Source organism: Burkholderia sp. BCC1972 (genome assembly GCF_905339605.1).
GTDB lineage: Bacteria > Pseudomonadota > Gammaproteobacteria > Burkholderiales > Burkholderiaceae > Burkholderia.
In genome coordinates this window covers 513,964-629,306 of record NZ_CAJPGH010000001.1, presented here as the reverse complement: position 1 = coordinate 629,306, position 115,343 = coordinate 513,964, and the positions used below count along the sequence as shown (strand labels likewise).

Below are 115,343 nucleotides of genomic sequence, written 5' to 3'. Positions count from 1 at the left end.
ACGCTGCTGTCATTCGACGAAGCGGCGCGGGTGCCTGCGATCGAGCGGGCGGCGGGCGACGACGAATCATGGGTCGCCAAGTGCTACGGCACCTACAACACCGAGTTCTACCGGTACGATCCGGTCGTGCCGGTCGCCGGCGACTGGCCGGCGGGCCGCTGGTTCGAGGACGTCAAGCACCTGTCCGCACACCAGCGCGCGCACGGCGTGTTCTACCAGGAATTCCTGCGCCCGTTCGGGCTCGGCAGCATCTCGGGCCTGTACATCCATCGCGGCGAGGGCACCGGCGCGTTCCTCAGCGTGCAGGGCGGCCCCGACTCGCAAGGCCTTTCCGGCGATCAGCGCCACGCCATCGAAATCATGGGCACGCATATCAGCCGCGCGCTGCGGATCCAGGCGCGCATCGGCGAGCTCGAGGCGCGCGTGGCCGCGGCGGAATCGGCGCTCGATGCGATTCCGGTGCCGGTATTCCTGCTCGGCGCGAAACGCGAGCTGCGCTACACCAATCGCGCGGCCGATCAACTGATCGCGGCGGAGCCGGCGCTGCGCGTCGTGAACGGGCGTTTCGCGCCGGAAGGCTGCGTCGACGATGCGCAATGGCGGCACGCGTTCGCGCGCGGCGGGCTGTTGTTGCGGCGTGCGACGGGCGAACCGCTGTCGCTCGCGCTGATGCCGGTGCCCGAACAGTCGCGCCTCGTGCGCGAACGGCCCGGCGTCACGGCCTTGATGACGGCTGCCGACCTGCGCTCGCCGGCGGCGCGCGCGCAGCGGCTGCGCGTGTTCTACGGCCTGTCGTCGGCCGAAGCCGATCTCGCCGTGCTGCTGTGCTGCGACGGGCACTCGCCGCAGGAATGCGCGGCACTGCGCGGCGTGTCGATCGGCACGATCCGCACGCAGATCAAGGCGATCTACGCGAAGACCGACGTCACGCGCGCGACGCAGCTGACGTCGCTGGTCATGCAGACGTGACGGCGCGGCAAGCGCTCGCGCCCGGACGAACTCCCTCTCGACCGTTGCCGGTATCGACGCATGTGCGTTGCGTCGACGCTTTTGGATTGTGGTCAGTCATCCGACAACAAAATCAAACGACGTGAAAGCTGGCCGTTCGGCATGGCCGACGATGGCTATGCGGTCGGCCAAATTGGATAGAGCCGCGTGGACGGAAAACGTTTCGCTGAAAATCGCCTAAATAGAGAATGTGATTCCCTGAGATTCGCCGAAAACCAGCTATGGAGGCGGTTGTAGGGGTATGCACCAAGTGAGTTAAACGATTAACCGACGTACATTCGCTCAACACGTCGTACGACGTATGACTCTGCGATTCAGGACTGCGCCTCTCCGAAGGTCGCGCCTGCCGACGGATCGCCGCACAACAACGATCGACCATCTAGGAGACTCACCATGACGCATCGATTCACCGGCTCCCGTACCGCCCTGGCCGTCGCGCTGATGGCCGGCCTTGCGACGTCCGCGCAGGCGCGCGTGTTCCGCTCGGCGGACGTGCACGGCGACACCTTCCCGACCAACATGGCCGTGAAGTTCATGGGCGACGAACTGTCGAAGCAGACGGGCGGCAAGGATTCGATCAAGGTGTTCGGCAACAGCGCGCTGGGCTCCGAGAAGGACACGGTCGACCAGGTGCGGATCGGCGCGATCGACATGGCGCGCGTGAACGGTGCGTCGTTCAACGAGATCGTGCCGGAGTCGCTGATCCCGTCGTTCCCGTTCCTGTTCCGCGACGTCGACCATTTCCGCAAGGCGATGTACGGCCCGGCCGGGCAGAAGATCCTCGATGCGTTTACCGCGAAGGGGATGATCGCGCTGACGTTCTACGAGAGCGGCGCGCGCTCGATCTACGCGAAGCGCCCGGTGCGCTCGCCCGCCGACATGAAGGGGCTGAAGGTGCGCGTGCAGCCGTCCGACCTGATGGTCGACGAGATCAAGGCGATGGGCGGCACGCCGACGCCGATGCCGTTCGCGGAGGTGTACACGGGCCTGAAGACGGGCCTCGTCGACGCGGCGGAAAACAACCTGCCGTCGTACGAGGAAACCAAGCACTACGAAGTGGCGCCCGATTACTCGGAGACGCAGCACGCGATGACACCGGAAGTGCTCGTGTTCTCGAAGAAGATCTGGGACACGCTGTCGCCGCAGGAGCAGGCCGCCATCAGGAAGGCGGCGGCCGATTCGGTGCCGTACTACCAGAAGCTGTGGACCGCACGCGAGGCATCCGCGCAGCAGCTGGTGACGAAGGGCGGCGCGAAGATCCTGCCGGCCGCGCAGATCGACCGCGCGGCGTTCGTGAAGGCGATGCAGCCGCTGTGGACGAAGTATGAAAAGACGCCGCAGATGAAGCAGATCGTCGACGAGATCGAGGCCACCAAGTGACGCGTCGCACTTCCCTGAACAGTGCGGCGGCCGCGGGTTCGTCGGCCGCCGCCCCGGACGGCGCGGTGCCGGCGCAGCCGCATGCCGCGCCGTTCCTGCGCTGCGTGAACGACGTGCTGTTCCGCGTGCTGGCCGTGACCGCATCGGCGTGTCTCGCGGTGCTCACGGTGCTGGTGTTCTATGCGGTCGTGATGCGCTACGTGTTCGAGAACGCGCCGGATTTCGTCGAGCCGATCGCGCTGCTGCTCGTGATCGTGATCGCGATGTTCGGCGCGGCGATGAAGGTGCGCGACGGCGGTCATATCGGCCTCGACTCGCTCGTGCGCCGGCTGCCGCCGAAATCGCGCACCATGGTCATCGCAATCCAGCACCTGAGCCTGATCGCATTCGCGGTCATGATCATGGCCGGCTGCGGCAGCATGGCCGCCGAGACGATGGGCGACCGCATCCCGATCATCGGGCTGCCCGAAGGCGTGCGCTACCTGATCACGATGCCCGCGGCGGTCGCGATCATCCTCTTCTCGCTCGAGCACCTGCTCGCGCTTCGTCGTTCTTCGTCGGGACAATAACGCCATGGAACTCGCGATCCTGTCCGTCAGTTTTCTGATTTTTCTCGTACTCGGCGTACCCGTGTCGTTCGCGCTCGGGATAGCCTGCGTGCTGACCTACCTGGTCGAAGGCCTGCCGATCGCGACCGCGATGCAGGCGATGATCTCGGGGATGAACGCGTTCTCGTTCCTCGCGGTGCCGTTCTTCATCTTCTCCGGCGAACTGATGCTGCACGGCGGCATCGCCGACCGGATCCTGCGCTTCGCGCAGGCGACCGTCGGCCATTTCCGCGGCGGCCTCGGGATGGCGAACGTCGTCGCCTGTACGCTGTTCGGCGGCGTGTCGGGTTCACCGACGGCCGATACGTCGGCGATGGGCGGCGTGGTGATTCCGCTGATGAAGCGCGAAGGCTACAGCGCGGCGTATGCGGTCAACGTGACGACGCATGCGTCGCTCGCCGGCGCACTGATGCCGACGTCGACCAACATGATCATCTACGCGTTCGCCGCGCAGGGCATCACCGGGATGCTGCACGGCCAGCCGGTGAGCGGCGTGTCGATCGGCGACCTGCTGTTCTCGGGCCTCTTGCCGGTGTTGTGGGTGATGGGCTTCGTGCTCGCCGCCGCATACTGGCAGGCCGTCCGTCACGGCTATCCGCGCCGCGAAGACGGTTCGTCCGCGCTGCCTGCGTTCCCCGGCTGGTATGCGGTGCTGCGCAGCTTCGTCGGCGCGGTGCCCGGGCTGATGGTGATCGCGATCATCCTCGTGTGCGTCGCGAAGGGGATCGCCACCGCGACCGAAGCCGCCGCGATTGCCGTCGTGTACTCGCTCGTGCTCACCGCGGTCGTCTACCGGACGCTGACGGCCGAGAAGCTGCGCCGCGCGCTGTCGCATGCGGCGCGCACGACGGGCGTCGTGCTGCTGCTGATCGCCGTGTCGAACATGCTGCGCTTCCAGATGTCGTACCTGGAAATTCCGGATGCGATCGAAGGGCTGCTGAAGCAGTCGACCGCCGCGCCGTGGCTGATGCTGCTGTACATCAACATCATCCAGGTGTTCCTCGGCACGTTCGTCGACATGGCCGCGCACATCCTGATCACGACGCCGCTGTTCCTGCCGATCGCGATGGCGTGCGGTGTCGGGCCGGTGCAGTTCGGGATCATGCTGCTGCTGAACTGCTCGCTCGGCCTCGTGCATCCGCCGATCGGATCGGTGCAGTTCGTCGGCTGCGCGATCGGCAACGTGTCGATCGGCGAGACCACGAAGATGGCGTGGCCGTACTACCTCGCGATCTTCAGCGCGATCAACATCGTCACGTACCTGCCGTTCTTCTCGACCTGGCTGCCGAGCCTGATCAGCGGGCACGCGGTATTCTGATCGCGCGTGTCGCCGACGCTTGCCGTGCACCGGATCGAGCGCAACACGGGACATCTCGCCGAGATCGGGAAGTATCCGGTCGGCAACGGCGCGAACTGGGTCGAGATCGTGTCGTATGACGGGACGAACTGACGGCCGGCACGCAGATCGGAATCCGTTGCGCGTGGCGGCATGCTGCGCACGCGGTTCGTCACACCGATCACACGCGACCTGTGCGATGATGCGCCGCTTCGCGTTCGTTGCAGAACGCCGCCGACCGCGGCGCCCGGTTCCGGGTTACCGCCGCGTCCTGACACCCGGAGACGACATGCCCGCCCACCTCATTCGACACAGCACGCTGCATTACCAGGATCAAGGCACCGGGTTTCCGGTGCTGCTCGGACACAGCTATCTGTGGGACGCGGCGATGTGGGCGCCGCAGATCGATGCGCTGTCGCACCGGTATCGCGTGATTGTGCCGGACCTGTGGGGGCATGGCGCATCGGGTGCGCTGCCCGACGGCACGCAGACGCTCGACGATCTCGCCGCGCACGCGAGCGCGCTGCTCGATGCGCTGGAGATCGAGCAGTGCGCGGTTGTCGGGCTCAGCGTCGGCGGCATGTGGGGCGCACGGCTCGCGTTGCGCGAACCGCAGCGCGTGCGCTCGCTCGTGCTGATGGATGCCTCGCTGGAAGCCGAGCCCGAGGCGACGCGGCTGCGCTACTTCGGGATGCTCGATGCGATTGCGGCGGCCGGCAGCATCGTGCCGCCGCTGCTCGACGCGATCGTGCCGCTGTTCTTCCGCCCCGACGTCAATCTGGCGGACCCGGTGCCGACCGCGTTTCGCGTTGCGCTCGCGAGCCTGCCCGCCGACCGGCTGCGGGAATCGATCGTCCCGCTCGGCCGGCTGATCTTCGGCCGACCCGACACGCTGTCGGCACTGGCCGCGCTCGATGCCGAACGTACGCTGCTGATGTGCGGCGCGGGCGACATGGCGCGCCCGCCGTCGGAAACCGTGAAGATGGCGAGCGTGATCGGTTGCGCACATGCGCTGGTGCCGGACGCAGGCCACATCTCGAATCTGGAAAATCCTGCGTTCGTCACGCGCGCGCTGCTCGACTGGTTCGATGCGCAGCAACTGTCGTCGAACTGACGAATGCGTGGGCGGCGACGCCGGCGCAGGTCGCGCGGCGTCGCGTCATGCCGGGTCGCGTCACGCGCGCTCGCCGACCGGCGTGAATTTCCTGCCCGGCACACGGGCATCGTCCGCACCGCCGCGAACGAGGCTCAGCGCTTCCGCGCGGCTTGCGACGCACGGCCCCGAACCGGGCAGCGGCTGGCGCGCCGTCTCGCGCAGCGCGAGCACCGACACGATGCCGATGAACGACGCGCCCATCAGGTAGTACGCGGGCATCATCAGGTCGCCGGTGCGATCGACCAGCCACGCGGTGACGAGCGGCGTCGTGCCGCCGAACAGCGATACCGACACGTTGAAGCCGATCGCGAGCGCGCCGTAGCGGATCCGCGTCGGGAACAGCGCGGGCAGCGCCGACGGCATCACGCCGGTGAACGTCGACAGCAGGGTACCGTAGATCAGCATCCCGCCGAACACCGGCAGCATGCCGCCGGTGCGGATCAGCATCAGCGCCGGCACCGACAGCACGAGCAGGCCCACGCAGCCGGCCATCATCACCGGCTTGCGGCCGACCTTGTCCGACAGACGCCCGGCGTACAGCGTCATCGGCATCATCAGCACCATCACGAGCAACACCATGAACAACCCGTGCGATTCGCGGACGTGCAGCGTCGCGGACAGGTAGTTCGGCAGGTACGACAGCGCCATGTAGTCGGTCACGTTGAAGATCAGCACGAGGCCGACACACTGCAGCAGCGGCTTCCACTGTTCGACGAGCAGCGCCGCGAAGCGTTGTTTCGGCCGCGCGCGTTCGTCCGCTTCGCGCGCTTCGGCCTCCTTCTTGAACGCCGGCGTTTCCTCGAGTTTCAGGCGCACGTAGAGGCCGACGAGGCCGAGCGGGCCGGCGATGAAGAACGGTACGCGCCAGCCCCACGACAGCAGGGCTTCCTGCGACAGCGTTGCGGTGAGCAGTGCGACGGTGGCCGCGCCGAGCGTATAGCCGATCAGCGTGCCGAACTCGAGGAAGCTGCCCATGAAGCCGCGGCGCTTGTCGGTCGAGAATTCGGCGATGAAGGTGGCCGCGCCGCCGTATTCGCCGCCGGTCGAGAAGCCCTGCACGAGGCGGGCGACGAGCAGCAGTACGGGCGCCATGATGCCGATCGACGCATAGCTGGGGATCAGGCCAATCGCGAACGTGCCGACGGCCATCATGATCATCGTCGCGGCGAGCACGCGCTGGCGGCCGATGCGGTCGCCGAGCGGGCCGAACACCATGCCGCCGAGCGGGCGCACGAGGAACGCGGCCGCGAACGTGCCGAAGGTGGCGAGCAACTGCGCGGACGGGCTGCTGGACGGGAAGAACACCTTGCCGAGCGTGACGGCGATGTAGCTGTAGACGCCGAAGTCGAACCATTCCATCGCATTGCCGAACGCCATCGCACCGACCGCGCGCTTGAGGACGGCCGGGTCGACGATCGTGATGTCATCCAGCTTGACGGACTGGCGCGAAGATCGTGCTTTCGCAGGGTGCGCTTGCGACGGGCTCAATGAACTCTCCTGGAATTGCCTTGGCAGCCGGCCGGGCTGGAATGCAGTGGAGTCGTGCGGGCCGAGGAGCAGCGAAGGCGGATGTCTCGGGGGTGCCGCGATGCCGGTGGCGCGACGCGCGCAGCGGATGGCACCGGGCAGGTGTGTTGTGTGAACCAGTTTAGAGAAACGGGCGCAACCGGCTATCGGTCATGCGCCCGGAACCCGGTTGTAAACGACACGGGTTTGAAAGGCGGTTGTTGCGCTGAATCGGAGGCGCGTGTGCCGCGCAGCGCTGATGCTGCCGGCACACGCCACTCGGCTGCAGTCAGCTTCGCGATGAGGAAATCGGCCAGCGCGCCGACCTTGGCCGGCCGCGCACGGGTGGACGGCGCGACGAAGTACAGGCCGCCTCCGGGCAGGGCGCCCGGCTCGGACAGGCGAGGATTCCGGCGTCGACGGCGTCGTTTTTCACGTGGCGCGACAGGCATCCGCGCGAGGACGCGATCGGCCGGTTCTTTCGCCGGGGGAGGGCCGAGCTGGCGAGACGACGCCAGGCGGGCTGCGCCCGGCCTGTCGTCAATTCCCCCTCAACCCGCCTTCGGCAATGCCGCCGGCGCCGCGCTGGCCATGCTCTCCGCGACCCGCCGGCCGGTCGCGATCATCGGCCGCTCGACGCAGCGATACAGCAGCTCCGTCGCACCGGCGACGAGCAGCGCCATCAGCAGCGTGTACTGCGGCCACAGTCGTGCCGTGATCGCGATGTCGTGGGCGCGCGTGTACCGGAACATCAGCTCGTTCGTCAGGAAGAACATCGGCAGATGGACGAGATACAGCGAGTAGGAGCGCCGGCCGATGCAGTCGAAGGCCCATTGCAGCGGCTGCGGGAACGACACGACGCCGCCTTCGCACGCGGCCAGGAACACGAGCGCGGCCGACAGCATGCAGACTACCGGCACCGCGACGACGTTGTCGAATCCGATCGCGGTGATCGAGCCCAGCACCAGCGCGAGCAGGAGCACCACTGCGCCGCCGAGGTAACCGCTTCCCCGGGCGTTCACGCGGATCGCGGCGAACCACGGCCGGGTGGTCGCGAGATACAGCAGGCAGCCATAGAGCATGCCGTCGCAGCGGGTCTGCGTATAGAAGAACACCTTGAGCGGATCGGCCAGCAGGTACGGACGAATCGCGACCGAAATGACCACGAGCGTGAGCGTGAGCCACAGTACGCGCTGCCGGGTCGTGCGCGTCAGCATCAGGAACACCGGAAACACGAGATAGAACTGTTCCTCGACCGACAGGCTCCAGTACTGCGCGAGCGGCACGCCCGGCGCGATCTTGTGATCGGGCAGCCAGAAGTTGAACGTGTACGTGAAGATGGAGAGCGCCGCCTGCAGGTTGTAGACGGTGTCGGCGAAATAGCCGCCGGCGTTCAGGAACGCGCCGCAGACGATGACGATCAGGATCACGCACCATGCGACCGGCAGGATCCGGAACGCACGGCGGACGTAGAACGCCTTCACGTGCGCCGCGAGCGCGCCCGGGTCACCGCGCAGCGCATCGAATTCGCTCACGATCGTGCGCGAAATGATGTAGCCGGAGATCACGAAGAACAGATCGACGCCGGCCCACGCGTTGCCCAGCAGGTCCAGCGGCGTCGCGGGCCCGGCGAAGTGCATCGTGAAGGTCCACGGATAGAACACCTGGCGCCAATGCACGTAGCAGGTCAGCAGCACGGCGATCGCCCTCAGGCGATCCAGCTCCAGGTTGCGCGGCGCCCGCTGCACGATGTGCGCGAGCGCCGGATTGTCCGGCAATGCCTTCATGGTTTCCTCCGTCCGGAAGGGCGGCGTCGGGACACGGAATACGGCCCGGCACGCCGGGCCGCGCGTTCACAGCTTGGTGCCACCGTCCACCTGCACGATGTCGCCGGTGATCCAGCGCGCGCCGTCCGAGGCCAGGAATGCGATCACGTCGGCGATGTCCTCGGGCCGCGCGACCCGCTGCAGCGCCTGGAGCGCGAGGACCTGTTCGCGGCCCGCATCGCTGCGAACGAACGCCGACATGTCGGTGTCGACGACGCCGGGCGCCACGCCGTTCACACGGATGCCGCGGCTGCCGAGCGCCTGGGCGAAGTGCTTGACGAGCGTGTCGATCGCGCCCTTGGTCGCCGCGTAGGCGGAGATCTCGCCCACCGGCGAACGCGCGCCGAGCGATGACAGCAGGACGATGCTCGCGCCGTCGCCCATCACCGGCAGCAGCTGCTGGGTGAGGAAGTACGGCGCGCGCACGTTGATGGCGAACAGCCGGTCGAAATCGTCGACCGGCATCGCGTCGATCGGTGCGCTCATCGCGATGCCCGCGTTCGCGACCAGGATATCGAGTCGGCCGTCGAGGGCCTCGCGCGTCGCGGCGGCCAGCGCGTGCGGGCCGTGTACCGTCCCGAGATCGGCTGCGAGCGAATCGGCGGTCCCGCCGGCGGCGCGGATTTCGGCCACCACGGCTTCCGCCTCCGCCGCCGCGGTCGAGTAATGCACGAGCACGTACGCACCCTGGCGCGCGAGCGCGAGCGCCGTCGCGCGCCCGATGCCGCGCGATGCGCCGGTGACCAGCGCGGTCTTGTTGCCCAGATGGGATTTCATCGGCGATTCCTTCATCAATGAACGGGAAAAGAGGGAGGCGTACCGCGCAACAGCCACGCGGTACGCCACGTCCGGCGCAGGCTCAGCAGGCTGCGGCAGATACCGCCATGCCGCTGGCCCGTGCTTCGGCGAGAAGCTGGTTCGCGGCGAGTTGCGCGACGGTCAATACGGATGGCTGAATGTTGACCGCGGGCACTTCGGGGATCACCGACGCGTCCACGACGCGCAGGTTCTGGATGCCCCACACGCGGAAACGCGCATCGACCACGCTCGTCGCCGGGTCGCGGCCGGCGGCGCAACTGCCGACGAAATGCAGGCCGGGCGCGGCGTTCTGGCGGATGAACGCGAGCTTGTCCGCGCGCGTCGCGAGCGGCGCGCCCGACTGCAGTCCGCCGTTGTACGGCGCGAGCGCGCGCGCCGCGCCGAGCTCCAGCGCACGATCGAGCGCCGCGACCATCGTGTCGCGGTCGACCGCGTCGGCCAGGTAATTCGGATCGAGCGAGAGCGGCTGGCGCGGATCGGCGCTGACGAGCCGGGCGGTGCCCCGGCTGCGCGGTTTCGCGAGGAACGGGATCAGCGTGTAGCCTTCTCCCGCAGCCAGCGGGCCGCCGAACGGGTACTGCATGCCGGCCACCTGGATGGTCGGCGCGCTGGCCGCCGTGCCGCCGTAGTACGCCATCGTCGAGACGCCGTTCGACACCTGCGGTGCAATCGCCGTGCGCGCCTTGTACGTGACGCTCAGCAGCAGGTGGTCGTGGAAGTTGCGGCCGACGGCCGGCATGTCCTGCCGCACCTGGATATTGAGCGGCGCGAGCTGGTCGAGCGGCCCGAGGCCGGACAGCATCAGCAGTTGCGGCGACGCGGCGGTCCCGGCCGACACGATGGTCTCGCGGGTCGCGTGGATCGTCAGCGCGGACGAGCCGAGCCGCACCTCGACGCCGCGGCAGACCGTCCCTTGCAGGACCAGCTTCGAGACCACGACGTTCGACAGGATTTTCAGGTTCGGCCGGCTCAGCGCAGGCGCCAGGAAGGCCTGCGCGGGCCCGACGCGCCGCCCGTCGGCGGTCGCGTTCACGTCGGTCACGCCGGTGCCGTCGAGCCGCCGCCCGGCGTTCAGCTCGATTTGCCCGAGGCCCGTCGAGACGCCGGCCGCGAGATACGCGGCGGTGAGCGGATGCTGGTCGGCATACCGGCCGACCGTGATGCGGCCGCCGGCCGCACCGCAGGTATGCGATGCCTGCGTCACCTGCAGGTACGCACGGTTCAGCTCGGCCGGGTTCCATTCGGGCCCGACGAGCTGCTGCCACGCGCGATAGTCGCGCGGGTCGCCGCGCAGCCAGATCATCGCGTTGATGCTGCCCGAGCCGCCCCAGGTCCTGCCGGCCGGCGACGCCTGCGAGCGGCCGTCCAGTTGCGTCTGCGGCACGCTCGTGCGCGCCCAGTCGGTATCGCTGCCCAGATTGCGCAGCCAGTCGGCGACGAGCGCGACCTTCGACTGGCCGAGCTGGTTGCTGCCCGCCTCGATCAGGAGGACCGACGCCCCCGACGCGGACAGCCGGTCGGCCAGCAGGCTTCCTGCCGACCCGGCGCCGACGATCACATAGTCGTAGCTGTCGCGCAGCGCCCCGGCCTGGCCGGCTTCGGCCGTGTCGATGAAGCGGCTGAATTGGCCGACGCCGGCCGCGCCCGCGCCCAGCGCCGCCAGCTTGCCGAGAAAGGCGCGCCGGCTTCGCGGCCGGCCGTGGTCCAGATCGTTCGGTTGCGGATACTGTTCAGCCTCGTGACTCATGATGGTCCCGGCAATGGATGAAAGGAGTGGAAGGAGCGGGCGGCGCCGGCGCGCCGCCCGGTGAGCGAACGCTCAGGTGCGCGTGATCGACACGCCGCCTTCGACGAGCAGCGTCGTGCCCGTGACGAAGCTGGACAGGTCGGACGCGAGATACAGCGCCGACTTCGCGATCTCTTCCGGATGGGCCATCCGCTTCAGCGCGTGAATGCTCTCGACGAACGCCTTCTGCTCCGGCGTGCTGGCCGCTTCGCGGCCCATCTCGGTGTCGGTCCCGCCCGGCATCAGCACGTTGACGCGCACGCCCGACGGGCCGTATTCGGCGGCGAGCGTCTTGGCCAGGCCGACGAGCCCGGCCTTGCTGGCGGCATACGCGGCCATCCCCGGGAAGCCGACCGTGTGACCGACGAACGACGACGTGAAGATCAGCGAGCCGCGCTTGCGCGCGAGCATGGCGGGAAGCTGATATTTCGCGCCGAGGAATGCGCTCGTCAGGTTGGTTTCGAGCGTGTCGCGCCAGCCTTCCGGCGTGATGTCGGTGACGCTGCCGAGCGCGCCCATCGTCGCCGCGTTGTTGAACGCCACGTCGAGCCCGCCGAACCGGCCGACGGCCAGCTCGACCGCTTCCTTCGCGCAGCGCTCGTCCTTCACGTCGCCGGCCAGCGCGACCGCCTTGCCGCCGAAGCTCGCGATTTCGTCGACCAGTGCATTGAGCTGTGCCGCACGGCGCGCCACCAGGACGACGCTCGCGCCTTCCTTCGCAAACAGCTTCGCGGCCTCGCGGCCGATACCCGAGCTGGCGCCGGTCACGATGGCGGTCTTGTCAGCGAGAAGATTCATGTTCTTTACCTTGATAAGCATGACGAATTGACAAGCCGTGCCGGGAAGCCCGGCGCGGCACTTTCCACTTACGAACCTTCGGCCGATTTGAACAGCTTGATCAGGCCCGGCAGGTTCTTGCCGAATGGAGCGGCACCTTCCTCGACTTTCTCGGCGTAGCTCCAGAAATCGGTGCTGAACATCATTCCGTACTCGCGCGCTTCGCTCACGGCCTTCAGCTGCACGATCGGATTGTTCAGTGCACCTTTCACGCCGGGCAGGATCGGCTTCGCGATCGACGTGAAGTAATCGAGCAGCGATTCGCCCGGTACGTCGGGCGTCCACACCAGCTGCACGACGACGGTCTTGTCCGTCACGTTCAGGAAGCCGTGGATGTGATTGCGCGGACCGAACACGAGGCTGCCCTTCTTCATCGGAATCATCCGGATCGTGTCGCGCCCGGAGACGTCGGGCGGTTGATCCAGGTCCCGGTATTTCTTCGTGCCCATCAGCATCACGATGCCGCCTTCCGGCGCGTAGAACCACTCGTCGGTCAGCGTATGCAGGTGCAGCGGCGGCCCCGATCCCGGCGGAATCTCGACCTTCGCCATCAGATACCGCTGGCCCGTGGTTGCGCCGGTGCGGACGAACTTGATCGACGCGCCCTCCGGCTCGCCGTTGACGACCAGCGGCTCGGGGTCGTCGTCGACCAGCGCGAACGCGGCCGCGTTGTCCTGTGCGTCGTCCGCCCAGTCCGATTCGACGTCGTGCTCCGCCCGGTGCTGCGGCAAGCCGGCGTGATCGGCCGGCTCGGTCGACGTTTGCGTTTCCTCCAGCATGTCACTCATGGTCGCTCCTCAGTTGAACTGCCGTGTTGAATCAGCGCGCTGCATCGGCTACCGGATGGCGGGTCGCGTGATCCGCGCCCGGCGCCCGCTGCAGGTTGCCGGCCGGTGAATCCGTCGTGCGCCCGGTCACGCGGTCGAGCAGCGCGCCCGCGTCACGCGGCACGACATCGCCGCGCCACGCGACATGCTGGTCGGGCCGGACCAGCACCAGGCGCCGCTCGTACAATGCCGGTGCCGCGTCCGACTCGATCTCGACGATCGACAGCGGAATGGCCCGCACGCGTGCTGCCTCGGCGAGCCGCTCGGCATCGTCGCCGGGGAAGGGCGGCTCGGCCGCGCTCCGCACCTGCAACAACGTGAACCCGACGCCCAGCCGGTCGAAGACCGACCGGCGCACGCCGTCGGCACCGGTCAGCCACAGATGCGGCAGGCGGCCGCCCGGCACGCTGCTCGGCCGGTAGATCAGCGGGTCGTCCTCCGGCGCCGTGCCGTCCGGCCAGACGATCGACGAGCCGTCGTAGCGTGCGCCCAGCTCAACGCCGATCGCGTCGAACTGCGCGCGAAATGCCTGAAGCGCGTCGCCGAGCCGCGCGCGCGCCGCGTCGCCGTGCGCGTCCGGCATCTCGACGTCCATCGGCACCTGCACCTCGCCCACGCGCTGCGTCAGGCGGCGCGCGGCCGCCGTGTTGCGCAGCGCGATCGGCCGGCGCTCCGCTTCATAGCTCGCGAGCAATGAAGCGCCGGCCCAGCCCTGCACCGCGCCGGCCAGCTTCCACGCGAGGTTCGCCGCATCGTCGATGCCGGTGTTCATGCCGAAGCCGCCGGTCGGCGAGAACAGGTGAATGGCGTCGCCGCACAGGAACACGCGGCCGGCCGAATAGCGCTCGGCCACCAGCGCGACGCCGCCTTGCCACGACGCGTGGGCGAGCACGTCCACGTCGACCGGCCGACCCACGCCTTCGCGGATCCGGCCGATCACCGTCGCGTCGTCCGGCAGCGCCTCCCCGTCGTCCGCTTTCGACATCAGCAGGAACTCGTCCGCGCCGTCGAGGCTGATCAGCAGCATCCGCGAGCCGGGCGCCATCACGTTGTACATCCACGACTCGCGCCCCTTCAGCAACTCGCCGTGCAGCGCGGGAATCCGCACGTGGCTCGAGATCATCCGGCCGCTGAGGAAGCCGTCGCTCGCGCCGCCCGGGCCGAGATAGCGGATGCCGAGCGTACGCCGCACGAAGCTCTGCCCGCCGTCGCAGCCGACCAGGTACGCGGCCCGCCACCGCTCGGCCGTCGCGGGCTCGTCCACGGCCTGGGCGTCGAGCGTGACGCCTGTTTCATCCTGTTCGAACCCGGTCACGCACCAGCCGAACCGCACATCGATGTTGGGCCGGGTGCGCGCATGGGCGAGCAGGAACCGCTCCACATACATCTGGTTCGTGCGCAGCAGCGGTTCGGGCACCTGATCGATATCGTCGGCGGCGCGTGCCGCCCGCATCCGCTGGTACTCGGAACCCATGGCGAGCCGCGCCAGCTCCCAGTCGGCGAGCCGCGTGAAATACGCGATGTCGCGCGGATGATTGGACGGCAAACCCTGCGCGCGCACCGCATCCGAGATGCCCAGGCGGCGGTAGTGCTCCATCGTTCGGGCGTTGTGCGTGCTGCCTTTCGGGTGCCAGCGGGTATCCGGCTCGCGGTTGAACACGATCGACGCAACGCCGTGACGATCGAGGAACAGCGCGAGCAGCAGCCCCACCGGGCCACCGCCCACGATGGCCACCGGCCGCTCGTGTGTCGTGCCGGACCGGCGGCCCGCGTCGGAAGCTACGTTCGACATGCCGGCTCCGGCGTCACGCCGCGCCGGCCGCGGACAACTGCCGGCCTGGCCACAGCCGCAGGATGTCGTAGCGGTGCGCGCCGGCGCCCTCGCCAAAGGCGGACGCCACGATCGTCGACGAGTAGTCGTGTTCGGCGAGCATTTCCGTCAGCGCCCGTTCGTCGCCGAGACTGCTGAAGCCGATCAGCAGTTCGCCGCCGGGCATCAGGTGCCGCGTCGCTTCGCGCAGGAACCGGCGGTGCGCGAGGTAGCCCGCGTCGCAGAACGCCTGCAGGATCGGCTGCTCGAACACGTAGTCCTCCGGAACGAAGACGAAGTTCGAATTCCAGAAGATCTGGTCGAATCGCTCGCCGGGCTGCAGGACGTCGAACAGGTCGCCGTGCCGCGTCGACACTTGCTCCGCCACGCCGTGCAGCAGCACATTGGCCTGCGTGTTGAGCACGGCCGCCTCGCTGATGTCTGCCGCGACGACCCGCGCGCAGCCGGCGAGGGCGGCCGTCACTGCCGTCACGCCCGCGCCGCACCCGATCTCGAGGAAACTGCCGCCGCGGCGGTACGGCAGGTGCCGGGTGAAGATGCCGGTCGACTGGAAATGCGTCGGCGGAAACACTCCCGCATGCACGTCGAAGCTGCGGCCTTCGCATTCGTAGCGGACGATGCCGTCCGCCTCGGCGGCGGCCAGCCTGCGCCGCACCGATGCGAACGCGTCGGATTGATAGTCTTGTTCGTTCATGACTCGCGTTGTCTCCGGTTCAAACGCGCGCGGCAGATCCGCGCGCCACATACAGGACGTCGCGTGTGCCGGGAGCATCGTCGGCTGCACGACGCAGCAACGCCCCCGCCGAATCGCGCAACAGTCGCTTCAGCACCTTGCCGGTCGCGCCCACCGGCAGGAACGCCAGGCTGCGCACGATCGCCACGGCCACGCCGCGCTCCGGCAGCACGGCCCCGCATTCGGCGAGCAGCGCCTCGAGCACGCCTTCCGCGACGGCCGCCGGATCGGCGACGTGCCGGTCCGGCAGCACCAGTGCCAGCAGCGCCGGATCGTCGGCCGTGTCGCCGTCCACGCCGACCACGGCCACGTCGCACACGCCCGGCACCTGCTGGGCCACTTCTTCAAGCTGCAGCGTGTAGAGCCGGCCCGCGGGCGTTTCGACCACGTCGACTTCACGGTCGATCTGATAGAAGATGCCGTCCTCGCAGTACGCGACGTCGCCCGTCAGGAAATAGCCGCCTTGCCATGCGCCGGCCGTGCGTGCCGGCTGCTGCCAGTACCCGGACGTGATCGTCGGCGCGCGCACCGCGAGCAGGCCGCGTTGCCCCGGCGCGACTTCGTGGCCCGTCACCGGATCGAGGATCTTCGCGACAGCGATGTCCACCGGCCGGCCGATCGCGCGCTGCGGTGCCAGCTCGGCCGCGGTCGATTCGCAGCGGAACAGCGCCATGCCCAGTTCGGAACTGCCGAACGCGTCGATGAAGCGCGATTCCGGCGCACCGGCCAGCAGCCGGCGCGTATGGCTCTGGTGCGCCGCGTCGCCCATGCTGAACCAGCGCCGCACCGAATCGAATTCGCGCTCGCCGACACCGCCCTCGACCAATTGCATGTAGCTCTTCGGGAACGCGACGACCGTGGTCGGGCGAAACGCGCGGATCGCCGCGCGCACCGCGTCGCCTTCCTGCGTGCCCATCACATGGGTCGGAATGGCGTGCAGCACCGCGGTTTCGAGATGGCTGATCGCCGCCGAATGCGACTGGGGCAGCGCCGTCAGCAGGCGTTCGTCCGGGCCCTCGGCAAAGCGCCCGATGCGGGCGCGCTTGCCCATGAAGAACTGCCGGTGCTCGAAGCGCACCGCTTTCGGGATCCCGGTCGTGCCCGACGTATGGCTCAGCATCACCAGCGTCGAATCCTCCGGCGCCACCGGCCATCCGGCGGGCATGCGCGCGTCAGGCCGCAGCACCGCGCGCGACACGTCCACCAGCCGGTCGGGATGCGACGCGCCCCAGTGCCGCACGAACGCGCTCGCCGCCAGCGTATGCGTATCCGCCACCAGCCGGTCGAATCCGTTCTCGCTCATGTACGCCGCGCCGACTTCGGCCGGCATCGCGGGGTTGATCAGCGCGATCGCGGCGCCGAGGCTCGTCAGCGCCAGGTAATGGAGAAACGGCGCGATGCCGTCTTCCACGCACACGGCCACCACATCGCCGCGGCTCACGCCCTGGCCCAGGTACCAGTCCGCCAGCGCCGCGCGATACTGCTGCAGGGTCGCGAGACTGAAGGCCCGCACCGGCGCGCCGTCGACACCGGTCACCGGCTTGTCCAGCTGCAGGAATTCGACGTCCTTCGCCGGGTTCAGCGCGAGGCACAGATCGATGAAATTGCCGCTGCCGAGCGAGGCGTCCGCACGCAGTGCAGCCAGCCCGGCTTCCGGCAGTCGCGCCTCCGCCTCCGGCGCGTCGTTGCCCGGATACGCGAGCAGGTCGCTCAGCATCGCCATCCGGCGCCGCACCATCTCCTCGCCGACCGCGATCACGCGCGCCCGCCGGTACGGCTTCTCGGCCAGCATCCGGTCGATGATCTCGCGCATCACGATCGCATGCTGCTCGTCTTCCTCGACATGGATCTTGAAGAACCGCGTGGCCTGCTCCGGCGCATCGCGATGGCGCATGGCGGCCAGGATCGGACCGTAGACGATCGGCACGATCGCCTCCGCGCCGAGGCACAGCGCAGCCAGGCCGTCCAGCGGATCGGCGCCGCGGCAGTAATGGAACATGACGTCGATCAGCGCGCGCGTGCTCGACAGCATCGGCAGGCTGCGCGGCAACGCCGACATCGCCTCCATCGACTGCAGATACAGTTCCGCGTGCGAGACCTGATCCGTTCCGTCGCCGTGCAGCTCCTCGGTCAGGTTGTGCGACAGCGCCTTGAATTCTCCCGGCTCGGCCAGGCCGCCCATCATCGAGCACAGGTAACGTGTGAAGTACTGCGAATAATACTGGTGCTGAATAAGAAAGCCGCGCAGCTGCGCATCGCTGACCGTGCCGTCGCGACAGGCCGCGAGAAACGGGTTCGCGTTCAGTTCCTCGAGCAGCCCGGCCGGAAACATGTCCGACCAGAGCTGCGACAACTGCATGTGTCCGGGCAAGACGTGTCCCGCCACCGGTTGATGGTTCATTGCATTCATCGAATGGGTTCTCCACGGCCGCGCCCCCATGGCGCGGCGAACGGCATCACACGAGGTCGAGTTCGACCAGCTGCTCGGTCCGGCCTTTCACGCTGTCCGCCAGCCTTCGGAGCAGGGCCCGCGGCCGCGCGTGCTGGAACACGTTGCGGCCCACGCAGAGGCCGGTCGCGCCATGCCGGATCGCAGCCTGCGACATCGCCACCAGGACCTCTTCGTCCGCCTTTTCGCCGCCGGCGAAGAAGATCCGGATGTCGCGTCCATGAACGGAAGCCAGCTGCTCGACTTCGTCCACCGACGCGTACGCGAGCTTCACGGCGTCCGAACCCAGCTCGGTCACCACTCGCACGAGATGGTGCAGGCGTGCCAGGCGCTCCGCGGCGTTGGGCGTCTGCACCTTGTCGTACAGCATCGTCAGCAGCGGCAGCCCGGCGGCGTGCGCGGCGTCCGTCACCGCGCCGAGCATCGCGAAATTGTGCGCGAAATTGCCGGTCGTGAAGTTCACCTGGATCGACACCGCATCCGCGCCGAGCCGCAACGCCGTATCGATGTCGGCCACCATGACCTTGGTGTCCGCATCGGGCGACAGGCTCGCCATGCCGTTCAGGTGCACGATCACGCCCGTCGCAGGGTGCAGGCACTGCCGCACGATCAGGCGCTCGATCAGCCCCTTGTGACCGAGCACCGCGCTGAGGTCGGCACTTCCGACCCAGCTTTCCAGTGCCTCCGTCGCCTGGATGCCGGCGATCGGGCCGAGCGTCAGCCCGTGATCGACCGGCACGATCAGCCCGCGCTGCGAATCCGGGAACAGGATCCGGCGCTCTCTCAGTTTTCTACCGACGTAGCCCATCGACGTCTCCTACTTTTCGATGATCGTCTCGTTGATCTTGATGCCCACGTGACGCCCCGGCTCCGTCACGTAGCCCAGTACCTTGTCGCCCGGCTTCAGCTCGGAGATGTTGAGCGGCTTGGCTGCGTCGGAGAACACGCGCACGTGCCAGTCGTCCTGCATCAGGATGTTGACGCGCTCCTTGCCGGGGAACTCCACCTCGATCAGTCGCAGCGGACGCTGCTCGATCTTCATCCGGCCCACCGCCGCGCGCCGCACGCGGCCTTTCGCGTTCACGATCATCACCGGCGAGCCGGCCTTGAGCTCGCTCATGTAGTCGGTGCGGTTGCCGGTATTGAAGACATAGGAGTGCACGGCGCCGGCGTTGACGCGGAACGGGCGCAGCTCCATGTACGGCAGGAAGAACACTTCCGGGCAGGCCAGCAGGCCGCCCTGCGACGTGCTGCCGATCAGCATCCCTTCGTCCGGCGCGAACAGCGTCGACGTGTCGATGCAGGCGCGGTAGCCCATGCCCACCGGGCGGCTCTCGATCACCGTGCCGGTCTGGATCTGCAGGTTCTCGTGTTCCGCGTCCGACATCTGGTCGAGGAACGACGACATCACCCCATGGTCGCGCGGCGAGAAGATCACGCCTTCCGCGCCGTACTCCATCACGCCGTACGACACGATCGCGTCGTCGACGTTGGTCGGCTCGTTGATCTCCTTCATCAGGATCGTGCCCGTCGACTGCAGCGACGCGATCACCAGCTCCAGCGGAATGTTGGTCGGGTCGCGGAAGCGGATCCACAGATAGTCGAACGCGAGCCCGTCGTTGATGGCGCCGAGCAGGCTCTCGCGATCGTCCACGTAGCTCGTGTAGCAGGTCGTGATGCCCTCCGAGCCGAGCTGCCGCAGCGCAGCGAGATCCCGGCACGCGACGGTGCGCCGGCGCTTGCCGTCACCCTTGAACTCGGCGTACAGCGGCCCTTCGCGGAACGCCTTGACATCGGCGGCATTGCCCAGGCGCAGCACGACCTGCATCCGGTCCGGAATCGCCGGCAGCAGGTTGGCCGCGTTGTCCGGGTAGACCACCACACCGCTGTACAGCGAATTGACGACCCGCACGAACATGCTGTCGTCCGGATGCGGCCTGGCCAGTTGCGCCGTGTCGTACCACACCAGTTGCCCGTCCAGCGCCGTGCGCTTCGACTGGGCGCTCGCCGACACGTTGGTCAGCTTTACCGACGTCCGCCTGGCGACCGTCTCCTGGCTCTCGAACGGGACCGGCGTTGCCGTCGCCGGTTCCTTCGGCGCCGGCGTTTCCTTGATCTTTGCTGTCACACTCGCGTTGCTCATGCACATCCTCTTCAGGTGGATAAACAAAGGGCATGGCGCGCCTGTACGCGCCATGCAGCGGACTGTCGACGCTCAAGCCCGAATCGGCTCGCGACGCATCCCCGACGGTGATACACGGTCAATCTTGATATCTGAAATCAGTATTTCTTTCGGGGGCTCCTGTTTCAGGAAATGACGCAGCGCAGTGATTGCCGCGGCCATGCGTTCGGGAGTAAAACCAATCGGTTCACCTGGATAGCAGATGTAACTTTTACAGCAGCTGAAAAATACGTACCCGTAATTCGGAATATGCGACGAATCAAAAGATTCAACCACCCAGCGGATTTGCGGTGATTCATTCATCATTGACTCGCCAGAAAACGTAATCGATCGATACGGCGACCGAAGATTGTCCATTCGCAGTCGTCAATCCGAAGCGAACCGGATGATTCGACTGCAAACGAATCTGCGGTGATTAATTCCTCGGCAATTCCCGTCCTGGCGCGGCACCAGCACCGCCCCGACAGGCCTGCCTTTCTCGTTTCACCATGCCGGCTCTCCACGGCAGGTCGTCGTCATTCGTCAAATCCTGCATGCACACATCGCTTCACGTAATGAAACAATGACTGTTGCCAGTTACTATTCGCGTGATAATCCGATTGATTCATGAAACCGGTTTTAATCAGGCGCTCCAGCGGCATTGCATAATAAAAATGCACCATTCGCATCGGTTGGTGACATTTTCAGGTTATCTGATCCGGCAAATTATTTACATTTCTTAAGCTTCGGTGGCATCGCGTCGCTAGTGTAAAGGCAAGTTGCCTCGTAGTTGAATATCAAAGCAAAAAAAATATCCGAATAAAAGAGCAAGAATGGTGTTGACGCAGGGCGGGATTATCTGTCTTTGAAAATCGCCGGTTTCGGGCGCTGCAAACCATGCTCGGACTGCGGCGGGCCTGCGGCGAAACTCGAAGACAAAAGCGTCGATGCGCGGGGGCGTGGGAACGGAACGCAGGAGGCAGGCGACGTGCGGTCAAACATCCATGATATGACGCATTCCTAACCGAATCGAGAGAGCACCCCTGGCAGGACGTCGCTCGACAGCTGGCTCGTTTGCGGTATCACGCATATCTTGCTGGCCGCGATGGGGCGTGTGGCTGGCAAGCAGCAGGCACTGTTCAAGGCGTCGGAACAAGGGCACCACGACGGTGCGGTGCGCGACCGGCCCGATGCTGGACGGAATGGGCGGCGTGTATTGCGAGGAGGTCGACGTCGCGCAAGCGGTGCCGGCCGATCGCCAGCCGCGGGACGGCGTGTTGCCGCGGGCGAGCGATGCCGCGGCGGCCGAGCGGTCGCGGGTATTGAGCGAGCCGCTTACGGATAGTCGCTGAAGCGCGACGTCGGCGCGGGCAGCGCCGGCGATCGCGCCATGCGGGCCGGCTTTGGCGTCAATTTTCGGTCGACGCCGTTGCGACCGGCGCCGCATCGGGATGCTGGAGCGCGTAAAGCTGGCGGTTGCGCGCGATCTCCGCGTGCGACGGCGGATAGTCGTTGCGGTTCGACGGCAGCAGGCCGTCGGCTTCGGCGTCGATCAGTTGCTGGCGTACTTCCGCACGCGTGATCGGCGCCTGCGTGGACTGGGCGAAGGCCTGCGTGGCGAACGGCAGGCTCAAGGTGGCAACGATGAAAGCGGCGACGAGTTTCATGGCGGACTCCTGGATGGTTGAACGAACGGGCAAGTGGGGTAGGCCCACATGTCCCATTCTGGTTTCCGCCGCCGTCACCACACTGACCGGCCGATTACAGTCTCGTAATCAGGCCTCCTCGCGCGGGCGCGGAGCGGCTGGCGCGGCCCGTTTCCCGGTAACATCGGCGCATGTCATCACCGAATGCGGCGGAGCCGATCATGCACATCCTGATAGTCGAAGACGAACCGAAGACGGGCGCGTACCTGAAGAAGGGGCTCGAGGAATCCGGCTTCAGCGTCGACCTCGCGAAGGACGGCGGCGAAGGGCTGACGCTCGCGCAGGAGGAAAGTTACGACGTGATCGTGCTCGACGTGATGCTGCCCGTGCTCGACGGCTGGAGCGTGCTGAAGCGGCTGCGCGACACGCATGAGACGCCCGTGCTGTTCCTGACCGCGCGCGACGACGTGCAGGATCGCGTGCACGGGCTCGAACTCGGCGCCGACGACTACCTCGTGAAGCCGTTCGCGTTCGTCGAGCTGCTCGCGCGGATCCGCACGCTCGCGCGCCGCGGGCCGCCGCGCGAGACGGAGCGCGTCGTCGTGGGCGACCTGGAAATCGACGTCGTGCGCCGCCGCGTGAAGCGCGGCACCGTGCGGATCGACCTGACGCCGCGCGAATTCTCGCTGCTCCAGCTGCTCGCGCGCCGGCAGGGCGAGGTGCTGAGCCGCACGCAGATCGCGTCGTACGTGTGGGACATGAATTTCGACAGCGATACCAATGTCGTCGAAGTCGCGATCCGGCGGCTGCGCGCGAAGATCGACGATGATTTCTCGGTCAAGCTGATTCATACGGTGCGCGGCGTCGGCTACGTGCTCGAATTGAAGGACGGCGCATGACGCTCGGCCGCTCGCTCGGCGCGACGCTCGCGCTCGCGTTCGGCGCGACCACTTTCGCCGCCTTTGCACTCGTCGGCACGTATGTGTACACCGGCCTCGAACGGCAGGTCAGCACGCAGGACGACCTCGACATCGTGCTCGCCGCGCGGCACACGCGCCGGCTGGCGGGCGAACTCGATTCGCTCGACGCGGTGCGCGCGCACGCGGACCGGCTGACGAGCCAGGTGCTCGGCAACGAAGCACTGTCGATGGCCGTCGTCGACGCGCAGGGCAAGGTGCTCGCACGCAAGAACGTCGAGCGGACCGGTGTCGAGGATCCGCCGGAGGTCGCATCGGCCACGGCGTCGCCCGCGCTGCCCGCGCTACCGGATGCCGACCTGTTGCCGCCGCACGCGATGGCCGTGCCGGCGAGCGAACGGATCACGGCCGATCGGATCGCGACGTGGACCGCCGACGGCGGCACGCCCGTGCGCGGCGTCGTCGCCGAGGCCGAGTTGCGCGACCACGCGAAGATCCGGATCGCGGTCGCGCGCAACATGAGCGATCGCACCGCCTTGCTCGACGGCTACCGCGACAGGCTGAAGATCGCCGGCGGCGTCGGTGCGCTGTTCGCGATGCTGCTCAGCTACTGGCTGATCCGCCGGTCGCTCGCGCCGCTGCGCGAGATCGTCGCGAACACGGGCCGCATCACGGTCGACAAGCTCGATACGCGGCTCGACGCGTCGCGCGCGCCGCGCGAGCTGACGGCGCTCGTCGACGCGCAGAACGCGATGCTCGGCCGCCTCCAGCAGGCGTTCGGGCACCTGTCGCAATTCAGCGCGGATCTCGCGCATGACCTGCGCACGCCGCTGAACAACATGCGCGGCGCGACCGAGGTGGCGCTCGCGCGGCCGCGCTCCGTCGACGAATACCAGGCGCTGCTCGAATCGAATCTCGAGGAATACGACCGTCTCGCGCGGATGATCGAGAACGTGCTGTTTCTCGCGCGCGCCGAGCACCCGGGTTTCGTCACGCGGCAGCGCGCGTTCGACGTGCACGACGAGCTGGAGCGCATCGTCGGCTATTTCGAAGGGCTGGCCGACGAAGCCGGGTCGACGCTGCGGGTGGACGGGCATGGCCGGCTGACCGCCGATCTCGAACTGTTTCGCCGCGCGGTCAGCAACCTGCTTGCCAACGCGCTGCGCTACACGCCGGCAGGCGGCGTCATCGCCCTGACAGTCGACGAAACGGCGGACGCGGTGCGCGTCGTCGTCGCGAACCCGGGCGAGCCGATCGATCCTGCATTGCTGCCGCGGATCTTCGACCGCTTCGTCCGCGGCGATCCCGCGCGCAGCGGCGGCGTGCCGGGCGGCACGGCCGGGCTCGGCCTCGCGATCGTGCGCTCGGTCATGGAACTCCACGGCGGCACCGCCCGTGTCGAAAGCGACGCAGCGGGTACGCGCTTCATCCTCACGTTCATCAGGACGCCGACGGTGTAGCGGTCGCGTCCGCGTTCGCGTGCGCGGATTGATCCCAGCCGCCGCCGAGCGCCGTCAGCAACCCGACCGCCGCCTCCATCCGGCGGGCGGCGATCTGGTCGGCGAGGCGCCGGTTCGTCAGCGCGATCGTCTGCGCGGTCACGACATCGAGGTAGCTGACCGCGCCTGCGTTGAAGCGATTGGTCGTCAGCCGCAGCGACAGGTCGGCCGCATCGGTGGCGCGCTGCTGGCTGCCGGCTTCCGACGCGAGCGCAGCGAGCGTCGACAACCGGTCCTCGACCTGCTGGAACGCGACCAGCACCGTTTGCCGGTAGTCGGCGACCGCGCCGTCGTATTGCGCATGTGCGCCACGCAGCGACGCGCTGCGGCGGCCGCCGTCGAACAACGTGCCGACCAGTTGCGGGCCGATCGACCAGAACAGGCTCGGCGCGGTGAGCCATGGTGCGAAGAGCGAGCTTTCGAGCCCCGCGCTCGCCGTCAGCACGAGATCGGGAAAGAACGCGGCGCGCGCTTCACCGATCTGCGCGTTCGCGGCCGCGACGCGGCGCTCGGCCGCCGCGATGTCGGGCCGCCGTTCGAGCAGTTGCGACGGCACGCCGGCCGGGATCTCGGGCACGTCGAACGGCTGCACGCGCGGCGGCAGCGTGAAGGTCGACGCGCTTTCGCCGACGAGCGTCGCGAGCGCATGCCGGAGCTGCGCGCGCGACGCGTCGATGTCGGTGTCCTGCGTCTGCGTCGATTCGAGCTGCGTCTCGGCCTGCGCGACGGCCGACGCGTCGATCGCGCCGGCCGCGAGCTGCTGTTTCAGCAGCTTCAATGCATCTGCATACGCGTGCACGGTGTCGTCGAGCAGCTGCTTCTGCGTATCGAGCGAGCGCAGCGCGAAATAGTCGGTCGCGAGCTCGGCCGTCACCGACAGCTTCACGGCCTGCAGGTCGGCCGCGCTCGCGTCGGCGTTCGCCTGCGCACCCGTCACGGCATCGCGCACGCGGCCGAACAGGTCGGGCTCCCAGTTGGCGGTGACGCCCGCCTGGTAGTCGGGCGTCGTCTTGCCGGCGAGCGATGAACCGAGCTTGTTCTGCGACACGCGCGAGCGGCTCTGCGCGACGCCGGTCGTGACGGTCGGCAGGAACCCGGCATGCTGGTAGTCGACCATCGCGCGCGCCTGCTGGAGATCGGCAACGGCCTTCTTCACGGTCTGGTTCGAGATGTCGACACGTGCTTCGAGCGCGTTCAGCGTGGCGTCGCCGAAGACGGTCCACCATGGGCCACGCGATGCGGCATCGGCGGGCGCCGCGACGTTCCAGCCGGGGCGCGATGCGGGGGCACCCGCTGCCGGTACGCCCGATGCCGGTATGCCCGCATAGTGCGCGGGCACCGCGACGGCGGGCGGCGAGTAGGCGGGCAGCGTCGAGCACGCGGCCAGCGCGGCGGCGACGCCGAGCGTGACGACGCGGCGGGCGAACGGAAGCGGACGGGGGAAGCGCATGGCAGGCATCTCGTGAAGGTTCGTGCGTGTTTGGATCAACCGCGGGCGGTCATCGAGGCCGAGGTCGAGGCCGGCGTGGCGACCGCGGCAGGCGCCGAGGCTGCTGCGGGGCGCGCGGCCGGAGCAGCCCCGCGTGCAATCGAGATAATCTTCACGGCCTCGCCGGCGGCGATCGCATCGCCCGGGTTGTCGATCACGCGATCGCCCGCCGCGAGCCCCGACACGATCTCGACGCGCGTGCCGAAATCGCGCCCGATCTGCACGGTTTTCAGTGCGGTGGTGCCGTTCGCGGCGACGGTCGCGACCGTCACGCCGTTCGGCCGGAACAGCAGCGCGCTGACGGGCAGCTCGAACGCCGGCGCCGCGCTCGGCACGAGCAGGTGCGCCTGCGCATACGCGCCGGGCATCAGCGCACCGTCGCCGTTGTCGACGTCGATCTCGACGCGCAGCGTACGCGTGACGGGATCGATCGCGCCCGCGCTGCGTGCGACGCGCGCGGCGAAGCGCCGGCCCGGATATTGCTGCGTGGTGAGGAACACCGACGTGCCGGTCGTCACGCCTGCCGCGCTGTCCTGCGGCACGTCGACGAACACGCGCAGCGTGCCGGTCTGTTCGAGATGGAACAGCTCGCCGGAGAGCCCGGGGCTGCCGGGCGTTCCGCCCGCGGTGACGAGCGTGCCGACGTCGACGTTGCGCGCGGTGATCACGCCGTCGAACGGCGCGGCGACCGATTCGTACGACACGAGCTCGGTCAGGTGCGCGACGTTCGCCTGCGCGGATGCCAGCATCGCGCGCTTCGCGTTCATGTCGGCGACCTTCGTGTCGGTGTCCTGCTGCGATACCGATTGTGTCTTCAGCATGTCCTGCCAGCGCTGCGCGGTCGATTTCGCGTAGTCGTAGTTCGCCTGCGCGGTGGCCGCGTCGGCGCGTGCCTGCCGCAACTGTGCGTCGAGGTCGGGCGCCGTGATTTGCGCGAGCGTCTGCCCGGCCTTCACATGCGCACCGATGTCGGCGCTCCAGTGCGCGATATAGCCGCTCGTGCGCGCATAGATCGACGCCTCCGCGTACGGCATCACGGCGCCCGGCAGCGTCAACGTCTGGTCGGCAGGCGCGGTACCCGGCGAGATCACCGATACCGGCAGCGCCTGCTGTGCGGCCACCTGCACGCGCTGTGCGGCACGCGCATCGATGCGCGGCACGATGCCGATGGCCAGCAGCGCGGCCGCCGCCGCGATCGCGACGAGCGGCACGGCCAGCTTGCGGCGGCGTCGGGGCGGTGCGGCGGCGGGCGTCGCGTCGCGTGCGATGGGCGGCACGGGGGCCGCTTCGGCGGCCGGCGGCGGGGCGAGGGGTTCGGTCGTGTCGTTCATGATCGGGTCGAGGTCGGGCGAGTCGAAGGGAATCGGGAGGGTGCTGCGCTCAGGGCAACGCCGGCGTGTCCTGTGCGCGGCGCGCGGCGGCCGCGTCGCGGCGCCGGTCGAGCCATGCATGGACGAAGCCGAACACGACGGGCACGAACAGCAGCGTCGACAGCGTGCCGAATGCGAGGCCGCCGATCACCGCGCGGCCGAGCGGCGCATTCTGCTCGCCGCCGTCGCCGAGGCCGAGCGCCATCGGCAGCATGCCGATCAGCATCGCGAGCGCGGTCATCACGACCGGGCGGAAGCGGCCGAACCCCGCATCGAGCGCGGCCTGCCACGGTGGCGCACCGCCCGCGATCAGCTCGCGCGCCGCGTTGACGACGAGGATGCTGTTCGCGGTCGCGATGCCGATGCACAGGATCGTGCCGGTCAGCGCGGGCACCGACAGTGTCGTGCGCGTGACGAACAGCATCCACGCGATGCCGGCGAGCGACGCCGGCAGGCCGCCGACGATCACGAGCGGGTCGAGCCACGACTGGAAGTTCACGACCATCAGCAGGTAGACGAGCGCGATCGCGAGCGCGAGGCCGCCGAGCAGCCCGGCAAACGATTCGTGCATCGCCTGCACCTGGCCGCGCAGCACGATCGACGAGCCGGGCGGCAACTGCGCGCGCGCATCGTCGACGAGCTTCGTCACGTCGGCCGTCACGCCGCCGAGATCGCGCCCCTGCACCGACGCGAAGATGTCGAGCACCGGCTGCACGTTGTAGTGCGATACGACGGCCTGCTGCGTCGCGCGCGAGAAGCTGCCGAGCGCGCCGAGCAGGTTCTGCGCGGGCGCACCGGCGGCCGGCCCGTCGGCCGGCGTCTGCGGCGAACGTGCGGTGCCGGCCGGCAGCGGCACGTTCGCGAGCGCCTGCAGCGAATCGACCGCGTACTGCGGCGTCTGCACCAGCAGCGGATAGCTGACGCCGTTGCGCGGGTCGAGCCAGAAGTTCGGCGTGGTCTGCGAACTGCCCGACAACGCGATCAACAGGTTCTGTGCGACGTCGCGTTGCTGGAGGCCCGCCTGGATCGCCTTGGTGCGGTCCACGTTCACGTTGATCGCCGGCTCGTCGCCGGGCTGCTGGATGCGTGCGTCGACGAGGCCGCGCACGCCGCGCAGCTTCGCGAGCAGCGCGTTGGCCACCGCGCGGTTCTGGTCGAGCTTGTTGCCGACGATCTGGATGTCGATCGGCGCGGGCAGCCCGAAGTTGAGGATCTGGCTGACGATGTCGGCCGGCAGGAACGCGAACGTCACGCCGGGGAACGACTGCGCGAGCAGGTTGCGCAGCTTCGCGACATATGCGGCCGTCGGCGCATGGTTCGGCTTCAGCGTGATCATCACGTCCGCATCCTCGGTGCCGATCGGGTCGGACGAGTCGTACGTGAGGTTGATCCCGCTCACCGGCACGCCGATGTTGTCGAGCACGCCGGCGATGTCGCTTGCCGGAATCACGTCGTGGATGCGCGCCTCCACTTCGTCGGTCAGGCGTGCGGTTTCCTCGATCCGCGTACCGGTCGGCGCGCGCAAGTGCAGGCGGATCTCGCCGGTATCGACCGCGGGGAAGAAGTCCTGGCCGGCGAACGCGAACAGCGCGGTCGATGCGGCGCACGCGAGCAGGAACGCCGCCGCGAACCGGCGCCGGCGCGCGATCGCCGCGGCAAGCAGCGCGCGATAGCGCAGCCGCACGGCTTCGAAGCGATGCTCGAATGCGGCCTGGAACCGTGCGATCCGTGCGAACACGCCGCGCGGCGGCCGGCCCTGGCCTTTCGCGCGCATCAGCACCATCGCGAGCGTCGGCACCAGCGTGCGCGAGAAGAAATACGACGCGACCATCGCGAAGATCACCGCTTCGGCCATCGGCACGAACAGGTAGCGCGCGACGCCCGTCAGCATGAACATCGGCACGAACACGATGCAGATCGACAGCGTCGACACGAAGGTCGGCACCGCGATTTCGCCCGAGCCGGTCAGGATCGCGTCCTCCAGCGGCGCGCCGCGCTCGAGATGGTGCGTGATGTTCTCGATCGCGACGGTCGCGTCGTCGACGAGAATCCCCACCGCGAGCGCGAGCCCGCCGAGCGTCATGATGTTGATGGTCTGGCCGAGCGCGCCCAGCGCGAGCAGCGACGTGAGCACCGCGAGCGGGATCGTGATCGCGATGATCAGCGTCGCGCGCCAGCTGCCGAGGAACAGCAGGATCATCAGCGCGGTCAGGCATGCGGCGATCAGCGCCTCGCGCACGACACCCTGGATCGCCGCTTTCACGAACACCGACTGATCGCCGAGCGCCGCGATGTGCAGCGCCTTCGGCAGGCCGGCCGCGATCTTCGGCAGCATCGCCTTGACCTGGTCGATGATCGTCAGCGTCGACGCGCTGCCGGTCTTCTCGACGGTCAGCAGCGCCGCGCGCTTGCCGTTGGCGCGCACGATGTTGGTCTGCGGCGCATAGCCGTCGCGAACGTGCGCGACGTCGCGTACATAGACGACGCTGCCGCCGATCGTCTTCACGGGCAGGTTGTTCAGCGCGGCGACCGTCTGCGTGCTGCCGTTCATCTGCACGTTGTATTCGCGCGTGCCGATCTTCGCGGTGCCGCCCGGCAGGATCAGGTTCTGCGCGTTGATCGCGTTCACGACGTCGATCGGCGCGAGCCCCTTCGCCTGCAGCGCGCGCGTGTCGAGATCGACGACGATCTGGCGGATCTTGCCGCCGAACGGCAGCGGCACGGCCGCACCCTGGACGGTGGCGAGCTGCGTGCGGATGAAGCTGTTGCCGAGGTCGTACAGCTGCTGCTCGGCCAGCGTGTCGCTCGACAGCCCGAGTTGCAGGATCGGCACCGTCGACGCGTTGTACGTGATGATGTTCGGCGGCAGCGTGCCCGGCGGCAGGATCCGCAGGATCGACGCCGAGTTGCTCGCGGCCTCCGCGATCGCGCGATTGATGTCCGCGCCGGGGTGGAAGAAGATCTTCACCACCGACACGCCGTTCAGCGACTGCGATTCGATGTGCTCGATGTCGTCGACGTCGGAGGTCAGCGCGCGCTCGTAGTTCGACGTGATCCGCTTGGCCATGTCCTCGGCCGAGAAGCCGTTGTACGACCACACGATGCTGACGACGGGGATGTCGATGTTCGGAAAGATGTCGGTCGGCGTGCGCAGGATCGCGAGCGGTCCCGCAATGAAGATCAGCAGCGCGAGCACGACGAACGTATAGGGCCTGCGCAACGCCAGCCGGACGATCCACATGATGTTTTCCTCGAAGCAGGGCAGGGGCGCCGCATGCGATGCGACGAGGCTGCAGTCTGCCGGCGCGGCGTTGACCCGGCCCTGACTCGAAGATTACGAAGCTGTTATCTGCGCGCGAGGCGGCAGATTTCAGGATTGTCATCCGGGCGTCAGCGCCGTGCCGGCTGCGATGACCAGAATGAATGCGTCAGGCGGCGAATCGCATCCGCGGTTCCGCCGGCGGCGCATCGACGATGCGTCTTCATCGAACCGTTCTGGGGAGTTTCATCATGAATCGCAGACTGATCGCAGCGACCGCGCTGCTCGCCCTCGCCATCGGCACGCCGGTTGCCGCTTTCGCCCAGTCGTCGTCGGGCCCGACCCGCGCCGACGTGATCGCCGACCTCGTCCAGGCGCAGCGCGACGGCACCGTGCCGACGTCGAACTGGGACTATCCGCCGAGCACGCAGACGATCGCACGCAATCGCGAGCTCTATGCGATCGCGCACGGCGAGACGGGTACGGCGACCGCGTCGGTATCCGTACCGGCCCCCAGCGCGCAGTGAGCGGGAGCCGGGCGATGAAAAGCCTTTCCCGGCTGGCGATCGCCGCGCTGCTCGCGGCGGCGGTCGCGCCCGCGTTTGCACGCGGGCAGCCGCAATTGCCCAATGACGACGGCAGCCGCGCCAGCGTGCTGCAGGAACTGAACCCGACGCTTGCGGACGGCGACGCACGGACGCATACGGCCGGCGTCGCGCCGAAGGAGGGCCGCGAAACCGGCAGGCAGGCGGCGACTTGCCGGAGCTGAGTGTGGTCGAGCGCGGTCGCGGTCGCGGCCGGGGTCACCGGTGCGAACGGCCGCGGAGCGATCGCCTCCCGTCAGCCAGCCGAACCCCGACGCGGCCGGCGCATTCCCGCATGCGCCGGCCTTCGCGCGTTTAGGTGTTTATACGTATGCCGATTACGATATCGCCCCAATCCAATATTTCATTGGAAGGTTATCGGGCTTGTTCTTAGACTGATGCGGGGCAGGCAGACCGGGCCGGCCGCACGCGCCGGCCGGCGCAGCCCCGATCCGCGCCAGCGCCACGCAGAAACAGAACAGCGCCGCGGCACACAACGACATCATCGGAGACGGACCATGACATTCATCAGGAAGCTGGCGGCCGGCGCGATCGTCGCCGCGGCGACGGTGCTGGCAGGCGGCGCGCACGCGCAGCAAAAGCCGATCACGCTCGGGTTTTCGCAGGTCGGCGCGGAAAGCGCGTGGCGCACCGCGAACACTGTCTCGGTGAAAGGCGCGGCGAAGGACGCCGGCATCAACCTGAAGTTCTCCGATGCACAGCAGAAGCAGGAGAACCAGATCCGCGCGATCCGCTCGTTCATCGCGCAGAAGGTCGACGTGATTGCATTCTCGCCGGTCGTCGAATCGGGCTGGGAGCCGGTGCTGACCGAAGCGAAGGCCGCGCACATTCCGGTGATCCTGACCGACCGCGGCGTCGACGTGAAGGACCCGTCGCTGTACGTGACGATGATCGGCTCGGACTTCCTCGAGGAAGGGCGGCGCGCGGGCCACTGGCTCGAAGAGCGCTACAAGAACGACGCAGGCCCGATCAACATCGTCGAGCTGCAGGGCACGGTCGGCTCCGCGCCGGCCAATGATCGCCGCGCGGGCCTGCTCGAAGTGATCAAGAGCAATCCGAAATTCAAGGTGATCGCGTCGCAGAGCGGCGACTTCACGCTCGCCGGCGGCAAGCAGGTGATGGAAGCGTTCGCGAAGACCTACGGCAAGCAGATCAACGTCGTCTATGCACACAACGACGACATGGCGCTCGGCGCGATCCAGGCGATGGAGGAAGCCGGTATCAAGCCCGGCAAGGACGTGAGCGTCGTGTCGTTCGACGCGACGAAGGGCGGCTTCCAGGCGATGGTCGCCGGCAAGATCAACGTCGATGTCGAATGCAGCCCGCTGCTCGGCCCGCAGCTGATGAGCGCGGTGAAGGATGTCGTCGCCGGCAAGCAGTTGCCCAAGCGCATCGTGACCAACGAGACGGTGTTCCCGATGAACGTCGCGGCGCAGGTGCTGCCGACCCGGAAGTACTGACCTTGCCGCACGGGCGGCGGCCTGGCGGCGGCCGTCCGGCGACGCTTCGAGGGAGGAGGCATGGAGAGTCCGCCGGTGGTCGAGATGATCGGCATCGACAAGTCGTTTCCGGGTGTGAGCGCGCTGCAGCGCGTGAACTTCCGGCTGTTTCCGGGCGAGATCCACGCGCTGATGGGCCAGAACGGCGCGGGCAAGTCGACGCTGATCAACGTGCTCACCGGCGTGCATGCGCATGACGCGGGCGAGATTCGCGTCGGTGGCGCGCCGGTGAATTTCGCCGCGCCGCGCGAGGCCGAGGCGGCCGGTATCCAGACGCTTTACCAGGAAGTGAACCTGTGCGCGAACCTGTCGGTTGCCGAGAACATCTTCGCGGGCCGGCAGCCGATGCGGCGCGGCGCGATCGACTGGAACGCGATCCATGCGCGCTCGCGCGCGGCGCTGGCCGAACTCGACCTGTCGCTCGACGTCACGCGTTCGCTCGATGCGTATCCGATCGCGATCCAGCAGATGGTCGCGATCGCACGTGCGGTGTCAGTCGACGCACGCGTGCTGATTCTCGACGAGCCGACGTCGAGCCTCGACGACGGCGAGGTCGCACGGCTGTTCGACGTGCTGCGCCGGCTGAAGGCGTCGGGCATCGCGATCCTGTTCGTCACGCACTTTCTCGAGCAGACCTACGCGGTGTCCGACCGGATCACCGTGATGCGCAACGGCGAGCGCGAAGGCGAGTACCTCGCGCGCGACCTGCCGGTCGATGCGCTGGTCGCGAAGATGACCGGCCGCGAGCGCATGTCCGACACGCTGCAGGCGGGCGCCGCGGCGGTCGAGCATGACACCGCGACCACCGCGCCGTTCCTGTCGATGCAACAGGTCGGCCGGCGCGGAATGATGAGCGCGCTGGATCTGGACGTGCGCCCCGGCGAGATCGTCGGGCTGGCCGGGCTGCTCGGCTCGGGCCGCACCGAAACCGCGCAACTCGCGTTCGCCGCGGCGCGCCCCGATACCGGCGCGATCGAGATCGACGGCGCGCGCACGCGGCTCGCGTCGCCGCACGATGCGGTGCGGCACGGCATCGCGTATTGCCCGGAGGACCGCAAGAAGGAGGGCATCGTCGCCGCACTGTCGATCCGAGAGAACATCATCCTCGCACTGCAGGCGCGACGCGGCTGGTGGCGGCTGATCGGGCGCGCACGCCAGCGCGAGATCGCCGAGACGTACATCGCGCGGCTCGGCATCAAGGCGCGCGACGCGGAACAGCCGATCGGGCTGCTGTCGGGCGGCAACCAGCAGAAGGTGCTGCTCGCGCGCTGGCTCGCGACGGACCCGAAGCTGCTGATTCTCGACGAGCCGACACGCGGCATCGACGTCGCCGCGAAGTTCGACATCATGGAGCGCGTGCTGGCGCTGTGCGCGCAGGGGCTCGCGATCCTGTTCATTTCATCGGAGATCGGCGAGGTCGTGCGCGTGAGCCACCGGATCGCGGTGCTGCGCGACCGGCGCAAGGTCGCGGAACTGACGGGCGCCGATGCGTCCGAGGAGCAGGTTTACCGGTTGATCGCGGGAGGCCAGTCATGACGCGCTTGCGCACGCTGTTTCGTCATCCGCTTGCGTGGCCGGTGCTGACGCTCGCGCTGCTGTTCGCGCTGGATGTCGCGCATCGTCCGGGTTTCCTGTCGATCGCGCTGCTCGACGGCCACCTGTTCGGCGCGCCGATCGACATCCTGAACCGCGCGGCGCCGCTCGTGATCGTGTCGCTCGGGATGACGCTCGTAATCGCGACGCGCGGGATCGACATCTCGGTCGGCGCGATCGTCGCGATCGCCGGCGCGGCGGCCGCGATCGTGCTCGAGGCGGACCCGTCGCGGGTCGGCATGGCGCTGGCCGCCGCGCTCGGTGTCGGGCTGCTGGCCGGTGCATGGAACGGGCTGCTCGTCGCGTTCGTCGGGATGCAGCCGATCATCGCGACGCTGATCCTGATGGTGGCCGGGCGCGGTGTCGCGCAATTGCTGACGGGCGGCCAGATCATCCCGATCGGCGCGCCAGGCTACCTCGCGCTCGGCGGCGGCTATCTCGCGACCGTACCGTGCGCCGTGTGGATCGCGATCGCGACGATCGCCGCGATCGCGCTGCTGGTGAACCGCACGGCGCTCGGGCTGTTCATCCGCGCGATCGGCGTGAACCCGGTCGCGACCCGGCTCGTCGGGCTGCGCTCAGGCGCGGTCGTGTTCGGCGTGTATCTGTGTTCGGGCGTGATGTCGGCGCTGGCGGGCATCCTCGCGAGCTCGAACGTGCGCAGCGCCGACGGCAACAACGCGGGGCTGCTGCTCGAACTCGACGCGATCCTCGCGGTGACGCTCGGCGGCACGTCGCTGCTCGGCGGCCGTTTCAGCCTCGCCGGTTCGGTGCTCGGTGCGCTGATCATCCAGACGCTCACCTACACGACCTATTCGATCGGCGTGCCGCCGGAGGCGACGCTCGTCGTGAAGGCGGTCGTCGTGATCGTCGTGACGCTGATCCAGTCGGACGCGGCGCGCGAGCTGGTCGTCCGGCTTGCGTCGCGACTGCTGCCCGCCGCGCGTTCGCGCGCTACCTCCGGAGCGACCCCGCGATGACCCGATTCCCTGGCTGGCTCGCCGACCCGCGTACGCTGCCGATCGTCGTGACGATCGTGCTGTTCGCCGCGCTGTTCGGCTTCGGGTCCGTGATGTACACGGGCTTCTTCTCGATGCAGGTGCTGACCGGACTGCTCGTCGACAACGCATTCCTGCTGATCGTCGCGATCGGGATGACGTTCGTGATCGTGTCGGGCGGCATCGACCTGTCGGTCGGCTCGGTCGTGGCGCTGACGACGATCTTCTGCGCGGTCGGCGCCGAGCGGCTGCACTGGCCGGTGTGGGTGATCGTGCCGCTCGTGCTCGCGTTCGGCGCGCTGTACGGCGCGGCGATGGGCGCGCTGATCCACTATTTCCGGCTGCAGCCGTTCATCGTCACGCTGGCGGGGATGTTTCTCGCGCGTGGCGCGTGCTTCCTGATCACGACGCAGTCGATCACGATCAACGATCCGGCGTTCCATGCGATCGCGGGCATCAGCGTACCGGTCGGCGGCGGGACGCTGAGCGCGGGTGCGCTGATCGCGCTCGCGACGCTGGCCGTCGCGATCTACGTCGCGCATTTCACGCGATTCGGCCGCAACGTGTATGCGATCGGCGGCAACGAGCGCTCGGCGCTGCTGATGGGCTTGCCGGTCGCGCGCACGAAAGTCGGCGTCTACGCGCTGAGCGGGCTGTGCTCGGCGCTCGGCGGCGTGGTGTTCACGCTGTACGTGCTGTCGGGTTACGGGTTGCAGGCGCAGGGGATGGAACTCGACGCGATCGCCGCGACCGTGATCGGCGGCACGCTGCTGACGGGCGGCGTCGGCTACGTGGTCGGCTCGGTGTTCGGCGTCGGGATCCTCGGCACGATCCAGGTACTGATCACGTTCGACGGCACGTTGAGCTCGTGGTGGACGCGGATCGTGATCGGCGCGCTGCTGTGCGTGTTCTGCGTGCTGCAGCGGGTCATCGAACGGCACGCCGCGCGGCGGCGCACGGGCGGCACGGGGCTCGGCGAACGAAGGCCGGCGCGCGGCGTCGCGCCCGCGCGGCGCGCACCGCCGCAAGACGATCCGGCGCGGGTGGCGACGATGCGGCGGCTGCAGGGCGACCGGCCATGACGCGGCGAGGAGAACGCCATGAAACGCAATGACATGATGGCTGGTGGTGCCGAGACGCTGGCCGTCGAACCCGGCACCCGGCCGCTGCTCGATCTCGGCGATTCGCGCGACTGCCGGATCGTGGCCGATGCGCTGCGCGTGCTGCTGCGCGAGCGCTCGGAAGCGCTGGCGTTCGCGATGCGCGTGGCCGACGAGCATGGCCGCCCGCGCCCGGATGCCGGCGAATTCGGGCTGACCGACATCATTCGTCTCGCGCGCGTCGTCGAGCGGGCCGACCGTCGGCGCTAGCGTACTGCGGTTGAATGGCGCGTGCGCCGCGCCGCTGCACCGTCAGGCCGGGCCGGCCGCGCCCGTCGCGGTGTCGATCGACACCTCCGCGACACGCGAGCGCTTCAGCGAGCCGGCCAGTTTCTCGATCGCGTGCAGGTCGAGCGCATCGAGCTGTTCGCGCACGTGCTGCACGAACACGGCGTAATCCGGCACGTCGGCAACCGGACCGAGCCAGTCCTCGATATCGGTGAGCCGCCCGTCGCGGGCGAGCAGGATCAGTTCGTCGAGCGCGTCGTCGGGCGGGCCGTCCATCGCGGGCGCGACGCGTTCCGGTTCGGCCTCGTCGTCCGGATGAAACCGCCGGACGAGTTCCGACACCGGCACGAGCGCATGTCCGACGGCCGGCGCGACGACCGGGAACGAGAACGCGGTGCCGACACCCGGCTGGCTCGCGACGGCCAGTTCGCCGCCCATCGCGCCGACGATGCGCTGCGCGATGAACAGGCCGAGCCCGGTTCCGCCGTTGACGGCCTGCACCTGCTGGTACGCCCGGAAGATGTCGCGGGTGCCGCTGATGTCGATCCCGATGCCCGTATCGGCGACCTCGAACAGCAGGCGCCACGCATCGCCTTCGCGCGCGGCGTGCACCGACAGCGTGACCGTGCCGTCGCGCGTGAATTTCGACGCGTTCGACAGCAGGTTCAGCAGCACCTGCTGCAGCCGCATCCCGTCGATCGACACCGTGCGCGGCAGCGCCGTGGCCGGCCGGTATACGAACCGGTTATCCTGCTGCGCGCACAGCGCGAGTGCGTAGTGGCCGATATCGTCGAGCAGGCCGGGCAGGTCGGTCGTGTCCGGCGTCACGCCGAGCGGCTGCAGCTCGGCTTTCGTGAACGCGAGCAGTTCGTCGATCAGCGTGAGCTGGTAGCGGATGCTGCGGTCGATCGAGCGGATCAGCCGCGCCTGGCTGCGTGTCGCGCTTTGCAGGAGCAGCTTCGCATAGCCGTTGATCGTCGACAGCGGCGCGCGCAGGTCGTGGCTGACATAGCCGAGCGTTTCGACCTTCTGCTGCATGTGGGTCGTCACCTGTTGCAGCGCGTCGTTGAGCGCGACCGTGCGTCTCGCGACTTCGTCGCGCAGGCGATCCTGTTCGGTGAGCTGCCAGTGTTCGAGCCGCTTCCTGGCCTCGGTGCGCTGGCGGCCCACGTGGTGGATCCACGCGGCCAGTACCAGCAGGTGCGTGGCGAGCCCGATGATCGCGATGACGGGGTTCGGATGGATATCGGACTTGAGCCAGGACAGCACCGGCGGCAGCGCGTTCGTGCCGTCGAGCACGCGGATCAACATGTTGACGGTGGCGAACGCGACGGCGATCAGCATCACGCGGCCGGTCGGCGTCCGGCGGATCGCGAGCATCAGCGCGAGGCTGATGTTGACGATTCCCAGCACGGCGTTCAGCCGCAGGCAGAACCACGTGAAGGTCAGCAGGTCGCCGCCCGCGGCGCCGGCCATGCCGATGCATTCGAGCGCGAGGAAGGCCATGTAGACCGCACGCATCGGCAGCCTGGCCTGCTCGCGCCGCGCGACCATCAGGATGAAGACGATGAAGCAGGCGATCGCCACGTACGCGGAGATCACCTCGCCGCGCGCCGACCACTCGCGTAGTGCGGGCGGCAAGGCCATGGCCGTATAGCCGCGGTAAGCCGCCTCGAACAGCGTCGTGCCCAGCGCCAGCGCGGCCAGGACATGGAACACGCCGCTGCGCGAAAAGAACCCGATCAGCAGCGCGCACCACACGAGTGCAAGCAGGCCGCCGAAGAAACCGAAGTCCCACATCGTCGCGCGCCGCTCCAGCGCATCCCATGCCGCACGCGTGAACGCGGCCGGCGCGAGCCGCATCTCCTTGCGCGACGTGACGCGGATCAGCACGGGAACGCTTGCGCCGGCGGGCAGCGTGACGTCGAGTACCGGGTAGCGTGATGGCTGCCGGGCCGCGTCGGCGCCGGCGTCGGCGGCCGGGAAGCGGCTGTCGGGCGTCCACCGGCCGTCGTGGCCGACATAGAAGTCGGCATGGTCGACGCGCGCGTCGCGAATCGCCAGCACCAGCGGACGGGCCGCGTTGCCGCGGTTGGTCAGCGTCGCACGGACCCACCAGGCCGACCGCGAGAACTCGACGTTGAACGTCGACGGGCTTGCCGCAGGCGCGCGTTGACCGGCCCCGGCGAGCCGTGCCGCGACCTGTTCGGCGGTCATCGTCGTGCTGGCGTCCTCGTACACCGACACGCCGTCCAGTTGCGCGGGGTTCGGCGCCGACGCCGCGCGGGCCGTTGCGCAGGTGACGGCCAGTGCGATCAGAAGCAGCAGCACCGCGCGCCATCCGGCTGCCCACGCCGCGTCGCGCCTAGGCATCGTGACGGTGCCCGCCGGGCGTGAGCGGCGCGTGGACCTGACGCTGGCGCCGCCAGTCGGACGGCGTGATGCCGAAGCGCTCGCGGAACGCCGTCGCGAAGTTGCCGGGCGTGGAGAATCCGATCTCCTCGGCGATGTCGCCGATCCCCATCGATGTTTCGGCGAGGAAGTGCATCGCGGCGCGCAGGCGCGTATCGCGCAGGTACTCGAACACGGTCTGGCCGAGATGGTCGCGGAAGATGCGGGACAGGCGCTTTTCGTGCGTGCCGACCTGTCGCGCGAGATCCTCGAGCGCGGGCGGATGGCGCAGGTCGCGCAGCAGCACGTCGCTGGCCGCACGCACGAGGGCCGCGTCGGGGTTGTCGGGCAGTTCGGGCAGACGGGCGAACGGCTGGCTGCGGCGCGCCCGCTTCAGGTGATTGCGGATCCGCGCAATCACTTCGGCCGGTTCGAACGGCTTGACGATGTAGTCGATCGCGCCGGTTTCGAGCCCTGCGATGCGGTCCTCGAGATCGCCCGCGGCCGTCAGGATGATGACCGGGATCGATTGCGTGGACGGTGTCGACGCCAGCAGCCGGCACGCGGCGAAGCCGTCCATGCGCGGCATGCGGACGTCCATCAGGATCAGGTCGGGCGCAATCGCCTGCGCGCGATGGTAGGCCTGCAGCCCGTCGAACGCGACGCTGATCCGGCAGCGCGCGGCACGCAGGATTTCGGTCAGGAGCCGCAGGTCGTTCGGGCGATCATCGACGATAAGAATATGTGCGTCACCGAGATCCGGCGTGGTACGAGGCGGCGCCGAACTGGACGAGCGGGATGACATGGTTGCGGATGCGATGGAAGGGTGGCCTGTCAGGTTGAAAGCGTCGCTATCTGCGCGATTGTTGCGAAAAATTATATGTCGACAACACGGCTGATAGTGAGGATTCCGTGCCGCTCGTGGGGGCTTGTGCGGCAGGAGCGGCGCGTGTGCGGCAGGCGGCTCCGGCCGGAAACGCGAAAATGGAAAAATATGCCGAACTCATTGTGGAAATGTCGGTCTTTATTTCCGCATTTATAATCATTTAATCGGAATGGCCCGGATGATGCATTTATTCTTGGGGTGTCGAATGCCTGATTCACATTCCGTGTAAATGGCATTTGCAGATTCGCGGTCGGCACGATCGATATCGAGGTGATGGTCGGTCAGAATTCCTCTCATTCATCAATGGTATTTCGATCGGAAATGTATGAATGTGAATGTCGTCCGCTCCAGAAAAGTATTTTTCCGCTCGGGAAAAGGTTTGTTTGGACGAATGCCAGCACACTAGCCCCGGAGCGGCTGGAATCGGTTCTGCGGAGGTGAGCGGTTCCGGGCTGATTGATAGCCGCTGCTGCATCCCGATGCTCGCTACATTCAATGTGACATTGAATGATGGCATTCTCAAAATATGAACATGCGGCAGCGGGTGAATGACTGGCACGAGGGTAATGCAAACTTCATAATTCGTCGAATACGTTGATATATAAGATAAGTCGGCGAATTGCGAGGATTGTTCGGGTGTGATGCACCGGGCGAGAAAAAATCGTCAAGAAAATTCGATCGATTAATTCGGTGCAGGGGTCGTTCGGCGCGTCGGCGCTCTTCCGGAAATCCGGAAAGCGTTTGACGGCCGGACGGAAAGGGTAAGTGGCTTCGCGTTGGCAGCCTGGCGGTTCGATCCATCCGGGGCAGTCGCGTGCGGTGCGCTATCGAATCAGGCGGGCATGAAAATTATGAAATCAACAGGCGTGGCAGATCACAGCACCGGTTCGCCCGAACCGGAGTCGGCTGTCGGCGACCGCATTCCGGCGGCGCACGCTTCCATCCCGGGGACCATACGGCGTCATCCGCCTCCCGAATGACGTGACGGATGACGGGTTGCCGGCCAGCACCCGTCCATCCCGCGTCTGAACGACGCTTCCGTGAAATACGATGTCGCCCCTGGCACGGGGCGCCGGTGCCCGCACGCGCGCTTTCGCGGTGTGGCTGGCATCGTGCGGCCGTCTGGCCGGCGACGTCGGCTTCCTTGATTCGATCACCGGCGAGCGCCGTTGCACGTCGCGTCGGCAGGCGCGCGCAAACGGCGACCGCGTGTTCACGCGCTGTTTCGTGAGAGTCGTACAGCACCATTCCGTTATTTAGTTAGATATCCGAAGTGGTAGAGGAGCGGCGCAAGGCAACCCGTCGTCGGCGGCCAACGCGCGCGCTGTTGCGTCATCCAGCACATGAGAACCGAGGGAATACAAGATGAACAAGTCGTTCAAGTCGATCTGGAACGAAGCACTGGGGGCCTGGGTTGCGGCTTCGGAACTCGATCGGGCACGCGGCAAGCGTGTCGCGTCGTCGCGCCGCGCGTCGGAGCATGCAGTGAGCGCGGGCGGGTCGGCGCTCGCGGGCATGCCGTCGCCACGGCGGTTGGCCATGCTGATGGCGGCCACGTATCTCGCGTTGTTCCATGTGGGCGCACATGCGCAGTACGCGCCGGACGGCGGTACCGCGAACGGCGGCGTGACGTCGATCTCGATCGGCGTCGGTTCGACTGCCGCGCAGCAGAATTCCACCGCGCTGGGCAATCTCTCGACGGCACAGGGCGTGTCGGCCACGGCGCTGGGCCCGGGCGCGCATGCGATGGGCGACGCGTCGACGGCCATCGGCATCAACGCGCAGGCGACCGGCGTCAACAGCGCGTCGCTCGGCGTGCAGGCGATCGGTTCGGGCGACTACTCGGTTGCCATCGGCAACCTGTCGAGCGCGACGCAGAGCGGTGCGGTAGCGATGGGCAGTGGCGCGGCGGCGACCGGTGTTTCCGCCGTCGGGTTGGGCAACAACGCGCTGGCGTCCGGCCAGTACGCGGCGGCGGTGGGGCTCGGTGCCAGTGCGGCAGGCGCGCAGAGCGTCTCGCTCGGCTATGCGTCGCATGCCACGAACACGGGCTCCGTCGCGCTCGGCAACCAGTCGACCAGTTCGGGCGCGGCAGGCGTGGCCGTCGGCAGCGGCGCGCTGACGACCGGTAATTCAGGCGTTGCGATGGGCGTGAACAGCGGCGCGAAGGGCACGGCGTCGATTGCGATCGGCTGGGGCGGCACCGCGGGCGTACCAGGCTCGGGCACGCAGTCGCTCGGCCAGAGTTCGATCGCGATGGGCTCGAACACGACGGCCGGCGCGGACAACGCGATGGCATTCGGCGTGAACGCCAATGCGTCGGGCGTCAGTTCGGTCGCGATGGGTGTGCAGTCGACCGCGACGCAGCAGTTCGCGGTTGCGCTTGGCAATCTCTCGCTCGCGACGGGCACGTCGGCAACCGCACTGGGCGCCGGCGCGACCGCGGCGGGCGTCGGGGCGACCTCGGTCGGCATCAACAGCGTGGCGGCGGCGGACTGGACCGTCGCGATCGGCGCGAGCAACTCGGTCGCAGCCACTGCCGGCGCAGGCTCGATCGCGGGTGGCAACAACTCGAAGGTGCTGGGCGGCACGGGCGCCGTCGCGCTCGGCCTGGGGCAGACGGTGAGCGGCAACGGCGCGGTCGCGATCGGCGATCCGAGCACCGCGATCGGCACCGGCGCGGTCACGATGGGCTCGAACAACACCGCGAACGGCAACGGCGCGGTGGCGATCGGCAATACCAACAACGCGCAGGGCACGGGTTCGCTCGCGCTCGGCAATACGTCGACGGCGGCGGCGGCGGGGGCCGTCGCGTTCGGCGCGTCGGCCGTGGCCAACAACGCAAACGATGTCGCGCTCGGCTCGGGATCGACCACGGCCGCGCCGAATCCGACGGCCAGCGCGGTGATCGGCGGTGTCACGTACAACTTCAACGGTACGACGCCGACCAGCGTCGTCAGCGTCGGCGCAGCGGGCACCGAGCGCCAGATCACCAACGTCGCGGCCGGGCGCATCAGTTCGGCGAGTACGGACGCGATCAACGGCTCGCAGCTTGCCGCGACGAACACGGCGCTCGATTCGCTGTCGACGTCGACGGCGTCGAGCATCACTTCGCTGTCGACCGGGGTTTCGTCGTTGTCGACGGGGTTGAGTTCGACCAATAGTGCGGTGACGTCGCTGTCGACTTCGACGTCGACGGGCATCAGTTCGTTGTCGACCGGCTTGAGCTCGACCAATAGCGCGGTGACGTCGTTGTCCACATCGACGTCGACCGGCATCAGTTCGCTGTCGACCGGCTTGAGTTCGACCAACAGCGCGGTGACGTCGCTGTCGACCTCCACGTCGACGGGCATCAGTTCGCTGTCGACCGGCTTGAGTTCGACCAACAGCGCGGTGACGTCGCTGTCCACGTCGACGTCGACGGGCATCAGCTCGCTGTCGACCGGTCTGAGTTCGACCAATAGCGCGGTGACTTCGTTGTCGACGTCGACGTCGACCGGATTGTCGTCGGCGAACAGCGCGATCACGTCGCTGTCCACGTCGACGTCGACGGGCATCACCTCGTTGTCGACCGGCCTGAGTTCGACCAATAGCGCGGTGACTTCGTTGTCGACGTCGACGTCGACCGGATTGTCGTCGGCGAACAGCGCGATCACGTCATTGTCCACGTCGACGTCCACCGGCCTGAGTTCCACGAACAGCTCGGTCGCGTCGCTGTCGACCTCGACGTCGACGGGCATCAGCTCGTTGTCGACCGGCTTGAGTTCGACCAACAGTTCGGTGACGTCGTTGTCCACCTCGACGTCGACGGTCGTCGGTTCGCTGTCCACCGGCCTGAGCTCGACCAACAGTTCGGTGACGTCGCTGTCGACTTCGACGTCGACCGTCGTCGGCTCGTTGTCGACCGGCCTGAGCTCGACCAACAGCGCGGTGACGTCGCTGTCGACGTCAACCTCGACGGGCATCAGTTCGCTGTCGACCGGCCTGAGTTCGACCAACAGCGCGGTGACGTCGCTGTCGACGTCGACCTCGACGGGCATCAGCTCGTTGTCCACCGGCCTGAGTTCGACGAACAGCAACCTGACCTCGCTGTCCACGTCGACATCGACCGTCGTCGGCTCGTTGTCGACCGGCCTGAGCTCGACCAACAGCAACCTGACGTCGCTGTCCACGTCGACATCGACCGTCGTCGGTTCGCTGTCGACCGGCTTGAGCTCGACCAACAGCTCGATCACTTCGCTGTCGACGTCGACCTCGACGGTCGTCGGCTCGCTGTCCACCGGCCTGAGCTCGACGAACAGCAACCTGACCTCGCTGTCGACCGCCACGTCGACCGGGATCGGTTCGCTGTCGACGGGCCTGAGCTCGATCGCGAACAACAACACGAACCTCGGCAACAGCACGGCCGGCGCGATCGGCGGCGGGGCCACCTACGATCCGACCACCGGCACGATCTCGGCGCCGTCGTACGTGACGTACAACAGCGATGGATCGACGACGATCAACAACAACGTCGGCTCGGCGATCGACAACATCAACGCGCACGGCATCAAGTACTTCCACGCGAACTCGACCGCGCCGGACAGCCAGGCGGTGGGTGTCGACAGCGTCGCGATCGGCCCGAGCGCGATCTCGAAGGTCGATGGCAGCATCGCGCTCGGCTCGGGTTCGGTGGCCGACCGCGCCGTGGTGCCGTCGTCGGGCGTCATCCGCAACGGCACCGCGTCGATTCCGTTCAACACGACGGACCAGACGCTGCTCGGCGCGGTATCGGTGGGCGATGCAACTAACAAGACGTATCGCCAGATCACCAACGTCGCCGACGGTACCGGCCAGCAGGATGCGGTGACGGTGCGGCAGTTGACCGGCGCGCTGCAGTCGTTCGCGGTCACGGGCCAGAAGTACTTCCACGCGAATTCGACGGCGGGGGATTCGCTCGCGGTCGGCGCGGAATCGGTCGCGGTGGGCCCGACGACGGTCGTCAACGGCGACAACGGCGTGGGGATCGGCAACGGCGCGATCGTCGACCAGACGGCGCCGGGCGGGATCGCGATCGGGCAGGCGGCGAGTTCCGCGCAGGCCGACGCGATCGCGCTGGGCAGCGGCGCGACGGCAACCGGCGCGCAGTCGGTCGCGCAGGGCGCCAACGCGGTGGCGGTCAGCGTGGGCAGCGTCGCGCTCGGTTCGGGGGCGCGCAGCGGCGCGACCGATGCGCTCGCGCTCGGCGCGGGTGCGTCGGCGACGTTCGCGAACAGCGTGGCGCTCGGCGCCGGTTCGTTGACCACGGTCGGCGCGCTGACGAACTATGTCGCGTACGGCCTGGGCAGCCCGCAATCGTCGGCCGGTGAAGTGAACATCGGCAACCGGCAGATCACCGGCCTCGCCGCCGGCAAGAGCGGCACGGACGCGGTGAACGTGTCGCAGCTCGATTCGGTCGCGAACCAGTTGACGACGCTGATCGACCAGCGCACGACCAACCTCGGCGGGCAGTACACGACGAACCCGAACGGCGCGAACGTGCCGCCGGGATCGACCGGCGCGAATTCGTCGGCGGGCGGTTCGGGGGCCGTGGCATCGGGTTCGAACAGCACGGCGGTCGGCAACAATGCGCTCGCATCGGGCAACGGTTCCTCTGCGATCGGCGTGGGCGCGACGGCATCGGGCAATAACTCGTCCGCGATCGGTACGGGCAGCAACGACGGCGGACGCTCGAACGTCGTCGCGGTCGGCTCGGCGGATTCGGCACGCCAGGTCGTGAACGTCGCGGCCGGCACGCAGGGCACCGATGCCGTGAACGTGAACCAGCTGAATGCGGTATCGAACCAGTTCACGCAATCGCTGAACACGGTCAACAACCAGCTCACGCAGATGCAGCAGCAGATCCAGCAGACCGATTCGATGGCCCGCGAGGGGATCGCCGCGACCGCCGCAATGGCGTCGATCCCGCACATGGACCGCGATTCGAACTTCGCGATGGGGGTCGGCACGGCGACGTTCCAGGGCCAGAAGGCCATGGCGGTCGGCGTGCAGGCGCGCGTCACGGAGAACCTGAAGGCGACGCTGAACGGCGGTTTCGCCGGCAGCCAGCGCGTGGTCGGCGCGGGCATGCTGTATCAGTGGAAGTGATCGCGCGCAGCGGTTCGTTCCGGCCCGCGTGGCCGGAGCGGACCGCGCCGAACGCAAACGCATGCGCGTGCGGCCGCGCCGCACGCTGCGCCCATCGCATTCTCGGAGTAATCAAGTGAAAAACATCCATCTTGCACTGCTGGTGTCCGTCGTTTCCCTCGCGGCCTGTTCGAGTGCGTCGGGGCCGACGTACAACGCATACGAATTGCAGTCGCGAAACGGCGTCCGCACGTTCCAGGTCGACTGCCACGGCATCCTGTCGACCGCGAAGACCTGCATGAAGGTCGCGACGCGCATGTGCGGCAACGAGCCCGTGCGCCTGGTCGACACCACCACGCCGTACCGCGACGGCGCCGATCCGCATTCGATCGTGTTCCAGTGCGGTGCGGCGCCCGCGCCGGCCGCCGCGGCCGTAGCACCCGCACCCGCACCGGTCGAGAAGGTGAGCCTGAACGGAGATGCGTATTTCGCGACCGACTCGGCCGTGCTGACGACGGAGGCCACCACCGCGCTCGATACGCTGCTGAACCAGCAGGGTGATCGGCATTTCGCCAGCGTGGAGGTGGACGGTTATACCGACGCGACGGGCTCGAACGCGCACAACCAGGCACTGTCGAAGCGCCGGGCGGACGCCGTCGCGGGGTATCTGCGCGAGCATGGGCTGCAGGCGGATTCGTTTGCCGCGACCGGTCACGGGGAAGCCAATCCGGCGGCATCGAACGATACCGCCGAAGGGCGAGCACGCAATCGTCGCGTGGAAATCTCGCTGCGGAAGTAGGACGTTTCGGCCAGGTTGCCGCAAGCGTGGCCGTCGAAGTCGGGCGGCTCCCTTGCGGCAATGACGCTCGACGCAGACAACCGCGGCGGGAACGGCCCGTCGCGGCGCGCGCATGCGGTGTCCGTCGCAAGCGCGCCGTCGCACGGCGATTCGCGTGCCGCGATCGGTCACGGGAAAGGCAACTCGGCAGCGTTCCGCACCGCGACGCAGCGGAGCTTCAGCCGCCGCATCCGGTCGCACAGCGGCATGCCGGCATCAGCTGAATCCGACACGCCGGACCCGTACGATCGTCAGGCTTCCTGATCGCGTGCGATCGATGCTTCTTGCGACCGCGCTGCCGCGTTGGTGGGCATGACCACCGCCGTGCCTTCCACGACCACGTGCCCGTTCACGTGGCAGCAGGTTTCCAGCACGACCCGACGCCGGCTCGCGAGTATCTCCTTGACTGTCACGGTCGCGCAAACCGTTTCACCGAGCTTGACCGGGCGGCGGAACTGCAGGTCCTGCGACAGATAGATCGAGCCGGGCCCCGGCAGATGCGTTGCGATCGCCGCCGAGATCACCGACGCGGACAGCATGCCGTGCGCGATGCGACCGCCGAAGCGCGTTTGCTGTGCATAGGTTTCGTCGAGGTGCACGGGATTCCGGTCGCCGGACGCGCTCGCAAACAGGAGCACGTCGTGCTCGGACAGGGTTTTCGAGAAACATGCGTTCATGCCGGGCATCAGGTCCTCGAGGTCGTATCCGCCTTCGTCGTTCATCGTTTGCTCCTGTGTCGTTCGTGCAGCATGGTGTGGGTGGAGGGTTCGAGCGTCGTCATCCCGATGCCTCCACGTTGTCGTGCTCGCGCGCCGCATGCGGATCTGTCGATGCAAACGATCGGCTTGCCACAGCCAGCGCCCATTGCACGGCGAGCACGCCGGCATGAGGCAGTGCGCCGACGATGGCGTCGACGATCTCGTGCTGCGACGTGCCCGACAAGCGCGCGTCGACGATATGCGTGGCGAGCGCGTCGGCATCTGCATTTCGGGCAAGGCAGGTCAGGCACGCGATCGCCGTCAGGTGCCGTGCCTTCACGTGTTCGACCGATTCGACGCGTGACGCAGCGTCGGCCATCCGATCGAGACAACCTGCGATCGCCGCCGACATCTCGGGCCGGCCGGCCGACGCTTCCGGCATACACGGATCGCACTCCGGCGCATTCCGTCCGGTCGATGCGTCCGCTTGTCCGACCGTTGCGCCGCCCTGTGTCGCGGCGAACTCGTCGAATATGTCGAGCGCAATGCGCGACACGGGCAGGATGAGCGGCCAGCCGATATAGCCGGTGAGTTGAATCAGCACTTCAGTCAGTTCGCTGCGCGTCCAGCCGACATGCAGACATGCGTTCAAGTGGACCCGAACCTCGTCGTGACGATTTTCGCGAGCGATGACGATGGCGAGTGTGGCGAGCCGGCGCTCCTTTGGCGTCAGCGCGTCGAATGGCCGTTGCCGCCGCTCGAGCATGTGTGCGGTTGCCGATTCGTATCGTCCGAGACGATCGACGTCGCGACCGATATCGATGTCACGCTCGCGTAACAACGCCACGAGATGACGGATGCCGGCCGTGGCCACCGGCACGCCTGCATAGTAGAGCGTATCGAAGACCGTTTCGAGCACCGCTTGCGGTGCCCAGCCGGTATTCAGCATGCCGCCCGCATGGTATTTCAGCGCGGAATCGGCATTGCCCATCGTTGCGAGAACCGCGACCGTCACGAGTTCCCGATATTTCAGCGAGAGATTGGGCCGGGCAATGATGTCGGCATACGCGCCCTCGACGAGCAAGCGTTTGAAATCTGGGTCGAGGCGGTCGAGCGCCGCGCTGAGGCTGTTGAAACCTTCGTCGCCGATCGCGTGGATGACGGACATGCCAAGTTCATGCCGGGTGATCGTATTCGCACGCATAGTGAGCCCGTGGATTGGACGCGAAATGGAGTGACGTGAGCGATGATATTCGTCCGGCCGAAAATCAAATTTGAACTTTTTTCACTTTTCATCGGTACGTGCTTTTCGCCATCTAGAATCATTTCCGTTGCAAGCCGGAAATTACATTTTCCATCTGAAAAACGGGATTGCCGGACAGCGGCAACGATGCATGCATCTCAGTGCAACCGGGAGAGCACAGTGAAAAAGCTTCTTGAAAAGGTTGCCCTCGTGACCGGGGGGAGTTCCGGGATTGGACGGACGACGGCATTGCTGTTTGCCGGCGAAGGTGCGCGGGTTGCCATCGCATCGCGCCGTATCGACGAAGGTCTGGCGGTGGTCGAGGAAATCCGCAAGGCCGGCGGCGAAGCGCTGTTCGTGAGGACCGATGTGTCCAGGGCCGAAGACTGCGCCCGCATGGTCGAGGAGACCATGCGTGAATTCGGCCGGCTCGATGTCGCCTTCAATAACGCCGGCGTGGAGGCATTCGGCAAAACCGTAGCCGATACCGACGTGGAGAGCTGGGACCATGTCGTCGATATCAACCTGAAGGGCATGTTCCTTTCGATGAAGTACGAAATTCCGGCAATGCTGAAAACGGGCGGCGGTTCCATCGTCAATATGTCGTCCACTTACGGCCTCGTCGCATCGGCATTCGGCGGCTGCGGATATCACGCTTCGAAGGCGGGCATCATCGGGCTGACGAAAGCGGCTGCGCTCGAATATGCGAAGCAGAATATCCGCGTCAATGCGATTTGCCCTGCGTTCGTTGCAACCGCGATGGTGGAAAAGTTTCTCGACGAGACCCGCATGACCGATCAGATCAAGCGTTTTCATCCGATCGGTCGCTTGGGGACGGAAACGGAAATTGCGGAGGCTGTCACGTTCCTCGCATGCGACGCCTCCTCTTTCATGACCGGTACCGCGTTGTCGGTGGACGGCGGAATGGCCGCGGCGTGATGCGGATGGCGTCGTCACGGGCGCCCTAGCACGAGTGCACTGTTTATCGAATCAACTCTTACAGGAATATTGATATGGATACCAAAATATTTGAATTGGTTGTCGAGGCGAGAAGCAACCAGCCGGAGTTGTTCGAGATCGGTGAGCCGATTCCGTTGGGTGTGGTGCCGAAGCGAATGCACGCGTGGACGATTCGCCGCGAGAACCATGGGGAGCCGCAGCGGGCATTCACAAACGAGATCGTCGACGTGCCGTCACTCGGCCCCGACGACGTTCTGGTCCTCGTGATGGCAGCCGGCGTCAACTACAACGGCGTGTGGGCCGCCCTCGGTCAGCCGTTCTCGGTGCTGGACCTGCATGACGATCCCTATCACATCACGGGCTCGGACGCCGCGGGCATCGTCTGGGCCGTCGGGTCGAACGTGAAGAAGTGGAGAGTCGGCGACGAGGTGGTCGCGCACTGTTCGCAGGTCGACGGCGACGACGAGGAATGCAACGGCGGCGATCCGATGTTGTCGCCGTCGCAACGGATCTGGGGTTACGAAACGTCTCATGGCTCGTTCGCGCAGTTCGCGCGCGTCCAGTCGACTCAACTGATGCCGCGCCCGAAACACCTCACATGGGCTGCCAGCGCCTGCTATACGCTCACGCTCGCTACCGCGTATCGGATGCTGTTCGGCCACAAGCCGCACGTGCTTTCGGCGGGGCAATCGGTACTCGTATGGGGGGCGGCGGGCGGGCTCGGAACGATGGCGATCCAGCTCGCGGCGCTGGTTGGGGCGCGCCCCGTCGCCGTGGTCTCCGACGATTCGAAGATCGAGTTCGTCAAGCGTCTCGGCGCGGTGGGCGCGATCAATCGCTCGAATTTTTCGTGCTGGGGCGCGCCACCGCCGGTCGATGCGCAGACCGCGTACGCGGCCTATGTCGATGCGGTCAAGAAGTTCGGAAAAGCGATCTGGGACGCGCTCGGCGAGAAGCGCGACGTCGACATGGTGTTCGAACACCCGGGCCGGAATACGTTCGCACCGTCCTGCTATGTCGTGAAGCGCGGAGGCATGGTCGTGTTCTGCGCGGCGACGAGCGGCTACGACCTGACCTGCGATGCGCGCTACGTGTGGATGCGACAGAAGCGCATCCAGGGCAGTCACTTCGCGAGCCTCAAGGAAGCCGCACAGGCGAACCGTCTCGTGATGAGCGGCAAGATCGATCCGTGCCTGTCGGAAGTGTTTCCGTGGAGCCGCTTGCCGGAGGCGCACGCGAAGATTCGCGCGAACCGGCACCTGCCGGGCAACATGGCCGTGCTCGTCCAGGCGAGCAGCAGCGACGATCTCGCCGCGGCAACGCGCCACTAGACCCGATGAACGCCTCTGGCCGAGAAAATGCGATGGACCAATCGAACCCACATCCGCAACGCGTCGCCGTCATCGGCATGTCATGCCGCTTCCCCGGCGGGGCATCCAGTGCATCGAGCTATTGGGCACTGCTGAATTCAGGGCAGACGGCCATTTGCGAAACACCGCGCGAACGCTTCGATATCGACGCGTTTTATTCGCCGGATACGGACGAGCCCGGCACCACGTATTCACGCGTGGCCGGCTATGTCGACGATCCGTTCCGCTTCGATCGCAAGCTGTTCCGTACTTCGGCGGCCGAGGCCATGGAGATGGATCCGCAACAGCGCTGGATGCTCGAGCTGACCTGGGGCGCGCTCGAGAACGCAGGCGTCGCACCCGGCGGGCTGCGCGGCACGAACGTCGGGGTATTCATGACGATCGGCGAGGCGGACTATGGCCGGCGCACGGTCTGGTCCGGCGATCCCGCCCGCATCACCACCTATTCGAAGCTCGGCAACCTGCGCGCGATGGCGCCCGGGCGAGTCGCGCACATACTGGGATTGAACGGACCGGCAATCTTCGTCGATACGACCTGTTCGTCTTCGCTGGTCGCGATCCATCTTGCCGCGCAGAGCCTGCAGGCCGGCGAGTGCGACGTGGCGATCGCAGGCGGGGTGAACCTGATCCTGGGGCCGGAGGAAACGATCGGCATTGCGCGGCTCCAGGCGATGTCCCCCTCCGGCCGGTGCCGTCCCTTCGACGCGAACGCCGACGGCTACATTCGTGGCGAAGGCGGCGGCGTGATCGTGATGAAGCGGCTTGCCGACGCGCTATCGCATGGCGACCGTGTCGATGCGGTGCTGGCCGGTTCGGCAGTGAACAGCGACGGCGCGAGCAACGGCCTGACCGCGCCCAACGGTGCGGCTCAGGAAGCCGTCATTCGCCGGGCGATGACGCGCGCGGGCGTTCGTCCGGAAGCGGTCGCCTACGTGGAAGCGCATGGGACGGGCACGGCGCTCGGCGATCCGATCGAGCTTTCCGCGTTGCGCAACGTCTATGCTCGCGCCGTCGTGCGCGACAAGCCGATCCTCGTCGGCTCGGTGAAGTCCCAGCTGGGGCATCTGGAGGGAGCCGCGGGCATGGCCGGCTTCATCAAGGCGATGCTGATCCTGCGGCACCGCCATGTACCCGCGCAGGTGAACTTCGAGACACCGAACCCGCGTTTTCACTGGGAAGGTTCGCAGCTCGAGATTCCGCGCGAGGGAGCGCCGCTCGCCGAGGGCGATACGGTCGTCGGCGTGAGCGGTTTCGGCATCACCGGGACCAATGTCCACCTGATTCTGGTCGCGCCGGAGCGCGTAGCAGACCTCGGCGCTCCGATTGCCCGCGAACGCGTGCTGACGCTTTCCGGGCGTTCGCCCGACGCACGCCGGCGTGTCGCGTCGGCATGGCGGGCCTGGCTCGCGGACATGTCCGCACCACTGCGCGATGCGTGTCACACGTCGAACGTACGACGCGATCATTTCGACCATCGCGTTGCGCTGGTCGGCACGACGAAAGCGGACTTCGTTGCCGCGCTCGACGACTTTCTCGCGGAGAATCCGTCCGGGGGATGGCACGCCGGCGAACACCCGCGCAAGCCCCGCCTCGCGTTTCTGGTGCCAGGCCAGGGAGCCTGGCAGCCAGGCGTCGGAGGGAACCTCTACAACGGCAACGGATTGTTCCGCAAACATGCGGACGTGTGCCTGCGCGCGCTCGACGGCGAGACGGCGCGCGACGTGCTCGATGCGATTCTCGGCCACAGCGCGCAACCGGTGCGCCATCATCCGGGGCAACTTGCCCATTTCGTCGTGTGCTACGCGCTGGCGCGGACATGGATGGAGCTGGGCGTACAGCCCGACCTGCTGATCGGGCATTCGCTCGGCGAGCACGTGGCCGCGGTGATCGGCGGCGTGATGTCGCTTGGCGATGGCCTCAAGGCAGTGGAGGCGCGTGGTCGCCTGTTCGATACCGAGACGCCGCGCGGCGCGATGCTCGCCGTCGCCGTCAGCGTCGACGAATTCGCGGGGCGGTTCGCGTTCGGTACGGATCTGTTCGTCGCCGGCATCAACGGGCCGGGGCAGACGGTCGTGAGCGGCACGCCGGAAGCGGTCGGGCGGGTGCATGACGCGATGGTCGCCGCGGGCAAGCGGGTGTCGCTGCTCAAGACCTACGGTACGCCGGGCCATTCGCCGATGTTGCGTTCGATGCGCGAAGCGTTCCGGCGAGCGCTCGAACCGCTGACGTTTGCGCCGCCGTCGATTCCGATCGTCTCCACGCTCACGGGCGACATCGCGACCGACGCGATCGCCGGCGTCGAGCACTGGCTCGATCTTGTCGAGCAACCGGTGCGTTTTCACGACGCGCTGCTGGCCGCGTCGGACGGCAGGACGATCTTCGTCGAAGTGGGCCCCGGCGCGGCACTGGCCAAGCTCGCACGCGCCGCGGCGGGGGGCGACTGGCACTGTGCGATCGCGTCGCTCGCGGACGGTCCGGAGGGAGACGAGGAAGCCGAGGCGACCGGCTTCGCGCATGGCTGCGCACGCCTTTACAGCGAAGGGCAGAAGATCGCATGGAGCAAGCTGTACGGCAAGGCGCCGCGACCGGCCGATGCGCCGGGTTACTCGTTCGATCCGGAGCGCTTCGAGCTGCCGTTCCCGGACCTTGCGGAGGCCGCGCGCGGCGCGGTGCGACGACAAGGCGGCAACGCGTCGAACGACGGGACCGGGGTGCCGGGACCGGGAGCGGCGGATCGCGTCGAGGCCGCACCGGCGGATGCCGCGCAGACGCTCGCGATGCTGCGTGCGGTCGCGGCGACGGTCGCACCGGATACCGTCGTGCTCGACGACGGTCTTTCGCTCGTCAGCCAGGGCTTCGACTCGCTTGCATTGACGGAACTGCGCGTTCGCCTGCATCAACAGCTCGGCACGATGCCGCCGATCTCCATGCTTGTGCGCGGGGCATCGCTCCGGACGCTGGCGACGTGGTTCGGCACGACGAACGGCGCCATGCCGGCGCGCGAAGCGGTGTCGAACGACATGCGGAAATCCGCCGGGACGGACGATGACCGCGAGCTGGTCGTGACGCTGCGCGACGGGGCCGGGCCGCTCGTCGCGCTCGTCCACCCGGTCGGCGGAAACGTGCTCTGTTATCAGGAACTGGCTTCGTCATGGCCCGGCGATCCGACGGTCGTCGCGATCCGCCATCCGTACGCGGACCAGGGCCACGCACCCGAGTATCTTTCGATCGCGCAACTGGCGTCGCGCTATCGCGCGGCCTTGCTCGCAATACACGGCAGACAGCCCGATCTGCTCGGCGGCTGGTCGTTCGGCGGGATCGTCGCGCATGAAATGGCCGCGCAATGGGAGGCGGAGGGCGAAACTGCGCCGCCGCTGATGATCGTCGACAGCCCGCTCCACGACGGCGAATTCACCCTGCGGTTGCGTGCACTGGCCGATGATCTCGCGTCCGGCGACGGCAGGCAAACGGTCGATCGATGGCTCGCCGATCCGCGTTTCGACGCCATGCTCGACCAGGACTTCTACCTCGCCGACGTGCGGCGCCGTGCCCACCCCGCGACGTTCGACCATATCGCGCGTCTGCACGCCGCGAGCGCGGCGGCGCTCGCCTGTCATCAACCCCGACAGGTGCATACGCGCATCGGATACGCGCTTGCCGCACGCGACAAGCGGGGAGTGTCGAGCACCCAGGTGGAACAGCATCTGGGCCGCCTCGCGCGCGGCGGCGTGGCGGTGGGTGTGTTCGATGACGATCACAACTCCATCGTGCGCGAGCCTTCCGTGCAGCGTCTGGCTCGCTTTCTCGGTGGAGGCTGCGCCGACAACGAACCGCGTGTGCATGCGACGCCCGCATAGGCACTGCGTTTCGGTTTCCCGGGCGCGGCGTTGCCGCCGTGCCTTCATCGTTCTCAATCCGACTTCAAGGAATCGATACCATGAGCGATCAAATTCAAGCCGCGGCCGTCAACGGGTCGAACGTGACTGCCGAAGCCATTCTTGCGTGGATTCAAGAGTGGACCGAAGCAAACAATCTTCAGGTGCCGACCGATCTCGAGCAGACCTTCGCCGACGCCGGATTCGATTCGATGCATTCCGTCGAACTCGCGTTCTTCCTCGAAGAGCGGCTCGGAATCAAGATCGACGATACGGTCCTTTACGACTATCCGACCTTCAATTCGCTGGCGGCGCATCTCGTCTCGCTGCAACGGAAGGACACGATCCCGGCCGCGGAGCCGGGTGAAGACGCGAACGTCGGAAGCTGGTAATACGTGTACGCCGGCAGCGAGCGTTCAGGCGGCCGGCGCCTCATCGACTTCAATCGGAGTACGGAAGATGGTGCAAATCAATCGCGCGGACGCATGGACGTCGCGCGTCGTCGGCTGCGGTTCCGCGTTGCCCGAGCACCGCATGACGAATGATGACATCGCGCGCATGGTCGACACCACGGACGAGTGGATCACGCAGCGCACGGGCATCCGTGAGCGCAGAATCGCGGCGCACGGCGAGAACACGTCCGATCTCGCGATCGGCGCCGCCAGGGCCGCACTGAATCGCGCCGGCATCGACGCAGCCGAGGTCGATCTCATCGTGCTCGCGACCTGCACGCCCGATCGCACGATGCCCGCGACGGCCGTCCGTGTTCAGGAAGCGCTCGGCGTGCGGCGCGGTGCTGCGTTCGACGTGCAGGCAGTCTGTTCGGGCTTCGTCTTCGCGCTGTCGGTCGCCGACAACATGATCCGTCTGGGCCAGGCCCGCACCGCGCTGGTGATCGGGGCGGAAACGATGTCACGTATCGTGGACTGGCAGGACCGCAATAGCTGTGTGCTGTTCGGCGACGGTGCGGGTGCGCTGGTGTTGCGCGGCGAACGCAACGAAGGCGACAAGCCGCGCGGCGTGCTCTCCACGCATCTGCATTCGGACGGACGGTACTGGGACAAGATTCACACGGACGGCGGGGTGTCATCGACGCAGAGCGCCGGCAAGATGCATCTCGAGGGTCGCGATGTATTTCTGCATGCCGTCGTCAACCTCGCCGACGCGTCGCAGGAAGCGCTCGCGGCACACGGCCTGACCCAGGACGACCTCGACTGGATCGTCCCGCATCAGGCAAACCAGCGGATCGTGCTAACGCTCGGCGGAAAACTGAACCTCCCGATGGAGAAGGTCGTCCTCACCGTCAGCAAGCACGGCAACACATCGGCAGCGTCGATTCCGCTCGCGCTCTGCGAAGCCGTATCCGACGGGCGCATCAAGGAGAACGATCTCGTTCTGACGCCTGCAATGGGCTCGGGATTCACGTGGGGCGCGGCGTTGATCCGGTGGTAGTCGACGCGCACCGTATCGGCGTGCGCGTCGGTACGGTGCGACGTGGGCGCGGATCGCGGCTGTCTCGGGTACGCCGAACCGGCGTTGTCCTGATATGTGGGAATCCTGCGGATTTGCTCGAGAAAGTGACAAAAGTTCACTTTGCGTCCTCGGAACGCCGTCTTATGCTGGCTGCATGTCGCAAGCAGCGGCTCGAAAGAACCGCCTGATCGGAGCGTAAACGGTGCCCCGCGTTCTGAAGGCGTCGCTGCATGTCGCATCGTTCGCCGTGTTGCGGCACCCGGTGCTCCGACGATGGGGCGAGATCGGCCTGCAGGCGCGTGGATGCTAGGAGGAACGGATCCGGCGATGATGCTCGGCAATGAAAGCGTCGACATCGGTTTCGTGAAGCGGCTCGCCGAGGTAGAAACCCTGGCCGTCGACGTCCGGCAGTGTGCTTGCCCATTCGAACTGTTCGGCGGTTTCGATGCCCGTCATTACAACGTGTTTGCCATGACTTTTCGCAAGCTGCACAAGGGTTTCGACAATCCGCATGGACTCGCCGTTTTGCAGCACCTCGCGAATCAGCGATCGATCGAACTTGACGATATCCACCGGCAACTGCTGCAGGAGCGTCAGCGAGTTGAAGCCGGCTCCGAAGTCATCCAGTGCGATGCGCACGCCGATCGCCTGCGCCGCATGGATGGCTTCCACCAGCCAATCGAGCCGGGCGGGGGGGACGACGTCGGTCAGTTCGATTTCGACACGGCCTGGCTCGAGCCCGAGCGACGCCAGCCGTGCGGAAAGTTGCGCGGGAAACTCCGCGTGCCCGAGCTCGGACGGCGACAAATTGATCGCGAGCGACAACTCGCCGTACCCCGCCGCCTTCCACTGCGCCAGCCTGCACGTCGCGCGCCGGGTGAGCAGGTCCGTGAATCCGGTGGCAAGGCATGAATCCTCGATCATGCTGATGAACGACGCGGGTTCCAGGACCCCACGCTCCGGATGATGCCAGCGCATCAGGTATTCGAAGCCCGCCAGGCGAACCCCGTGGAGTGCAAATTTGGGTTGGAGGAGGAAAAAGAACTCGTCCTGACGAAGTCCTCGCGCGGCATCGTCGAGTGGATCAGTTGACGCGAATGGGTGACTCATGAAGTAGGGTAGGCCGATTGAAATATGGGGAAGATGTTTTCGGTTGATTCATTCTATGGAGTGAGTTGAAAATTTTCAACTTGTGAAAAACGAACAAATGTAAATTCAGTTACCAATAGTCGTATCGTTGGCTTGGTTTTTATTGAATTATAATTGTGAGTGCAAATATCTTTTTGCATTGATGCTTGTGTTTGATTAATTGATATTGATTATGATGGCGTGTTGGTTTTTTTTGGATTCGGATTGGCGCAATTTTTACCGGTATTGCGCTTGAATATACCGAAATTCAGTAGTTCGTGCTGGCTGATGAGGGTGGGGTAGAATTTTCATTGAATGTAAATTTAATTGTAATTAAATATTAAATTTAATTGCGAAAATAAATAACGTATAATAATTGCATGTTAATTGCGAAATGTAATGGGCCGAGTCAGAATGGCAGGGCGTGTCGGCGAGGCTCGTGCAGGGTGGAGAGCGGTGGATAAGTCGTAATGCGCGTTCGGTTTGCATCGTTTGTCAATGCTTTTTGAAATGAGTTCTTGGCGTTGGATAGGGTTATTTCAAACGTCGATCAATGCAATATCGATGGGGCGTCATCTAATCGACATGTTCGGAAGATTTTTGGGGCCGGGGCGGCGCCGTTCATGTGATGAGGGAAAACGGGCGACCGGGCATGCGTCCTCGCCACGCTCGATGGAATGGATGCGCCTGACGTCTGCGCTTGTTCTGGTATGCGTGGTGCTGACAGCGACGTCCGCGTTGCATCACATCGACCGGGCGTGGTTCGGGTTCGTGTGGCAGTCCGTCCGACACGGAGCCATCAAGCCGCTCGCGGTGATCATGGTCGACGATCGTACGACCGGGCGCCTGGGCGACTGGCCGTTCAGCGTGGAAACACGGGAGCGGATGATGGAGCGGCTCGCCGGAAGCGGCGTCGCGGTCGTCAGTTTCGACCTGACCGGCCTGCGGGACGTCGCACGCATTCGCGCCGGCCATTCGGCCATCGGTGGGACGGCAAGCCGCGACGCCGGACGGACGCAGGCGCGGGCGGCCGGCAACGCCTGCGTGCGCGACACTGCGTTTCAGGCGGGCGGACCTTGCGCACTCTACTCGTACGTCAATGTGCTGGACGGCAAGGTGCCGTCGAGCCGTCTGCGCGGCAGCGTGGTCCTGATTCGCGCGGCGATCGAGAACCCGGACAGCGGGGCGATCGTGTCGCCGGACGCTACCTTGCCGATCGGCGACGTCGTCGCGGCAGCCGGCGCATCGGATGCGCCGGCGCGCCAGATCGGTCTCACGTGGGTGCTGCTCTTCAACGAGACCGTTGTTTGCTTGACGTGCCTGTTGCTCTTCCGGTTCGGTCCTCGCACAGGCCTGGCTGCGTCGCTCGGGGTTGCCGGTGCGATTGCGGGGATCTCGTTCGTCATGTTCGTTTTCGGAGGCGAGGCGTTGCCGCCCGCCACCGGCATGCTGATGTGCGGACTTGCCTGCTTGCTGTGGTTTTGGCGATGCGTCGAAGTGTTGTCGCGCTTCATTGGCCGCCTGGCGGACCGGATGGCTGCAGAACCGTCGCTGCATGTGGAGCCGGCGGAGGCCGTGCGGTCCATGGACCCGGTTCGCCGGCAACTTGACAGGACTGCGAATCTTGAGGTGCGGGTGCGTCGTTATCGTGCGCTGATCGATGCATGGGTCGACAGTCTTCCGGAGGCAACGCTGATTGCGTCGGCTGCCGGGGTCGTCCTGCTGGCGAACGAGCGAATCGCCGCATGGTGCGCGGATCTCGACGAGCATTCGGTTTCCGGCGGGCCGCCGGTGGGACGGCTGGTCTCGGACGTGCTGTTTCAGATCACCGCGTCGCATCGGGCGAGTGAATTTGTCGCGCAGGCAATGGCGTCGCTGGATGACTGGCCCGATGGCGATGCGCTGTCGGCGCAGACGAAATCCCAGCTCGATCAGGGGATCGAGATTGCCAATGCCCGATGGGGCCGCTCGCTGCTGATCAAGTGCGCGCCGATCCGCCCGTCCGTTTACGGCGAGAATGCGCTGGTCTTTCATGTCGCGGACGTCTCGTCCGTGCGGATGGCCGAACGGCAGCGCGACATGGCCTTGCGATTCCTGTCGCATGACATGCGGTCTCCGCAGGCCTCGATTCTCGCGCTCGTTTCCCAGATACAGCGGGATCCGTCGCGGTACACGCCACAACGTTTCTCGGAACTGGTCTCGCAGTATGCGACGCGCGCGCTCAGCCTGTCCGACGATTTCCTCTTTCTTGCCAGGGCCGAGAATCTGCCGCCGAAGCTGACCGCCGTGGATCCCGCACTGGTGCTTGGCGATGCCGTCGACGATCTGCTGCCGCAGGCGAGCGCGAAATCCACGACCGTCAACCTGATGGCGGAGCCCGGGCTCAGTACGATCGCCGATGTGCAGCTGCTGCGGCGGGCATTCGTCAATCTGATCGGCAACGCGATCAAGTTCGGTCGGGAAGCGTCTACGGTCGACGTGGAACTGTCGGCAACGGATCGACACGTGAAGATCACCGTGACGGATTATGGCGCCGGCATATCCGAGCGCGACCAGGAAAAGCTGTTTCGCGAATTCACGCAACTGGACGGAAAAGCGACGATGTCCGGGCATGGACTGGGCCTGGCGTTCGTCAAGACGGTCGTCGATTCGCTTGGCGGCAAACTGCAGGTCCGGTCGACGCTCGGGGAGGGCACGACCTTCCTCATGTTTCTGTCGAAGCATGATCACGACGCCGCGCTGGGGCGTTGATCCCGGTGCGGGTACTGGAGGAGCTGCGTAAACCACAAGGCGGGGCAGGCGCTCTCCGCGGCAACGGCGTGCGACGACGCGGCTGCTGCGCATCGCGTAGGGCGCCGGCAGAGGTCCATCGGCCGCTAGGCGGCGGAAACGACCTGGATCCGGCGCGCTTCAGGCGCGCCGGTCTGTTTCGCGGGCATGGCAAGGTCGAATTCCAGGATCGTGTTTCTGGAGGGCAGCCGTGAGAGAACTGACGGATCCTGGAGACTGCTGCCGCGAAAGTAGGCCGGACTCGTTTCGGCCGCCGCGAGCAGCGGCGTATCGGGCAACGTTGCCCAGAACGCGATGAAACCGTATCCGTCATCCGGCTCGAACCGGTTGCACACGCCGCGCACGCGCGAGCCGACCTGGCCCCAGGCGGACAAGCCGGCGGCCGCATCGCGAACCGGAAGCAGGCCGGGGACCAGATAGCCGCTGATGAACTGGTCGGCGGTATCGCGCAACTCGAACGGCACGTTGTCGAAACCGAGGACTTCGACCCGGCAGCCTTTCTTCTGAAGTGCTCGCACGACTTCGACGAAATCGCCGTCGCAGGTTGCGACGAGCACGGTGTCCAGCCGGTCCGATTCGGATAGCGCGTCAACGGCCATGCCGAGATCCGAATTGGATTTGACGGTCTCGGTGCCGTCCTCGTCTGCAACGTGCCTGAGCGGCTTGACCGTGACGCGGAACCCCTTGTCGCGGAGCGCCGCCTGATATCCCTTGATCCGCGCATCGTAGTCGGCGGAGCGCGCGGCGCGGCGTTCGTCGACGCTCAGATACGCATGCAGCCGCTGAATCGTGGCGTCGGCCCGGCCTGCGAGCGCGCGCAGCACCTCGTATCGCATCTGGTGGCCGCCATTTGCGTCGATGCTGCTTCCATCCACATACACGCCGACCCTTCTCATTGTCGTCATCCGGATTGCTGGTGGGTTGTCGCTCGGGTAACTGAATCAAGCGCCGTCGAACCGTGCCGCTCGTCTACGCTGCAGCAGTACGGCGCTTTGCGGGCGTGCGGCCGTTACGGCGGGCGGCCGGATGTCGCGCGCAACGCGGGGGGAAGCGCAATGCGCGGCCCGCTGCCCGCAAGCGCGTCCTGTCGGTCAATGGCGGCGCCCGTCACGCGGGCGAAGTGTGATTGGCGCCACCGGCGTCGCCGTCCGTCAATCGCGCCCGCTTACGGTGATCGAGACCCGCCGATCGGGTTGCAGACACGCGATCACGGCGCTGCTTCGGCCTGGCGGGCAATGCGTGACAGGCTCGCGCGACCCCACGCCGTCTGCCTGAATGACGTTGCCGTCCAGGCCATGCGAGATCAGATAGCTGCGAACCGTTTGCGCGCGTGCGCGCGACAGCGGTTCGTTGATCTCGCTGGTGCCGATACGGTCGGTATGACCGACGACGGCGATTCGCGTGATCGCCTGGTGACGCTTGATTCGTTCGATTGCATCGTCGAGCTGCGCCCTGCCGGCGGGCTGCATCGATTCGACGCTCGATTTGCCGAACGCGAACAGCGCGTCGCTCTGCAACGTGAATTGCTCGAGCGTCGAGGCCGGCGGCTGTGCCGCAGCTGCCGGCGCGGCCGATTTCGGCCGCACGAAGTCCGCGCATGCGGGATCGCGCCAGTAGGTGTCGCTCACCTTCATGTGCGCGTCGTATCGCACCTGGTACTGACACGCGACGACTTCGTTGCCGCGGCGGAAGTCGAACAGGTAGTTCCAGACACGACTCCCGACGAACCACTCGTTGAAGTGAGGGGGGCCGAGAAGATCGAACATCTGGTCCTTGTTCAGGCCGGGCCCGACGTTACGCAGGTTGTCCACGTTCACGAACGTGCCGCCTTTCGGGCTGGCGGATTGCGGATCCGGAAAGCGGGGCGGTCCGTCGACGGCACAGCCTTCCAGTGATGCAACGGAAAACAAGGCGACAGACAACGCAAGTACCCATTGGATTTTCATGATCAGTCTCTCATCGTATAAGGAGCCGCGTATCCGGCGCGGCGGCAACGATCGCTCGTTGCGGGCCGCTGCCGCATATCGCTGCAGGACATCGGTTTTCCCGCGATCACCACTGATAACCCGCGCCGATCACGGCGCCGTAGTCGTTGCGGGTGTTGGTCGTGACGGCGGCCTTATAGATCCAGTGATTGTTTTCGGAGATCGTCGAGATGCCGATTGCCTGGCCCGACTGGCTGCGATAGACGCTGCCGGCGATCGCGACCATGCTCTTGCCCGGTCCGGACGGCTGCGGCAGCCCCGCGACGGCCATCGCACTGGCGGTGCCGCCGTCCGCGTCGCGTCGCAGGCTTTGAATCTTCGCGTCGGTATACGCATTCGCGTTTCCGACGGCGGCATTCAGCTGCTGGACATTCACGCCATCGGTCGGCGCGGTGCCGGCCGCGACGTTTGTGAGCTGCCGCGTCGAATTCGCCGTGCCGATCGAGACGACGTTGTTTCGGCCACCGTCGTTGCTTCCCGAGCCGATCGCTACGGAGCTGTTGCCGGAGGACGTCGCGCCCGCGCCGATCGTCGTCGAGCCGGTGCCGGACGCGGTCGAGCCGTTGCCGACCGCCGTGCTGTTCGAGCCGGACGCGACGGCGCCGTTGCCGCCGGCCGACGAGTTCGAACCCGTCGACGCAGGCGGGGTCGACGATCCCGGTGTCGAGGGGAAGCCGCCGGTCCCGCCGTTGGTATTGCTGATGTTCTGGATCAGGGTCGTCAGGTTCTGGTTGACGGCTTCGAGCTGGCTGACGTTGACTGCGTCGGTGCCGGCCGAGCCGGCGGCGAGGCCGGTGATCTTGCGGTTGCCGATGTTGATTTCGCCGGCTGACGATTGCGGGCTGCTCAAGCCGTAAGCAATGTAGTTCGACTGCGCACCGACCGTCGTGACGGATCCTGCGCCGAGCGCGATGCTGTTCGCGAAGTTCGCGCTGGCGCCCGAGCCCAGCGCGATGGCGTCGGCTGCGCTGCTGTTTGCCCCCGAGCCGATCGCGATACCGCCCGACGTGCCGGCGACGGCGTTGGCGCCCTGTGCGATCGATTGCGGCCCTGTTGCGTTCGCGCCGCTGCCGAGCGCGATGGCGTCGGCCTGCCCGGAATTCGCGGCCTGGCCGATGGCCACGCCGCCGGGCGCCGTTTGCTGCACGATCGCACCGTTGCCGATCCCGACGCCGTTATCTCCGTTGACGACCGTCGTGGGTCCCACCGCGATCGACTCGGCGCCTACGGCGAGCGAATCGGCTGCGGTCGAGTTGGCGTGGAAGTACATCGTCGGCGTCACGGAGAACGATTGTAGCGCGCCGGTCAACTGCCGGACCGTTACCGCATCGTGCGCATCGGTCCCGTCGGCCACGTTGACCAGTTGCCGGTAGGTATTGCCCGATGCGCTGCCGAACGACACGGCGCCCAGCAGGGTCGCGTCGGACGTATTGAACGGCACCGTGTGGCTGCCGGCCGGAATCGTGCCGCTGCCTGCCGCGATGGCGCGATCCGACACGGAGCCCGAGCCGATCGCGACACCGCCGTTGATCGAAACGGCCGTCTGCGCGCCGAGTGCTACGCCGTTCGCCGCGCTCGCCTGCGCACCGGTGCCCGCTGCAAGGCTGCTGGCTGCGCTCGCCACTGCCTGAGGGCCGACGGCAATGCTGTCCGTGCCGGTCGCCTGACTGTCGGCCAGCGTCGAATTGGCGTGGAAGTACTTGATTCCGGCACCGTTGCTGATGTTCGAGATGGCCGTCGTGTTGGACGTCACCTGCTGATTGGTGGCGAACAGCTGCGAACCGTTGACTGCGTCGGTGCTGGTACCGCTCAACTGGCCGGCGGCGACGTTCTGGATCTGTCGTTCCGCGCCCGCCGAGCCGACGCTCACGACGCCTGCGGGCGTCGCGCCCGCGAAGTTGTAGGTCACGCCGCCAATGACGGCGTTCGACGTCGGCGTGGCCGCGGTCGTTGTCGCGTTCGCGCCGAGTGCGACCGAATTCGCGAGCGTCGCTTGCGCGTTGCCGCCGATTGCCACCGAATCGGCACCGCTCGCCGTCGAGTCGGGATCGGTGGAATTCGCGTGGAAGTACTTGATGCCGGCGCCGTTGTTGATGTTCGAGATGGCGGTGGTATTCGACGTGACCTGCTGGTTGGTGGCGAACAGCTGCGAGCCGTTGACTGCGTCCGTGCTGGTGCCGCTCAACTGGCCGGCGGCAACATTCTGGATCTGTCGTTCCGCGCCCGCCGAGCCGACGCTCACGACACCCGCAGGCGCGGCGCCCGCGAAGTTGTACGTTACACCGCCGATCACGGCGCTGGCGGTCGGGGTGGCCGCGGTGGTCGTTGCATTCGCACCGAGCGCGACCGAGTTCGGCTGTGTCGCCTGGGCGTTGCCGCCGATCGCCACGGCATCGGTGCCGGTCGCCGACGAGTCGGGAGCCGTCGAGTTCGCGTGGAAGTACTTGATGCCTGCGCCGTTGTTGATGTTCGAGATGGCCGTCGTGTTCGCCGTCACCTGCTGGTTGGTGGCGAACAACTGCGAGCCGTTGACCGCGTCGGTGCTGGTGCCGCTCAACTGGCCGGCCGCGACGTTCTGGATCTGTCGTTCCGCGCCCGGCGCGCCGACGCTCACGACGCCTGCGGGCGTCGCGCCCGCGAAGTTGTAGGTCACGCCGCCGATGACGGCGTTCGACGTCGGCGTGGCCGCGGTGGTCGCCGCATTCGCGCCCAGCGCGACGCTGTTGGCCACGCTTGCCGTCGCGCCCGATCCGAGCGCGACGCCGCCTGTTGCAGCGGCCTGGACGTTGGCCGAATCGCCGATCGCGATCGCGCCCGCGACATTGGCCTGCGACGTGTTGCCGAGCGCAACCGAGCCCTGTCCGGTCGCGACGTTCGTGTTGCCCAGCGCGATCGCGCCGTTGCCGTTCGCGGTGTTGTTGGCGCCCATCGCGACTGCGCCGTTACCGGTGGCCGTATTCGGATCGCCGATCGCCACCGCGCCGTTGCCGCTCGCGGTCTGCCCTTCGCCGAGTGCGACGGCGCCGGTGCCGCCCGTCACTTGCGAGTTGTGGCCGCCGGCGATGGAGCCGGTGCCTGCGGCCGCGGCGACGGTGTTGGTGTCGCCGATCGCGACGGTCGATGCGGCAAGCGCCTGGGACGTCGAGCCGATCGCGACGCCAGCGACGTTGGCGGCTTTCGCATTGATGCCGACGGCCACCGTGTTGTCGGCGCTGGCGGTCGAACCTGAGCCAAGTGCAACGGCAGAGACGCCGGCAGCGGTTGCCAGGTTGCCGACGGCAATGCCGGACAGCGTGGATGCCGTGGCGGTATCGCCGATGGCGATCGAACTCGTTCCGCTGGCCGTTGCCTGATTGCCGGATGCCTGGGAATGGAGGCCGCTGGCGAGCGCGTTGTTGCCGAGCGCAACCGCCTGATCGCCGGTTGCCTGCGTGCCGGAGCCGGGGACGCCGGCCGTGCCGCCGGGGCCGATTGCGATCGAACTCGTACCGGACACGCCGCTGTTGACGCCGATCGCGATGCCGGACGCGCCGCTGACCGACGCACCCGAGCCGAGCGCCATGCCGGCGGCGGCGGTGTTCGTCGTGATCGATTTGAAGCCCACGGCGATCGAATAATCGCCTGCTGCAGTCGACAGCGTCGTGAACGCGGTCGAATGATCGCCCGATGCGGTGCTTCCGGCGCCGAGTGCCGTCGCGGAATTGTTGGATGCAACCGACGCGTTTCCGAGCGAAATCGATGAAATGCCGGAAGCGGCCGCGTTCAATCCGGCGGCTACGGCGTTGTCGGCGCTCGCACGGGCGCCCGGACCCAATGCCGTGCTGCCGACGCCGGACGCCGTGGCGAAATCGCCCAGTGCGTTCGCGTTTTCCGCAGTGGCGGCGGCCGACGTGCCGAGGGCGGAGGCGTTCGTGCCGGTCGCTACCGACGCATGCCCGATGACGGTTGCGCCAATACCGCTTGCCGTGGCGCTGCCGCCGATGGCGGTCGCGCTGCTGGCGGACGCCGTCGAGGCCTGCCCGAATGCGCTTGCGCCAGTGTCGCTCGCGATGGCGGTGGCACCGATCGCCGTCGCGTTGAACCCGCTCGCACCGGTATTCGAGCCGATTGCGATCGAGTTGCCCGATCCAGTGGCTGCGGCTCGTACCCCGAGCGCTACGCCACCGCTGGACGTCGCGATCGTCGCGGCACCAATCGCAGTCGCGGCGTTCCCGTTTGCCTGCGAGTTTTCCCCGACGGCCACTGCATTGCCGCCGCCGGCACCGGCTGCGAAACCGAGTGCCATCGATCCCTGCCCGGCGGCATTGGCTGAGCACCCGGCAGCAATCGCGTTGGTGGTTGCGGCAGCCGCGCCGCAGTTGAAGCCGTTCAACGTGGCGGACCCTTGTGCCTGTGCATACCCTAACGTAGGCGTGCCTATGGCGAAGAGGCCGATCGAAGCGGCGACGATCGCCCGCCGGGACGGTTGCTGTATGCGTTCGATCGACAGGGCAGCCGATGCACGATGCTTGGCGGTGAATTCACGCTCAACGGCTTTGCCGCGTCGGTCGACGGTGCCCGACGCCCCCGGTTTCCCTTTTCCGCCGGCCCCGTCGACTTCCGATACCGCGACCAGCGCACCGCGCGTCTTGCTCCATATGATCTTGTGCATTCTGTTCATGTTGATGCTCCATGTGAAATGATCACGTCCTGTTGGAGTAAATTATGTAGTGATGCTAATTTTATGGTTGAAGTAAAAACAACTTCATAATCGATCAGTGATTCGATCCGAAATTGATCGTCAAGGATTGAGGTGGTGGAGTTTATTTTTCGTATGGAAGAGTTGATTTTGAAGGGGCGTGAAATGACCGCGCGTCTTACGGAAGCGGGTATCACCCCATCGGCTCCGGGATGACGGGCGTGTGCGAATGTCACCCTTGTCCTCGGCGACGCAGGCCGATCCGGGTGAGCGATGTCCTGTGCAACGGCAGGCACTTTTGACGACCATGGATCGTCTCGGGAGGTTCGACATCTCGGCATCTCGATAGGAACAAATCACGACCGGCGATGGGGCGCCGTTACTTTATAAACCCGCTGCTATGCCTGATTGCTTTTCAGATGGGAGTGCCGTCATGGCGCTCATCTTTAAAAAATCAAAATCCATTGTTTCGGCGAAAATTTGGTAATTTATTTTCGGATTTAATGAATTCAATTTGATGGATATTGCGATGGATAGATGTTAGGAGAGGATTTGAAAATCAAAAAGTGAACATTTGTCACCCTTGCGAAAACTGTGGAACGACGATGACACCGGTCCGTTGCGGTGGATTGAAACACTCATCTATCGCGAACGAACCGACCTAGATCGGCAGGGGGTTCGGCGAGCGCACGCCGATTGAACGGGCAGCCAAATCGACATCGACATCGGATTTCCGGATATAAACAGAGGAGACCGTAATTTCTAAAGGACGGATGCGACTGGAGGCGACGGCGTCTTCGCACCGGGCGTGCCCGGATTTTCCGGGCAGGAGCAGATGCCTGGCCCCGTATGGGGCGATGCCTCGTGCCGTCGACGCGCCCTACGACATGCGACGCATGCTCAAGCCTGGTCTTCGACCAGCATGCCGGCGTCGCACGGCATGTCGACCGATGCCTTGATCTGATCCAGTCGGTAACCCAGCGTATAGATGGCCGACAGACGCAAGCCGTTCTCGACGCCGAGCTTCAATTTTTGCCGGATGCGATAGATATGCGTATCGAGCGAACGCGACTCCGTCCCGAGTTCGCGTCCCCAGGCTGTCGTTGCCAGCAACTCGCGGGACATGATCTTGCCGAGATTGTGAAACAGGCACGCGACGAGCTGAAATTCCTTCGTCGTCAATTCGATCGTGGTGTCACGAAGCCGAACGGCACGCTCCACCGGATCCAGCACGTATTGGCCTGCCCGGATCGGCTCGTCGCGCTTCACGTTCCGCGCGACCCGGCGCAACAACGCGTTGACTCGTGCGGCGAGTTCGTCGGCGCGGAACGGCTTGCTCAGATAATCGTCGGCGCCGGCCTCCAGCGCCCTGACGACATCGAGTTCGTCGACACGGCTGGTAAGGAACAGCACGCCGTATTCGACATCGGCGCGCGTGCGAATCCAGTTCAGGACTTCGATTCCCGTCACGCTGGGCAGGTGCCAGTCGAGCACGACTGCGTCGACCGATTCGGATCGCAGAAACCGCAACGCCTGTTCGCCATCGACGACGACCTTGATCGTATGGCGGAACGGCGCCAGTGCGTTTTGCACTTCCTCGACCTGAACGGGATCATCCTCCACAACCAATATGCGCATTCATGCACCCCAATTATCCTGGTTCCTCGACCGGCACCCGCAAACCTGCTTTTTGCGTGCGGGCAAACGTTTGCGTTTTGATTTATGGAACAAACGGTTAAGCAATATAAAGCAACGATAATGCACGCGATTGTGACATTTTGTGAATTCGTCGTATGAAATACAGCGCAGGTAAAAAGGGATGCAACAAGATGTCTCAAGGGAATTTTTACCTGCCGGCGTGATGCGTCGAAATGGAGCCGAAGACGACCAGCGAGGAGGGGCGCGAAGGGGTGCTTTGCCGGGAAGGTGGCGGCAGATACCGGCGAGGCGTCATGAATGACGACGGCGCGCGACGACGATCTACGCGGATCTCGTTGCGCGCATGCAGGCGGACGATCCGCGCGTTGTCGTCACGTTCGCGGTCGAGCTGCCAGATGCAGTTCGATTCGGATAACCGCGTTGCCAATACGCGGTGGGACAAGCCGGGGTGCGAGGCGTTCGGCGGGAAGGGGGCGGCGAGCAAGGCAGGCTGATGCTGCATGACCGGCCTTCGGGCCGGGTTGAGGCGCCGATGACGTGGGTCCGTCGGCGCCCGCAGCGTCAGTGTCTGAGCACGCAAACGGCCACGATTTCGTATCCGGGATCGGCATGCACGTGCGCCGCCTTTTCCGCTTCTTCATACGAACGAAACGACGTGGCGTCTTCAACCGCCGGCGCCATGCCGATATCGCCATCCTCGGCGGTGCAGAGGAACTGCTCGCCGGTCTTCACGACGTAGACGGACAACATGATTCCCTCCATCGTTTGCAAGGGGGGAATTCCAGTCTAGCAGGCCGGAAAAGGGGCTCAGGCGGTTTGCAGCGTCCTGTCCGCGAGGTTGTTGCCGGAGGCCGCGCATTGGCCCGGCGCGCGACAGCATCGGAAAGCCGTGCACAATACGCGCATGCAAACCCCAGACCTCGAACACCTCGTCACCGTCACCATGCCCTTTGGCAAGTACAAGGGCCGGCTCCTGGCCGACCTGCCCGGGCCTTACCTCAACTGGCTGGCCCGCGAAGGATTCCCGCGCGGCGAAATCGGCCGGCAACTGGCGCTGATGCACGAAATCGATCACAACGGCCTGAGGGACTTGCTGGCGCCGTTGCGCAAGCGCGGATAGCGTCAATCAGGGGCGAATGGCCCTGCGTGCACCTACCACGTCGCCGATGCTGACCTAGAATGGAGAGAGCAGTTCACGGCAAAAAGGGGTGCCAACATGAGACGCCTTTATTTCCTCGTACCTGATACGCAGATGGCGAAGGCGATCGTCGATGACTTGCTGCGCGCGCGAATCACCTGGCGTCATATCCATGTCCTCGCCAATCACAGCGTCACACTCGATCAGTTGCCCGAAGCATCGTTGCTGCAGAGCAGCGATGTCGTACATGCACTGGAGCGCGGCGTCGCGTTCGGCGGCGCGACGGGCGCGCTGATCGGCCTCGTCGCGTTGGTGTTTCCCCCTGCGGAGCTCGTGATCGCGGGCGGCGCTGTCGTGGCATTGACGGTAGTGGGGGCGGGCTTCGGTGCGTGGACGGCCGCGATGATCGGCATTGCCGAGCCGAACGCGCGACTCGAGCGATTTCGTGAAGCGATCAAGGACGGCCAGATCCTGATCATGGCCGATGTGCCGGCGTTGCGAGAGCAGGAAATCGAGCAGATGGTCGCCCAGCATTTTCCGCGGGCGGACCTGGAGGGGGGCGAGTCCACGACACCGATCTTTCCCTGACACGTGAATACCGGCATGCACGATGCCCGATCGCGTCGCCGCGTATCGCCGGGCGCATCGTCGCGTTGCCGTGACCAAGGCCTGCGTGACGCGCCGATGCCGAACCGGCGCAGCGTGCCCGCCGCCCCTTTATGCCCTGATGAAGCGCGCAACGGACGTGCATCCGATCCGACGCGCACGGCGCCTTCCGAACTCGAGCGCCGAGGTGGAACCGTCTGCAAGGAGGTCGTATGGAACTGCACATGCAATCACACCACTGGGAGCGGCGCACCCCCGACTGGCTTTGCGCTGCCGTGGCTGGCCTTGCGGGCGGCGCGCTGGTGATCGCGCTGGAATTCTTCTGGTCGACGCTGGTGATCGGTGAAAGCCCGTGGCAACCGACTCACAAGATCGCGGCGATGGTGATGGGCCGCAGCGCGCTCGGTCAGATGTCGCAATTCAACCTCGAGATCGTCGCGATGGCGCTGCTGCTGCACTACGTGCTCGGCGCGATCATGGGGATGATGCTCGCCGCGATCATGGCGCCGTTCCGCTTCGATTCGAGCGTGGGCATGGAGGCCGTCATCGGGCTGGCGTTCGGGATCGTCGCGTACGGCTGGAATTTCTACGTGATGACGGCCGTGTTCCCATGGTTCATCTCGGAACGCGGTTCCGGACCCTTGCTGGCCAACCTGCTGTTCGGCGTGGTGGCCGCGGTCACTTACGGCATGCTGGAGCGGCGGCGCGAGCGGAACGCCGCGGACTGACGCGGCGCGCGTTTTCCGGTGCGCCGACCCTGAAGACCGGGCGCCCGTTTCGCATGGCATCGTCGCACGCGACGCAGCCATGCGACGCCGTCGTTCGCGCGGTTCGTCCAGGAGCGCGTGCCGTCGATGCACTGCCTTGCACGATACGGGGAAGCGATCTACCTTTTCTTTAGGGCCGCTAACAACGCCGGGAGAATCGGTCCTGGCGCACTGCCGTTGAAAAAAATTCGAAGGACGGCAGGGCGGCACGACGACGCCGGAGCACGCGATTGCGGCTGGCTCCGGCGAGTGACATGCAGCGAGGCGGCCTGTGGCGCTTGCGATTGCCCTGATCCTGATCGTCATGCTGGCGGTGGGGTTTCACTTTGCCAGTCCGTGGTGGATCACGCCGATTGCATCGAACTGGGTGCGCATGGACGACATGCTGACGATCACGCTCGTCATTACCGGCGTGTTGTTCGTCGCAATCAACCTGTTCATCGCGATCGCACTGGTGCGCTACCGCCATCGCAGCGGGCATCGCGCGGCCTACGAGCCGCACAACCGGCGGCTCGAATGGTGGCTGATCGGCCTGACCGCTGTCGGCGTGGCGGCGTTGCTGGCGCCCGGTCTCTTCGTCTACGCGGACTATGTCCGGCCGCCGCGCAACGTGCTGCAGATGGAGGTGCTCGGCCAGCAATGGCAATGGCGCTTCCGCTTCGCCGGGCCCGGCGGCAAGCTGGGCACGACGGACGTGCGCTTCATCGGCAACGACAACCCGTTCGGGCTGAACCCGGCCGATCCCGACGGCCGCGACAACTACCTGATCGAGACGCCCGAGGTGCACCTGCCGCTCAACCGGCCGATCCAGGTCCTGACGCGATCGCGCGACGTGCTGCACGACTTCTATGTCCCGCCGTTCCGGGCGCGCATGAACATGGTGCCCGGCATGGTGACCACCTTCTGGTTCACGCCGACCAAGGCAGGGCGCTACGACATCCTGTGCGCGCAGCTCTGCGGCATCGGGCACTCGAACATGCGTGGCGTGGTGGTGGTGGAAGACGAAGCGTCGTTCGCGCACTGGCTGGCGCAGCAGGCCACGTTCGCGCAGCGGCAGCAGGCGCGGGTGCAGGCAGCGCCGGCCGCCGCCGGCGGCAGCGCGCAGGCGCTTGCCGACCTCGGCAAGACGCTCGCGGCGGCCAAGGGCTGCGTCGCGTGCCATACCGTGGACGGCAGCCCGCGCGTGGGTCCGACCTGGAAGGGCCTGTACGGCAAGACCGAAACGATGGCCGACGGCAGCACCGCGAAGGTGGATGAAGCCTATCTGCGCGCGTTCATCCGCGACCCGACGGCCCGCGTCGTGAAGGGCTTCTCGCCGATCATGCCGCACTTCGACCTGAGCGACCAGGAACTGGCCGCGCTGGTGGCCTATATCAAGGCGCAAGGCGGGCCGCCCGCCAACACCGCGGCCCAGCCCTGATGGAGCAGACGTCATGTCCTACGCACACAGCGACCACCTCCCGCACAGCTTCTGGACGCGTTATGTCTGGAGCCAGGACCACAAGGTCATCGCGGTGCAGTATGCGCTGACGGCCATCGCCATCGGCCTGGTCGGCCTCGTGTTGTCGGACCTGATGCGGCTGCAGCTCGGGTTTCCGGGCAAGTTCGACTTCATCGATGCCAACCACTACTACCAGTTCGTCACCATGCACGGGATGATCATGGTGATCTACCTGCTGACGGCGCTGTTCCTGGGCGGCTTCGGCAACTACCTGATTCCGCTGATGCTCGGCGCGCGCGACATGGTGTTCCCGTTTCTCAACATGTTGAGCTACTGGGTCTACCTGCTGGCCGTGCTGGTGCTGCTCGCGAGCTTCTTCGTGCCGGGCGGGCCGACCGGCGCGGGCTGGACGCTGTATCCGCCGCAGGCGATCCTGCCCGGCACGCCGGGCGTCGAGTGGGGCATCGTGCTGATGCTCGTGTCGCTGGCGATCTTCATCGTCGCGGCAACCATGGGGGGCCTGAACTACGTGACCACCACGCTGCAGGCACGCACGCACGGCATGACGCTGATGCGCATGCCGCTCACGGTATGGGGCATCTTCATCGCGACCATCATGGCGCTGCTGGCGTTTCCGGCGCTGTTCGTGTCGGCGGTGATGATGCTGCTCGACCGGACGCTCGGCACCAGTTTCTTCGTACCGGCCGTGGTGTCGATGGGGCAGACGCTCAGGCACGCCGGCGGCAGCCCGCTGCTGTTCCAGCACCTGTTCTGGTTCTTCGGGCATCCGGAGGTCTACATCGTCGCGTTGCCGGCCTTCGGCATCGCGTCGGATCTCATCAGCACGCACGCGCGCAAGAGCATCTTCGGCTACCGGATGATGGTGTGGGCGATCGTGATCATCGGCGCGTTGAGCTTCGTGGTATGGGCGCACCACATGTTCATCGCCGGCATGAATCCGTATTTCGGCTTCTTCTTCGCGACCACGACGCTGATCATCGCGGTGCCGACCGCCCTCAAGGTCTACAACTGGGTGCTGACGCTGTGGCGCGGCGACATCCACCTGACCGTGCCGATGCTGTTCGCCATCGGCTTCATCAGCACGTTCGTGCTGGGCGGGCTGACCGGGCTCTACCTCGGCAATGTGAGCGTCGACATTCCGCTGTCGAACACGTACTTCGTGGTCGCGCACTTCCATATGGTGATGGCCGTGTCGCCGATCCTGGTGGTGTTCGGCGGCCTCTACCACTGGTATCCGAAGGTGACGGGCCGCATGCTCGACGACACGCTCGGGCGCGCGCACTTCTGGATCACCTTCGTCGGGACCTATGCGATCTACTTCCCGATGCACTATCTCGGCATCCTGGGCATGCCGCGACGGTATTACGCGTATCAGGGCTACAGCTTCATCCCGCATTCGGCGCAGACGCTCAACACCTTCATCACCATCGTTGCGCTGGTCGTCGCGGCGGCGCAGCTGCTGTTCCTGTTCAACCTGGCGTGGAGCCTCGTGCGCGGCAAGCGAGCCGACGGCAATCCGTGGCGCGCTACCACGCTGGAGTGGCAGACGCCGCAAACGCCGCCCGCGCACGGTAACTGGGGCGCCGCGCTGCCCGTGGTTTACCGCGGGGCATACGAATACAGCCCGCCGGGGCAGGGGGAAGACTTCGTCCCGCAAAATCTGCCGCCGCCCGCGGCGTCGCCCGAACCGGCCCACCCGACGCTTCAACCCGGCGAGGCGCGCGAATGACCACGCTGCCGCGCCCCCTCGTTCCCGATCCGCGACCTGGCGTGCAGAATGCGGGCCGTGTCGGCCTGATCGTCTTCATGGCGGTCGCCACGACGTTGTTTTCGCTGCTGCTGCTCGCCTATGCGATGCGCATGCGCGAACCCGACTGGCAGCCGGTTCCGCATCCGGCGCTGCTGGGGTGGAACACTGTGGCGCTGGCACTGGCGAGCGTCGCCATGCAGCGTGCCCGGCAGCCTGCTCCGCATCGCATCGCGTGGCTGGTGTGCGGCGGCGTGCTGGCGGCCGTATTCGTGGCCGGGCAACTGACCGTCTGGCGCATGCTGTCGGCGGCCGGGCAGACCGTCATCGTCAATCCGTCCGACAGCTTCCTGTATCTGCTGACCGGCCTGCACGGGCTGCATGTGCTGGGCGGGCTGGCGGCATGGGCCATGACGCTCTCGATGCTCCGGCACGCCGACCCGTTCCGGGTCCAGCGCGCCGTCGCGCTATGCGCCCTCTACTGGCATTTCCTGCTGGCCGTCTGGCTCGTGCTGCTGGCGGCGATGTGGTGGCTGACCCCAGCGATCGTCGCCGCCCTCTGCGGGCCGTCGTATGGAGCCGCGCCGTGACCTCGCCCCCGCTCCCCACCGAATCCGCGCCGCCGCCGCCGGATGACGCCGGGCCTGACGGCTGGCGCGGCATCGTCACCGACTGGTCGGCCGACCGCGAAGCCTTCAAGGTGCCGTGGGGCAAGGCGATGATGTGGATCTTCCTGCTGTCGGATACCTTCGTCTTCAGCAGCTTCCTGATCGGCTACATGACGGTGCGCATGTCGACCACGGCGCCGTGGCCCGACACGTCGAAGGTATTCGGGCTCACGGTGGGCGGCCTGGATGTGCCGTTGCTGCTGATCGCCATCATGACGTTCATCCTGATCACGAGCAGCGGCACCATGGCGATGGCCGTCAACTTCGGCTACCGGCGCAACGCGAGGCGCGCCGGCGCGCTGCTGCTCGCGACCGCGCTGCTGGGCGCGGCCTTCGTGTCGATGCAGGCCCTCGAATGGACCAAGCTGATCGTCCACGAAGGCATCCGGCCGTGGGGCAATCCGCTGGGCGCCGCGCAGTTCGGCGCGTGCTTCTTCGCCATCACCGGGTTTCACGGCTTTCACGTGACCTGCGGCGTGATCTACCTGCTGCTGGTCGCGCGCAAGATCCTGCAGCCGGGGTTCAGCGAGCACGGCAACTTCCAGATCGTCGAGATCGCCGGCCTGTACTGGCACTTCGTCGACCTCGTATGGGTGTTCATCTTCGCGCTGTTCTATTTGTGGTGAGGCAGGCCATGGACCATCCAGATTCCGCCGGTCGACCCGGTGCCGCGCACAGCCAGCAGCATCCGATCGGCCTCTACGTGAAGATCTGGGGCCTGCTGTTCCTGCTGAGCACGATGTCCTACCTGGTCGATTACTTCCGTGTGCAGGGCGTGCTGCGCTGGGTGCTGATCGTCGTGCTCATGATCGCCAAGGCCGGGCTGATCGTGTCGATCTTCATGCACATGATGTGGGAGCGGCTGGCGCTGGTGTACGCGATCCTGATTCCGCCGCTGTGCCTGCTGGTGCTCATGGTGCTGATGGCCGCCGAAGCGCATCACACGTTCGGCATGCGGGAACTCTTCTTCCGCTGATTCCCCTGGCGGCCTTTCGCCGGCCGCCTGCCCATGACGTCCGCAGGGTCGTCATGGAAAACTGTATGAATATACAGTATAGTACCCGTCGAACTCGAGCCGCACAGGTGCAACCCTTGCGGCACGTGCGCCGCGCCTGCGGGTATCCGCCGCAGCGTTCCGGCACCGTGAATTCCGGCTAACTCATTCAGACGGGCAGGCAAATTGTCATCCAGCAATCTGATCCGCATTCGCGGAGCACGTCAGCACAACCTCAAGAATCTCGATCTCGACCTGCGCACCGGCGAAATGACGGTCGTCACCGGCCCGTCGGGCTCCGGCAAGTCGAGTCTCGTGTTCGACACGCTGTACGCGGAAGGGCAGCGGCGCTATGTCGAAACCTTCAGCGCGTACGCGCGCCAGTTCCTCGACCGGATGGACCGCCCGCAGGTCGAGCGCGTCGACGGCGTGCCGCCCGCGATCGCGATCGACCAGACCAACCCGGTGCGCAGTTCGCGCTCGACGGTCGGCACGATGACCGAGCTGAACGACCACCTGAAGCTGCTGTACGCGCGCGCGGCCGAGCTGTTCGACCGCCAGACCGCGCGCCAGGTGCGGCACGACACGCCGGAGACGATCTACGCGGATCTCGTCGCACGCACGCGAGCCGGCGATCCGCGCGTCGTCGTCACGTTTCCGGTCGAGTTGCCGGAAGCGGTGTCCGACGAGGAAATCGCGCAGTGGCTGTCCGCGAGCGGGTACACGCGCGTGCAGGCGCAGCGCGAAGTCGCGTCGCCCACCGGGCCGCGCAAGGTGCTCGACGTGGTGGCCGACCGCTTCCGCGTGCAGCAGGCCGACAAGGTGCGCGTGGTCGAGGCGATCGAGGCGTCGCTGAAGCGCGGCGGCGGCCGCGTGAACGTGTACGTGCTGGCGCCGGAGGCGGAAAACGCGATCGCCGAGCCGTTGATCTGGCGCTTCTCCACCGGGCTCCACGATCCCGACAGCGACCTGCGCTACGCGGAGCCGCAGGCGGCGCTGTTCTCGTTCAACTCGGCGTACGGCGCGTGCGAAACCTGCCGCGGCTTCGGCCGCGTGATCGGCGTCGATCTCGGCCTCGTGATTCCGGACGCGCGCAAGACGCTGCGCGGCGGCGCGATCAAGCCGATGCAGACGCCCGCATGGAAAGAGTGCCAGGACGACCTGATGCGCTACGCGGCGAAGGCCGGCATCCGGCGCGACGTGGCGTGGTCCGAGCTGACGGCCGCCGAGCGCGACTGGGTCGTCAACGGCTCGCCGGACTGGAACGGCAAGTGGCAGAGCCAGTGGTACGGCGTGAAGCGCTTCTTCGGCTACCTCGAATCGAAAGCGTACAAGATGCACATTCGCGTGCTGCTGTCGAAATACCGCAGCTACACGCCGTGTGACGTATGCGGCGGCGCGCGCCTGAAGACGGAATCGCTGCAATGGCGGCTCGGCTCGAAAGAGAACGCCGACGCCGTGCTCGCGCCGGCCGAGCGCTTCATGCCGCGCGGCGTCGAGTGGAGCCGCGCGCAGCTCGAAGCGTTGCCGGGCCTGACCGTGCACGACCTGATGCTGCTGCCGATCGAGCGCATCCGGCGCTTTTTCGACGGCATCAGCCTGCCGAGTGCGCTGCTCGACGATGCGCTGAAGCTGCTGCTCGCCGAAGTGCGCACGCGCCTGAAGTACCTGTGCGACGTGGGGCTCGGCTACCTGACGCTCGACCGGCAGAGCCGCACGCTGTCGGGCGGCGAGGTGCAGCGGATCAACCTGACGACGGCGCTCGGCACGTCGCTGACCAAAACCCTGTTCGTCCTCGACGAACCGAGCATCGGGCTTCATCCGCGCGACCTGACGCGGATCGTCGAGGCGATGCAGCGGCTGCGCGACGCGGGCAATACGCTGGTCGTCGTCGAGCACGATCCGTCGGTGATGCTGGCGGCCGACCGGCTGATCGACATGGGGCCCGGCCCGGGCGAGCGCGGCGGCACGATCGTCTACGACGGCACGCCGTCCGACATCCGTTCGGCGCACACGCTGACGGGCGAGTACCTGGGCGGCCGCAAGCAGGTCGCGCATGCGTCGAACTGGGCGCGCCGCGTCGTCGACGCGAATACGCCGCGCATCGTGCTCGAAGGCGCGAGCGAACACAACCTGCGCGACGTGACGGTCGAGATTCCGCTGCAGCGGCTCGTGTGCGTGACGGGCGTGTCGGGTTCCGGCAAATCGACGCTGCTGCAGGACGTGCTGTATCCGGCGATGGCGCGGCACCACGGCAAGGCGACCGAGTCGCCGGGCGCGTACCGCAGCCTCACGGGCGCCGACCAGATCGGCGACGTCGTGTTCGTCGACCAGTCGCCGATCGGCAAGACCACGCGCTCGAACCCGGCGAGCTACGTCGGCGCGTTCGACGAGATCCGCAAGCTGTTCGCGAAGGCGCCGCTCGCGCTGCAGCGCGGCTACGGCGCCGGCACGTTCAGCTTCAACTCGGGCGACGGCCGTTGCCCGACCTGCGGCGGCTCGGGCTTCGAGCACATCGAGATGCAGTTCCTGAGCGACGTATACCTGCGCTGCCCGGACTGCGACGGCAGCCGCTACCGCGCCGAGATCCTCGAAGTGCGCATCGAGCGCGACGGCCGCGCGCTGAACATCGCCGACGTGCTCGACCTGACCGTCAGCGAAGCGGCCGCGTTCTTCGCGACCGACGGCGAGGTGCTGCGCGTGCTGCAGCCGATCGTCGACGTCGGCCTCGAATACGTGAAGCTCGGCCAGCCGGTGCCGACGCTGTCGGGCGGCGAGGCGCAGCGCCTGAAGCTTGCCGGCTTCCTCGCCGAATCCGCGGCGGCGGCCAACGGGCGCCGGGTCGCGACGGAAGAGGCGCGCATCGCTCGCGCGAAGCTGTTCATGTTCGACGAGCCGACCACCGGGCTGCACTTCGACGACATCGCGAAGCTGATGCAGGCGTTCAGCAAGCTGCTCGCGGCCGGCCATTCGCTGATCGTGATCGAGCACAACCTCGACGTGATCCGCGCGGCCGACTGGCTGATCGATCTCGGTCCGGAAGGCGGCGACGGCGGCGGCCTCGTGCTGTGCGCGGGCACGCCCGACGACGTGAAGGCCTGCGCCGGATCGCATACGGGCGTGGCGCTGCTGCAGTACGACCGCGCGATGGATGCCGAAGCGGCGCGCGCCGACGAAGGCGTGCCGCTGCAGGCCGTGGTGAACGCGGCGCGCGCGCGCCGTGCGATCGAGGGCGAGGACGTCGTGCGGATCGTCAACGCGCGCGAGCACAACCTGAAGGCGCTCGACGTCGATATCCCGCACGGCAAGTTCAACGTGATCACCGGCGTGTCGGGGTCCGGCAAGTCGACGCTCGCGTTCGACATCCTGTTCCACGAAGGCCAGCGCCGCTACCTCGAATCGTTGAACGCATATGCGCGCTCGATCGTGCAGCCGGCCGGCCGCCCCGAGGTCGATGCGGTGTACGGCATTCCGCCGACCGTCGCGATCGAGCAGCGGCTGTCGCGCGGCGGGCGCAAGAGTACGGTCGCGACCACGTCCGAAGTGTGGCACTTCCTGCGGCTGCTGTATGTGAAGCTCGGCCTGCAGCATTGCATCCACGACGGTACGCCGGTCACGTCGCAGTCGGTCGAATCGATCGCCGCGCAGTTGCTGCGCGACCATCGCGGCGAACACGTCGGGCTGCTCGCGCCGCTCGTCGTGAACCGCAAGGGCGTGTACACGGATCTCGCGAAGTGGGCGAAGGCGCGCGGCAGCACGCATCTGCGCGTCGATGGCGAGTTCGTGCCGGTCGATCCGTGGCCGAAGCTCGACCGCTTCCGCGAGCATACGATCGAGCTGCCGGTCGCCGATCTCGTCGTGTCGCCGGACAACGAGGCCGAGTTGCGGCGCAGGCTCGACGAGACGCTCGAACTCGGCAAGGGCGTGATGCACCTGCTCGCGCCGCTCGACGGGCTGCACGATGCGATGCAGGGCGAACGGTCGACCGCGCGCGTCGGCACGGTCAAGGTGCTGTCGGTCAAGCGTGCGTGCCCGGTGTGCGGCACGAGCTATCCGGAACTGGACCCGCGGATGTTCTCGTACAACAGCAAGCACGGCTGGTGCACGACCTGCGTCGGCACCGGCGTCACGCTCACGCGCGAACAGCGCGCCGCGTACGACGACACGGTGCTTGCCGAGGACGGCCGCGGCCGCGAGCAAACCTTGCCGTCGGACGAGCAGGAACCGGAAGGCGTCGGCAACGAGCCGTGCCCGGATTGCCACGGCACGCGACTGAACCCGTCCGCGCGCGCGGTCACGTTCGATGCGCATCCGATCGTCGAGGTCGCGCAGTGGACGGTATCGGATACGCGCCGCTGGATCGACGCGCTCGAACTTACCGGGCGCGATGCGCAGATCGCACGCGACATCGTCAGCGAGATCGGCAGCCGCCTCGCGTTTCTCGAGGAAGTCGGGCTCGGCTACCTGAGCCTCGACCGCGCGGCGCCGAGCCTGTCGGGCGGCGAAGCGCAGCGCATCCGGCTCGCCGCGCAGCTCGGCAGCAACTTGCAGGGCGTCTGCTACGTGCTCGACGAGCCGACGATTGGCCTGCATCCACGCGACAACCAGATCCTGCTGGACGCGCTGCGCAAGCTCGGCGACAAGGGCAACACGCTCGTTGTCGTCGAGCATGACGAGGACACGATCCGCCGCGCCGATCACATCATCGACGTCGGCCCGGGCGCCGGCAAGCGCGGCGGCACGCTGGTCGCCGAGGGCGCGGTCGCCGATCTGGCCGCCCAGCCGGATTCGGTGACGGGGCGCTTGCTCGCGCAGCCGATGCTGCACCCGCTGCAGCCGCGCCGCAGCGTGAGCCTGCCGGGCAGGAAGGACGGTGAGGCGGTGCCGGAAGCGTGGCTGACCGTGCACGGCGCACGGCTGCACAACCTGCGCGACGTCACGGTCGGCATTCCGCTCGCGCGGCTCGTCGCGGTGACGGGCGTCAGCGGCTCGGGCAAGTCGACGCTCGCGCGCGACGTGCTGATGACCAACCTGCTCGACGCGGTCGGCCGCTCGGTGCTGTCGTCGCCGGCCACGCGGCGCGCGCGCAAGGCCGCGCAGCAGGACGCGCCGGCGGCCAACCGCCGTTCGAGCGTGCTCGCGCGCAGCGCGCCGCGGCCGTCGCTGAACGTCACGCATGCGTGGCAGGGCTGCGAGTCGCTGAGTGGCTGGGAGCAGATCGATCGCGTGCTCGAGGTCGACCAGACGCCGATCGGCAAGACGCCGCGTTCGTGTCCGGCCACCTATATCGGCGTGTGGGACACGATCCGCAAGCTGTTCGCGGATACGCTGGAAGCGCGCGCACGCGGCTACACGGCGTCGCGGTTCTCGTTCAATACCGGCGACGGGCGCTGCCCCGCGTGCGAAGGGCAAGGCGTGCGCACGATCGGCATGAGCTTCCTGCCCGACGTGAAGGTGCCGTGCGACGTGTGCCACGGGCAGCGCTTCAACCCGGAGACGCTCGCCGTCACGTGGCGCGGCCGGAACATCGGCGACGTGCTGACGATGGAGATCGACGAGGCTGTGGAGTTCTTCGCGCCGATCTCGAACATCGCGCATCCGCTGCAGCTGATGAAGGATGTCGGGCTCGGCTACCTGACGCTCGGCCAACCGTCGCCGACGTTGTCCGGCGGCGAGGCGCAGCGTATCAAGCTAGTCACCGAGCTGACGAAGGTGCGCGACGACATCACGCGGCGCGGGCAGAAGGCGCCGCACACGCTGTACGTGCTCGACGAACCGACGGTCGGCCTGCACATGGCGGACGTCGCGAAGCTGATCCGCGTGCTGCACCGGCTCGTCGATGCGGGGCATAGCGTCGTCGTGATCGAGCACGATCTCGACGTGATCGCGGAAGCCGACTGGATCATCGATCTCGGGCCGGAAGGCGGTGTGGGCGGCGGCACGATCGTCGCGGCGGCGCCGCCCGAAGCGCTCGTGAAGGTGAGCGCGAGCCATACGGGGCAGGCGTTGAAGCCGGTGCTGGCGCGTACGGGTTCGGATGAGGGTGAAGCCGAGCGCGAGGGACAAGCACGCGTCGGTTGAGCGCGCGGTTTCGTCCCGTCAACGGCCGCGGTGTCTGGCGAGACACCGCGGCTGTTTTATTTCGTCTAGCAGTGTTCGGTCAGGCGGCCGGTGCGACGGACGCGCCCGTGATGCCGTGCCGACGCAGCGAATCGGCGACGAAGCCCGACACCTTCATTTCCTCGACGAATGCGTTCAGCTCCGCTGCGGCAGCTTCGCCGCGGCTTTTCGGCACGCCCATCGCCTGCCGGATCACCATGAAGCGCTCGTCGAGCAGGCGCAGGCCGGTCGTTTTCGCGGCGTCGGCCTCGAGTTGCTGCTTCACGCCGGCGGCGACTTCCAGCGACTGCTCGAGAAACGTCGGCACGACGGCTGGCGACGTCGGCGCGCGCACGATCTGTGCGGATTTCAGCTCACGCGTAAGGAACAGGTCGTACGCGCTGCCCTTGCCGACGGCCACGCGGTTGTGCGGCTGGTCGACGTCGTCGTTGGTGCGGATCGGCGAAGCGTCGGGCACGAGATAGAAGCCTTCGATCAGCACATACGGGGCGGTGAACGCGACTGTTTCGCCGCGCAGCGGATCGATTGCGAAGAAGCCGAAATCGGCGCGCTCCTCGGTCAGCGCCTGCACCGATTTGCCGGCGGCGTCGAATACGACGAGCTCCAGTTCGGCCGACAGGCGCTCGGCGAACGCGCGCGCGAGGTCGATCGACACGCCGAACGGTTCGTCGGTCGCCGGATCGCGGTTCGCGAGGATCGGGTTGCCGAGGTTGATCGACGCGCGGAGCTTGCCGGTGGGCGTGAATGCGGAGACGACGGACGGGGCGACGGGCATGACGGGCTCTCGTTGGGGACGTGGGCGGGCGGATGCGATTGCGTAACGCCCCGCAGCTTATCACCGGGTTCGGGCCGGCGTGCCGCGGACGAGGCGCTGCATGCATCAGCCCGGCATCCCGTCATGATCGCCGAGCGGCCTGTCGGGCCAGTCGACCCAGCGGTCCGCGCGGGTCAGTGCATGCGCTTCGTCGTGAACGGGCGGGGATGGCATTGAGGAAATCGATGTCGTCTACGGAAACGTAAAATCGTCATCGATCGAACGAGTTGTGACTTTTTTTCCCGGGCAATCAAAGCGGGGAAAATTTGGATTCGGCTCCGGGATTTGTATATGCTTGTGGAGCTAAAAAAACGACAGTTCTTCCAGAGGCGCTAAAAATATGAATCTGCACACAGCGGGACTGATTGCACGGGGAATCTTTGTCGTTGTCGGGTATGCGGCGCTGACACGTAACGCTCGCCGGGAACGGGAGCCTATCGCAGTCAGCGCGTTCGAACAGCGCATGATGGATATGGCCAAAGCCGTCGGGCAGGTCGTGTTGTTTTTCGTTGCGTTCAGTATGGTTGTTGAACTGGGCACGTTTGTCCTTTCATCGCTGCACGGCAAATAGGGCTTTGCTCAGTCGAGTAGCCAGCCGACGAATGGTCGTATTTCGTTTCTTTGGTGATTGCAGCGCATATCCTGGTTCGATTGGCTGACGGATATGTGTCGAACAAGTCGGCGTGACTCGCAGCGCCGCTTTTGAATTTGTGCGTCCTGACGACGTAGCGTTCCGACGTGAGGTTCGTCGAACTCACCGGCTGGCATTGCTCCCTGGTTCCTTCGTTCCGAAGTAGATCGCAAGTGTGTAGCGATCTCTACACACTTGCAGCGCTTGTGACGGATGGCTATGCTGCCGTCATGAACGCCGCCTTCACTACCTGGCTCCTGCTGATCGTCAGTCTGCCGACCTCCGGCGCGACGGCACGGATGCGCATCTGGCGTGCCGTCAAGGCACTCGGCTGTGGCGCATTACGCGACGGCGCATATCTGTTGCCGGCGCATGCCGATCAGGCGGCGCAGTTGCGCGATCTGGCCGACGAGGCACGTAACGGCGACGGGCAAGCGTGGTTGTTGCAGGTCCGTTCGGAAAATCCGTCCGACGAGGACGCGTACCGGGCGCTGTTCGATCGCGCCGAGGAATACGTCGACTGGCTCGCCGAGCTTTCGGAGGACCGCAAGACACTGCCCGAGCTCGCCGCAGCCGATCTCAATCGCCTGCAACGTCGCCACGCTCGCACGTATGACGCCATCCGCAGTATCGATTTCTTTCCCGGCGAAACCTCGCTGCGCGCAAGTGCGCAATGGCGGGATTTCACCGCCGCCATCGAAGCGCTTCGATCTCCCGGCGAGCCGCGTGCTGCCCGGGGCGGCATTCCACGCCGCGACACGGCTCGATATCAAGGCAGGTTGTGGGCGACGCGGCGGCACCTGTGGGTCGATCGCGTCGCCAGCGCATGGCTGATCCAGCGCTTCATCGATCCGCATGCACGCTTTGTCTGGCTGGACAACATCGCGGAATGTCCCGTTGATGCTGTCGGCTTCGATTTCGACGGCGCCTCGTTCACGCATGTGGGCGATCGCGTTTCATTCGAAGTCCTGATCGCCAGCTTCGGGCTGGACGACAACGAGGGACTCGTCCGGTTGGGTGCGATGGTGCATGCGCTGGACGTGGGCGGGTCGACCGTGCCGGAAGCCGGTGGATTCGAAGCCATTCTGGCCGGTGCCCGCAAGCGCCTTGTCGGCGACGACGCCTTGCTGGCGGAGATCGGGACCGTACTCGATTCGCTGTACGCCCATTTTCGCGGCAACCGGAAATCGTAACCCCGCTGCTCGGCCATCCTATGAACCCACATCGCGATCGCCCTGCCTATACGCTGTGGCAACTGATCATGTACTTCGCGTGGCTTGGCACGACGGGCTTCGGCGGCCCGGTTGCGCTCGCCGGCTACATGCATCGAGACCTCGTCGACACACGCAAATGGATCGCCGATGCGGACTACAAGGAAGGCCTCGCGCTCGCGCAGCTCGCTCCCGGCCCGCTGGCAGCGCAATTGGCGATATATCTCGGCTATGTGCACTATCGCATTCTCGGCGCGACGATGGTCGGGATCGCGTTCGTGCTGCCGTCGTTTCTGATGGTTGTGCTGCTTGGCTACGCGTACACGCGATTCGGCGGCCTGACGTGGATGCAGTCGGTGTTCTACGGTGTCGGCGCGGCGGTGATCGGCATCATCGCGATCAGCGCACGCAAGCTGACCGCCAAGAGCATCGGTCGGGACAAGCTGCTTTGGGCGATCTATCTGGGGCTGGTTGCCGTGACGGTGATCACCGAATCGGAAGTGGCGTGGCTGTTTCTCGCAGCCGGCCTGCTCGTCTGGTTCACGCGCTCGCCGCCCAGGTGGCTTCGCCAGCGGCGCGTCGATGCGATCGTCGCATTGCCGGTATCGGCTACCGGCGCATGGCTGGGGGGCGTCGACTGGCCGCAGCTTGCGCAACTTGCCGCCTTCTTTGCCAAGGCCGGCGCCTTCGTGTTCGGCTCGGGACTGGCGATCGTACCGTTCCTCTATGGGGGCGTGGTCACGGAGCATCAGTGGCTCAACGAGAAACAGTTCGTCGACGCCGTTGCGGTCGCGATGATCACGCCGGGGCCGGTCGTCATCACGGTGGGTTTCATCGGCTACCTGGTGGCGGGCCTGCCAGGCGCATGCGTGGCGGCAGCCGGCACGTTCCTGCCGTGCTACCTGTTCACGGTATTGCCGGCTCCGTACTTCAAGAAGTACGGCAAGCTGCCGGCCATTCTGGCGTTCGTCGACGGCGTAACGGCCGCAGCCGTGGGGGCCATCACGGGTTCGGTGATCGTTCTGGCCAGACGTTCGATCGTCGATGTGCCCACCGCATTGATGGCACTTGCGACGATCGTGCTGCTGGTCAGGTTCAGGAAGCTGTCGGAACCGGTGGTCGTGGCCGGCGCCGCCGTGATTGGCTTGATCGTGTATCCGCTCTTGCATCACTGACCGTGGCGGCTGTCATGCAGTGGATGATGCGACGAGCGCCCAGGATCAACCGGGGGTTCGAGTCTGCCGGACGCGCAAGCTCTATGGATGGAAGGTTTCGCCGCGGTTCAGCATGTCGATGAATTCGCCGATCTTGCGCGCCCGCGTTTCCGGCCTTTTGGCATTCTGGATCCGAAACAGAATGGCATAGCGGTTACGGCTGTTCAGCGTTGCAAAAAACTGCTTGGCTTTCGGATGCGCGTCCAAGGCCGACTGCAGATCGTCCGGTACGGTCGAGTTGGAGGGCGATGTATACGCAGCCTTCCAGCGGCCGTCTTTCCTGGCCTTCTCGATTTCAGCCATGCCGGGTGGCCGCATTCTGCCTGCGGCGATCAGCGCTTCAGCCCTGTCCGTGTTGAGCTTGGACCAGATGCTTTTTGCGGAGCGCGGGGTGAAGCGTTGTAACCAGAATGTCTCGCTCTCGGCCCGCTTTTGACCATCGATCCAGCCATGGCAGAGCGCGCTTTCCAGCGCCTGTTCGTAGGTGACGGTTCGTTGCCCGGCGCCTTTTCTCGCCAGACGCAGCCATGCTCCGGCCGAAGTGCTGCCGTTCTGCGTCAACCAGCTTTCCCATTCGGCCTGGCTGGTAAACGTTAGCGCGCATTCGGTCATGTCGCTGTCCTGAATGGTTGGGTACAGGGTGCGGGGAGGGCGTCCGCAGTCTAACAGTGTTTATGCGGACATCAAGGTCCGTGGTGCGACTCGTGGTGAAATCGAAGGTGGGTCGTCGATGCGCGTTAAGTGTGTTGCCTCGTCACGATCGGTTGACCCATCCATAGCGGCGGTTGCCAGCCACGAGCACTCATTCCCGCTTGTTGCCGTTGGGGCGTCCGCCGTGCCCGGCGACTGTCCATTCGACTCGGCCGGATTTCCGAACACCGAGGTTCGTCAGTCAAACCTGATCAAGTCCTTGAAGATCAGGTGTCCCCAGCTTTTTCCGCGCGCGTGCACGAGCCATCCGCCTTCCGAAAGCCTGCCAAGCCGGATCGGCGCGAAACCGAGTTTTTCCGCAAGCGCACCCACGTCCGCGGCGGCATCGTCATCGTCGCTCGCCAGAAACACGACTCTCCTGCCGCCGTGGACGGCCGGGTCCTGGTCAAGGACGGCAGCGGCCAGATGGTTGAAGCCTTTCACCAGCCTGGCTCCGTTGAACGCCTTCGCGACGACGGCCGAGGACGGGAGGCCGCCCAGTTCGTCAAGCGGGGCCTGCGTGTTCATCGCGTCGATGACGGTCTTCCCCGTCCAGTCGGCCAGCGCCTTCGCGACAGCCGGGTGTGACTCGAAACGAACCGCCAGAAAGATGACGTCCGCCTTGACTGCTTCCGCCAGGGTCGTGGGAATGACAGTCGGTCCGATCGCTGCTGCATCCGGCGCAAAACTTGCCGGGGCGCGCGTGGTTGCAACGGCCACATCGATGCCGTTGCGGGCGAACGCCTTGGCAAGCGCTTGACCGATCTTGCCGAAGCCGATGATTGCGTAACTCATGTGTTCCTCCTTCGTTTCCCGGTGCGCTCAGAGCTTGTAGCCGCCGCTCGCCTCGATCGTCTGGCCGGTCACCCAATGACCGTCATCGGAAGCCAGAAACGCCACCACGGCGGCGATTTCCGCAGGCTCGCCGAAGCGCCCCAGCGCGATCTGGGCCTCGGCCGCCTTGACGAGTTCGGGATTCTCGCGAAGGGCGGCGTTCGCATCCGTTCGCGTGAAGCCCGGCGCTACCGCGTTCGCGGTGATGCCGCGCGGCCCCAGCTCGATGGCGAGCGTATGGGTCAGCGTGTTGATGGCCGCTTTCGCCATCGAGTAGACGGGCGCCGCCGTGACGGGCTTCGTCGCGGCAGCGGAAGTAATGTTGACGATGCGCCCGCCATCGGCGAGGCAATCCAGCGCGGCCTGGATGATGAAGAAGGGCGCGCGGGCGTAGACCGCCATCAGCGTGTCCCAACTCTCCGGTGTCGCGTCCTTGAAGCCGACCCAGCCGGAATTGCCGGCGTTGTTGACCAGGATGTCGAGGGCCTTGCTGCCGTTCCGCCTGGTGAACTCGTCGTCGAGTCGTTCGAACAAGGCCGGGACGCTCGCCGGATCGACGAGATCGGCATGGACGGCAAACGCGGCGCCTCCCGCTTTCTCGATGGCCGCGATGGCCTCGTCCGCGCCGGCTTTGCTGGCGTTGTAGGTCAGTGCGACTGTCGCCCCGTCGTTGGCGAGACGTTCGGCGATGGCGCGGCCAATGCCTCTTGACGCGCCGGTCACGAGTGCGGTCTTGCCCTTTAGCGATTGGGTCATGGGGTACTTCTCCTCAGAGTTGCGCCAGGCCGCCGTCGACGGCGACCTCGCTGGCGGTCATGAAGCTGCTGTCCGGCGACGCAAGAAAGGCGGCCACGGCCCCGATCTCTGCCGGATCGGCCATGCGCTGGAGCGGCGTCATCGCACCGTAGGCCTTCTGGCCCTCTTCGCCCAGCGCTTCCTTGGCCAGTTCGGTCGCCGTCGCCCCGGGCGACAGCACGTTCACGCGGATGCCGGTGCCCTTGAGGTCCTCGGCCCAAGTCCGGGCGAGGTTGCGCACGGCGGCCTTGCTCGCGCTGTAGGCCGTGAATCCGGGGGCGCCGGTGGTACCGGCGCTCGATCCGGTCAGGATGATCGAACCGCCCGGGCCCATCAGCGGCAGCGCCTTCTGGACCGTCAAGATCGTCCCCTTCACATTGGTGTCGAAGGTGTCGTCGATGTGCTCGACGGTGATCTGGCCGAGCGGAAGCGGGCTTCCCGTGCCGGCGTTGGCGAAGACGATGTCGAGGGTTCCGCGCTCCGCCTTCACCGCCGCGTAGAGCCGGTCGAGATCGGCCGGTTCGGAGACCGAGCCCTTCACCGCGCGGGCATTGGGCCCAAGGTCGGCCACCGCGGTGTCGAGCGCCGCCTGGCGGCGGCCGAAAAGGAAGACGAAAGCGCCTTCCTCGATGAAGCGTTTTGCGGCAGCGCGGCCGATGCCGGTTGCGCCACCCGTGATCACAGCGGTCTTTCCTTTCAGTCTGTTCATGTCGTGCGTCCTTCGAAACAAGAGCGGTAAACCCGATTCTGGGACGCTTGATTCATGAAGACAATTGACTGAATATCTATAGATGTCATCTACTTTTTAGATATCTATGCTGGACAACGTCACCATCAATCAGCTTCGGGCGTTCGTCGCCGTGTGTGACGAGGGGAGCTTTTCGGGGGCTGCACGCCAGTTGCGGCGTGCACAGTCGGCGATCAGCCACGCGATCAGCGCGCTCGAGAGTGCCTTCGACGTGGTGCTGTTCGAGCGCAACACGCGCAAGGCGACGCTTACGGCCGCGGGGCGCAGCCTCCTGCCCGATGCGCGCGGCGTGATCTCGCGCACCGAGGAAATGAAGATGCGTGCGGTTGCGATTGCTGAAACCGGCGTCCCGCAGGTGTCGATCGCCGTGGACACCTATTTTCCGCGTGCGCACCTGATTGCATGCCTTCGCACGCTGCAGGCGGACTTTCCGACGGTCGCGATCAATCTGCGCATGACAACCATGCAGGGCGGCGAGCGTCTGGTTCTCCAAGGCACGTGCGCGTTGGCGGTGACGATCACGGACGTGCCCGAGCTGAGCCCCGGCACCGTGGAACGGCATCATTTACTTGATGCGCAAATGGTGACCGTATGTGGGCCATTGCATCCGCTGGCCGCAATGGCGAAGCCGATTCCGCGGGAGGAATTCGGCCGGCACATCCAGCTCGTCGTCACCGACAATCAGCCCGACGCGGAAAAGACGCAGCAAGGGGTCGCCAGCGAACGCCAGTGGTGGGTGAATGATCTCGGCGCGAAGCACGACCTGCTCAGGGGGAGCCTGTGCTGGGGGCACATGCCGCGCCATATGGTCGAGGAAGACCTCGCGAAGGGAACACTCGTCGAGCTACAACGGCGCGCATGGCACATGCGGCCCCTTACGTTCATGATCTCGCAGCGGCGCGGGTACGCGTTTTCCGGATGCGAGACACGGCTGGTCGAGCTCCTCGGCAATTGTCCTTCGCAAAGGGTGCGCAGAGCGAAGTCGACATGACGTGCGGCCGCTTTCGAAGGCGGCAGGTTCGCCAGAGTGCTTACAATCAGAAAAGTGACGATGCCGATTCCGCAGCAAGTGCTTCGCCACGCCTCATGTCGGCGGCCTCGATGTCGGTGGCGCCTCGATTACCGTGCAGCAACAGGAGAACCCGATGATCAAGGTCAGTGTCATGTATCCCTACGCCGCAGGCGCGCGATTCGATCATGTCTACTATCGCGAGAGACATATGCCGATGGTGAAACAGCGGCTCGGCGCTGCGTGTCTGTACTACACGATAGACAAGGGTATCGCAGGCGGTGCGCCGGGCACCGATCCTGTTTACGTGGCCAAATGCGACTTCGTCTGCACTTCCGTCGAAGCTTTCGAGGCAGCCCGCGACCCGCACGCGCAGGAGATCATGGCCGACATCGCCAATTACACGGATATACGCCCCGTGCTGCAAATCAGTGAGGTGGTCGTGGAGCGTTCGGAAGACTGACCAAGGTTTGCATATCGCCACGCGCCGCATCCGCGTGTGGCGTATCTGAGCGGCCAGTGGCGCCAAGGTGCAAGGGCGACGAGCACCGCTTGGCCGCTGGGCGTCGTCGGATATATCCTCAAGCAGAAACCGCACGCTACGACGCTTCACGCGCCGTCACATGCTCGAGCAAATGCGCGACAAAGCGGGTGAGCTTCGGTAGCGGGCGCCGGTCGTGCCGATACACGACATGGACGGGATGCGGCTTCGGTGAATAGTCGTGCAGCACCTGCACCAACGCGCCGCTCGCCAGATCGTGGCTCACGAGGACTTCCGGTTGCAGCAGCAATCCTGCCCCTGCGATCGCGGCCATCCGCAGGCCGTTGCCGTCATTGCATGTGAACACCGATTCCGCCGAAAAGTGCGGGCTGTCGTCGTCCCCGAGCTTCCAGCCGTTGCGGCGGTTCCACACCGTGTGAGACAGGCAATGATGCGCGCCCAGATCCTGCGGCGTCTCCGGCCGTCCGTACCGGGCAAGATAGCCCGGCGACGCGCAGATCACCATGCGATACAGCGTCAACGGCTTTGCAACGAGATCGGCGTCGCCCAAGTCGCCAATGCGGATCGCCAGATCAAAGCCCTCGTCGATCAGGTCGACGTTGCGATTGCTCAGTTCCAGCTCGACTCGCACGTGCGGATACATCTGCCGGAACGTCGCGGCCAGCGGCGCGACGACGCAGGCGCCAAAGGTGATCGGCGCGCTGATTCGCAACGTACCGGACGGTGACGCGCGCAGCCGTTCGACCGACGTTTCGGCGATACGCATGTGTTCGAGCGCACGCTTGGCGTCTTCGTAAAACCCGCGGCCGGCATCGGTCAGGCTCTGGCGCCGGGTGGTGCGCTCCAGCAGGCGCGCACCGAGACGCTCCTCCAGTTCGCGCACATATTTGCCGACCATGACCGCCGAGATTTCCAGCCGCTGCGCGGCCTCGGTGAAGTTGCCGCCTTCCACGACGGCAACGAAGGTTTCCATGGCACGCAGTCGGTCCATATTGCGAACTGGGGGTTAGTAGTGTCGGAAATTAGAGCACATTTATGGGCTCGTCGGTTCGGTGAAGAATGGCGGCGTCTCAACCTGAACGCGAAAAGGAGTGTTCGATGAAGATCGTCGTAATCGGTGCCGGCGGGGACGTCGGCCGTGCCGCGGCAGACGAGTTGGCGCGTGACGGCACGCACGAAATCATTCGTGTCGGCCGCACCCGTGGTGACCGTCTGGCCGACATTACCCGCGACGACAGCGTGGGGTCGCTGTTCGAGCAGATCGGGCGCGTCGACGCCATCGTCGTCGCTGCAGGCAACGTCATTCTGGCGCCCATCGAAAGGATGACGGCGGCCGAGTTCCATCAAGGCCTGCAGGACAAACTGCTCGGGCAGGTACGCGTCGCGCTGATTGGCCAGCATTACCTGAGCGACCGCGGCTCGATCACGCTGACGTCCGGCATCGCGGTCGACGATCCGATTGCGCAGGGTGCCCATGCCGCCGCGTCGAATGCCGCGATCGAAGGGTTCGTGCGTGCCGCGGCTTGCGATTTTCCGCGCGGTCTGCGCATCAATGCCGTGAGCCCGACCGTGCTGACGGAGTCCATGGACCGGTTCGGGCCGTTCTTTCCCGGCTACGAAGGCGTGCCGGCGGCGCGTGTGGCAATGGCTTATCGACGCAGTGTGGAGGGCGTACACAGCGGCCGCGTCTATCGGGTCGGTCATTGAAGTAACACGCCCGCCGGCACGCGTCGAGCCAGTCCATCGGAAAGCGATGCGCAAGCGTCACGGCGCTCGGGTATGCTGCGTCACTGTTGGTTAGCGTGGCGAACCCATCAAGCACGGCGCGCTGCAGGGTGCGGTCGATACCGCATTTGCAACGCCTCGTTCGTCGCCCGACGCCCCTTCCATTTCCAGAACAAGGACCCCCCATGGCAGAACTGGACAACGCACTTTACGAGCAGATCGGCGCGCTGAGCGAGGCGGGCGACGCGTTGGCGGAAGACGAGGATTTCGAAGGCGCACTCGCGAAATACTGGGAAGCGTTCGACCTGCTTCCCGAGCCCAAGACCAACTGGGAGGCCGGCACCTGGCTCATGGCCGCGATCGGCGACGCGAATTTCTTTCAGGAAGACTACGCGGCCGGCCGCGACAATCTCGGCCACGCGATGCATTTCCCCAATGCGGTCGGCAACCCGTTCCTGCATCTGAGGCTCGGCCAGTGCCAGTTCGAACTCGGCAATCTCGACCGCGCGGCGGACGAACTGATGCGCGCCTACATGGGCGGCGGGCCGGAGCTGTTCGAAGACGAGGACGGCAAGTACCTGCGATTCCTGGCCACGCGGGCCGACGGGATCCAGGCGCCCTGACGGGCACGCGTTTCGTCCGTATCACTCCAGTCCCGATCAATGAACCTGACCTTCGTCCCGACTTCGCAATCCGACGCGGAAACCCTGGTCGCGATCCGCATCGCCGCGATGCGCGACAGCCTCGAGCGCATCGGCCGTTTCGATCCGCAGCGTGCACGCGACCGGTTTCTTGCGTCGTTCGACCCGACGCTCTGCCGTTTCATCGAAGCCGATGGCGCACGCGCGGGCTTTTACATGGTCCGGCCGAACGCAGATCACTGGCTGCTCGATCACCTGTACATCGTGCCCGCGCATCAGGGCAAGGGGATCGGCGCGGCCGTGCTGCGCGAGATCTTCGCGCGGGCCGATGCGCAACGCATCACGGTGCGCGTCGGCGCGTTGCGCGACAGCGCGTCGAACCGCTTCTACGAACGGCACGGCTTCGTGCAGACCGACGAAGCGGAATGGGACATCTACTACGTGCGCGAACCGGGTTCGACCACGGCGTAGCGCCCGTTCATTGAAATCGGCGCGCACGTATTAGCGTTTTCACCAATATGGGAAAACGCGAGGCCGGCCGATGTTGCAGAGAGGATGTGAATAATTGAACCGAGGCCAATTATGCCGACATCTGCAACGAACGACGTGAATGGCGTGCCATCCGAAATTCCCGACGCAACCGCGGCATCCGGCGACGCGGGCCGCGCACCGTCGATCCTGCTGGTCGACGACGAGCCGAATGTGTTGTCGGCGCTCAGGCGCGTATTGCGGCCCACCGGCTACGAGATCCTGACCGCCGGCAGCGGCGAGGCCGCACTCGGGATCCTGGCGTCGACGGAGATCGACCTGATCGTGTCCGACATGCGGATGCCGCACATGAGCGGCGCGGAATTCCTGGCACGCGCACGGGCGCTGTATCCGGACACGATGCGCATCCTGCTGACCGGTTATGCGGAGATCGCGTCGGTCGTGCAGGCCGTCAACGAAGGCGGCGTGTATCGCTACCTGAACAAGCCGTGGGACGATCACGACCTGCTGCTGACCATCGAGCAGGCGCTGGAGCAGCGCCGTTTGCGCCGCGAAGCGGCCCGGCTGGCTGCGCTGACGGAGGCGCAGAACGACGCGCTGCGGCTGTTCAACACGGAACTCGAAACGCAGGTGCGTGCGCGCACCGAGGAACTCGGCCAGACCGTGATGTTCCTGGAGGCCGCGCAACGCGACCTGAAACGCAGCTTCACGGCGATGGTGCAGGTTTGCGCGAGCATGATCGAGCTGCGTTGCGGGGCCGCCAGCGGGCACTCGATGCGGGTCGGCGAGATCGCGCGTCGGCTCGCGCTGGCGGCAGAAATGAGCGAGCTGCACGCGCAGGATGTCTATTTCGCGGGGCTGTTGCACGGCATCGGCAAGCTGTCGCTGCCGGATGAATTGCTGCACAAGCCGCTCACGCGGATGACGACGGACGAGCAGCGGCTGTTCCACGAACATCCGCTGCGTGCGCAGATGGTGCTGACGCCTGTCGCGCAATTGCACAAGGTCGCGTCGATCGTGCTGCACCAGTACGAGCGTTTCAACGGGCGCGGCACGCCGGACGGGCTGATCGGCGACGCGATCCCGCCCGGCTCGCGGATCGTTGCGATCGCACGCGATTTCGAAGGGCTGCGCCACGGCGAGATCGGTGCGCCGCATTCGATCGAACAGGCGATCGACGTGTTGCGCTCGCAGGCCGGCGTGCGTTACGACCCGCAGCTGGTCGAGCGCTTCACCGAGCTGATGCGCGATCCCGCGAGTCTCGGCATCGCGGCGTCCGTCACCGAGGTCCGGTCGGCGCAACTGCGCGAAGGGATGCGGCTCGCCGACGATCTGCGCACGCATCGCGGCGTGCTGCTGATGACGAAGGGCAGCGTGATGTCGGCACACCAGATCGAACTGGTGCGGCGCTTCGAGACGCGGGAAGGGACACCGTTCGACATCCTCGTGCTGGCCGGCCCGGCGGCGTCGGCGCAGGCGCCCGGCGCAGGCGCGCCGCCGGCCTGACGGCCGCGGTGCGCGATCGATCGCGCACCGCGCCGATGCCTTCACCCAGCCAGGGGCGCTCGATCATGCATGGCACCTACAACGTCTCCCTCGTCCTGCTGTCGCTCGCGATCGCGACGCTCGCCTCCTATACGACGCTCGACCTCGCGGCCTTCATTTCGCTGCTCGACGACCCGAAGCTGAAGCGGGCGTGGCTGGGCGGCGGCGCGGCGGCAATGGGCACCGGCATCTGGTCGATGCATTTCGTCGGGATGCTCGCATTCTCGCTGCCGATCCCGCTCGGCTATGCGTGGCAGGGCACCGGGATCTCGCTGGCGATCGCCGTGCTCGTGTCGTATTTCGCGCTCAACGTCGTCACGCGCGCGCGGCTGGGCTGGCGGCGGCTATGCGCGGGCGGCGTGCTGATGGGCGGCGGGATCGCCGGCATGCATTACACGGCGATGGCGGCCGCCCATTTCGCGCCGGATGCGCGATGCGGCGCCGCACGAGGCGTCGACGCACCGTGGCTCGCGACGACGGTTGCGCTGTTTACGATGGCGACGCTGGTCGTCACGCTGATGCTGTGCCGTTTCGATGCGCGCACCACGTTCCTGCGCGGAATGACCGACACGCTCGAACGGCTCGTGCGGTTGCGAACCGACGAGCTCGAACGCGCGCTGCGACGCTACGAGCAGACGACGCAGATGCTGCAACGCACGCGCGAAAACATGGCCGCCGAGATCGACGAACGCAAGGCCGCGCACGTGCTGCTCGAACAGGAAAAGGACGAACAACGGCGCCTGCTGCATGCGCTCGCGGAAACGCACGAGCAGTTGCTGCAGTCGGAAAAGCTCGCGTCGATCGGCCAGCTTGCGGCCGGCGTCGCGCACGAGATCAACAATCCGATCGGCTTCGTCAGCGCGAACCTCAATACGTTGAAGACGTGGGTGCGCAGCCTGCTCGACGTGGTCGCCGCACATGAAGCCGCACTGCCGCAGCACGACCCGGCCGCACGCGACGCGTTGACAGCCGTGCGCCGCGCGGCGGATCTCGACTACGTCCGCGACGAGATCGTGACGCTGATCGACGAATCGATCGACGGCGCGCTGCGCGTGCGGCGCATCGTGCAGGACCTGCGCGATTTCTCGCGACCGGCCAGCGACGAATGGCACATCGTCGATCTGCATGCGGGCCTCGAGAGCACGCTCAACGTCGTCCATAACGAACTCAAGTACAAGGCCGACGTCGTGCGCGACTACGGCGATGTCCCGCAGGTCGAATGCCTGCCGTCGCAACTGAACCAGGTATTCATGAACCTGCTGGTCAACGCGGCGCAGGCGATTCCCGAACATGGCGTGATCACGATCCGCACGTCGCGCGACGGCGACCAGGTGTCGATCGCGATCAGCGATACCGGCGCGGGCATGACGCCCGACGTCGTCCGGCGGATCTTCGATCCGTTCTTCACGACGAAACCGGTCGGGCAGGGCACGGGGCTCGGGTTGTCGGTGTCGCACGGCATCGTCGAGCGCCATCGCGGTGCGATCGACGTGACCAGCGAGCCGGGGCGCGGTACCACCTTCCGCGTGAGGCTGCCGGTCCGGCAGGCAGGCGACCGCGCGAGCGCGGCCGCACTCGCGCAACGTGCATGACGCCGTGACGCCATGACGACGGCCGCTCGCGCGAAACCGGCGCGGGTGCCGCACGTCATCGCGTTCGCTTGCGGCGCTGGCGACGAAAGAAATGCCAGAACATGGCGGAGGCGTCCGGCCCGGTGGCGGAATGGAACGGCTCGCGCGGGTCTCCGCCGCTCCATGCATGCTGCAGCCGGCTGACGAGGCAGACCCTGACGACGAGCCGGCCGCCCTTGAGATAGTCGGTGAAGCCCGAATCGTCGCGCGCGTAGGTGCGTTGCTCGCCGACGCGTATCGCGCCGTGTTCGTCGACGAGCCGGTTGAGCCGCGCGAACGCGACGCCGAGTTGCGTCGCGTTCCGGTCGGTCACGACCGTATCCAGTTCGCCATGGATGACGAGGGCCGGCATGCCGGGATAGGCCGCGATGTCGGCGCAGGCATCGATCGCGCGTACCGGATCGTCGCGGAGGCCGCGACGCATCAGGCTCATGGCGGCCATCGTCGACAGCGGCGGCGCGATGGCCGGCCCGGAGTGCAGGCCGACGGCCGCGAAGCGGTCGGGAAACCGGATCGCCAGTGCCGCGGCGAGCCCGGCGCCGGCGGACATGCCGGCGACGTAGATCCGGTCGCGGTCGAAGCCGTGCTGCTGCACGACGGCGTCGACCAGCGAAGCGACCGCCGCGGCTTCGGACTGGGTCGCGTCGCCATGCCAGTGCCAGCAGCGGTGCGGGTGGGTTGTCTTGGCCTGCTCGGGAAACAGCACGGCAAACCCCGACCGTTCCGCGAGTTCGCATATGCGTGTACCCGCGGCAAACGACTCGGCGGTCTGCTTGCAGCCGTGCAGCATGACGACGGCCGGCATGCCCGCCGTCATCACCGGTGCGGCGGGAAGATACAGCGCATACGCAAGATGGTTGACGAGCCGGCCGGCATTCGGGCCGGCGGAGTGAAACGCGCGGCGCCACGTGCCGGGTGCCTTGTTCGACGGCGTGCGGGCGGCATGCACCGCGCCGGTGCGTCGGGCGGCACGGGCGGGGGCGGCAGGTCGGGTAGCCGGCTTGCTCGCCCGCTTGGCCGCCGGCCGCGGTTGGGTGGCCGGTTTCTTCGGGCGGGCACCGGTCGCAACGGAAAACAGTTCGAGCGGCCGCAACCAGATGCTGGACTTCTTTTTCCTGGGCATGAGCAGTGTCGTGCGGGCGGCCGTGGCAGGACGATACGGCCGAATCCACCTTCGGGTGAAAATCGTAAGATGCCGAGCAAGATTCGTGCTGCCCGACACACGCGCATCGGAACCGTTGGCCGATCGAATGCGGTGGAAGGCTGCATCCTGCGGGCAGCTGCGATTCGCGTCGGACGACAACGAGGCTAGTCGTCCGATGTGACGCGACTGCGAAGCGACGGGCGCTGGGTCCCGTCGCCGACGGCTAGCGCCGATCCAGCAGCGTATCGCTCAACACGCTGAACGCCGCGCCCGGCAGCTCGTTCAGGTGTTCGACCACGCTGCTGACCGGATAGAACGACTCGACCGAATCGTCGAGAATCCCGACGCCGATCAGCTCGACGCGTTGCGCGCGCAGCGCATCGACGCGGGCACTCAGGTCGGTGCGCAGGATCGCCGGGTTGCCGTCGCCGGTGGCCGGATAGCCGTCCGACAGCACCATCAGGATTCGCCGGCGCGCACGTTTCGACAGGAGCCGCCCGGCGGCCCAGCTCAAGGCCTCGCCATCGGGATTCTCGTGTCCGCATTCGATGCACGCGAGGCCGCTCGGGTTGTCGGAATCGAACCGCTTGTAGACGCGCAGATCGAGCCGTTCGACGAACCGGTTGTAGCCGAACGTGCGGCGGCCGTCGTCGATCCAGCGCTGGTAGTGCGCACGCATCGCGGCATCCTCGACCGAGCTGTAGCCGAGCACTTCGCAGGCGAAGCCGAGTTGCATCAGCGCGTCGCACAGTGCGGCCGCGCAGAGTCTGGCGAGTTCGATTTTCCTGCCGGCCATCGAGCCGCTGCAGTCGATCAGCAGGCTGACGGCCGCGTCGCGTCCCGGTGCCGCGCGCGGGGTGCGGAACGGCGTGCGATAGCCCGGTGTGGTCGCCAGGCGCACGAGTGACGTCCGGTCGAGCGCGCCGCGCTCCTGTTCGCGCTTCCAGCGCGTCTGCTCGTCCACTTTCAACGCACGTTCGAGCCGACGCTTGAGCGGTTCGGTCTGCGCGCGGGCCGCACCGCGCAGACGATGCCAGCCGGCCGCGTCACCCTGGCCGGTGAAGTCCGTCACCGTGTCGAACGCGGTCGTCAGCGGGACGGAATGCAACGGCCGGTTGTCCGCGGACAGGCGAATCGTGCCGGGCGACGCGTCGCCTGGCATGGGGGTTTCGGTTGATGGCGCCGTGTCCGCGATCGCACTGGCGGCGGATTCGGCTGAAACCGGTGCGCGTGCGTCGTCCTCCGACGCACCGTGTTCGTCCGATTCGAATTCGGCGGCGATGGCCGTGCCGTCGATCGTGCCGTCAGGATCGGCCGTGAACATCATGTTGTTCGCGCCGGCCGATGCCAGCATGCGCACGCGTTCGACGATCCGTCGCGCGGCGCGGATGCTGTCGGCCGTCGACGTCGACGCGCGCGCTTCGTCGACGAGATCGTCGGCCGCGGCGAGCGTGGCGTCGAGCGACGGAACGCGTTCCATCGACGATGGCGGCTCGTCCCACAGCGCGCGTTCGATCCGCCACAGCAGCTTGTCGCGCCACGCCATGCGCGGCCAGCGGCACAGCGTGTCGGCGGCCGACACCGCGCGCATCCGGTGCAGGAACGCGTTCGCGCCGGGATAGATCGCGACGAAGCAACCGGACGCGCGGTGGTCGTCGATCGCTTGCGCAACGGCCCGCACACCGGGCGATGCGAGCGCGGCAACGTCATCGATCGCACCAAAGCGCAACCTTGCCGCATGGAGATCGACGAAGCCGGTGATCGCATCGTCGTCGATTTCGCCGGCGAGCAGCGTATCGGGCAACACCAGCACGTCGCGCTGCACGGCCGGCACGTGGCGCGCGAACCGCACGTCGATGCCGTGCCGTTGCGTGAGCGTGCGGGCCAGCCGTGTCAGGTGCTGCGACCGCGCGTCGTCGTCCCGGTCCATCGCGTCAGGCCTCGACGTCGATGTAGTGGCGGATGATGCTGCGGATCAGGTCGGCATCTTCCGTGCCGACCTTCGCGTAGAGGGTCGGGCCGGCGGCCGATTCGGGGTCGCCGGTGCGCAGCATCAGTTCGGCCCAGTCGAGCAGGCGGCGCGTCGAGAACGCGCTGGCCAGATCCTCGCGGACGAACGCGGCGCGGCAGTCGGCGGCGATCGCCGCGAGCGTGTCGGCCATTGCCGCCGACATCGCCGCACCGAAGGTCCGCTGCAGCACACGCGCCTCGTCGGCCGGCGGCAGATAGTCGAGGTGGTACACGCGCCAGCGATCGAGGAATGCCTCGTTCATCACGTTGGCGCCCTGGTACAGGTGGCGGAACCGGCCCATCGCGCCCACCGCGTTGGCGGTCGCGAACAGCCGGAACGACGGATGCGGGACGACGATCTCGTTGCCCTTCTCCTTCAGCAGCAGGCGGCCGCCCGGTTCGAGCACGGCGGTCAGCACCGCGAGGATCGCCGGTTCCGCGAAGTCGATCTCGTCGACGATGAGCCACAGCCCTTCGCGCATCGCGGTCGGCAGCACGCCGTCGACCCAGATCGTCTCGCCGCCCTTGACGGTCCAGAAGCCGACGAAGTCGCCGACCGTCGTCTGCCCGTTCATGTTCGAGCGCAGCACGCCGTGGCCCGCATGCGCGGCGGCCTGCTCGACGAGGCTCGTCTTTCCTGTGCCCGTGTGACCGATCAGCAGGATGCGCCGGTTCTCGACGATGTCTTCGAGCACGTTCGTCGTGCGCGCGGTGAACAGGTAGGCCGGATTCGGCGGCGGCACGAGCGGCCCGCCCGGGCCGCGCGGCATCGGCACGCCGCCCACGTGCACGGTGTGCGGTGTGTCGACGTCCGCCGCCGGTCGCGACGCGTGCGCGCGCCGCAGGTCCTGCATGAACCCGACGCGATGGGCCGGCGCTGCGCGGTCGCCGGCTTCGCGCCGGACGAAGCCTTCCTGCAGCCACTTGTGCAGCTTTGCGTCGAGGTTGTCCGCATCGACGACCGTGTCGACCGACGTGCTGCCGTCGGGCCGGTGATGCTGGATCCGGTACATGTGCGCCCGTTCGGAACGGCTGACGACCCATTGTCCGGCGGACGGGTCGGCCAGTTGCCGGTAGACGCCGAGCACCGACGGGCCGGAGGAGGAGGGAGCAGCGGGTGCGTTCATGGCGGCAGACGAGATGGGCGGCTGGCACTTCATGTCATCGATGCATCGCGTCGATTGTATAGTTTTGCCGCGATGGACGACATGGATGCATCGCGGGCCGCCATGCCTTGATCAAACGGGTCGAATTTCAGTACCGTAGCAGGCTGGATCGCCTGGCCTTCATCGCCCGTCTGCGGGCGGCCCGGCGTTGCCATCAATCGTGTGCCGGTCGCCGAATCCGGCGAAGGAGCGTGGAACGTGACGGTGACAGGAACCGACGAACGGGTGATACGCCGAGCCGGCGCGCCGGATGTGCCCGCGGTGCTGGCGATCTTCGACGAAGTGATCGCCTGGTTCGCCGCCATCGGCAACGTGGGGCAATGGGGCCCCGAGCCTTGGTCGACGTCGCCGAAGCGGATTGCGCTCGTGACCGATGCCTGTGCGTTGCCCGAGGCGTGGGTGGCGGAAGGGCCGGGCGGCCGCATCCTGGGCGCATTGATCCTGGGCGAGGCCATGCCCTACGTGCCTGCCGCGACCGAGCCGGAAATCTACGTGAGAGTGCTGGTTGCGTCGCGCGACGCGCGGGCCCGCGGTGTCGGCCGGCGCCTGATGGCCTTCGCGGACGACCGCGCCCGGGCAGCCGGGGTGACACGCTTGCGCGTGGATTGCTACGGCGGCGGGACAGGGGCGCTGGTGCGTTTCTACGAATCCTGCGGGTATGAGCGAATTTCAACCTTCGACGTGGACGGTTGGCCGGGGCAATTGCTCGGGCGCCGTTTGTGACGGCGCGCGTCACGCTTCGGCTATGGCGATGCCGAATCCGTCCTTTCTCGAGATGTAGGCCTTATGACAACGACCCGAAGCCTGCTTTGGATGTGCCTTGCGCTCGTGATCCCCGGTGCCCATGCCGAACGGCTCAGGACGGACCTCCACGAATCCGTTTCGACAATCGACGTGACCGTCAAGGATCTTTACGGGACGGAACAAACGGGCAAGGTTGCGATCACGCAATTCCTTCCGGATGGCGATGGGCCGTTTCCGATCCTGATTCTCAATCATGGCCGCAGCCCGACGGATCGCGGTACGCCGCCGCGCTTTCGTTTCACCCGGCAAGTCGCCTTTTTCGTGAAACGGGGCTTCGCCGTGTTCGAGCCGACACGCATCGGCTACGGTGAGTTCGGCACGCAGTTCGACCCGGAATACAGCGGCAAATGCCGTCAGAAGGACTACGCACCGATGATCGCGGCGGCGCGCACGGAAGAGCTTGCCGTACTGGACTATTCGAAGCGGCAGCCCCATGTCGACCCGCATCGCATCGTCATCGTCGGGCAATCGGTCGGCGGCTTCGTCACGACGGCCATGGCGGCCGACAATCCGGACGGCGTGGTCGGGGCGATCAACTTCGCCGGCGGGTCCGGCGGCGATCCGGTCGAGCATCCCGGCGTGCCCTGTCAGGGCGAACGCCTGGAAGCCATGTATTCGCGTTTCGGAGAAACGGCGCGTGTCCCGATGCTGTGGATCTATACCGAAAACGATCAGTACTTCGCACCGACATACAGCAGCGCCTGGCACGATGCATTCGTTCGCGCGGGCGGCAATGCCGACTATCGGCTGCATCCGCCGTTCGAGACAAACGGGCACCTGCTGTTCGCGCGCGGTACCGACGTTTGGGAGCCCGTGGTATCCGAGGTTCTCGAGCGTTGGGGGTTTCCCGTTCGTTGACCATTTGGAGCGGGGGATTGAACGTACCCGTCATACAGGGCCGACAACGCTGAATTCGACATCTTTCGAGCAAAGCCGATGACGCATGACAAGTCTCATGAACCGCTTGGGTGCCCGCGGCTGTCGATCGATCGCGTCGGGCGGTTGCACGGCTTGATCAAGGCATTGATAGGGAGCCAGCTGATACTTGCGGCGGTCTTCATGCTTGGCAGCCGCGCGATATGTGCGGGGGAGCTGGTTTCAGTAAAGAGCCGCAACATCACGCAAAACGTCTACCTCAATTCCACATCGGCTTCACCCGCTTGGATTGTCGTGCTGTTCGCGGGCAGTGATGGCGTCGTTGCGGTTGCAGACAATGGACCGACCCGCGAACAGGGAAATTTCCTGGTGCGAACGGCATCGTACTGGACGAACGCAGGCGATGCCTCGGTCGTTTTCGACGCACCGTCTGACCAGGTGGACGGGATGGACGACGAATTCCGGTTAAGCGAGGCAGCTAGCCAGGACGTTGCTGCCGTCATGACGGAATTGAAAAGACGTTACCCGTCTTCCAGAGTTGCGCTCGTCGGCACTAGCCGTGGGACGATTACGGTGGGTAACGTGCTGTTGAGGAATCCGGAGCTTGCGGATGCTTACGTGCTCACGTCACCGATTTCGGTAGCAGTTCGCGGCAAGCCGGGATTGTCAGGTGTTTCGTGGTCTCGGAACAAGGCGCGCGTATTGGTTCTGTCGAATGAGCATGACGGTTGCGTCGCTTAGCCGTTTGGGGCCGCCAAGCGCATGGCGGCGGACAACAACTTTGATTTCATTGCCGTATCGAGTGCCTTGGGTGGAGGTAACAGGCACGCCGAATGTGGCGGGCAGTCTCCGCATGGGTACTTTGGAATCGAATCGAAAGCACTCGGTGCGATCAGCGAATGGCTCGACGGGCGCAGCACGGTATCTCCGTCAGAGTGACAGTGTGGTGGGGGTGTTCGTCCGCGATTGGGTGCTTTCTTCGTAAAGGTGGGGGGAAACTACCGGCGGTGGATCGATTTCTGCCGGCCGGGAGCGGTCGTTGAAACCACAGAAGTCGTGAGATGTAGCGGAAAGGCCTATCCTGAGCGACTTCTATCGGCCATGCCTTATACGTCATGAACGCAAATCTAGGTATTGTTCTTCACAAGAGCGAGCGGGAATCGACGCTGCGACAGTTGCCTCCCGAGACAAGAACCTGGGGCGATGAGGTCGTGGAAGTTGACGCACCCAATCGCTATGTATTTCCGGGGCTTGATGGCGTCGAATTCCATATTTATTCGGTCACCGACTTCATTCGGAGCCAGTTGCCGGCAAGTGAAAGGTCTGCAAGGCTGGAGTACGCCTGGATGACCGGCGCTGCCTTGAGCAGTTACGCATCTTGGAGCAAGACACACCACGACGAAGCGGCATTTGGCCCGCTCGAACTCGGTTTCATCGCGTTACTGCGTCAACTCCGTTTTTGGGCCGTATTGTTTGCCCCCGAAGGGGAAAGGGTCGGTGAGGTTGCCGCCCTTAGCGCTGAAGGTACGGTGCGCCTTCTTAGGTGTGGTATGCAGGGCATCGCTGAATGCCCTGGATTTCTGGCGCTTCGCGAATAGGCTGCCAGGCGTTGCGGAATGGGCGCTCGATTCGGGGCGGCTATAGTCGATTCCGTCGAGCTGCATCCTGCCTGATGGTAGGATTTTGTATCGTCGGCAACGGCAACATGAGGTGTTAATGAGCAACCGCATTCCCTCCTGCATCGTCGCTGCGGCATGTGCCCTTTCGGGCGTCCGTACGCTGGCCGCGGACCCGGACTGTGCGGGGCCTGATCGTTGGCCTACGAGTACGGCGTTCGTAACGCTTAAGAGCGCAGGGCTAACCGACAACGACAAAATCGATTTTGGAAAGACGAAGACGGTTCGAATCGCGTCGGAACGAATTGGAAATGATTTGTACCGTCAAGTTCACCACGTCGTCTTCACCGAGAAAAGTGGTGGGACTATAGAGGTCATCACTGCAAGCGATGCATCGAGTGAAGAATGCTCTATGTCAGATGTCGAGGTGTTCGTGATCTCAAGACAGCTTGGTGGGAAATGACGCCTGCTCCATTTGAATCCATGTTCATAATGATGAGAATGATCACTGACTCATTCAAAATAATAGGTCGCTACTCCTGGCTATGGCTTGTAGCCATTTTCTGCTCGTCAACGGCCCTGGGTGACACACGAGTTTGCACTGCCGAGGAAGCTCAGAAGGCAGAAGCTGTAGCTGCAGTAGGTAGGTCGTGGAAGGAGTTACATCTTCAATTTTTACAATATGCACATTGTGACGATGGAGCCATTGCGGAAGGTTTCAGCGAATCAATTACTCTTTTGCTTGCCGATCACTGGGAAACTGTTCGTCAGATTGAACCCATGATTGCGCCAGATCCAGCTTTCCGTAAATTTATTATTCGTCATATTGACGAAGCTGTGCCTGTCGACCGATTGCAGCGGATCGCCAGAAATGCGATCAACCAATGTCCTAGAAATCTAAATTACTTTTGTCAAGATATTCGAGCAGCCGCCATGAAATAAGCGTACGAACATCCATGCATAAAATATGAACCTCCGCGCCGGACTGAAACTCGCCTGCGACGTCCGATCGCCATGCGACCGTTCGACGAACCGATTGTCAGCCGCTGCGGTACCACGCCCACAGCACCTGCCCACCCATACCACCACCTTTCGACATGAACCCGATCGCGATCGTGTTGCACGGCCCGACCAGCGCCGGAAAGAGCAGCCTGGCGAGGGCGCTCCAGGACAGTGCCGACATACCCATGTTTCACATTTCGCTGGACGCGTTCGTCGAAATGTCGCGCAGGCGTGACATGCGGTCGGCCGAGGAACTCGACGAGGCGCTCAGGCTTCATCATCTGAACCTGCAGTCGACGCTCAGCCGCGTCGCGGCCAGTCATTTCGACATCGTCCTCGATCTCGTACTTCGGGACACGTCCGCGCTGGACGCGTGCATCGCTGCACTGTCACCTCGCCGCACCATCGTCGTGGGCGTTTCGTGTCCGTTGGCCGTCCTCGAGCAGCGCGAACGCGCGCGGTCTGATCGGGGCGAGGGAATGGCCAGATCCCAGTTCGGGCATCCCGCCTATTCACGGCCGTACGCGATGTGCATCGATACGTCGACATGCAGCCCGGAGGAAGGCGCCCGTCGTATCCGCGCGCACATCGACGAACAGCGCGCGTGACTGCGCGTGAAGTGCGACGCGGATGCGCTCAAGCACCGTCGCAGCCATTCCGGAACACCCTATGACGTTTCAGCCAACCTTTCCGGTTGAAGGCTCCAGATTAGAAGGTGCCGCAGCCTGCGTCGGCTGTACAACCTCACCGCGCTCGGCCGACGATCCCGCGTGTTCCGCCGAACCGTGCGCAGCCGGCAACGCAACCCGTACATAAAGAAACGCGCGCCGTTCGCGATCGGGCAGCACTTGCGGCCCGTAACTGAGCGTGACCGCGCCGTCGTTCAGCTCGCCGGCCTGCGCGAAGCGCCACGCACTCGGATCGCTGTCGAGCAGGAATTCGGCGCGTGCATACGCGTGCGGCTCGAACAGCTCGGGGATCGTCACCGCACGCCCGTCGAGCTTGTCGAGCAGTGCTTCGACGACGTTGAAGCCATACCCGTCGCGCACGATGTCGCAGATGAAGCTGCCCGCGATGCGCGGATTCAGCTCGATCACGTGCGGCACGCCGTCGTGCACGATGCAGTCGAGGTGCACGGGCCCCCACGTGAGCCCGGCCGCCGCGGTCGCGCGCGTGCCGACGTCGATCAGCGCGCGCAGCGTGTCGCCATCGAGATCGAGTTCGGACGTATAGCCACGTTCGAGAAAACCGGCGCCATGCCGCTTCAGCTTGCGCAGCGCGCCGACATAGCGGCCGTCGAAATACTCGACGCAGTATTCGCTGCCGCTCAGGAATTCCTCGATCACGACGCGTTCGTTTGCGAGCGACTGCGCGTCGGCTTGCGCGGCCGCGACCGCGAGCGCGTCGAGCTGCGCTCGTACGTCGGCGATGTCCTCGCAGCGCCGCACACCATCGCTCGCCGAGCCTTCCGACGGCTTGACGACGACCGGAAAGCGCAGCGGATCGGCCGCGGCCGCAAGCGCTGCCGGCGCGGCCAGCGTGCCCGTGACGAACCGGGCGGCCGGGATGCCGTGCGCGGCGAGCAGCGCCTTCTGGTTCGATTTCGATACCGCATGCGCGACGTGCCGCGCGTCGGGGCCGGGCAGGCCGAGCGCGTCGGCAACCCACGCGGCGGTGCGCGCATAGGTGTCGTGGGCGGTCGTCACGCGCAGCGTATCGAGCTCGCCGGGAAAGCGCGTGCGCAGCCAGCCGGCGAGCCGGCCGGCATCGGGCTCGAGGTTGACGGTCTCGACGGCGTCGGGAAACACACCGTCGAGACGATGGCCGGGCGCGGTGATGACGGTGACGGCCAACTGGCGTGCCAGCGCGGCGCGAACCAGCGCGACGCTGCTGCCGGTGGCGCGTGCGCCGATCACGATGAGTCGCTTCATGTCGGGTCCTTGATCGGGAACGGTGGAGTAGGGCCGGTCAGCGCGCGCGCCGGCGCAGGCGCTGCGCTTCGAGGCGCGGCAGCAGGTGCTGGACGACGCGCGGCAGCGTATAGATCGGCAACTGCGCGCACGTGAACACGAGTGCCATGGTCGGCGTCGCGGCCAGCCCGAGCGCGGCCCACATCAGGCCGACGTTGCGATTGGCGACGATCAGCGCGACGTTGAGCCGCGTGCGGACGTCGCCGGGCGTGAGCCCGTACGCGAGGACCTGGATGCCGGCATTGACCGCGAACGCGAGCACGATCGCGCTCAGCGCGCGGTGCGGCGCATCGATGATCGATTGCTGCATGCCGGCCATCGTGCCGAGCGCGAACACCAGCAGCGCGACCACGACGGTCGCGTCGATCGGCGTCGCATGGCGGTCGAGCTTCGAACCGGCAAAGCGCCGCACGAGCAGCGCGACACCCTCGGCACTGCCGATCAGCAGCGCGAGCCGCAACGCGAGACTCAATGGCGAGATCGACACCGCGGCATCGTGGCTGAACCAGGCCGTCAGCAGCGGCGCGGTGAGCGGCACGAACACCATCGACGCGAGGGTCGCGACGAGGGAGACGCTCGCGTCGAGCGACAACATCCGCGCGATCGTCGACGTGCCGCTCGACGGCGGCGCGCAGTACGCGATCACCAGCGCGACGACCCAGTCGTACGGCATGCCGGCGAGCCGCGCGGCGATACCGAGCGCGACCGGGCACACGATCATCGTCGCGGCCGGCAGCAGCAGCGACACGGCCGGCCGGCGCGCAACCGCGCGCACGGCGCTGGGCTCGACGCGCAGCAGCGTGCCGAGCACGAACAGGAACACAGTGACAGGCATCAACGGCCGCGCGAGATCCGCGAGCGGCGGCACCAGCAGCCCGAGGACGACGCCGCACGCGAGCACGGTCGGCCCGCGCCGCACCGTCGCGGCGATCAGTGCGCGCACGGGCGAACCTCGGGCCGGCGGCGAACGTTGGTGAAGCCGGAGCAGACAGCGGATGGCATGCGGATTCCTCGGAAGGGGCGGCCGGCACCGAATATCCGCTAGGCTAATCCGGATGATGGGCGAAGTAAAATGATATAAACTGAATCGGTAACAAGAGAAAATGATATGAACATCCCTCTGCTCGAAACCTTTCGTGCCATTGTTCAGGAAGGCAGCGCGTTGCGCGCGGCCGAGCGGCTCGGCTGCACGCAATCGAACGTCACCGCGAGGCTGCGCCAGCTCGAAGAGTCGCTCGACGCGCCGCTGTTCGACCGGCACGGCAAGCGGCTGGTGCTGAACGATGCGGGACGCCGGCTGATGCCGTATTGCGACCGCATCCTGCGTCTCGTCGACGAAGCGACGCAGGTGGTGCGCGATACGCCGGTCGCACGCAGCTTCCGGCTCGGTTCGATGGAAAGCACGGCGGCCACGCGGCTGCCGGCGCTGGCCGCCGCGTTGAAGGAGCGCGAGCCGGCGCTCGGTCTCGCGGTCCAGATCGGCAGCGAGCCGGAGCTGGCCGACGCACTGCTGCGCGGCCGGATCGATGCCGCGCTCACCGCGCGCGCGGTCGTCCGGCCAGGGTTGCGTTACGAGCCCGCGTTTGCCGAAGAGATGGTGCTGGTCGGCGCGGCCACGGTCACGCGCCGGCAGCTGCTGGCCGACAACTCGGTGCGGCTGCTCGCGTTTCACGACGGCTGCCCGTACCGCGCGGTCGCGGAGCACTGGCTGAAGGCGCGCGGCGTCGCGATCGAATCGGTGTCGTCGTTCGGCACGTTCGGCGCGATCCTCGGCTGCGTGGCGGCCGGGATGGGCGTCGCGATCCTGCCGAAGCGGATCACGATCGAGCACGTCGCGCGCAAGGAGTTGCGCGCGCATGCATTCGACGACCTCGACAGCGTGACGACCTACCTCGTCACGCCTGACGAAGCGCCCGCGCTGCCCGAACTCGATGCGCTGCGCGCGGTGCTCGGCCGGCAGGCGGGTGCGCTGCTCGCGCGCTAGGCCGGCACAACCGCGCGTTCGTCCGCGAAGAAATCGGCTTCGATCTCGCGGATGCGCCGGCAATCCTCGAGCAACCGCTCGAACGTCGGACTGTAGAGGCCAACGGTGCCGAGCGCCGTCTGCAGGTCGGTGGTCACGCGCAGCGTGTCGCCTACCTTGATCCACTGCTTGAGCCCGACGAACGACGGCAGCGCCTGGATCGCCTGCCACGTGAAGTCCTGCCGCAGCACGCCGTTACGTGACGACAGCAGCAGCACGTGCCCGCAATAGCCGCGGAAATCCGTCGGCGCGGCCGCTTCGCCGAACAGCCGCTCCGGATGCAGCACGGCTTCGACGGCGGCCGATACGTGATTCTCGCCGCTGACCGCACTCGTCAGGCGCGGGTCGAGGCTACCGTGCAGTCGCGCGTTCAGCTCGACGATCGTCGGGCCGTCGGCCGTATCGAACAGCTCGAGGTGAGTCGGCCCGAAGCGCACGTCGAGCGCGTCGAGCACGTCGGCCGCGTAGTCGAGCAGCGGCGCGTAGCGCGGGTCCGCGTGATTCAGCACCAGCATCTTGTCGAGCCGCGGCGCGTGCGTACGGTCGCGATGCACTTCCCACAGGCTGACCACGCGATGACGGCCCTCGAACGACACCGAATCGACGATGTATTCCTGCCCCTCGGAATAGCTCTGGATCACGATGTCGTCGTTCGGCTGGTTGTACAGCGAACGGGTGGCCAGCACGTCGCGCGCGGCAGCCTCGACCTGCGCGAGCGTCCGGCAGATCTTCACGCCGGTGACGCCCGCGCTGCGCGCCGGCTTCACGACGAGCGGCAGCGTGCGCTGCGCGCGCGCCCATTCGAGCGCTTCATCGACCGACGTGCTGTGAAAGTGTGCCGGTGCGCGCAGGCCGGCCTGGCGGATGCGTTCGTTCATCGCGAACTTGTCGCGCCGCGCGGCCGACGTCGCGAGCGGATTGCGGTAAGGCACGTCGAGCCGCTCGGCCAGCGTGTCGGCCAGCTCCAGCGCCGCATCGAGGCCGTGCAGCACCGCGCCGATCCGCAGGTCGCGCAGCTGCGCGAGCGTCGCGTCGATGTCGCCGCGGTGCTGGACCTGGCGGATGTAGTCGGACACCACGAACTGGTTCCGGTAGATTTCCGGCAGGTCGGGATCGCTGATCACGTGCGCGCAACGGATGCCGTACGCACGAAACGCGGGCGCCAGGTAGGCGGCGGTCGACGCGCCGTCGACGATCAGGACGGTATCGATGAAGCGATGCTGCATGGGTTCCTCGCTCGGCTGTGGGATCGGTTGAAGGGTGTCGGTCGGCAACGGCTCAGGCCCGCGCGCCGGTATCGGGTGCGTCGCCGGGCCAGCGCAAGGCCACCACGATGCAGGCCGCGACGAGCACGGCCGCGACGGCGAACGCGTGCGCCGCGCCGGCCACGATCGCCGCGCCCTGGCCCGCGACCAGCGCGCCGAGTGCCGCGACGCCGATCGCGGCGCCCACCTGGCGCGCGGTATTGAGGATCGCGGAAGCTGTTGCCGAGCGGCCGGCCTCGACGCTGCCGAGCATCGTCGACGTCAGCGCGGGAATCGCGATGCCGCCGCCGATCGCCATCGCCGCGAGCCCCGGCGCCAGCAGGACATACGGCGTATGCGCGGCGAGCATGCGCCACAGCCACAGGTAGCCCGCGAGCGACACGGCGAGGCCGATGACGACGGTCGCGCGGAATCCGTACCGTACCGCGAGCCGCGCGCTCGCGATGTTGGCGAGCATGATGATCGTGAGCGGCGCGAGCGCGAGCCCCGATTCGGTCGCCGTGAAGCCGCGCGCGTTCTGGAAATAGAGGCTGAGCGAGAAGATCAGCCCGTAGAACGCGGCGTTCGTGACCGCGCCGATCGCCAGCACGCCCGGCACGCGCGCGATCCGGAAGAACGCAAGCTGCAGCATCGGCGCGGCCACGCGCCGTTCGATCGCGACGAACAGCGTGCCGAGCACGGCCGACGCGATCAGCGCGCCGGCCGCATACGGATCGCCGACACCTTGCGCGCCCGCCCGGATGATCCCGCCCGTCAGCAGACCGAGTACCAGCACCGCGACGATCTGGCCGGCCGGATCGAACAGCCGCGTGCGCGCGGCAGCCGAATCCTGCACGTGGCGCAGCGTGAGCCACAGCCCGATCGCGCAGATCGGCAGGTTGATGAAGAAGATCGCGCGCCAGCCGAGCGAATCGATCAGCAGGCCGCCGAGCGTCGGCCCGGCCGCGCTGATCGCACCGCCGGTCGCGCTCCACCACGCGACGGCTTTCACGCGCGCGGCAGTGTCGTTCGCACACGCATGCGTGATGAGCGCGAGCGACGTGGGCAGGATCATCGCGGCGCCGACGCCTTGTGCGACCCGCGCGGCGATCAGCGCGACGAGCGACGGCGCGAGCGCGCAGCCGAGCGACGCGAGCAGGAACAGCGCGAGGCCGTATGCGAACAGCCGGCGGCTGCCGAAGCGGTCGGCCAGCGTGCCGGACGTCAGCAGCAACGCGGCGAACGACAGCGTGTACGCATCGACGATCCACTGCAGCCCGTGAACGCTCGAGCCGAAGGAGTGGCCGAGGCTCGGAATGGCGACGTTGACGACGGTCACGTCGAGCTGGACGATCGCGAAGCCGAGGCTCGCGGCCGCGACGGTCGGGAGGATCGCACGCAGCGACGTGCGCGATGCCGGCGCGGCGGCGGCCGGTGCGCTGTCGAGCGCCGCGGCACGGTCGCTCATTGCGGCTCCCTGGCCGGATGGTCGGGGCGGCGGTACACCGGCAACGTCACGTCGTATCCGGCGTCCTCGAAGAAGCAGCAGCGCGGCAGGCGGCATCGATTCATCTGGCGGGTTCCCGTAGGGCGGATGAGGGGAGGCGGCTGCGCGTCGGGCGCCGGCCGCGTCGTCGAATCCGACAGAAAACTAGCATCGACCCGCTAGCGAATACAAATAATAACCAGCGATTTTTTAACAAGCATTCGTGTTAAAGGCCGGCTCGATCGGTGCGGCCGAGCGCGGCTGCGTTGCTGAACTTATATCGATAATTTTTGTTTGCAATCGAATTAATATCATTTCGCAATGCAATGACGGTCTCCTAGTCTTGTCGAGCGCTTCGCACCGAGGACGGCCGAGCGCGGCGGTGGTGCGCTACCGCTCTTCGACCCAGAATCTTTATACGAGAGACCTATGACCTATCTCGCAGATGAACGCATCGCCTTGACGGCAGTGGAATCCGCTCACATCCGCAGGACACTCGGCGCGCTGGCCTACGATCCGGCCGGCGGCGCCGGCTATATCAGTGCGGTGCGCAAGCTCGCGTACAACGCGTTTCCCGACCGCATCGTCGACGCGTTCGACCGCGCGAAGGCGCCGACCGCGGACGCGCACGGTTCGATCGAGATCGACAACCTGCCGATCGACGACGACGTGAAGGGCAGCCCACGGTTCGAGGAAACCGGCCGCTCGTTCAAGGCCGGCGTGCTGAGCGAGAACGTGCTGGTCGCGCTGAGCACGCTGGCCGGCGAGCCGTATTCGATCGCGCACGAAGGCCGCGAGCTCGTGAACAACCTGACGCCGCACAAGGCAACCGCACGCGAGTACACGGGCCTCGGCTCCGAGGTCGAGCTGGATTTCCATATCGAGAACGCCGCGCAGGCGCACATGCCGGAAGGCGATACGTCACCGTTCGCGCTGCTGCTGCTCGGCGTACGCAGCGAAGCCGGCGGCGGCCCGTACACGCGGCTCGCCGATGCGCGCCGCGCGCTGGAACGGCTGTCGCCGGACGACATCGCGCAACTGTACGGCGAGCACTACATCATCCGTGTGCCGTACCGGTGGCGCGGGGCCGCGCCGACGCCGCGCGACAACACCGACCTGAGCGCCGTGCTGTCGGGGCCGCTCGACGCGCCGCGCGTGACGGTCGCGTTCTATCCGGACATGGTGCTGGCCGTCAACACGCGCGCGCAGGAGGCGCTGGCGAACCTGTACCGCGCGGTGCGCGAGGTGTCGTTCGGCGTCCAGGTGTCGCCGGGCAAGCTGGTGCTGATCAACAACCATTTCACGCTGCATTCGCGCGACCGTTTCGATCCGCAGTACGACGAGAACGATCGTGCATACCGCTGGGTGCAGCGCGTGTTCGTCGCGCGCAGCCTGTGGAATTTCCGCTCGTTCACGCCGCTGCAGGCGCGCGTGTTCGATCCGAAGGCGCTGTATGCGGGTGAGCCGGCGCAAGCGAGGCAGCCGTCGCGCGTCGTGCAGCCGGCGCCGCAGCGCGCGGCCGCGACCGAACTCGAGGCGACGCCCGCGTGAAAGACCGGACGAGGCGGCGACACGCGTGACACGTCGCCTGCCCCACTCGAGAATGACCGACGCATCGTCGAATTACAAAGGATTGCAAAAGACATGAGAAGAACGACTTTCCCCGTTGCGCGCATCGCTCGCATGCTGGCCGCGATCGCGATCGGCGGCAGTGTCGCCGCGCAGGCCGCGACGTTCGACCTGAGCCCCGAGCAGCCGGGCCGGCAGCGCGGCACCGCGAACCCGGCGGTCGAGCGGGCGGTGCCGGGCGGCTTCAAGTTTGCCGAAGCGGACACGCTGACGATCGGCATCGCGCCGAACCTGCCGCCGCTCAGCACGTATGCGACGGATGCGCGGACGGTGGTCGGCTTCGATCCCGATCTCGCGCAACTGATCGCGGACAGTATCGGCCGCAAGTTGAAGATCGTGGCGCTCGCGTGGGCCGACTGGCCGCTCGCGCTGCAGTCCGGCAAGGTCGACGCGGTGATCTCGAACGTGACGGTCACCGAGCAGCGCAAGGAGAAGTTCGACTTCTCGACCTACCGGAAGGATCAGGTCGGCTTCTACGTGAAGAACGGCAGCAAGCTTGCCGCGATCCGCGAACCGAAGGATGTCGCCGGGCTGCGCGTCGTGACCGATTCGGGCACGAACCAGGAAAAGATCCTGCTCGAATGGAATCGCCAGAACGTTGCACGCGGCCTCGCGCCGGTCGAGATCCAGTACTACCCCGACGCGGCGGAGCGCTGGGTCGCGCTGCAGTCGGGCCGCGTCGACACGATCTTCAGCGTGAACTCGATGCTCGCGTACCAGGCGTCGCTGCGCGGCGACGCGAAGCTGATCGGCACCGTGAGCGGCGGCTGGCCGCGCACCGCGGACATCGCGATCACGACGCGCAAGGGCAGCGGCCTCGCCGATCCGCTGACGCTCGCGATCAATGCGCTGATCGCGAACGGCAGCTACCGGAAGGTGCTTGGACGCTGGAGCCTCGATGCCGAAGCGATCGACCAGTCGCAGACCAATCCACCGGGATTGCCGCGCACCTGAGTGCCGCACGCGGCGCCGCTCACGTGATCGGCCACTGCAGGATCACGATCCCGTCGTTGTAGTCGCGGTCGGCGCCGTCTTCGGCGCCGAGCCAGCCGAGCCAGACCGTATCGCCGGCGGACAGCGGCGCGAGCCGCGCATCGGTCGCGGATGGTTTGCCATTGGCCGACGCGTCGATCCGGATCCTGCCGCCACGCGAGTTCAGCGTGAACTGCCTGACGCCGTCGTCGCCGTTGCCGGCGAACGACGCGGCCGGTTCCGTCGCGTCGTCGATGAACAGCTTCAGGTCCTGCCGGTCGGCGGCATTCGCATAGAAGGTCGCCTTGAAATCGGTATTCGGCGGCAGCGTGAAGTGGCCGTTGCGGTCGGACGACGGCTTGAAACCGGGCTGCTTCGTGTCCGGATGGCTGCCGGCGATCTCGATGGTCGTTTCCCAGCGGAAGTAGCCCGACACGGCGCCGTCGCGGTCGAGCACCGCGAAATCGGCCGTGCAGGCGGTGGTGCCGGCAGCGAGCACCTCGCTGCGCCAGAAATGGTCTTTCATCGGCCGGCACGACGGCTGAAGCAGGTCGTCGCCGTCCGGCACCGGCGTGGCGGCATCGCGGACTTCCGCTTCGATCGGCGCGACGATGCCGGCGTCCTTCAAGACGAACCGGACGAACAGCACGCTCACCTCGGCGCGCAGCGCCAGTGCGGTCTCGCGCAGGTGAAGCTGGTCGCCCGGCGACAAGCCGGCAAACAACCGGTTGTCGTTGTGGCCGACCTGCCCGGCGTCGCCGGGGCTCAACACGTAGATGTGCCGGCCGTCGATCACGGTCGGCGCATCGGCGTCC

At 66.4% G+C, this 115,343-nt stretch carries 94 protein-coding genes (2 of these 94 only partly in view); 51 read left to right on the top strand and 43 right to left on the bottom strand.

Annotation, left to right across the window (positions count from 1 at the left end; genetic code table 11):
* The 6 genes from U5798_RS02775 to U5798_RS02750 form a co-directional block, all read left to right on the top strand.
* Positions 1 to 969, top strand: the 3' portion of a protein-coding gene (locus tag U5798_RS02775; protein ID WP_124448577.1) for a helix-turn-helix transcriptional regulator. 123 nt of this gene lie to the left of the window's left edge; 969 of the gene's 1,092 nt are visible here — the last part of the coding sequence; its start codon lies off the left edge, out of view; its stop codon occupies positions 967 to 969.
* Positions 970 to 1,401: 432 nt separating this feature from the next.
* Positions 1,402 to 2,388, top strand: a complete 987-nt coding sequence (locus U5798_RS02770) for a TRAP transporter substrate-binding protein (RefSeq protein WP_322081092.1) — start codon at positions 1,402 to 1,404, stop codon at positions 2,386 to 2,388.
* Positions 2,385 to 2,957 (top strand): TRAP transporter small permease, encoded by a 573-nt coding sequence (locus tag U5798_RS02765; protein ID WP_322081091.1) that lies wholly within the window; start codon positions 2,385 to 2,387, stop codon positions 2,955 to 2,957. The genes U5798_RS02770 and U5798_RS02765 overlap by 4 nt, the downstream gene beginning before the upstream one ends.
* 4 nt (positions 2,958 to 2,961) lie before the next feature.
* Entirely contained in the window at positions 2,962 to 4,314 is a 1,353-nt protein-coding gene (locus U5798_RS02760) for a TRAP transporter large permease (RefSeq protein ID WP_089429834.1), read from the top strand.
* Positions 4,315 to 4,320: 6 nt separating this feature from the next.
* Entirely contained in the window at positions 4,321 to 4,446 is a 126-nt protein-coding gene (locus U5798_RS02755; protein WP_260434812.1) for a hypothetical protein, read from the top strand.
* A gap of 175 nt (positions 4,447 to 4,621) precedes the next feature.
* Positions 4,622 to 5,446, top strand: a complete 825-nt coding sequence (locus U5798_RS02750) for an alpha/beta fold hydrolase (protein WP_322081090.1) — start codon at positions 4,622 to 4,624, stop codon at positions 5,444 to 5,446.
* A 60-nt stretch (positions 5,447 to 5,506) separates the two neighbouring features.
* Here U5798_RS02750 and proP read toward each other — a convergent pair whose 3' ends face one another.
* The 13 genes from proP to U5798_RS02685 all read right to left on the bottom strand — a co-directional run bounded on the left by proP (position 5,507) and on the right by U5798_RS02685 (position 21,930).
* Positions 5,507 to 6,976 (bottom strand): glycine betaine/L-proline transporter ProP, encoded by a 1,470-nt coding sequence (gene proP / locus U5798_RS02745; protein WP_124448569.1) that lies wholly within the window; start codon positions 6,974 to 6,976, stop codon positions 5,507 to 5,509.
* A gap of 569 nt (positions 6,977 to 7,545) precedes the next feature.
* Positions 7,546 to 8,781 carry an acyltransferase gene (locus tag U5798_RS02740; protein ID WP_322081089.1) on the bottom strand — a complete coding sequence of 412 codons (1,236 nt, stop codon included), beginning with the start codon at positions 8,779 to 8,781 and terminating at the stop codon, positions 7,546 to 7,548.
* 66 nt (positions 8,782 to 8,847) lie between these two features.
* The gene (locus U5798_RS02735; RefSeq protein WP_124448566.1) at positions 8,848 to 9,597 is read right to left on the bottom strand and encodes an SDR family NAD(P)-dependent oxidoreductase; all 750 of its coding nucleotides are present in this window, start codon (positions 9,595 to 9,597) and stop codon (positions 8,848 to 8,850) included.
* A gap of 82 nt (positions 9,598 to 9,679) precedes the next feature.
* A complete protein-coding gene (locus U5798_RS02730) occupies positions 9,680 to 11,386 on the bottom strand; it encodes a GMC family oxidoreductase (RefSeq protein WP_322081088.1) in 1,707 nt (568 codons plus the stop codon).
* 72 nt (positions 11,387 to 11,458) lie between these two features.
* A complete protein-coding gene (locus U5798_RS02725) occupies positions 11,459 to 12,223 on the bottom strand; it encodes an SDR family oxidoreductase (RefSeq protein WP_311767296.1) in 765 nt (254 codons plus the stop codon).
* A 68-nt stretch (positions 12,224 to 12,291) separates the two neighbouring features.
* A complete protein-coding gene (locus U5798_RS02720; RefSeq protein ID WP_124448560.1) occupies positions 12,292 to 13,050 on the bottom strand; it encodes a cupin domain-containing protein in 759 nt (252 codons plus the stop codon).
* Between the two features lie 31 nt (positions 13,051 to 13,081).
* Positions 13,082 to 14,881 (bottom strand): FAD-dependent monooxygenase, encoded by a 1,800-nt coding sequence (locus tag U5798_RS02715; protein ID WP_322081087.1) that lies wholly within the window; start codon positions 14,879 to 14,881, stop codon positions 13,082 to 13,084.
* Between the two features lie 13 nt (positions 14,882 to 14,894).
* The gene (locus U5798_RS02710; RefSeq protein ID WP_322081086.1) at positions 14,895 to 15,614 is read right to left on the bottom strand and encodes a class I SAM-dependent methyltransferase; all 720 of its coding nucleotides are present in this window, start codon (positions 15,612 to 15,614) and stop codon (positions 14,895 to 14,897) included.
* A 19-nt stretch (positions 15,615 to 15,633) separates the two neighbouring features.
* Positions 15,634 to 18,054 (bottom strand): AMP-binding protein, encoded by a 2,421-nt coding sequence (locus tag U5798_RS02705; protein ID WP_322081085.1) that lies wholly within the window; start codon positions 18,052 to 18,054, stop codon positions 15,634 to 15,636.
* 55 nt (positions 18,055 to 18,109) lie between these two features.
* Entirely contained in the window at positions 18,110 to 18,910 is an 801-nt protein-coding gene (locus U5798_RS02700) for an aldolase (RefSeq protein ID WP_322081084.1), read from the bottom strand.
* 9 nt (positions 18,911 to 18,919) lie between these two features.
* Complete coding sequence (locus tag U5798_RS02695; protein ID WP_124448550.1) at positions 18,920 to 20,245, bottom strand: 3-dehydroquinate synthase II; 1,326 nt, start codon at positions 20,243 to 20,245, stop codon at positions 18,920 to 18,922.
* Between the two features lie 72 nt (positions 20,246 to 20,317).
* A complete protein-coding gene (locus tag U5798_RS02690; RefSeq protein WP_322081083.1) occupies positions 20,318 to 20,587 on the bottom strand; it encodes a hypothetical protein in 270 nt (89 codons plus the stop codon).
* Between the two features lie 1,085 nt (positions 20,588 to 21,672).
* The gene (locus U5798_RS02685; RefSeq protein ID WP_322081082.1) at positions 21,673 to 21,930 is read right to left on the bottom strand and encodes a DUF4148 domain-containing protein; all 258 of its coding nucleotides are present in this window, start codon (positions 21,928 to 21,930) and stop codon (positions 21,673 to 21,675) included.
* 200 nt (positions 21,931 to 22,130) lie between these two features.
* On the opposite strand from U5798_RS02685, the gene U5798_RS02680 reads away from it, so the two are divergent.
* Together U5798_RS02680 and U5798_RS02675 are read left to right on the top strand one after the other, a co-directional pair.
* Positions 22,131 to 22,808, top strand: a complete 678-nt coding sequence (locus U5798_RS02680; RefSeq protein WP_322081081.1) for a heavy metal response regulator transcription factor — start codon at positions 22,131 to 22,133, stop codon at positions 22,806 to 22,808.
* Complete coding sequence (locus U5798_RS02675; RefSeq protein WP_322081080.1) at positions 22,805 to 24,286, top strand: heavy metal sensor histidine kinase; 1,482 nt, start codon at positions 22,805 to 22,807, stop codon at positions 24,284 to 24,286. The genes U5798_RS02680 and U5798_RS02675 overlap by 4 nt, the downstream gene beginning before the upstream one ends.
* Here U5798_RS02675 and U5798_RS02670 read toward each other — a convergent pair.
* From U5798_RS02670 to U5798_RS02660, 3 genes are read right to left on the bottom strand one after another with little or no spacing between them, the layout of a single operon-like run.
* Positions 24,267 to 25,775, bottom strand: coding sequence for an efflux transporter outer membrane subunit (locus tag U5798_RS02670; RefSeq protein ID WP_322081079.1), 1,509 nt, complete (start codon positions 25,773 to 25,775; stop codon positions 24,267 to 24,269). The genes U5798_RS02675 and U5798_RS02670 overlap by 20 nt on opposite strands.
* Before the next feature lie 35 nt (positions 25,776 to 25,810).
* A complete protein-coding gene (locus U5798_RS02665; RefSeq protein WP_322081078.1) occupies positions 25,811 to 27,145 on the bottom strand; it encodes an efflux RND transporter periplasmic adaptor subunit in 1,335 nt (444 codons plus the stop codon).
* Between the two features lie 49 nt (positions 27,146 to 27,194).
* Positions 27,195 to 30,425, bottom strand: coding sequence for an efflux RND transporter permease subunit (locus tag U5798_RS02660; protein WP_322081077.1), 3,231 nt, complete (start codon positions 30,423 to 30,425; stop codon positions 27,195 to 27,197).
* Between the two features lie 269 nt (positions 30,426 to 30,694).
* Between U5798_RS02660 and U5798_RS02655 the strand changes: the two genes are divergently transcribed.
* The 7 genes from U5798_RS02655 to U5798_RS02625 all read left to right on the top strand — a co-directional run bounded on the left by U5798_RS02655 (position 30,695) and on the right by U5798_RS02625 (position 36,508).
* Complete coding sequence (locus U5798_RS02655; protein ID WP_124448534.1) at positions 30,695 to 30,970, top strand: DUF4148 domain-containing protein; 276 nt, start codon at positions 30,695 to 30,697, stop codon at positions 30,968 to 30,970.
* Positions 30,971 to 30,984: 14 nt separating this feature from the next.
* On the top strand, positions 30,985 to 31,212 hold the full coding sequence (locus U5798_RS02650) for a hypothetical protein (protein WP_124448532.1): 228 nt from the start codon (positions 30,985 to 30,987) through the stop codon (positions 31,210 to 31,212).
* A gap of 333 nt (positions 31,213 to 31,545) precedes the next feature.
* A complete protein-coding gene (locus tag U5798_RS02645) occupies positions 31,546 to 32,508 on the top strand; it encodes an ABC transporter substrate-binding protein (RefSeq protein ID WP_124448530.1) in 963 nt (320 codons plus the stop codon).
* A 60-nt stretch (positions 32,509 to 32,568) separates the two neighbouring features.
* Positions 32,569 to 34,083: a sugar ABC transporter ATP-binding protein gene (locus U5798_RS02640; RefSeq protein WP_124448528.1), complete on the top strand. Its 1,515-nt coding sequence runs from the start codon at positions 32,569 to 32,571 to the stop codon at positions 34,081 to 34,083.
* On the top strand, positions 34,080 to 35,120 hold the full coding sequence (locus U5798_RS02635) for an ABC transporter permease (protein WP_124448526.1): 1,041 nt from the start codon (positions 34,080 to 34,082) through the stop codon (positions 35,118 to 35,120). Before U5798_RS02640 ends, U5798_RS02635 begins: the two co-directional genes overlap by 4 nt.
* Entirely contained in the window at positions 35,117 to 36,220 is a 1,104-nt protein-coding gene (gene yjfF / locus U5798_RS02630; protein WP_124448524.1) for a galactofuranose ABC transporter, permease protein YjfF, read from the top strand. Before U5798_RS02635 ends, yjfF begins: the two co-directional genes overlap by 4 nt.
* An 18-nt stretch (positions 36,221 to 36,238) precedes the next feature.
* Positions 36,239 to 36,508 carry a hypothetical protein gene (locus U5798_RS02625; protein ID WP_124448522.1) on the top strand — a complete coding sequence of 90 codons (270 nt, stop codon included), beginning with the start codon at positions 36,239 to 36,241 and terminating at the stop codon, positions 36,506 to 36,508.
* 42 nt (positions 36,509 to 36,550) lie between these two features.
* Here the strand turns inward: U5798_RS02625 and U5798_RS02620 are convergent, their stop codons facing one another.
* A complete protein-coding gene (locus tag U5798_RS02620) occupies positions 36,551 to 38,899 on the bottom strand; it encodes a sensor histidine kinase (protein WP_322081076.1) in 2,349 nt (782 codons plus the stop codon).
* A complete protein-coding gene (locus U5798_RS02615) occupies positions 38,892 to 39,722 on the bottom strand; it encodes a response regulator (RefSeq protein WP_124448518.1) in 831 nt (276 codons plus the stop codon). The genes U5798_RS02620 and U5798_RS02615 overlap by 8 nt, the downstream gene beginning before the upstream one ends.
* A gap of 1,446 nt (positions 39,723 to 41,168) precedes the next feature.
* Here U5798_RS02615 and U5798_RS02610 point away from each other — a divergent pair.
* Positions 41,169 to 45,929: a YadA-like family protein gene (locus U5798_RS02610; RefSeq protein ID WP_415859481.1), complete on the top strand. Its 4,761-nt coding sequence runs from the start codon at positions 41,169 to 41,171 to the stop codon at positions 45,927 to 45,929.
* 115 nt (positions 45,930 to 46,044) lie between these two features.
* The gene (locus tag U5798_RS02595) at positions 46,045 to 46,707 is read left to right on the top strand and encodes an OmpA family protein (protein WP_322081075.1); all 663 of its coding nucleotides are present in this window, start codon (positions 46,045 to 46,047) and stop codon (positions 46,705 to 46,707) included.
* A gap of 290 nt (positions 46,708 to 46,997) precedes the next feature.
* Here U5798_RS02595 and U5798_RS02590 read toward each other — a convergent pair whose 3' ends face one another.
* Both U5798_RS02590 and U5798_RS02585 read right to left on the bottom strand, forming a co-directional pair.
* Positions 46,998 to 47,468, bottom strand: coding sequence for a MaoC family dehydratase (locus tag U5798_RS02590; protein ID WP_322081074.1), 471 nt, complete (start codon positions 47,466 to 47,468; stop codon positions 46,998 to 47,000).
* Between the two features lie 55 nt (positions 47,469 to 47,523).
* Positions 47,524 to 48,612, bottom strand: coding sequence for a carboxymuconolactone decarboxylase family protein (locus U5798_RS02585; protein ID WP_322081073.1), 1,089 nt, complete (start codon positions 48,610 to 48,612; stop codon positions 47,524 to 47,526).
* A 255-nt stretch (positions 48,613 to 48,867) separates the two neighbouring features.
* On the opposite strand from U5798_RS02585, the gene U5798_RS02580 reads away from it, so the two are divergent.
* The 5 genes from U5798_RS02580 (at position 48,868) to U5798_RS02560 (ending at position 56,344) form a co-directional block, all read left to right on the top strand.
* Positions 48,868 to 49,626 (top strand): SDR family NAD(P)-dependent oxidoreductase, encoded by a 759-nt coding sequence (locus U5798_RS02580; RefSeq protein WP_124448509.1) that lies wholly within the window; start codon positions 48,868 to 48,870, stop codon positions 49,624 to 49,626.
* Positions 49,627 to 49,700: 74 nt separating this feature from the next.
* Positions 49,701 to 50,978, top strand: coding sequence for a crotonyl-CoA carboxylase/reductase (gene ccrA / locus U5798_RS02575; protein ID WP_124448507.1), 1,278 nt, complete (start codon positions 49,701 to 49,703; stop codon positions 50,976 to 50,978).
* Positions 50,979 to 50,983: 5 nt separating this feature from the next.
* Positions 50,984 to 54,874: a type I polyketide synthase gene (locus tag U5798_RS02570; protein WP_260434820.1), complete on the top strand. Its 3,891-nt coding sequence runs from the start codon at positions 50,984 to 50,986 to the stop codon at positions 54,872 to 54,874.
* An 80-nt stretch (positions 54,875 to 54,954) separates the two neighbouring features.
* Positions 54,955 to 55,284, top strand: coding sequence for an acyl carrier protein (locus tag U5798_RS02565; protein WP_124448504.1), 330 nt, complete (start codon positions 54,955 to 54,957; stop codon positions 55,282 to 55,284).
* A 67-nt stretch (positions 55,285 to 55,351) separates the two neighbouring features.
* Positions 55,352 to 56,344, top strand: coding sequence for a beta-ketoacyl-ACP synthase III (locus U5798_RS02560; RefSeq protein ID WP_124448502.1), 993 nt, complete (start codon positions 55,352 to 55,354; stop codon positions 56,342 to 56,344).
* A gap of 327 nt (positions 56,345 to 56,671) precedes the next feature.
* On the opposite strand, the gene U5798_RS02555 is transcribed toward U5798_RS02560, so the two are convergent.
* Complete coding sequence (locus tag U5798_RS02555; RefSeq protein WP_124448500.1) at positions 56,672 to 57,475, bottom strand: EAL domain-containing protein; 804 nt, start codon at positions 57,473 to 57,475, stop codon at positions 56,672 to 56,674.
* A 690-nt stretch (positions 57,476 to 58,165) separates the two neighbouring features.
* Here U5798_RS02555 and U5798_RS02550 point away from each other — a divergent pair.
* The gene (locus tag U5798_RS02550) at positions 58,166 to 60,244 is read left to right on the top strand and encodes a HAMP domain-containing sensor histidine kinase (RefSeq protein ID WP_322081072.1); all 2,079 of its coding nucleotides are present in this window, start codon (positions 58,166 to 58,168) and stop codon (positions 60,242 to 60,244) included.
* A 125-nt stretch (positions 60,245 to 60,369) separates the two neighbouring features.
* On the opposite strand, the gene U5798_RS02545 is transcribed toward U5798_RS02550, so the two are convergent.
* The 6 genes from U5798_RS02545 to U5798_RS02520 all read right to left on the bottom strand — a co-directional run bounded on the left by U5798_RS02545 (position 60,370) and on the right by U5798_RS02520 (position 69,355).
* A complete protein-coding gene (locus U5798_RS02545) occupies positions 60,370 to 61,179 on the bottom strand; it encodes an NYN domain-containing protein (protein ID WP_185658112.1) in 810 nt (269 codons plus the stop codon).
* 255 nt (positions 61,180 to 61,434) lie between these two features.
* Positions 61,435 to 62,229: an OmpA family protein gene (locus U5798_RS02540; RefSeq protein ID WP_415859484.1), complete on the bottom strand. Its 795-nt coding sequence runs from the start codon at positions 62,227 to 62,229 to the stop codon at positions 61,435 to 61,437.
* A 106-nt stretch (positions 62,230 to 62,335) separates the two neighbouring features.
* Positions 62,336 to 66,928, bottom strand: coding sequence for a YadA-like family protein (locus tag U5798_RS02535; protein ID WP_322081070.1), 4,593 nt, complete (start codon positions 66,926 to 66,928; stop codon positions 62,336 to 62,338).
* Positions 66,929 to 67,846: 918 nt separating this feature from the next.
* Positions 67,847 to 68,584 carry a response regulator transcription factor gene (locus U5798_RS02530; protein ID WP_322081069.1) on the bottom strand — a complete coding sequence of 246 codons (738 nt, stop codon included), beginning with the start codon at positions 68,582 to 68,584 and terminating at the stop codon, positions 67,847 to 67,849.
* Between the two features lie 208 nt (positions 68,585 to 68,792).
* The gene (locus tag U5798_RS02525; RefSeq protein WP_322081068.1) at positions 68,793 to 69,107 is read right to left on the bottom strand and encodes a hypothetical protein; all 315 of its coding nucleotides are present in this window, start codon (positions 69,105 to 69,107) and stop codon (positions 68,793 to 68,795) included.
* Between the two features lie 59 nt (positions 69,108 to 69,166).
* Positions 69,167 to 69,355, bottom strand: coding sequence for a hypothetical protein (locus U5798_RS02520; RefSeq protein ID WP_034192021.1), 189 nt, complete (start codon positions 69,353 to 69,355; stop codon positions 69,167 to 69,169).
* Positions 69,356 to 69,509: 154 nt separating this feature from the next.
* On the opposite strand from U5798_RS02520, the gene U5798_RS02515 reads away from it, so the two are divergent.
* The 9 genes from U5798_RS02515 (at position 69,510) to uvrA (ending at position 82,068) form a co-directional block, all read left to right on the top strand.
* Entirely contained in the window at positions 69,510 to 69,725 is a 216-nt protein-coding gene (locus U5798_RS02515; RefSeq protein WP_124448490.1) for a DUF3820 family protein, read from the top strand.
* A 96-nt stretch (positions 69,726 to 69,821) separates the two neighbouring features.
* Entirely contained in the window at positions 69,822 to 70,331 is a 510-nt protein-coding gene (locus tag U5798_RS02510; protein WP_124448488.1) for a DUF1269 domain-containing protein, read from the top strand.
* 230 nt (positions 70,332 to 70,561) lie between these two features.
* Positions 70,562 to 71,077: a hypothetical protein gene (locus tag U5798_RS02505; protein WP_124448486.1), complete on the top strand. Its 516-nt coding sequence runs from the start codon at positions 70,562 to 70,564 to the stop codon at positions 71,075 to 71,077.
* Between the two features lie 310 nt (positions 71,078 to 71,387).
* Positions 71,388 to 72,536, top strand: a complete 1,149-nt coding sequence (locus U5798_RS02500) for a c-type cytochrome (RefSeq protein ID WP_322081067.1) — start codon at positions 71,388 to 71,390, stop codon at positions 72,534 to 72,536.
* 13 nt (positions 72,537 to 72,549) lie between these two features.
* A complete protein-coding gene (gene ctaD, locus U5798_RS02495; protein ID WP_322081066.1) occupies positions 72,550 to 74,307 on the top strand; it encodes a cytochrome c oxidase subunit I in 1,758 nt (585 codons plus the stop codon).
* Entirely contained in the window at positions 74,304 to 74,915 is a 612-nt protein-coding gene (locus U5798_RS02490) for a cytochrome c oxidase subunit 3 (protein WP_322081065.1), read from the top strand. The genes ctaD and U5798_RS02490 overlap by 4 nt, the downstream gene beginning before the upstream one ends.
* Complete coding sequence (locus tag U5798_RS02485; protein ID WP_322081064.1) at positions 74,912 to 75,619, top strand: heme-copper oxidase subunit III family protein; 708 nt, start codon at positions 74,912 to 74,914, stop codon at positions 75,617 to 75,619. The genes U5798_RS02490 and U5798_RS02485 overlap by 4 nt, the downstream gene beginning before the upstream one ends.
* An 8-nt stretch (positions 75,620 to 75,627) precedes the next feature.
* Complete coding sequence (locus U5798_RS02480) at positions 75,628 to 75,969, top strand: cytochrome C oxidase subunit IV family protein (RefSeq protein ID WP_322081063.1); 342 nt, start codon at positions 75,628 to 75,630, stop codon at positions 75,967 to 75,969.
* A 204-nt stretch (positions 75,970 to 76,173) separates the two neighbouring features.
* Entirely contained in the window at positions 76,174 to 82,068 is a 5,895-nt protein-coding gene (gene uvrA / locus U5798_RS02475; RefSeq protein ID WP_322081062.1) for an excinuclease ABC subunit UvrA, read from the top strand.
* A 79-nt stretch (positions 82,069 to 82,147) separates the two neighbouring features.
* On the opposite strand, the gene U5798_RS02470 is transcribed toward uvrA, so the two are convergent.
* Complete coding sequence (locus U5798_RS02470; RefSeq protein WP_322081061.1) at positions 82,148 to 82,882, bottom strand: ABC transporter substrate-binding protein; 735 nt, start codon at positions 82,880 to 82,882, stop codon at positions 82,148 to 82,150.
* A 379-nt stretch (positions 82,883 to 83,261) separates the two neighbouring features.
* Here U5798_RS02470 and U5798_RS02465 point away from each other — a divergent pair, with 379 nt between their 5' ends.
* The 3 genes from U5798_RS02465 to U5798_RS02455 all read left to right on the top strand — a co-directional run bounded on the left by U5798_RS02465 (position 83,262) and on the right by U5798_RS02455 (position 85,938).
* On the top strand, positions 83,262 to 83,492 hold the full coding sequence (locus U5798_RS02465) for a hypothetical protein (RefSeq protein WP_322081060.1): 231 nt from the start codon (positions 83,262 to 83,264) through the stop codon (positions 83,490 to 83,492).
* A gap of 290 nt (positions 83,493 to 83,782) precedes the next feature.
* Positions 83,783 to 84,745, top strand: a complete 963-nt coding sequence (locus U5798_RS02460; RefSeq protein ID WP_322081206.1) for a chromate resistance protein ChrB domain-containing protein — start codon at positions 83,783 to 83,785, stop codon at positions 84,743 to 84,745.
* Positions 84,746 to 84,765: 20 nt separating this feature from the next.
* The gene (locus U5798_RS02455) at positions 84,766 to 85,938 is read left to right on the top strand and encodes a chromate transporter (RefSeq protein WP_124448467.1); all 1,173 of its coding nucleotides are present in this window, start codon (positions 84,766 to 84,768) and stop codon (positions 85,936 to 85,938) included.
* Positions 85,939 to 86,019: 81 nt separating this feature from the next.
* On the opposite strand, the gene U5798_RS02450 is transcribed toward U5798_RS02455, so the two are convergent.
* From U5798_RS02450 to U5798_RS02435, 4 genes are all read right to left on the bottom strand, one after another.
* On the bottom strand, positions 86,020 to 86,589 hold the full coding sequence (locus tag U5798_RS02450; RefSeq protein WP_322081059.1) for a YdeI/OmpD-associated family protein: 570 nt from the start codon (positions 86,587 to 86,589) through the stop codon (positions 86,020 to 86,022).
* Positions 86,590 to 86,865: 276 nt separating this feature from the next.
* A complete protein-coding gene (locus tag U5798_RS02445; RefSeq protein ID WP_322081058.1) occupies positions 86,866 to 87,462 on the bottom strand; it encodes an NADPH-dependent F420 reductase in 597 nt (198 codons plus the stop codon).
* 27 nt (positions 87,463 to 87,489) lie between these two features.
* Positions 87,490 to 88,257 carry an SDR family NAD(P)-dependent oxidoreductase gene (locus tag U5798_RS02440; protein WP_124448461.1) on the bottom strand — a complete coding sequence of 256 codons (768 nt, stop codon included), beginning with the start codon at positions 88,255 to 88,257 and terminating at the stop codon, positions 87,490 to 87,492.
* Positions 88,258 to 88,270: 13 nt separating this feature from the next.
* Complete coding sequence (locus U5798_RS02435; RefSeq protein ID WP_322081057.1) at positions 88,271 to 89,005, bottom strand: SDR family oxidoreductase; 735 nt, start codon at positions 89,003 to 89,005, stop codon at positions 88,271 to 88,273.
* A 106-nt stretch (positions 89,006 to 89,111) separates the two neighbouring features.
* Between U5798_RS02435 and U5798_RS02430 the strand changes: the two genes are divergently transcribed.
* A complete protein-coding gene (locus tag U5798_RS02430) occupies positions 89,112 to 90,035 on the top strand; it encodes a LysR family transcriptional regulator (protein ID WP_322081056.1) in 924 nt (307 codons plus the stop codon).
* Between the two features lie 154 nt (positions 90,036 to 90,189).
* Positions 90,190 to 90,516, top strand: a complete 327-nt coding sequence (locus tag U5798_RS02425; RefSeq protein WP_124448455.1) for an EthD family reductase — start codon at positions 90,190 to 90,192, stop codon at positions 90,514 to 90,516.
* A 136-nt stretch (positions 90,517 to 90,652) separates the two neighbouring features.
* On the opposite strand, the gene U5798_RS02420 is transcribed toward U5798_RS02425, so the two are convergent.
* Positions 90,653 to 91,546: a LysR family transcriptional regulator gene (locus U5798_RS02420; protein WP_322081055.1), complete on the bottom strand. Its 894-nt coding sequence runs from the start codon at positions 91,544 to 91,546 to the stop codon at positions 90,653 to 90,655.
* Positions 91,547 to 91,653: 107 nt separating this feature from the next.
* Here U5798_RS02420 and U5798_RS02415 point away from each other — a divergent pair, with 107 nt between their 5' ends.
* The 5 genes from U5798_RS02415 (at position 91,654) to U5798_RS02395 (ending at position 96,547) form a co-directional block, all read left to right on the top strand.
* The gene (locus U5798_RS02415) at positions 91,654 to 92,262 is read left to right on the top strand and encodes a short chain dehydrogenase (RefSeq protein ID WP_124448449.1); all 609 of its coding nucleotides are present in this window, start codon (positions 91,654 to 91,656) and stop codon (positions 92,260 to 92,262) included.
* 203 nt (positions 92,263 to 92,465) lie between these two features.
* Positions 92,466 to 92,903, top strand: a complete 438-nt coding sequence (locus tag U5798_RS02410) for a hypothetical protein (protein ID WP_322081054.1) — start codon at positions 92,466 to 92,468, stop codon at positions 92,901 to 92,903.
* A 39-nt stretch (positions 92,904 to 92,942) separates the two neighbouring features.
* A complete protein-coding gene (locus tag U5798_RS02405; protein ID WP_322081053.1) occupies positions 92,943 to 93,392 on the top strand; it encodes a GNAT family N-acetyltransferase in 450 nt (149 codons plus the stop codon).
* Between the two features lie 111 nt (positions 93,393 to 93,503).
* Complete coding sequence (locus U5798_RS02400) at positions 93,504 to 94,916, top strand: HD domain-containing phosphohydrolase (RefSeq protein ID WP_322081052.1); 1,413 nt, start codon at positions 93,504 to 93,506, stop codon at positions 94,914 to 94,916.
* 65 nt (positions 94,917 to 94,981) lie between these two features.
* Complete coding sequence (locus U5798_RS02395; protein WP_322081205.1) at positions 94,982 to 96,547, top strand: histidine kinase; 1,566 nt, start codon at positions 94,982 to 94,984, stop codon at positions 96,545 to 96,547.
* A gap of 55 nt (positions 96,548 to 96,602) precedes the next feature.
* On the opposite strand, the gene U5798_RS02390 is transcribed toward U5798_RS02395, so the two are convergent.
* From U5798_RS02390 to U5798_RS02375, 4 genes are all read right to left on the bottom strand, one after another.
* Positions 96,603 to 97,709 carry a PHB depolymerase family esterase gene (locus tag U5798_RS02390; RefSeq protein ID WP_322081204.1) on the bottom strand — a complete coding sequence of 369 codons (1,107 nt, stop codon included), beginning with the start codon at positions 97,707 to 97,709 and terminating at the stop codon, positions 96,603 to 96,605.
* 244 nt (positions 97,710 to 97,953) lie between these two features.
* Positions 97,954 to 99,660 carry a cobaltochelatase CobT-related protein gene (locus U5798_RS02385; RefSeq protein WP_322081051.1) on the bottom strand — a complete coding sequence of 569 codons (1,707 nt, stop codon included), beginning with the start codon at positions 99,658 to 99,660 and terminating at the stop codon, positions 97,954 to 97,956.
* Positions 99,661 to 99,664: 4 nt separating this feature from the next.
* Positions 99,665 to 100,867 (bottom strand): AAA family ATPase, encoded by a 1,203-nt coding sequence (locus U5798_RS02380; RefSeq protein WP_322081050.1) that lies wholly within the window; start codon positions 100,865 to 100,867, stop codon positions 99,665 to 99,667.
* Positions 100,868 to 100,896: 29 nt separating this feature from the next.
* Complete coding sequence (locus U5798_RS02375) at positions 100,897 to 101,061, bottom strand: hypothetical protein (protein WP_322081049.1); 165 nt, start codon at positions 101,059 to 101,061, stop codon at positions 100,897 to 100,899.
* A gap of 43 nt (positions 101,062 to 101,104) precedes the next feature.
* Between U5798_RS02375 and U5798_RS02370 the strand changes: the two genes are divergently transcribed.
* The 5 genes from U5798_RS02370 to U5798_RS02350 all read left to right on the top strand — a co-directional run bounded on the left by U5798_RS02370 (position 101,105) and on the right by U5798_RS02350 (position 105,144).
* Positions 101,105 to 101,629, top strand: a complete 525-nt coding sequence (locus tag U5798_RS02370) for a GNAT family N-acetyltransferase (RefSeq protein WP_322081048.1) — start codon at positions 101,105 to 101,107, stop codon at positions 101,627 to 101,629.
* Positions 101,630 to 101,692: 63 nt separating this feature from the next.
* A complete protein-coding gene (locus U5798_RS02365; RefSeq protein ID WP_322081047.1) occupies positions 101,693 to 102,568 on the top strand; it encodes an alpha/beta hydrolase family protein in 876 nt (291 codons plus the stop codon).
* 78 nt (positions 102,569 to 102,646) lie between these two features.
* Positions 102,647 to 103,327 carry a hypothetical protein gene (locus tag U5798_RS02360; RefSeq protein WP_322081046.1) on the top strand — a complete coding sequence of 227 codons (681 nt, stop codon included), beginning with the start codon at positions 102,647 to 102,649 and terminating at the stop codon, positions 103,325 to 103,327.
* Positions 103,328 to 103,701: 374 nt separating this feature from the next.
* Positions 103,702 to 104,184 (top strand): hypothetical protein, encoded by a 483-nt coding sequence (locus U5798_RS02355; RefSeq protein WP_322081045.1) that lies wholly within the window; start codon positions 103,702 to 103,704, stop codon positions 104,182 to 104,184.
* Positions 104,185 to 104,607: 423 nt separating this feature from the next.
* On the top strand, positions 104,608 to 105,144 hold the full coding sequence (locus tag U5798_RS02350; protein ID WP_322081044.1) for a hypothetical protein: 537 nt from the start codon (positions 104,608 to 104,610) through the stop codon (positions 105,142 to 105,144).
* A gap of 97 nt (positions 105,145 to 105,241) precedes the next feature.
* Here the strand turns inward: U5798_RS02350 and U5798_RS02345 are convergent, their stop codons facing one another.
* The gene (locus tag U5798_RS02345; RefSeq protein WP_322081215.1) at positions 105,242 to 105,385 is read right to left on the bottom strand and encodes a hypothetical protein; all 144 of its coding nucleotides are present in this window, start codon (positions 105,383 to 105,385) and stop codon (positions 105,242 to 105,244) included.
* On the opposite strand from U5798_RS02345, the gene U5798_RS02340 reads away from it, so the two are divergent.
* Positions 105,318 to 105,812: a chloramphenicol phosphotransferase CPT family protein gene (locus U5798_RS02340; protein WP_322081203.1), complete on the top strand. Its 495-nt coding sequence runs from the start codon at positions 105,318 to 105,320 to the stop codon at positions 105,810 to 105,812. The two genes, U5798_RS02345 and U5798_RS02340, sit on opposite strands and share 68 nt — an antisense overlap.
* A 69-nt stretch (positions 105,813 to 105,881) precedes the next feature.
* Here the strand turns inward: U5798_RS02340 and U5798_RS02335 are convergent, their stop codons facing one another.
* Both U5798_RS02335 and U5798_RS02330 read right to left on the bottom strand, forming a co-directional pair.
* Complete coding sequence (locus U5798_RS02335; protein WP_322081043.1) at positions 105,882 to 107,135, bottom strand: ATP-grasp domain-containing protein; 1,254 nt, start codon at positions 107,133 to 107,135, stop codon at positions 105,882 to 105,884.
* A gap of 37 nt (positions 107,136 to 107,172) precedes the next feature.
* On the bottom strand, positions 107,173 to 108,117 hold the full coding sequence (locus U5798_RS02330) for a hypothetical protein (RefSeq protein ID WP_322081042.1): 945 nt from the start codon (positions 108,115 to 108,117) through the stop codon (positions 107,173 to 107,175).
* 165 nt (positions 108,118 to 108,282) lie between these two features.
* On the opposite strand from U5798_RS02330, the gene U5798_RS02325 reads away from it, so the two are divergent.
* Positions 108,283 to 109,158, top strand: a complete 876-nt coding sequence (locus U5798_RS02325) for a LysR family transcriptional regulator (RefSeq protein ID WP_322081041.1) — start codon at positions 108,283 to 108,285, stop codon at positions 109,156 to 109,158.
* Here the strand turns inward: U5798_RS02325 and U5798_RS02320 are convergent.
* A complete protein-coding gene (locus U5798_RS02320; protein WP_322081040.1) occupies positions 109,155 to 110,423 on the bottom strand; it encodes an ATP-grasp domain-containing protein in 1,269 nt (422 codons plus the stop codon). The two genes, U5798_RS02325 and U5798_RS02320, sit on opposite strands and share 4 nt — an antisense overlap.
* A 52-nt stretch (positions 110,424 to 110,475) precedes the next feature.
* The gene (locus U5798_RS02315; protein ID WP_322081039.1) at positions 110,476 to 111,909 is read right to left on the bottom strand and encodes an MFS transporter; all 1,434 of its coding nucleotides are present in this window, start codon (positions 111,907 to 111,909) and stop codon (positions 110,476 to 110,478) included.
* 447 nt (positions 111,910 to 112,356) lie between these two features.
* Between U5798_RS02315 and U5798_RS02310 the strand changes: the two genes are divergently transcribed.
* Together U5798_RS02310 and U5798_RS02305 are read left to right on the top strand one after the other, a co-directional pair.
* Complete coding sequence (locus tag U5798_RS02310; RefSeq protein ID WP_322081038.1) at positions 112,357 to 113,478, top strand: TauD/TfdA family dioxygenase; 1,122 nt, start codon at positions 112,357 to 112,359, stop codon at positions 113,476 to 113,478.
* Positions 113,479 to 113,571: 93 nt separating this feature from the next.
* Positions 113,572 to 114,510, top strand: coding sequence for an ABC transporter substrate-binding protein (locus U5798_RS02305; protein WP_322081037.1), 939 nt, complete (start codon positions 113,572 to 113,574; stop codon positions 114,508 to 114,510).
* Between the two features lie 19 nt (positions 114,511 to 114,529).
* On the opposite strand, the gene U5798_RS02300 is transcribed toward U5798_RS02305, so the two are convergent.
* Positions 114,530 to 115,343, bottom strand: the 3' portion of a protein-coding gene (locus tag U5798_RS02300; RefSeq protein WP_124448410.1) for an AidA/PixA family protein. The gene runs 77 nt beyond the window's last position; only the last 814 of its 891 coding nucleotides appear in the window; its start codon lies off the right edge, out of view; it ends in the stop codon at positions 114,530 to 114,532.

Coding starts and splice junctions, on each gene's coding strand:
- U5798_RS02770 (WP_322081092.1), top strand. CDS start 1,402: ATGACGCATCGATTCACCGGCTCCCGTACCGCCCTGGCCGTCGCGCTG.
- U5798_RS02555 (WP_124448500.1), bottom strand. CDS start 57,475: ATGAGTCACCCATTCGCGTCAACTGATCCACTCGACGATGCCGCGCGA.
- U5798_RS02700 (WP_322081084.1), bottom strand. CDS start 18,910: ATGGGCTACGTCGGTAGAAAACTGAGAGAGCGCCGGATCCTGTTCCCG.
- U5798_RS02520 (WP_034192021.1), bottom strand. CDS start 69,355: ATGTTGTCCGTCTACGTCGTGAAGACCGGCGAGCAGTTCCTCTGCACC.
- U5798_RS02410 (WP_322081054.1), top strand. CDS start 92,466: ATGGCAGAACTGGACAACGCACTTTACGAGCAGATCGGCGCGCTGAGC.
- U5798_RS02705 (WP_322081085.1), bottom strand. CDS start 18,054: ATGAACCATCAACCGGTGGCGGGACACGTCTTGCCCGGACACATGCAG.
- U5798_RS02530 (WP_322081069.1), bottom strand. CDS start 68,584: ATGCGCATATTGGTTGTGGAGGATGATCCCGTTCAGGTCGAGGAAGTG.
- U5798_RS02730 (WP_322081088.1), bottom strand. CDS start 11,386: ATGAGTCACGAGGCTGAACAGTATCCGCAACCGAACGATCTGGACCAC.
- U5798_RS02450 (WP_322081059.1), bottom strand. CDS start 86,589: ATGACCGAATGCGCGCTAACGTTTACCAGCCAGGCCGAATGGGAAAGC.
- U5798_RS02645 (WP_124448530.1), top strand. CDS start 31,546: ATGACATTCATCAGGAAGCTGGCGGCCGGCGCGATCGTCGCCGCGGCG.
- U5798_RS02695 (WP_124448550.1), bottom strand. CDS start 20,245: ATGAGCAACGCGAGTGTGACAGCAAAGATCAAGGAAACGCCGGCGCCG.
- U5798_RS02460 (WP_322081206.1), top strand. CDS start 83,783: ATGAACGCCGCCTTCACTACCTGGCTCCTGCTGATCGTCAGTCTGCCG.
- U5798_RS02365 (WP_322081047.1), top strand. CDS start 101,693: ATGACAACGACCCGAAGCCTGCTTTGGATGTGCCTTGCGCTCGTGATC.
- U5798_RS02310 (WP_322081038.1), top strand. CDS start 112,357: ATGACCTATCTCGCAGATGAACGCATCGCCTTGACGGCAGTGGAATCC.
- U5798_RS02615 (WP_124448518.1), bottom strand. CDS start 39,722: ATGTCATCCCGCTCGTCCAGTTCGGCGCCGCCTCGTACCACGCCGGAT.
- U5798_RS02455 (WP_124448467.1), top strand. CDS start 84,766: ATGAACCCACATCGCGATCGCCCTGCCTATACGCTGTGGCAACTGATC.
- U5798_RS02395 (WP_322081205.1), top strand. CDS start 94,982: ATGCATGGCACCTACAACGTCTCCCTCGTCCTGCTGTCGCTCGCGATC.
- U5798_RS02725 (WP_311767296.1), bottom strand. CDS start 12,223: ATGAATCTTCTCGCTGACAAGACCGCCATCGTGACCGGCGCCAGCTCG.
- yjfF (WP_124448524.1), top strand. CDS start 35,117: ATGACCCGATTCCCTGGCTGGCTCGCCGACCCGCGTACGCTGCCGATC.
- U5798_RS02420 (WP_322081055.1), bottom strand. CDS start 91,546: ATGGACCGACTGCGTGCCATGGAAACCTTCGTTGCCGTCGTGGAAGGC.
- U5798_RS02590 (WP_322081074.1), bottom strand. CDS start 47,468: ATGAACGACGAAGGCGGATACGACCTCGAGGACCTGATGCCCGGCATG.
- U5798_RS02635 (WP_124448526.1), top strand. CDS start 34,080: ATGACGCGCTTGCGCACGCTGTTTCGTCATCCGCTTGCGTGGCCGGTG.
- U5798_RS02535 (WP_322081070.1), bottom strand. CDS start 66,928: ATGAACAGAATGCACAAGATCATATGGAGCAAGACGCGCGGTGCGCTG.
- U5798_RS02610 (WP_415859481.1), top strand. CDS start 41,169: ATGAACAAGTCGTTCAAGTCGATCTGGAACGAAGCACTGGGGGCCTGG.
- U5798_RS02655 (WP_124448534.1), top strand. CDS start 30,695: ATGAATCGCAGACTGATCGCAGCGACCGCGCTGCTCGCCCTCGCCATC.
- U5798_RS02325 (WP_322081041.1), top strand. CDS start 108,283: ATGAACATCCCTCTGCTCGAAACCTTTCGTGCCATTGTTCAGGAAGGC.
- U5798_RS02625 (WP_124448522.1), top strand. CDS start 36,239: ATGAAACGCAATGACATGATGGCTGGTGGTGCCGAGACGCTGGCCGTC.
- U5798_RS02490 (WP_322081065.1), top strand. CDS start 74,304: ATGACCACGCTGCCGCGCCCCCTCGTTCCCGATCCGCGACCTGGCGTG.
- U5798_RS02585 (WP_322081073.1), bottom strand. CDS start 48,612: ATGTCCGTCATCCACGCGATCGGCGACGAAGGTTTCAACAGCCTCAGC.
- U5798_RS02675 (WP_322081080.1), top strand. CDS start 22,805: ATGACGCTCGGCCGCTCGCTCGGCGCGACGCTCGCGCTCGCGTTCGGC.
- U5798_RS02445 (WP_322081058.1), bottom strand. CDS start 87,462: ATGAGTTACGCAATCATCGGCTTCGGCAAGATCGGTCAAGCGCTTGCC.
- U5798_RS02760 (WP_089429834.1), top strand. CDS start 2,962: ATGGAACTCGCGATCCTGTCCGTCAGTTTTCTGATTTTTCTCGTACTC.
- U5798_RS02715 (WP_322081087.1), bottom strand. CDS start 14,881: ATGTCGAACGTAGCTTCCGACGCGGGCCGCCGGTCCGGCACGACACAC.
- U5798_RS02345 (WP_322081215.1), bottom strand. CDS start 105,385: ATGTCGGCACTGTCCTGGAGCGCCCTCGCCAGGCTGCTCTTTCCGGCG.
- U5798_RS02355 (WP_322081045.1), top strand. CDS start 103,702: ATGAACGCAAATCTAGGTATTGTTCTTCACAAGAGCGAGCGGGAATCG.
- U5798_RS02640 (WP_124448528.1), top strand. CDS start 32,569: ATGGAGAGTCCGCCGGTGGTCGAGATGATCGGCATCGACAAGTCGTTT.
- U5798_RS02375 (WP_322081049.1), bottom strand. CDS start 101,061: ATGGCAACGCCGGGCCGCCCGCAGACGGGCGATGAAGGCCAGGCGATC.
- U5798_RS02565 (WP_124448504.1), top strand. CDS start 54,955: ATGAGCGATCAAATTCAAGCCGCGGCCGTCAACGGGTCGAACGTGACT.
- U5798_RS02740 (WP_322081089.1), bottom strand. CDS start 8,781: ATGAAGGCATTGCCGGACAATCCGGCGCTCGCGCACATCGTGCAGCGG.
- U5798_RS02515 (WP_124448490.1), top strand. CDS start 69,510: ATGCAAACCCCAGACCTCGAACACCTCGTCACCGTCACCATGCCCTTT.
- U5798_RS02480 (WP_322081063.1), top strand. CDS start 75,628: ATGGACCATCCAGATTCCGCCGGTCGACCCGGTGCCGCGCACAGCCAG.
- U5798_RS02525 (WP_322081068.1), bottom strand. CDS start 69,107: ATGCAGCATCAGCCTGCCTTGCTCGCCGCCCCCTTCCCGCCGAACGCC.
- ctaD (WP_322081066.1), top strand. CDS start 72,550: ATGTCCTACGCACACAGCGACCACCTCCCGCACAGCTTCTGGACGCGT.
- U5798_RS02405 (WP_322081053.1), top strand. CDS start 92,943: ATGAACCTGACCTTCGTCCCGACTTCGCAATCCGACGCGGAAACCCTG.
- U5798_RS02440 (WP_124448461.1), bottom strand. CDS start 88,257: ATGACCCAATCGCTAAAGGGCAAGACCGCACTCGTGACCGGCGCGTCA.
- U5798_RS02335 (WP_322081043.1), bottom strand. CDS start 107,135: ATGAAGCGACTCATCGTGATCGGCGCACGCGCCACCGGCAGCAGCGTC.
- U5798_RS02400 (WP_322081052.1), top strand. CDS start 93,504: ATGCCGACATCTGCAACGAACGACGTGAATGGCGTGCCATCCGAAATT.
- ccrA (WP_124448507.1), top strand. CDS start 49,701: ATGGATACCAAAATATTTGAATTGGTTGTCGAGGCGAGAAGCAACCAG.
- U5798_RS02415 (WP_124448449.1), top strand. CDS start 91,654: ATGAAGATCGTCGTAATCGGTGCCGGCGGGGACGTCGGCCGTGCCGCG.
- U5798_RS02750 (WP_322081090.1), top strand. CDS start 4,622: ATGCCCGCCCACCTCATTCGACACAGCACGCTGCATTACCAGGATCAA.
- U5798_RS02465 (WP_322081060.1), top strand. CDS start 83,262: ATGAATCTGCACACAGCGGGACTGATTGCACGGGGAATCTTTGTCGTT.
- U5798_RS02550 (WP_322081072.1), top strand. CDS start 58,166: ATGGAATGGATGCGCCTGACGTCTGCGCTTGTTCTGGTATGCGTGGTG.
- U5798_RS02545 (WP_185658112.1), bottom strand. CDS start 61,179: ATGAGAAGGGTCGGCGTGTATGTGGATGGAAGCAGCATCGACGCAAAT.
- U5798_RS02685 (WP_322081082.1), bottom strand. CDS start 21,930: ATGAAACTCGTCGCCGCTTTCATCGTTGCCACCTTGAGCCTGCCGTTC.
- U5798_RS02315 (WP_322081039.1), bottom strand. CDS start 111,909: ATGAGCGACCGTGCCGCGGCGCTCGACAGCGCACCGGCCGCCGCCGCG.
- U5798_RS02425 (WP_124448455.1), top strand. CDS start 90,190: ATGATCAAGGTCAGTGTCATGTATCCCTACGCCGCAGGCGCGCGATTC.
- U5798_RS02360 (WP_322081046.1), top strand. CDS start 102,647: ATGACGCATGACAAGTCTCATGAACCGCTTGGGTGCCCGCGGCTGTCG.
- U5798_RS02430 (WP_322081056.1), top strand. CDS start 89,112: ATGCTGGACAACGTCACCATCAATCAGCTTCGGGCGTTCGTCGCCGTG.
- U5798_RS02385 (WP_322081051.1), bottom strand. CDS start 99,660: ATGGACCGGGACGACGACGCGCGGTCGCAGCACCTGACACGGCTGGCC.
- U5798_RS02350 (WP_322081044.1), top strand. CDS start 104,608: ATGCTCTATGTCAGATGTCGAGGTGTTCGTGATCTCAAGACAGCTTGG.
- U5798_RS02670 (WP_322081079.1), bottom strand. CDS start 25,775: ATGCGCTTCCCCCGTCCGCTTCCGTTCGCCCGCCGCGTCGTCACGCTC.
- U5798_RS02650 (WP_124448532.1), top strand. CDS start 30,985: ATGAAAAGCCTTTCCCGGCTGGCGATCGCCGCGCTGCTCGCGGCGGCG.
- U5798_RS02320 (WP_322081040.1), bottom strand. CDS start 110,423: ATGCAGCATCGCTTCATCGATACCGTCCTGATCGTCGACGGCGCGTCG.
- U5798_RS02470 (WP_322081061.1), bottom strand. CDS start 82,882: ATGCCCGTCGCCCCGTCCGTCGTCTCCGCATTCACGCCCACCGGCAAG.
- U5798_RS02390 (WP_322081204.1), bottom strand. CDS start 97,709: ATGCCCAGGAAAAAGAAGTCCAGCATCTGGTTGCGGCCGCTCGAACTG.
- U5798_RS02620 (WP_322081076.1), bottom strand. CDS start 38,899: ATGCCTAGGCGCGACGCGGCGTGGGCAGCCGGATGGCGCGCGGTGCTG.
- U5798_RS02560 (WP_124448502.1), top strand. CDS start 55,352: ATGGTGCAAATCAATCGCGCGGACGCATGGACGTCGCGCGTCGTCGGC.
- U5798_RS02570 (WP_260434820.1), top strand. CDS start 50,984: ATGAACGCCTCTGGCCGAGAAAATGCGATGGACCAATCGAACCCACAT.
- U5798_RS02540 (WP_415859484.1), bottom strand. CDS start 62,229: ATGAAAATCCAATGGGTACTTGCGTTGTCTGTCGCCTTGTTTTCCGTT.
- U5798_RS02305 (WP_322081037.1), top strand. CDS start 113,572: ATGAGAAGAACGACTTTCCCCGTTGCGCGCATCGCTCGCATGCTGGCC.
- U5798_RS02680 (WP_322081081.1), top strand. CDS start 22,131: ATGCACATCCTGATAGTCGAAGACGAACCGAAGACGGGCGCGTACCTG.
- U5798_RS02380 (WP_322081050.1), bottom strand. CDS start 100,867: ATGAACGCACCCGCTGCTCCCTCCTCCTCCGGCCCGTCGGTGCTCGGC.
- U5798_RS02720 (WP_124448560.1), bottom strand. CDS start 13,050: ATGAGTGACATGCTGGAGGAAACGCAAACGTCGACCGAGCCGGCCGAT.
- U5798_RS02665 (WP_322081078.1), bottom strand. CDS start 27,145: ATGAACGACACGACCGAACCCCTCGCCCCGCCGCCGGCCGCCGAAGCG.
- U5798_RS02435 (WP_322081057.1), bottom strand. CDS start 89,005: ATGAACAGACTGAAAGGAAAGACCGCTGTGATCACGGGTGGCGCAACC.
- U5798_RS02710 (WP_322081086.1), bottom strand. CDS start 15,614: ATGAACGAACAAGACTATCAATCCGACGCGTTCGCATCGGTGCGGCGC.
- U5798_RS02690 (WP_322081083.1), bottom strand. CDS start 20,587: ATGAATGAATCACCGCAAATCCGCTGGGTGGTTGAATCTTTTGATTCG.
- U5798_RS02510 (WP_124448488.1), top strand. CDS start 69,822: ATGAGACGCCTTTATTTCCTCGTACCTGATACGCAGATGGCGAAGGCG.
- U5798_RS02660 (WP_322081077.1), bottom strand. CDS start 30,425: ATGTGGATCGTCCGGCTGGCGTTGCGCAGGCCCTATACGTTCGTCGTG.
- U5798_RS02735 (WP_124448566.1), bottom strand. CDS start 9,597: ATGAAATCCCATCTGGGCAACAAGACCGCGCTGGTCACCGGCGCATCG.
- U5798_RS02505 (WP_124448486.1), top strand. CDS start 70,562: ATGGAACTGCACATGCAATCACACCACTGGGAGCGGCGCACCCCCGAC.